At 60.2% G+C, this 115343-nt stretch carries 83 protein-coding genes, 4 tRNA genes, 2 rRNA genes and 2 pseudogenes (1 of these 91 running past the window's edge); 49 read left to right on the top strand and 42 right to left on the bottom strand.

The features are described from left to right. Positions 1 to 229: the 3' portion of an Hsp20 family protein gene (locus tag AD665_RS26280; protein WP_024779168.1), read on the top strand. The gene continues 224 nt to the left of window position 1, outside the view; only the last 229 of its 453 coding nucleotides appear in the window; the start codon falls outside the window, past its left edge; the stop codon is at positions 227 to 229. Between the two features lie 218 nt (positions 230 to 447). Here AD665_RS26280 and AD665_RS26275 read toward each other — a convergent pair whose 3' ends face one another. Continuing rightward, a complete protein-coding gene (locus AD665_RS26275; RefSeq protein WP_024779167.1) occupies positions 448 to 3726 on the bottom strand; it encodes an EAL domain-containing protein in 3279 nt (1092 codons plus the stop codon). 67 nt (positions 3727 to 3793) lie between these two features. After that, positions 3794 to 4684, bottom strand: coding sequence for a LysR family transcriptional regulator (locus tag AD665_RS26270; RefSeq protein WP_053194377.1), 891 nt, complete (start codon positions 4682 to 4684; stop codon positions 3794 to 3796). Between the two features lie 156 nt (positions 4685 to 4840). Here AD665_RS26270 and leuC point away from each other — a divergent pair, with 156 nt between their 5' ends. The 20 genes from leuC to AD665_RS26170 all read left to right on the top strand — a co-directional run bounded on the left by leuC (position 4841) and on the right by AD665_RS26170 (position 26228). Next, complete coding sequence (gene leuC / locus AD665_RS26265; RefSeq protein WP_024779165.1) at positions 4841 to 6259, top strand: 3-isopropylmalate dehydratase large subunit; 1419 nt, start codon at positions 4841 to 4843, stop codon at positions 6257 to 6259. Between the two features lie 13 nt (positions 6260 to 6272). After that, positions 6273 to 6917 (top strand): 3-isopropylmalate dehydratase small subunit, encoded by a 645-nt coding sequence (gene leuD, locus AD665_RS26260; protein WP_053194376.1) that lies wholly within the window; start codon positions 6273 to 6275, stop codon positions 6915 to 6917. Between the two features lie 137 nt (positions 6918 to 7054). Continuing rightward, entirely contained in the window at positions 7055 to 7819 is a 765-nt protein-coding gene (locus tag AD665_RS26255; RefSeq protein ID WP_024779163.1) for a class I SAM-dependent methyltransferase, read from the top strand. Between the two features lie 63 nt (positions 7820 to 7882). Next, complete coding sequence (leuB, locus tag AD665_RS26250; RefSeq protein WP_024779162.1) at positions 7883 to 8965, top strand: 3-isopropylmalate dehydrogenase; 1083 nt, start codon at positions 7883 to 7885, stop codon at positions 8963 to 8965. Positions 8966 to 9019: 54 nt separating this feature from the next. Then, the gene (gene asd / locus AD665_RS26245; RefSeq protein WP_024779161.1) at positions 9020 to 10132 is read left to right on the top strand and encodes an aspartate-semialdehyde dehydrogenase; all 1113 of its coding nucleotides are present in this window, start codon (positions 9020 to 9022) and stop codon (positions 10130 to 10132) included. Between the two features lie 267 nt (positions 10133 to 10399). Further along, positions 10400 to 11410 (top strand): aspartate-semialdehyde dehydrogenase, encoded by a 1011-nt coding sequence (locus AD665_RS26240; RefSeq protein ID WP_053194375.1) that lies wholly within the window; start codon positions 10400 to 10402, stop codon positions 11408 to 11410. Between the two features lie 211 nt (positions 11411 to 11621). Next, on the top strand, positions 11622 to 14225 hold the full coding sequence (locus AD665_RS26235) for a motility hub landmark protein FimV (RefSeq protein WP_024779159.1): 2604 nt from the start codon (positions 11622 to 11624) through the stop codon (positions 14223 to 14225). Positions 14226 to 14517: 292 nt separating this feature from the next. Next, the gene (gene truA, locus AD665_RS26230; protein WP_024779158.1) at positions 14518 to 15342 is read left to right on the top strand and encodes a tRNA pseudouridine(38-40) synthase TruA; all 825 of its coding nucleotides are present in this window, start codon (positions 14518 to 14520) and stop codon (positions 15340 to 15342) included. Between the two features lie 62 nt (positions 15343 to 15404). Beyond that, entirely contained in the window at positions 15405 to 16037 is a 633-nt protein-coding gene (locus AD665_RS26225; RefSeq protein ID WP_024779157.1) for a phosphoribosylanthranilate isomerase, read from the top strand. A 258-nt stretch (positions 16038 to 16295) separates the two neighbouring features. Beyond that, on the top strand, positions 16296 to 17216 hold the full coding sequence (gene accD, locus AD665_RS26220; RefSeq protein WP_024779156.1) for an acetyl-CoA carboxylase, carboxyltransferase subunit beta: 921 nt from the start codon (positions 16296 to 16298) through the stop codon (positions 17214 to 17216). Next, positions 17213 to 18520 carry a bifunctional tetrahydrofolate synthase/dihydrofolate synthase gene (folC, locus tag AD665_RS26215; RefSeq protein ID WP_053194374.1) on the top strand — a complete coding sequence of 436 codons (1308 nt, stop codon included), beginning with the start codon at positions 17213 to 17215 and terminating at the stop codon, positions 18518 to 18520. Before accD ends, folC begins: the two co-directional genes overlap by 4 nt. Next, the gene (locus AD665_RS26210) at positions 18504 to 19166 is read left to right on the top strand and encodes an SPOR domain-containing protein (protein WP_024779154.1); all 663 of its coding nucleotides are present in this window, start codon (positions 18504 to 18506) and stop codon (positions 19164 to 19166) included. Before folC ends, AD665_RS26210 begins: the two co-directional genes overlap by 17 nt. Before the next feature lie 92 nt (positions 19167 to 19258). Next, positions 19259 to 19819 carry a CvpA family protein gene (locus tag AD665_RS26205; protein WP_024779153.1) on the top strand — a complete coding sequence of 187 codons (561 nt, stop codon included), beginning with the start codon at positions 19259 to 19261 and terminating at the stop codon, positions 19817 to 19819. A gap of 41 nt (positions 19820 to 19860) precedes the next feature. Further along, positions 19861 to 21366 (top strand): amidophosphoribosyltransferase, encoded by a 1506-nt coding sequence (purF, locus tag AD665_RS26200; protein WP_024779152.1) that lies wholly within the window; start codon positions 19861 to 19863, stop codon positions 21364 to 21366. A 58-nt stretch (positions 21367 to 21424) separates the two neighbouring features. Then, positions 21425 to 22636 carry an O-succinylhomoserine sulfhydrylase gene (locus tag AD665_RS26195; protein ID WP_053194373.1) on the top strand — a complete coding sequence of 404 codons (1212 nt, stop codon included), beginning with the start codon at positions 21425 to 21427 and terminating at the stop codon, positions 22634 to 22636. Continuing rightward, positions 22633 to 23406: an SDR family oxidoreductase gene (locus tag AD665_RS26190; RefSeq protein ID WP_053194372.1), complete on the top strand. Its 774-nt coding sequence runs from the start codon at positions 22633 to 22635 to the stop codon at positions 23404 to 23406. Before AD665_RS26195 ends, AD665_RS26190 begins: the two co-directional genes overlap by 4 nt. A gap of 104 nt (positions 23407 to 23510) precedes the next feature. Beyond that, positions 23511 to 23586: transfer RNA gene (locus tag AD665_RS26185), tRNA-Val, on the top strand. A 58-nt stretch (positions 23587 to 23644) separates the two neighbouring features. Beyond that, positions 23645 to 23721: transfer RNA gene (locus AD665_RS26180), tRNA-Asp, on the top strand. Between the two features lie 87 nt (positions 23722 to 23808). Next, positions 23809 to 23885, top strand: a tRNA-Asp gene (locus tag AD665_RS26175). A gap of 291 nt (positions 23886 to 24176) precedes the next feature. Further along, positions 24177 to 26228, top strand: coding sequence for a 2Fe-2S iron-sulfur cluster-binding protein (locus AD665_RS26170; protein ID WP_053194371.1), 2052 nt, complete (start codon positions 24177 to 24179; stop codon positions 26226 to 26228). A 24-nt stretch (positions 26229 to 26252) separates the two neighbouring features. Here AD665_RS26170 and AD665_RS26165 read toward each other — a convergent pair whose 3' ends face one another. Next, complete coding sequence (locus AD665_RS26165) at positions 26253 to 27611, bottom strand: aminotransferase-like domain-containing protein (RefSeq protein ID WP_053194370.1); 1359 nt, start codon at positions 27609 to 27611, stop codon at positions 26253 to 26255. A gap of 149 nt (positions 27612 to 27760) precedes the next feature. Between AD665_RS26165 and AD665_RS26160 the strand changes: the two genes are divergently transcribed. Together AD665_RS26160 and AD665_RS26155 are read left to right on the top strand one after the other, a co-directional pair. Next, positions 27761 to 28390: a LysE family translocator gene (locus AD665_RS26160; RefSeq protein ID WP_053194369.1), complete on the top strand. Its 630-nt coding sequence runs from the start codon at positions 27761 to 27763 to the stop codon at positions 28388 to 28390. A 45-nt stretch (positions 28391 to 28435) separates the two neighbouring features. Then, on the top strand, positions 28436 to 29299 hold the full coding sequence (locus AD665_RS26155) for a PhzF family phenazine biosynthesis protein (protein WP_053194368.1): 864 nt from the start codon (positions 28436 to 28438) through the stop codon (positions 29297 to 29299). Between the two features lie 40 nt (positions 29300 to 29339). Here AD665_RS26155 and AD665_RS26150 read toward each other — a convergent pair whose 3' ends face one another. Further along, positions 29340 to 30623 carry an NAD(P)/FAD-dependent oxidoreductase gene (locus AD665_RS26150; RefSeq protein ID WP_053194367.1) on the bottom strand — a complete coding sequence of 428 codons (1284 nt, stop codon included), beginning with the start codon at positions 30621 to 30623 and terminating at the stop codon, positions 29340 to 29342. Positions 30624 to 30807: 184 nt separating this feature from the next. Here AD665_RS26150 and AD665_RS26145 point away from each other — a divergent pair. The 3 genes and pseudogenes from AD665_RS26145 to AD665_RS26135 all read left to right on the top strand — a co-directional run bounded on the left by AD665_RS26145 (position 30808) and on the right by AD665_RS26135 (position 32137). After that, positions 30808 to 30884: transfer RNA gene (locus AD665_RS26145), tRNA-Val, on the top strand. Positions 30885 to 31214: 330 nt separating this feature from the next. Further along, positions 31215 to 31946, top strand: a pseudogene (locus AD665_RS26140) (zeta toxin family protein). Next, positions 31943 to 32137: a hypothetical protein gene (locus AD665_RS26135; RefSeq protein WP_024776658.1), complete on the top strand. Its 195-nt coding sequence runs from the start codon at positions 31943 to 31945 to the stop codon at positions 32135 to 32137. Before AD665_RS26140 ends, AD665_RS26135 begins: the two are co-directional and overlap by 4 nt. A 59-nt stretch (positions 32138 to 32196) precedes the next feature. Here the strand turns inward: AD665_RS26135 and AD665_RS26130 are convergent, their stop codons facing one another. Continuing rightward, positions 32197 to 32523: a hypothetical protein gene (locus tag AD665_RS26130; RefSeq protein WP_231995020.1), complete on the bottom strand. Its 327-nt coding sequence runs from the start codon at positions 32521 to 32523 to the stop codon at positions 32197 to 32199. An 82-nt stretch (positions 32524 to 32605) separates the two neighbouring features. Between AD665_RS26130 and tnpA the strand changes: the two genes are divergently transcribed. After that, entirely contained in the window at positions 32606 to 32929 is a 324-nt protein-coding gene (tnpA, locus tag AD665_RS27245) for an IS66-like element accessory protein TnpA (RefSeq protein WP_011600737.1), read from the top strand. Further along, on the top strand, positions 32926 to 33237 hold the full coding sequence (tnpB, locus tag AD665_RS26125; protein WP_053194366.1) for an IS66 family insertion sequence element accessory protein TnpB: 312 nt from the start codon (positions 32926 to 32928) through the stop codon (positions 33235 to 33237). The genes tnpA and tnpB overlap by 4 nt, the downstream gene beginning before the upstream one ends. A gap of 19 nt (positions 33238 to 33256) precedes the next feature. Here the strand turns inward: tnpB and AD665_RS27240 are convergent. After that, positions 33257 to 34809, bottom strand: a protein-coding gene (locus AD665_RS27240; RefSeq protein WP_155514776.1) for an IS3 family transposase whose coding sequence is annotated in 2 segments (ribosomal slippage) — positions 33257 to 34347 and positions 34347 to 34809 — 1554 coding nt in all. Because the reading frame shifts where the segments join, the coding sequence is not laid out codon by codon here. Positions 34810 to 35069: 260 nt separating this feature from the next. On the opposite strand from AD665_RS27240, the gene AD665_RS26110 reads away from it, so the two are divergent. From AD665_RS26110 to AD665_RS26090, 5 genes are all read left to right on the top strand, one after another. Further along, complete coding sequence (locus AD665_RS26110) at positions 35070 to 35465, top strand: hypothetical protein (protein WP_053194365.1); 396 nt, start codon at positions 35070 to 35072, stop codon at positions 35463 to 35465. 99 nt (positions 35466 to 35564) lie between these two features. Next, complete coding sequence (locus AD665_RS26105; protein WP_053194364.1) at positions 35565 to 35966, top strand: hypothetical protein; 402 nt, start codon at positions 35565 to 35567, stop codon at positions 35964 to 35966. 117 nt (positions 35967 to 36083) lie between these two features. Then, on the top strand, positions 36084 to 36335 hold the full coding sequence (locus tag AD665_RS26100) for a DUF2933 domain-containing protein (RefSeq protein ID WP_024776285.1): 252 nt from the start codon (positions 36084 to 36086) through the stop codon (positions 36333 to 36335). A gap of 75 nt (positions 36336 to 36410) precedes the next feature. Then, positions 36411 to 38681: a heavy metal translocating P-type ATPase gene (locus AD665_RS26095; RefSeq protein ID WP_173668671.1), complete on the top strand. Its 2271-nt coding sequence runs from the start codon at positions 36411 to 36413 to the stop codon at positions 38679 to 38681. A gap of 112 nt (positions 38682 to 38793) precedes the next feature. Beyond that, complete coding sequence (locus AD665_RS26090; protein ID WP_053194363.1) at positions 38794 to 39066, top strand: heavy-metal-associated domain-containing protein; 273 nt, start codon at positions 38794 to 38796, stop codon at positions 39064 to 39066. A gap of 21 nt (positions 39067 to 39087) precedes the next feature. Here AD665_RS26090 and AD665_RS26085 read toward each other — a convergent pair whose 3' ends face one another. Then, positions 39088 to 39999: a LysR substrate-binding domain-containing protein gene (locus tag AD665_RS26085; RefSeq protein ID WP_053194362.1), complete on the bottom strand. Its 912-nt coding sequence runs from the start codon at positions 39997 to 39999 to the stop codon at positions 39088 to 39090. A gap of 152 nt (positions 40000 to 40151) precedes the next feature. Between AD665_RS26085 and AD665_RS26080 the strand changes: the two genes are divergently transcribed. Further along, on the top strand, positions 40152 to 40565 hold the full coding sequence (locus AD665_RS26080) for a tautomerase family protein (protein WP_053194361.1): 414 nt from the start codon (positions 40152 to 40154) through the stop codon (positions 40563 to 40565). 55 nt (positions 40566 to 40620) lie between these two features. Here AD665_RS26080 and AD665_RS26075 read toward each other — a convergent pair whose 3' ends face one another. Beyond that, complete coding sequence (locus AD665_RS26075; protein WP_053194360.1) at positions 40621 to 41076, bottom strand: winged helix-turn-helix transcriptional regulator; 456 nt, start codon at positions 41074 to 41076, stop codon at positions 40621 to 40623. A 155-nt stretch (positions 41077 to 41231) separates the two neighbouring features. Between AD665_RS26075 and AD665_RS26070 the strand changes: the two genes are divergently transcribed. Both AD665_RS26070 and AD665_RS26065 read left to right on the top strand, forming a co-directional pair. After that, entirely contained in the window at positions 41232 to 42455 is a 1224-nt protein-coding gene (locus AD665_RS26070; protein WP_053194359.1) for an MFS transporter, read from the top strand. 31 nt (positions 42456 to 42486) lie between these two features. Then, positions 42487 to 43377, top strand: a complete 891-nt coding sequence (locus AD665_RS26065) for an EamA family transporter (RefSeq protein ID WP_053194358.1) — start codon at positions 42487 to 42489, stop codon at positions 43375 to 43377. On the opposite strand, the gene AD665_RS26060 is transcribed toward AD665_RS26065, so the two are convergent. The 4 genes from AD665_RS26060 to AD665_RS26045 form a co-directional block, all read right to left on the bottom strand. Beyond that, on the bottom strand, positions 43374 to 44312 hold the full coding sequence (locus tag AD665_RS26060) for an AraC family transcriptional regulator (protein WP_053194357.1): 939 nt from the start codon (positions 44310 to 44312) through the stop codon (positions 43374 to 43376). The genes AD665_RS26065 and AD665_RS26060 overlap by 4 nt on opposite strands. A gap of 21 nt (positions 44313 to 44333) precedes the next feature. Beyond that, positions 44334 to 45167 (bottom strand): oxidoreductase, encoded by an 834-nt coding sequence (locus AD665_RS26055; RefSeq protein WP_053194356.1) that lies wholly within the window; start codon positions 45165 to 45167, stop codon positions 44334 to 44336. A 118-nt stretch (positions 45168 to 45285) separates the two neighbouring features. After that, positions 45286 to 46764 (bottom strand): leucine-rich repeat domain-containing protein, encoded by a 1479-nt coding sequence (locus AD665_RS26050; RefSeq protein ID WP_053194355.1) that lies wholly within the window; start codon positions 46762 to 46764, stop codon positions 45286 to 45288. An 84-nt stretch (positions 46765 to 46848) separates the two neighbouring features. Then, the gene (locus AD665_RS26045; RefSeq protein WP_053194354.1) at positions 46849 to 47190 is read right to left on the bottom strand and encodes a DUF6124 family protein; all 342 of its coding nucleotides are present in this window, start codon (positions 47188 to 47190) and stop codon (positions 46849 to 46851) included. 560 nt (positions 47191 to 47750) lie between these two features. On the opposite strand from AD665_RS26045, the gene AD665_RS26040 reads away from it, so the two are divergent. Both AD665_RS26040 and AD665_RS26035 read left to right on the top strand, forming a co-directional pair. Then, on the top strand, positions 47751 to 48323 hold the full coding sequence (locus tag AD665_RS26040; RefSeq protein ID WP_047699324.1) for a hypothetical protein: 573 nt from the start codon (positions 47751 to 47753) through the stop codon (positions 48321 to 48323). 56 nt (positions 48324 to 48379) lie between these two features. Further along, positions 48380 to 48817, top strand: a complete 438-nt coding sequence (locus tag AD665_RS26035; protein WP_053194353.1) for a hypothetical protein — start codon at positions 48380 to 48382, stop codon at positions 48815 to 48817. Positions 48818 to 49195: 378 nt separating this feature from the next. Here the strand turns inward: AD665_RS26035 and AD665_RS27235 are convergent, their stop codons facing one another. From AD665_RS27235 to pmrG, 6 genes are all read right to left on the bottom strand, one after another. Continuing rightward, the gene (locus AD665_RS27235) at positions 49196 to 49543 is read right to left on the bottom strand and encodes a hypothetical protein (protein ID WP_231983249.1); all 348 of its coding nucleotides are present in this window, start codon (positions 49541 to 49543) and stop codon (positions 49196 to 49198) included. A 304-nt stretch (positions 49544 to 49847) separates the two neighbouring features. Next, positions 49848 to 50504, bottom strand: coding sequence for a hypothetical protein (locus AD665_RS26030; protein ID WP_047699320.1), 657 nt, complete (start codon positions 50502 to 50504; stop codon positions 49848 to 49850). Between the two features lie 12 nt (positions 50505 to 50516). Continuing rightward, positions 50517 to 58040 (bottom strand): two-partner secretion domain-containing protein, encoded by a 7524-nt coding sequence (locus AD665_RS26025; RefSeq protein ID WP_080996627.1) that lies wholly within the window; start codon positions 58038 to 58040, stop codon positions 50517 to 50519. Between the two features lie 39 nt (positions 58041 to 58079). Beyond that, a complete protein-coding gene (locus AD665_RS26020; RefSeq protein ID WP_053194352.1) occupies positions 58080 to 59786 on the bottom strand; it encodes a ShlB/FhaC/HecB family hemolysin secretion/activation protein in 1707 nt (568 codons plus the stop codon). 1802 nt (positions 59787 to 61588) lie between these two features. After that, entirely contained in the window at positions 61589 to 62437 is an 849-nt protein-coding gene (locus tag AD665_RS26015) for a phosphatase PAP2 family protein (protein WP_053194351.1), read from the bottom strand. Between the two features lie 24 nt (positions 62438 to 62461). Continuing rightward, positions 62462 to 63133, bottom strand: coding sequence for a lipopolysaccharide core heptose(II)-phosphate phosphatase PmrG (gene pmrG, locus AD665_RS26010; protein WP_414860474.1), 672 nt, complete (start codon positions 63131 to 63133; stop codon positions 62462 to 62464). A 127-nt stretch (positions 63134 to 63260) separates the two neighbouring features. Between pmrG and AD665_RS28290 the strand changes: the two are divergent. From AD665_RS28290 to AD665_RS25980, 6 genes and pseudogenes are all read left to right on the top strand, one after another. Continuing rightward, positions 63261 to 64409, top strand: a pseudogene (locus AD665_RS28290) (methyl-accepting chemotaxis protein); the annotation flags it as partial. Between the two features lie 42 nt (positions 64410 to 64451). Further along, entirely contained in the window at positions 64452 to 65315 is an 864-nt protein-coding gene (locus tag AD665_RS28285; protein ID WP_406822820.1) for a methyl-accepting chemotaxis protein, read from the top strand. A 283-nt stretch (positions 65316 to 65598) separates the two neighbouring features. Beyond that, positions 65599 to 68148, top strand: coding sequence for a Tc toxin subunit A (locus AD665_RS25995; RefSeq protein ID WP_053194348.1), 2550 nt, complete (start codon positions 65599 to 65601; stop codon positions 68146 to 68148). A gap of 33 nt (positions 68149 to 68181) precedes the next feature. Continuing rightward, complete coding sequence (locus tag AD665_RS25990; RefSeq protein WP_053194347.1) at positions 68182 to 72753, top strand: Tc toxin subunit A-related protein; 4572 nt, start codon at positions 68182 to 68184, stop codon at positions 72751 to 72753. Beyond that, positions 72750 to 77225, top strand: coding sequence for a SpvB/TcaC N-terminal domain-containing protein (locus AD665_RS25985; protein WP_053194346.1), 4476 nt, complete (start codon positions 72750 to 72752; stop codon positions 77223 to 77225). Before AD665_RS25990 ends, AD665_RS25985 begins: the two co-directional genes overlap by 4 nt. Beyond that, positions 77222 to 79993: an RHS repeat-associated core domain-containing protein gene (locus tag AD665_RS25980; RefSeq protein WP_024781098.1), complete on the top strand. Its 2772-nt coding sequence runs from the start codon at positions 77222 to 77224 to the stop codon at positions 79991 to 79993. Before AD665_RS25985 ends, AD665_RS25980 begins: the two co-directional genes overlap by 4 nt. A gap of 151 nt (positions 79994 to 80144) precedes the next feature. Here the strand turns inward: AD665_RS25980 and AD665_RS25975 are convergent, their stop codons facing one another. Genes AD665_RS25975 through AD665_RS27500 form a run of 4 tightly spaced genes read right to left on the bottom strand, consistent with a single transcriptional unit; the run spans position 80145 to position 84195 of the window. Continuing rightward, entirely contained in the window at positions 80145 to 81593 is a 1449-nt protein-coding gene (locus AD665_RS25975) for a D-aminoacylase (RefSeq protein WP_053194345.1), read from the bottom strand. 1 nt (position 81594) lies between these two features. Next, positions 81595 to 82455, bottom strand: coding sequence for a MurR/RpiR family transcriptional regulator (locus AD665_RS25970; RefSeq protein ID WP_024781096.1), 861 nt, complete (start codon positions 82453 to 82455; stop codon positions 81595 to 81597). Positions 82456 to 82482: 27 nt separating this feature from the next. Continuing rightward, on the bottom strand, positions 82483 to 83832 hold the full coding sequence (locus AD665_RS25965) for a GntT/GntP/DsdX family permease (RefSeq protein WP_024781095.1): 1350 nt from the start codon (positions 83830 to 83832) through the stop codon (positions 82483 to 82485). Between the two features lie 54 nt (positions 83833 to 83886). Further along, entirely contained in the window at positions 83887 to 84195 is a 309-nt protein-coding gene (locus AD665_RS27500) for a hypothetical protein (protein ID WP_147460440.1), read from the bottom strand. Here AD665_RS27500 and AD665_RS25960 point away from each other — a divergent pair. Beyond that, entirely contained in the window at positions 84194 to 85639 is a 1446-nt protein-coding gene (locus tag AD665_RS25960; protein ID WP_024781094.1) for a SulP family inorganic anion transporter, read from the top strand. The two genes, AD665_RS27500 and AD665_RS25960, sit on opposite strands and share 2 nt — an antisense overlap. A gap of 164 nt (positions 85640 to 85803) precedes the next feature. Here the strand turns inward: AD665_RS25960 and AD665_RS25955 are convergent, their stop codons facing one another. The 3 genes from AD665_RS25955 to mdaB form a co-directional block, all read right to left on the bottom strand. Next, positions 85804 to 86697 (bottom strand): NAD-dependent epimerase/dehydratase family protein, encoded by an 894-nt coding sequence (locus AD665_RS25955; protein ID WP_024781093.1) that lies wholly within the window; start codon positions 86695 to 86697, stop codon positions 85804 to 85806. A gap of 118 nt (positions 86698 to 86815) precedes the next feature. Next, a complete protein-coding gene (locus AD665_RS25950; protein ID WP_024781092.1) occupies positions 86816 to 87721 on the bottom strand; it encodes a LysR family transcriptional regulator in 906 nt (301 codons plus the stop codon). A gap of 48 nt (positions 87722 to 87769) precedes the next feature. Next, positions 87770 to 88360 (bottom strand): NADPH:quinone oxidoreductase MdaB, encoded by a 591-nt coding sequence (gene mdaB, locus AD665_RS25945; RefSeq protein WP_024781091.1) that lies wholly within the window; start codon positions 88358 to 88360, stop codon positions 87770 to 87772. A gap of 198 nt (positions 88361 to 88558) precedes the next feature. Between mdaB and AD665_RS25940 the strand changes: the two genes are divergently transcribed. Further along, positions 88559 to 88870 (top strand): putative quinol monooxygenase, encoded by a 312-nt coding sequence (locus AD665_RS25940; RefSeq protein ID WP_024781090.1) that lies wholly within the window; start codon positions 88559 to 88561, stop codon positions 88868 to 88870. Here the strand turns inward: AD665_RS25940 and AD665_RS25935 are convergent. Next, positions 88860 to 89624 (bottom strand): sulfite exporter TauE/SafE family protein, encoded by a 765-nt coding sequence (locus tag AD665_RS25935; protein ID WP_053194344.1) that lies wholly within the window; start codon positions 89622 to 89624, stop codon positions 88860 to 88862. The two genes, AD665_RS25940 and AD665_RS25935, sit on opposite strands and share 11 nt — an antisense overlap. A gap of 228 nt (positions 89625 to 89852) precedes the next feature. Between AD665_RS25935 and AD665_RS25930 the strand changes: the two genes are divergently transcribed. Next, a complete protein-coding gene (locus tag AD665_RS25930; protein WP_024781088.1) occupies positions 89853 to 90737 on the top strand; it encodes a LysR substrate-binding domain-containing protein in 885 nt (294 codons plus the stop codon). A gap of 100 nt (positions 90738 to 90837) precedes the next feature. After that, positions 90838 to 91182 (top strand): cupin domain-containing protein, encoded by a 345-nt coding sequence (locus AD665_RS25925; RefSeq protein WP_024781087.1) that lies wholly within the window; start codon positions 90838 to 90840, stop codon positions 91180 to 91182. Positions 91183 to 91253: 71 nt separating this feature from the next. Here the strand turns inward: AD665_RS25925 and gntB are convergent, their stop codons facing one another. From gntB to AD665_RS25885, 8 genes are all read right to left on the bottom strand, one after another. Further along, entirely contained in the window at positions 91254 to 92240 is a 987-nt protein-coding gene (gene gntB, locus AD665_RS25920) for a guanitoxin biosynthesis L-arginine gamma (S) hydroxylase (RefSeq protein ID WP_024781086.1), read from the bottom strand. Positions 92241 to 92319: 79 nt separating this feature from the next. Next, positions 92320 to 93435, bottom strand: coding sequence for an aminotransferase class V-fold PLP-dependent enzyme (locus tag AD665_RS25915; RefSeq protein ID WP_024781085.1), 1116 nt, complete (start codon positions 93433 to 93435; stop codon positions 92320 to 92322). Further along, entirely contained in the window at positions 93432 to 94646 is a 1215-nt protein-coding gene (locus AD665_RS25910; protein ID WP_024781084.1) for an MFS transporter, read from the bottom strand. The genes AD665_RS25915 and AD665_RS25910 overlap by 4 nt, the downstream gene beginning before the upstream one ends. After that, positions 94643 to 95947 (bottom strand): hypothetical protein, encoded by a 1305-nt coding sequence (locus tag AD665_RS25905; RefSeq protein WP_024781083.1) that lies wholly within the window; start codon positions 95945 to 95947, stop codon positions 94643 to 94645. Before AD665_RS25905 ends, AD665_RS25910 begins: the two co-directional genes overlap by 4 nt. Beyond that, positions 95944 to 97038, bottom strand: a complete 1095-nt coding sequence (locus tag AD665_RS25900; RefSeq protein ID WP_160321678.1) for a threonine aldolase family protein — start codon at positions 97036 to 97038, stop codon at positions 95944 to 95946. Before AD665_RS25900 ends, AD665_RS25905 begins: the two co-directional genes overlap by 4 nt. Beyond that, positions 97016 to 97978: a proline dehydrogenase family protein gene (locus tag AD665_RS25895; protein WP_053194342.1), complete on the bottom strand. Its 963-nt coding sequence runs from the start codon at positions 97976 to 97978 to the stop codon at positions 97016 to 97018. Before AD665_RS25895 ends, AD665_RS25900 begins: the two co-directional genes overlap by 23 nt. A gap of 243 nt (positions 97979 to 98221) precedes the next feature. Continuing rightward, positions 98222 to 99109 (bottom strand): 3-hydroxyisobutyrate dehydrogenase, encoded by an 888-nt coding sequence (gene mmsB / locus AD665_RS25890; protein ID WP_053194341.1) that lies wholly within the window; start codon positions 99107 to 99109, stop codon positions 98222 to 98224. Positions 99110 to 99119: 10 nt separating this feature from the next. Continuing rightward, a complete protein-coding gene (locus AD665_RS25885; RefSeq protein ID WP_053194340.1) occupies positions 99120 to 100646 on the bottom strand; it encodes a CoA-acylating methylmalonate-semialdehyde dehydrogenase in 1527 nt (508 codons plus the stop codon). Between the two features lie 138 nt (positions 100647 to 100784). Here AD665_RS25885 and AD665_RS25880 point away from each other — a divergent pair, with 138 nt between their 5' ends. Continuing rightward, the gene (locus AD665_RS25880; protein WP_024781078.1) at positions 100785 to 101732 is read left to right on the top strand and encodes a LysR family transcriptional regulator; all 948 of its coding nucleotides are present in this window, start codon (positions 100785 to 100787) and stop codon (positions 101730 to 101732) included. On the opposite strand, the gene yfiB is transcribed toward AD665_RS25880, so the two are convergent. From yfiB to AD665_RS25840, 8 genes are all read right to left on the bottom strand, one after another. Beyond that, positions 101729 to 102232: an outer membrane lipoprotein YfiB gene (gene yfiB / locus AD665_RS25875; RefSeq protein ID WP_024781077.1), complete on the bottom strand. Its 504-nt coding sequence runs from the start codon at positions 102230 to 102232 to the stop codon at positions 101729 to 101731. The genes AD665_RS25880 and yfiB overlap by 4 nt on opposite strands. 21 nt (positions 102233 to 102253) lie before the next feature. Beyond that, positions 102254 to 103504: a diguanylate cyclase DgcN/YfiN gene (gene dgcN / locus AD665_RS25870; protein WP_033035174.1), complete on the bottom strand. Its 1251-nt coding sequence runs from the start codon at positions 103502 to 103504 to the stop codon at positions 102254 to 102256. Then, positions 103501 to 104076, bottom strand: coding sequence for a regulatory sequestration protein YfiR (gene yfiR, locus AD665_RS25865; RefSeq protein WP_024781076.1), 576 nt, complete (start codon positions 104074 to 104076; stop codon positions 103501 to 103503). The genes dgcN and yfiR overlap by 4 nt, the downstream gene beginning before the upstream one ends. 134 nt (positions 104077 to 104210) lie before the next feature. Beyond that, the gene (recD, locus tag AD665_RS25860; RefSeq protein WP_053194339.1) at positions 104211 to 106307 is read right to left on the bottom strand and encodes an exodeoxyribonuclease V subunit alpha; all 2097 of its coding nucleotides are present in this window, start codon (positions 106305 to 106307) and stop codon (positions 104211 to 104213) included. After that, positions 106304 to 109993 carry an exodeoxyribonuclease V subunit beta gene (gene recB / locus AD665_RS25855; protein ID WP_053194338.1) on the bottom strand — a complete coding sequence of 1230 codons (3690 nt, stop codon included), beginning with the start codon at positions 109991 to 109993 and terminating at the stop codon, positions 106304 to 106306. The genes recD and recB overlap by 4 nt, the downstream gene beginning before the upstream one ends. Then, a complete protein-coding gene (gene recC, locus AD665_RS25850; protein ID WP_024781073.1) occupies positions 109990 to 113442 on the bottom strand; it encodes an exodeoxyribonuclease V subunit gamma in 3453 nt (1150 codons plus the stop codon). The genes recB and recC overlap by 4 nt, the downstream gene beginning before the upstream one ends. Positions 113443 to 113597: 155 nt before the next feature. After that, a 5S ribosomal RNA gene (rrf, locus tag AD665_RS25845) occupies positions 113598 to 113713 on the bottom strand. Between the two features lie 170 nt (positions 113714 to 113883). Further along, a 23S ribosomal RNA gene (locus AD665_RS25840) occupies positions 113884 to 115343 on the bottom strand; the annotation flags it as partial.

Below are 115343 nucleotides of genomic sequence, written 5' to 3'. Positions count from 1 at the left end.
CGGCGGTAAGCGCGAGGCCAGCAACGACAGCGTGACCTACCTGCATCAGGGCATCGCCCAGCGTGCGTTCAAGCTGTCCTTCCGCTTGGCGGATCATATCGAGATCAAGTCCGCCGGCCTGAGCAACGGTCTGTTGAGCATCGACCTGTTGCGGGTGATTCCGGAAGAGGCGAAAGCCAAGCGCATCCCGATCAACGGTGCGCAGCAGCAACCCGCGCTGCAGAACTGATGCATCGCCACTGAAAAAGGGCGCCGAAGGGGCGCCCTTTTTCATATGGAAAGCTTTGTAAAACTCCGTTGTGGCGAGGGGATAAATCCCCTCAGGGCTGCGTAGCAGCCCTAAAATCAGCCAACTCGGTATGTCAGATGGATTGAGTCTGCAGCATGGGGGCTGCTTTGCAGCCCAGCGGGGATGAATCCCCTCGCCACAGAAGACAGTTTCGCTCGTTACGGAAGCAACCGCTCGAACGCATCCAGCGGCAACGGCCGGCTGTGCAGGTAGCCCTGGTACAGATGGCAATCGAGCCCCTGCAGGAAGTGCAGTTGTTCCAGGGTTTCCACGCCTTCGGCAATCATCTCCAGGTTAAGGCTGCGGGCCATGGCGACGATGGCACGGATGATCTCGGCATCGTTGGGGTCGCTGGTGGCGTCGCGCACGAATGATTGGTCGATTTTCAGCGTATCCACTGGAAGACGCTTGAGGTAGGTCAGCGACGAATAACCGGTGCCAAAGTCATCCATGGCGAAGCTCACCCCCAGCTTCTTGAGGCGACGCATCTTGCCGATGGTGTCGTCCAGGTTCTGGATCACGATGCCTTCGGTGATTTCCAGTTTCAAAATGGTGCAGGGCAGGCCGTGGGTCGCGAGGCTGCTTTCGATGCGCTCAACGAAGTCGCTCTGCCGGAACTGGCGCGGGCTGATGTTCACGCACAGACTGAACCGCTGCGGATCGATCTTGCCCTTGGCGATCAATTGCTTGAAGCCATCACAGGCTTCATCGAGGATCCAGGTGCCCACTTCCAGGATCAGTCCGCTGTCTTCCAGGACCTTGATGAACTCGTTGGGCGACTGGGCGCCCAGTTCGGGATGATGCCAGCGCACCAGTGCTTCGGCACCGACGATCCGGTTGTCGCGGGCGTCGACCTGGGGTTGGAAGTGCAGGCTGAACTCGTTGCGGGCCAAGGCCTGGCGCAAGTCGGTTTCCATGCGCAGCCGTTCACTGGCCGCCTTTTGCATGGTGGTGTGAAACATCTGCGAGGTGTTGCGCCCCGAATCCTTGGCGCGATAAAGCGCAATGTCGGCGCGCTTGAGCAGGTCGGCTGGGGTAGCGCCATGGTCGGGAATCAGCGCCATGCCAATGCTGGGTGTGACCTGAAGTCGCTGGCCGTCGAGGAACATCGGTTCCGACAGCAGTTCGCGCAGGGTGTCGGCCAGCTTCTGCACCTGCTCGCTGACTTCGTTGCGGGTACCTTCCAGGCCGCTGAGCAACACCACGAACTCGTCGCCGCCCAATCGCGCGACGGTGTCCTCCAGGCGAACGCTGGCTTCCAGGCGCGCGGTGATGATTTTCAGCACCGTGTCACCCACCGGATGGCCCAGGGAATCGTTGATGTGCTTGAAGTGGTCGAGATCGAGGAACAGGAGCGCACCGCGCAGGTTATGGCGCTTGAGCAGGGCGATCTGCTGGCTCAGCCGGTCCATCAGCAGGGCCCGGTTGGGCAGGTTGGTCAGCGGGTCGTGATAGGCCAGGTGACGGATCTGAGCCTCGGCGTTGCGCAGCAGGCTCACGTCCCGCGCAGTCAGCAGCAGGCAGTCCGTCTCGTTGAGTGTAATGGGCTCGACCGATACCTCAACCGTGAGCAATTCCCCGCGCTTGTTGCGCCCGAGCATTTCCTGGTGAAGCACCCGGCCCTTGAGTTGCAGTTCGGTCAACAGGGTTGCGCGCTGTTTTTCCTCGGCCCAGATGCCAACCTCGTACACCGTGTGCCCGATCACTTCGTCGGCGCGGTAACCGGTCAGGCGGCAAAAGCCATCATTGACCTCAAGGTAGCGGCCGCTTTCGCGTTCGGTGATGGTGATGGCGTCAGGGCTGGAGTGGAACGCCTTGGCGAATTTCTCCTCGCTGGACTTCAGGGCCGCTTCGGAGCGTTGTTGTTGGGTGATGTCCCGCAGGGTGGTGACGACGCAGGGCTGGTTGCTGACGTTGATCTGACGACTGGAGATCACGCAGGTGAGCGGTTGGCCGTTCTTGTGGTGGACGACAATTGCGACATTGTTCAGCGATTGTTCGCGAATCACCCGTTCGATACGTTGCAGGCTGTTGCCTGAGGCATCCCAGAGACCGATTTCGTCGGCGCTGCGGCCGATCACGTCGCTGGCGGACCAGCCGAACGTCTGGGTGAAGCTGGAGTTGATCTCGAGGAAGCGGTTACTGTCCTGGTGGGTGACGCAGATCGGATCGGGGCTGACCTGGAACAACGTGGCGAATTTTTCCTCCGACGCCGCCAGGCTCTGCTCGCGTTCCACCTGGTCGGTGATGTCCAGCAAGGTACCGGCCATGCGTTGGGGGCTGCCGTCGTCGTTGCGGTAGAGGCGGGCGCGGCTCTCCAGGTAACGGGAGCTGCCGTCCGGCAATTGCACGCGATAGGTCAGTTGATAATTGCCCGCCGGACCTTCGCGCAGGCTGCGATACGCATTGCGCATGTTGTTGCGCTCTTCGTCGGGGACTCCTTCGAAAAACGCGTCGAACGACTCGTGGAACGGCTTGGGCTCCAGGCCATGGAGCTGCGCGGCACGGGCCGAGCCGTAGAGCATGCCGCTAGGTATGTGCCAGTCCCAGGTGCCCAGTTGCGCCGAGTCGAGGGCCAGGTCGAGGCGTTCCTGGCTGTCCTTGAGGGCCAGTTCGGCCAGTTTGCGTTCAGTGGTGTCGAGAAACGTGCTCAGCAGATAGGGCTGCCCTTCAAGTTCGACCTTTTGCGCGCTGAGGATGCCGTTGTGGATCTGGCCGTTACTGGCGCGGAATTCCACCTCCATGCTCACCAGTTCGCCCTTGGCCTTGGTGGCTTCCACCAGTCTTGCCCGCTGGCTGGGATCGACCCACAGGCCCAGTTCCAGGGTGGTACGGCCGATGACATCGTGCACCGGCCAGCCGAACAGGCTTTCGAAATACTGGTTGGCTTCGCTGATCAGCCCGTCTTCCTGGCGGGTCAGCAGCACCATGTTCGGGCAGAGGTGAAAGAGCGTGGCAAAGCGTTTCTCCGAGCTGCGCAAGGCCTGTTCGCGCTCGCGCTGGTGGGTGATCTCACGGATGACCCCGATCATGCGCGGGCGTCCGTGCTTGTCGGGCGATACGCTGCCGCTGATTTCCAGCCAGTGCAGGCTGCCGTCGGGCCAGACAATGCGATGGTGCATCGCCTGTTCCAGCGGCGCGCCGGCCACGGCCGCGTGAAAGGCGCGGATGGCCTTGGTGCGGTCCTCGGGCAATAGCAGGTCCAGGTAATCCACATCCCCTGGCAGCGGCTGGCGCGGGTCGAAGCCGAACAGCGCCTGGGTGCCCCTGGACCAACTGATCCGCCCGGTATCGATGTCCCACGACCAGGCCCCCAGCCGCGCTCCGTTCAGCGCGGCCAGCAACTGCGGCGCGCTGTCCCAGCTTTGCTCCGACCGTTTCGGGTCAAGCGCCTGGATACGCGGCAGGGGCGGGAGATGGTCAGCGGGTTTGGGCATTATCTAGCGAGCCTTGGGCAGTGAGCGTTAAGCGCAGGCATTTTCGGCTCTATAGGAGTAGCACAACCTATGCCCTTGTCCCTGGCAGATCGATTTGTGCGTCCAGTAGGGACATGAAAGCGCGCGCAGCATTCGACAGTGTCCGTTCAGTGTGCAAGATATAGCCTAGCTGGCGACTGAGTTGTATGCCCGGCAAAGGGATGCGCGCCACCTGATCGTCGAGCATGGTGCGCGGCAGGACACTCCAGGCCAGGCCAATGGAAACCATCATCTTTATGGTTTCCAGATAATTCGTGCTCATGGCGATGTTCGGTGTCAGGTCCTGAGCCTCGAACAGGCGCCGGACAATGTGATGGGTAAAGGTATTGCCCCCCGGGAAAACCGCGGGATGCAGGGCGATATCCGCCAGGCTGACCGCGCGATTGTCCAGCAGCGCATGTTCCGGCGCCACCACGAAATCCAGGGGGTCGTCCCACACCGGCGTGGCACGCATCAGCGCATGCGGCTCGGGGGCGAGGGTGATGACCGCCAGTTCCGCCCGTCCGTGAAGAATTTCTTCGTAGGCCACTTCCGAATCCAGGAACTGAATGTCCAGGGCCACTTGTGGATAACGTCGGGTGAATTCCCTCAATAGAGGCGGTAGGCGGTGCAGGCCGATGTGATGGCTGGTGGCGAGCGTCAGTCGCCCGGTGACTTCGCCGGCCAGGTTGGTCAGGGCGCGACGGGTGTCGTCCAGCACATTGAGGATTTGATAGGCCCGCGGCAGCAAGGCCCGACCGGCCTCGGTCAGGCCGATTTCACGGCCCAGCCGGTCGAACAAGCGGACGTTGAGCTGCTGTTCCAGCCCGGCGATACGCTTGCTGATCGCCGGCTGGGTCAGGTGCAAGCGTTCACCGGCGCCGGAGAAACTGCCCGTCTCGGCGATGGCGATAAAGGCGTTGAGGTTGGCGAGGTCCATGGCGATCCTGGTTTGATTCCTGTTGGTTATGCAAAGTATGAAAAATATGAATTTGAGTTATTTAATGTAGCCCCATAACATCAGCCTCACAAGCCAAAGGGTTATTGAGTCGTTCAAGATCCGGGGCATAGAAACAAGCTGATGAGGAACCGTCTGATGGCCGGCAAAACGCTCTACGACAAGCTCTGGGATTCGCATTTGGTCAAGCAGCGCGACGATGGCTCGGCGCTGATCTATATCGACCGTCACATCATCCATGAAGTGACTTCGCCACAGGCGTTCGAAGGGCTGCGCCTGGCCGGACGCAAGCCATGGCGGATCGATGCCAACATCGCGACCCCGGACCACAACGTGCCGACCACCCCGGAACGCAAGGGCGGTATCGAAGCCATTGTCGACCAGGTTTCGCGTTTGCAGGTCCAGACCCTCGATGACAACTGTGACGAATACGGCATCGTTGAATTCAAGATGAATGACGTGCGCCAGGGTATCGTCCACGTCATCGGTCCGGAACAGGGCGCGACCTTGCCGGGCATGACCGTGGTCTGCGGCGACTCCCACACCTCCACCCACGGTGCCTTTGGTGCCCTGGCCCACGGCATCGGCACTTCCGAGGTCGAGCATGTGCTCGCCACCCAGTGCCTGGTGGCCAAGAAAATGAAGAACATGCTGGTGCGCGTCGAGGGCAAGCTGCCGTTCGGCGTGACGGCCAAGGACATCGTCCTGGCGGTGATCGGCAAGATCGGCACTGCCGGCGGTAACGGCCATGCCATCGAGTTCGCCGGCAGCGCGATCCGCGACCTGTCCGTCGAAGGCCGCATGACCATCTGCAACATGTCCATCGAAGCCGGTGCCCGCGTGGGCCTGGTGGCTGCCGATGAAAAGACCGTTGAGTACGTCAAGGGTCGTCCGTTCGCCCCGAAAGGCGCCGAATGGGACTTGGCGGTCGAGGCCTGGAAAGACCTGGTGTCCGACGCCGATGCCAAATTCGATACGGTGGTCGAGCTCGACGCGACCCAGATCAAGCCGCAGGTCAGCTGGGGCACTTCCCCCGAGATGGTCCTGGCGGTGGATCAGAACGTACCGGACCCGGCCAAGGAGATGGACCTGGTCAAGCGTGACTCCATCGTTCGTGCCTTGAAGTACATGGGCTTGAGCGCGAACCAGGCGATTACCGATATTCAGCTCGATCGCGTGTTCATCGGTTCCTGCACCAACTCACGGATCGAAGACCTGCGTGCCGCGGCGGTGATCGCCAAGGGCCGCAAGGTCGCCTCGACCATCAAGCAGGCCATCGTGGTGCCGGGCTCGGGCCTGGTAAAGGCCCAGGCTGAAGCGGAAGGGCTGGATAAGGTGTTCATCGAGGCCGGTTTCGAGTGGCGTGAGCCAGGGTGTTCGATGTGCCTGGCGATGAACCCGGATCGCCTGGAGTCGGGTGAGCACTGCGCCTCCACCTCCAACCGCAACTTCGAAGGCCGTCAGGGCGCCGGTGGGCGCACCCACCTGGTCAGCCCGGCCATGGCCGCGGCGGCTGCCGTCAACGGCCGTTTCGTCGACGTCCGTGAATTGATCTGAAGGAGAGCGCAGCATGAAAGCTTTTACCCAGCACACTGGTCTTGTCGCGCCTCTGGATCGTGCCAACGTCGATACCGACCAGATCATTCCCAAGCAATTCCTGAAGTCCATCAAACGCACAGGCTTCGGTCCGAACCTGTTCGATGAATGGCGTTATCTGGATGTGGGCCAGCCTTACCAGGACAACTCCAAGCGGCCACTGAACAAGGACTTCGTGCTCAACGCCGAGCGTTATCAGGGCGCCAGCGTGCTGCTGGCCCGGGAGAACTTCGGTTGCGGCTCGAGCCGTGAACACGCGCCATGGGCCCTTGAAGAATACGGCTTCCGCAGCATCATCGCGCCAAGCTACGCCGACATCTTCTTCAACAACAGCTTCAAGAACGGTTTGCTGCCGATCATCCTCAGCGACGCCGAAGTGGACGAGCTGTTCCAGCAGGTCGAGGCCAACCCGGGTTATCAACTGCAGATCGACCTTGCAGCCCAGACCGTGACCCGTCCCGACGGCAAGGTGCTGAGCTTTGAGATCGATGCGTTCCGCAAGCATTGCCTGCTCAATGGCCTGGACGACATCGGTTTGACCCTGCAGGACGGTGAGGCGATTGCCGCGTTTGAAGCGAAGCATCGGGCGAGCCAGCCTTGGTTGTTTCGCGAGGTCTGATTTCGCATAAGGCATGACGACGCCATCGCGAGCAGGCTCGCTCCCACATTGGATTTGCGGTGTACCCAAAACCCTGTGGGAGCGAGCCGGCTCGCGAAGAGGCCAGCCCAGGCACTACAACACCCTAAGGACATCCCATGACCAGCACCGCCCACAGTCAGGTTGTACAAAAGCAATTCGGTGAACAGGCCTCGGCCTATCTGAGCAGTGCCGTGCACGCCCAGGGTGCCGAGTTCGCGCTGCTACAGGCTGCCCTGGCTGGGCATGGCAATGCCCGTGTGCTGGATCTGGGGTGCGGCGCCGGTCACGTGAGTTTTCACGTGGCGCCTCTGGCTGGTGAAGTGGTGGCCTATGACCTGTCCCGGCAGATGCTCGATGTCGTCGCTGCGGCGGCCGCGGAGCGTGGGCTGGGCAACATCACCACCGTGTGCGGTGCCGCCGAGCGCCTGCCATTCGCCGACGCTGAGTTCGAGTTCGTGTTCAGTCGCTATTCGGCGCATCATTGGGGCGACCTGGGCGTGGCGTTGCGGGAAGTGCGCCGGGTGCTCAAGCCGGGCGGCGTAGCGGCGTTCATTGATGTACTGTCGCCGGGCATGCCGTTGCTGGATACCTACCTGCAAAGCGTCGAGGTGCTGCGCGATACCAGTCATGTGCGCGATTATTCGGCGGCCGAGTGGTCACGCCAGGTCAGCGAAGCGGGGTTGCAGGTGAGCAGCACCTCTCGCCAGCGCCTGCGCCTGGAATACCGCTCCTGGGTCGAGCGCATGCGCACGCCCGAGGTGATGCGCGCGGCGATACTCGAGCTGCAGCGTTCGATGGGCGACGAAGTGCGTGAATATTTCGAGATTGAAGCCGATGGTTCTTTCAGTACGGATGTACTGGTGCTGTGGGCTGAGCGATAGGATTTTTCCTGGTCTGCCCGGAAGTAGAAAACCTGGCGCGCCGGTACAACAAACGAGGAAAGCATGAGCAAGCAGATTCTGATTCTCCCAGGCGACGGCATTGGCCCGGAAATCATGGCCGAAGCGGTCAAGGTCCTGGAATTGGCTAACGACAAGTACGGCCTGGGCTTCGAACTCAGCCACGACGTGATCGGCGGCGCGGCCATCGACAAGCACGGCGTGCCCCTGGCCGATGAGACCCTGGACCGTGCCCGCGCGGCCGATGCCGTGCTGTTGGGGGCCGTGGGTGGCCCGAAATGGGACAAAATCGAGCGCGACATCCGCCCCGAGCGCGGTCTGCTGAAGATTCGCGCGCAACTGGGCCTGTTCGGCAACCTGCGTCCGGCGATCCTCTACCCGCAACTGGCCGACGCTTCGAGTCTGAAGCCGGAAATCGTTTCGGGCCTGGACATCCTCATCGTCCGTGAACTGACCGGCGGTATCTACTTCGGTGCCCCGCGTGGTACTCGCGAGCTGGATAATGGCGAGCGTCAGGCCTACGACACCCTGCCGTACAGCGAGAGCGAAATCCGTCGTATCGCCCGGGTCGGCTTCGACATGGCCCGCGTGCGTGGCAAGAAGCTCTGCTCGGTGGATAAGGCCAATGTGCTGGCATCCAGCCAACTGTGGCGCGAAGTGGTCGAACAGGTGGCCAAGGATTACCCGGATGTCGAGCTGAGCCACATGTACGTCGACAACGCCGCCATGCAACTGGTGCGCGCGCCGAAGCAGTTCGACGTGATCGTCACTGACAACATGTTCGGCGACATCCTGTCCGACGAGGCGTCGATGCTCACCGGCTCCATCGGCATGCTGCCGTCGGCCTCCCTGGATGCCAACAACAAAGGCATGTACGAGCCGTGCCACGGTTCGGCGCCGGACATTGCCGGGCAGGGCATTGCCAACCCGTTGGCGACCATCCTGTCGGTGTCGATGATGCTGCGCTACAGCTTCAACCTCACTGATGCCGCCGACGCCATTGAAAAGGCCGTCAGTGTGGTGTTGGACCAGGGTTTGCGCACCGGCGACATCTGGTCGGCCGGTTGTACCAAAGTCGGTACGCAGCAAATGGGCGACGCGGTAGTCGCCGCGCTGCGGAATCTGTAATCTCTCCGGTCCACCGCTTCGACGGTGGCCCACTTTTGTATAGGTGCAGTTGCGATGAAACGTGTAGGTCTGATCGGTTGGCGGGGCATGGTCGGTTCCGTGCTCATGCAGCGAATGCTGGAAGAGCAGGATTTCGATCTCATCGAGCCGGTGTTCTTCACCACTTCCAATGTCGGTGGCCAAGGCCCATCCGTGGGCAAGGACACCGGTGCGCTCAAGGATGCCTACAGCATTGAAGAGCTCAAGACTCTCGATGTGATCCTGACGTGCCAGGGTGGCGACTACACCAGCGAAGTCTTCCCGAAACTGCGCGAAGCCGGCTGGCAGGGCTACTGGATCGACGCCGCTTCGAGCCTGCGTATGCAGGACGACGCGGTAATCATCCTCGACCCGGTCAACCGCAAGGTCATCGACCAGCAACTGGACGCCGGCACCAAGAACTACATCGGCGGCAACTGCACCGTCAGCCTGATGCTGATGGGCCTGGGCGGTCTGTTCGAAGCCGGTCTGGTGGAGTGGATGAGCGCCATGACCTATCAGGCGGCATCCGGTGCCGGCGCGCAGAACATGCGTGAGCTGATCAAGCAGATGGGCGCGACCCACGCCGCCGTCGCCGATGACCTGGCCAACCCGGCCAGCGCCATCCTGGACATCGACCGCAAGGTCGCCGAAGCGATGCGCAGCGATGCCTACCCGACCGAAAACTTCGGTGTGCCGCTGGCTGGCAGCCTGATCCCGTGGATCGACAAGGAACTGCCTAACGGCCAGAGCCGCGAAGAGTGGAAGGCCCAGGCCGAAACCAACAAGATCCTCGGTCGCTTCAAGAGCCCGATCCCGGTGGACGGCATCTGCGTGCGCATCGGCGCCATGCGTTGCCACAGCCAGGCGTTGACCATCAAACTGAACAAGGACGTGCCGATCGCCGATATCGAAGGGCTGATCAGCCAGCACAACCCTTGGGTCAAGCTGGTGCCGAACAACCGTGAAACCAGCATGCAGGAGCTGAGCCCGACCAAGGTCACCGGCACCCTGAACGTGCCGGTGGGACGCCTGCGCAAGCTGAACATGGGCTCGCAATTCGTCGGTGCCTTCACCGTCGGCGACCAACTGCTGTGGGGCGCGGCCGAACCGCTGCGTCGCATGCTGCGGATCCTGCTCGAGCGTTGATCGTTGCTGCTGTGAAAGAACCCGCGCCTTGTGAGAGGTGCGGGTTTTTTTATGGGTAATGTGTGTCTGGGGAGATCGCCATCGCGAGCAAGCTATGCTCCCACAATGAAACTCTCACAGTGGGTCTTCAATGAGCACCGGGCTTGTGGGAGCAAGGCTTGCCCGCGATTTGGTTGGTGCAATCAGCGCAAGAACTCCCCACCAATTGCCTGCATACCAACCACCCGGTAAAGTGCCGCTCCCCACGCATTACCCGAGGTAGACCCCATGAGCCAGTCCTTTGATATTGCCGTGATCGGCGCCACCGGTACTGTCGGCGAAACCCTCGTCCAGATTCTCGAAGAGCGGGATTTCCCCGTCGGCAACCTGCACCTGCTGGCCAGCAGTGAATCGGCAGGCAGTTCGGTGATGTTCCGCAACAAAAACGTGCGGGTGCGAGAAGTCGACGAGTTCGATTTCGGCAAAGTGCAACTGGTGTTCTTCGCTGCCGGTCCGGCGGTGACCCTGAGCTTCGCCCCGCGTGCTACCGCCGCCGGTTGTGCGCTCATCGACCTGTCCGGTGCCCTGCCGCCGGACCAGGCGCCGCAGATCGTGCCGGAGGCCAATGCCCAGGTGCTGGCGGGCCTCGGCAAGCCGTTCCAGGTGAGCAGTCCGAGTGCATCGGCCACCGCATTGGCCGTGGCGCTGGCCCCGTTGCGTGAGTGCCTGGATGTGCAGCGCATCAGCCTGACCGCCAGCCTCGCCGTGTCCGCCCAGGGGCGTGTCGCCGTGAGCGAGTTGGCGCGCCAGACCGCCGAGCTGCTCAACGCCCGTCCACTGGAGCCGACTTTCTTCGACCGCCAGATGGCGTTCAACCTGCTGGCTCAGGTCGGCACCCCGGATGAGCAGGGCCATACGCAGCTGGAAAAGCGCCTGGTACGCGAGCTGCGCCTGGTGCTGGATCAACCTTTGTTAAAGATTTCCGTTACTTGCATTCAAGCCCCGGTGTTTTTCGGCGATAGCTTTAGCGTGACCGTGCAGTCCGCGAACGCCGTCGACCTGGATCAGGTCAATGCAGCCCTGGAAGCGGCTCCCGGCATCGAGTTGGTGGAGGCGGGTGACTACCCGACACCAGTCGGTGATGCGGTGGGGCAGGATGTGGTGTATGTGGGGCGCGTGCGCAGTGGTATCGACGACCCGACGGAACTGAATATGTGGCTGACAACGGATAACGTGCGCAAGGGCGCGGCGCTCAATGCAGTGCAGGTGGCGGAGTTGTTGATAAAAGACCTGCTGTAAAAGATACTTGGCAACAATTTGTCGAATGATTCTAGCCGGGCGCTATGCTTGGTCTGGACGCTGAAGGCGAAAATCTCCCGCTGGGGACGTTCCCGGGCATGAGTAGAAACGATCGTGTGCCCCGTCGCTTCGGGGCTCTGCGAGATGCCTTGCGGCAGCGACATCAATACCTTCTCGCTGGCCGAGGAATGTTCAAACAAAGGAAGAGGCTATGGTTCAAGTTCGCAAACTGGTGTTAGCAATAGCGGCCGCCTCGGCGCTGTCCTCCGGTATGGCGCAAGCGCTCGGGCTCGGGGAACTGACCCTGAAGTCGACGCCGAACCAGCCTCTGGTCGCCGAGATCGAGCTGCTCGATGTCCAGCAACTGACCGCCGCCGAAGTTGTACCGAGCCTGGCCTCGCCCGAGGATTTCGCCAAGGCCGGCGTCGACCGCCAGGCGTTTCTGAATGACCTGACCTTCACCCCGGTGATCAATGCCAATGGCAAGAGCGTCCTGCGGGTGACCTCCAGCCGGCCACTGTCCGCGCCGCTGGTCAAGTTCCTCGTGCAGGTGATGTGGCCCAATGGCCGCTTGCTGCGTGACTACAGTGTACTGGTCGACCCGTCCAAGTTCTCGCCCCAGGCAGCCGAGGCTGCCCGACCGAAACCACCCCAGGTGGTGTCGACGCCGGTTACTGGCGCTACCAAGCCTTCCCAGTACACCACCACGCCGCGCGATACCCTCTGGGAAATCGCCGCCAAGGCCCGCAACGGCGGGTCCGTCCAGCAAACCATGCTGGCGATCCAGGCGCTGAACCCGCACGCTTTCATCAACGGCAATATCAACCTGCTCAAGACCGGCCAAGTCCTGCGCCTGCCGGACCCGGTTCAAAGCACTGCGTTGCCGCAACCCCAGGCCATTGCCGAAGTGGCTGCGCAGAACGCCGCCTGGCGGCAGGGGCGCCAAGGGCGTGCGACCGCGACACGTGGCGGCCAGCAGCTGGACGCGACCAAGCGTGGTCAGGGCGAAGCCGCACCGGCACAGACTGCCGGTCGCGATAACCTGAGCCTGGTGACGGCGGAGTCGGCGAAGGCAGGCAAGGGCAAAGGCAAGGGGGCGGCCGGCGATGCCCAGGCCCTGAGCAACAAGCTCGCGATCACCCAGGAAAGCCTCGACTCGGCTCGTCGTGACAATGAAGAGCTGAAAAGCCGCATGGCGGATCTGCAGAGCCAGTTGGACAAGCTGCAGCGCCTGATCGAACTGAAGAATAATCAGCTGGCGAAGATGCAGGCCGAAGGTGCCGCAGTTCCGCCAGCCAACGAAGCACCGCCGGCGATGTCGGCGCAGTTGACGCCCGCGCCATCGGCACAGGTCCCGGCGCCTGCCGCTGCACCGCAAGCTGCGCCTGAAGCGACACCCGAGGCGGCACCAGCAGCTGCTCCGGCCGAGCCCTCGCCGGTATCCAGCGAGCAGAAGTACAGCGACCTGCTGACCAACCCGATCCTGCTCGGCTTGGTCGGCGGTGGTGTATTGGTCCTGCTGTTGCTGCTGTTGTTGCTCGCCCGCCGCCGCAAGGCCCAGCAGGAAGCCGAGAAGCACCTGCGCATGGCCCGAGCCCTCGAGGAGGAGGCCGACTTCTCCCCGGAGCTCGATCTGCCCCCGAGCAGCTTCGAGGGCATTGAAGTACCAGCGCCAAGCGTAAAGCTTGATCCTAAGCCAGCCCCTGCGCCGGCCCCCAAGCCCGCTCCCCAGCCGGCTCCTGTGGTCGCGCCGGTAGTGGTCTCGCCGCCGATCGCCGCGCCATTGGTCGCCCCGGCTGCCGATCGCTTCGACGACGTCCTGGGCCAGGCCCAGGCCCACATCGATCGGGGTCGCTTGAACCAGGCGGCCGATCAGCTCGAGCAGGGCATCAAGGCCGAGCCACAACGCAGCGACCTGCGTCTGAAGTTGATGGAAGTCTACGGCCTGCAAGGCGACCGCGACGCGTTTGTCGCCCAGGAACGCCAACTGGTGGCCAATGGTGAGAACTTCGCCCAGGTCGAACAACTCAAGAGCCGCTTCCCGGCCATGGTGGTTGCCACCAGCGCCACCCTCGCTGCGGCGGCGGTGGCTGCCGAGCTGGACGCCCAGTACGTCAAGGAGCTGCTGGAAGAAACGCCGGCAACCAATGAAGAACTGGACAGTGCCTTCGATCTGAGCCTGGATGACCTGGAGAACACACCGACGGCGCCGGCCCCTGAGCCGGTACCGGAGCTGGATGCTTTTCCGATGGACGATGATCTGAGCTTCGAATCGGTGCTCAAGCAGCAGACCGAAGCCAACGAAAGCCTGGACGATCTGTCGGAGTTCGATCTGGACCTGGGTGCCGATGCGCCGGCTCCAGCCCTGGACGATGAAGATTTCCTGCTGGACCTGAGCGACGATCTCAAGGGGCTGGAAGAGCCTGCAGCCGACGCGCCGGCCTTGCTCGACACCCCGGCTGACGATCTCGAGCTGCCGGCGGATTTCGATCTGTCCCTGGCTGACGAGATGGACGCACCGAAGGATCCCTTCGAGTCCGAGCTGGACGATGTCAACGCCGAGCTGGATCGACTTTCCGACAGTCTTGGCCAGCCATCCTTTACGGCCGAAGACGCCCTGACCAGTGCCGAGGACGAGCCGGACTTCGACTTCCTCAGCGGCACCGATGAAGTGGCGACCAAGCTCGACCTGGCCCAGGCCTACATCGATATGGGCGACCACGACGGTGCCCGGGACATCCTCGGTGAAGTCCTCAGCGAAGGCGATGCCACCCAGAAGAGCGAAGCGCAGGAGATGCTCGCGCGCCTGGCGTGAGATTTCGGATGTAAGCGCAATCCTGTGGGAGCGGGCTTGCTCGCGAAGGCGGTGTGTCAGGCAGCATCAATGTTGGCTGGGCTACCGTTTCGCGAGCAAGCCCGCTCCCACAATGCTCTGTGCGCGCTGCGGATGCCCTGTAGGAGCGAGCCTGCTCGCGATGAGGCCGGCACATCCAGCAGCGGATCAACGGTTACACTGGCATCCCACTCCACCGGCCTTATAATGCCCGCCTTTGCGTACCTCAGCAGGCTGTAATTCCTTGGCAAACATAGACAATCCGGCTGCCGAAATGGCGGCTGACGGCTTTTTCCGGATCGCCTTGGGCGTTGAATACAAAGGCTCGCGTTATCGCGGCTGGCAGCGCCAGGCCTCCGGCGTTGCGACCGTGCAGGAAACCCTTGAAAGCGCGCTGTCCAAAGTCGCTGATTCCCCTGTATCGCTGCACTGCGCCGGACGCACCGATGCCGGCGTGCATGCCTGCGGCCAGGTGGTGCATTTCGACACCCAGGTCGAGCGATCGATGAAAGCCTGGGTCATGGGGGCCAACATCAACCTGCCCCATGACGTCAGCGTCAGTTGGGCCAAAGTGATGCCTGCACATTTCCATGCACGCTTCAAGGCCATTGCCCGGCGCTATCGCTACGTGATCTACAACGACCAGATCCGTCCGGCGCACTTGAACGAAGAAATCACCTGGAACCACCGTCCGCTGGATGTCGAGCGCATGGCTGAAGCCGCGCAGTACCTGGTCGGGGTTCACGATTTCAGCGCCTTTCGTGCCGGCCAGTGCCAGGCCAAGTCGCCGATCAAGGAACTGCATCATTTGCGCGTGACCCGTCACGGCAAGATGATCGTGCTCGACATCCGCGCCAGTGCATTCCTGCACCACATGGTGCGCAACATCGCCGGCGTGCTGATGACCATCGGTGCCGGTGAGCGGCCGGTGGAATGGATCAAGGAAGTGCTCGACAGCCGCATCCGCCGTTCCGGCGGCGTGACGGCGCACCCGTTTGGCTTGTACCTGGTGCAGGTCGAATATCGCGACGAGTTCGAGCTACCGGAGCGTTACATCGGGCCACATTTCCTCACCGGCTTCTCGGAACTCGACGGCTGACGCCCTCCGCTGCATTTGCTACCATCCGGGACTTTCACGGATTTAGCTGGGGTTTTGACAACATGTCGGTCGTTCGCAGCAAGATTTGCGGGATCACCCGCGTCGAGGACGCGCTGGCAGCTGTCGAGGCCGGAGCCGATGCCATCGGGCTGGTGTTCTATGCCAGGAGCCCGCGGGCGGTGAGCGTGCAGCAGGCGAGGGCGATCATCCAGGCCTTGCCGCCGTTCGTGACTGCGGTCGGTCTGTTCGTCAACGCCAGCCGTTGCGAGCTGGGCGAGTTACTCGATGCGGTGCCGCTGGGCCTGTTGCAGTTTCATGGCGACGAAACGCCAGCCGATTGCGAGGGCTGGCACCGCCCCTACGTCAAAGCGTTGCGAGTCAAGGCGGGGGATGACATCGCGGCTGCTTGCGAGACATTTGCCAGTGCCAGCGGCATTTTGCTGGACACATATGTGGAGGGCGTTCCTGGCGGTACCGGTGAAGCATTCGACTGGTCGTTGGTACCCCATGGCCTGAGCAAGCCGATCATCCTCGCCGGTGGCCTGACGGCTGACAATGTGGCCGAAGCGATTCGCCAGGTCCGTCCTTACGCGGTGGACGTGAGCGGTGGGGTTGAGCAGGGCAAGGGTATCAAGGATCCGGCGAAGATCCGGGCATTCATGGCCGCTGTGCGCAGCAGCCAGTTGCCAATGTGACGGCTGGCAGACTGCCGCCGTCCATACCTGCACTGTATACAGCAGGCAGGCGCCGCCTCCGGGCGGGCCGTATAGCGTAGCGGCAACCGCGGTGCAGCGGTTGCAGGAATGGTTGAGGGAGGTTGGGCTGCACGCAGGTCATGTTTCGCGCTGACCGTGGTGGCTTTTCGGCCCTCGCCGCACAATGAATTTAGCTCAAGGGCATACGCGGGGCCGCGAACCAGAGCGTTCGGGCCGCCGGTACTGGAGAAAGAAAGCATGAGCAACTGGTTGGTAGACAAACTGATCCCTTCGATCATGCGTTCCGAGGTGAAGAAAAGCTCGGTGCCTGAAGGTCTGTGGCACAAATGTCCATCCTGCGAAGCGGTGCTGTACCGCCCGGAGCTGGAAAAGACCCTGGACGTTTGCCCCAAGTGCAATCATCACATGCGCATCGGCGCGCGTGCCCGTATCGATATTTTCCTGGATGCTGAAGGCCGTGTTGAGCTGGGTGCGGACCTGGAGCCCGTGGATCGCCTGAAATTCCGTGATGGCAAGAAGTACAAGGATCGCCTGACTGCGGCCCAGAAGCAGACCGGCGAAAAAGACGCCCTGGTGTCCATGAGTGGCACCCTGCTGGGCATGCCAGTGGTGGTTTCGGCCTTCGAGTTCTCCTTCATGGGCGGGTCCATGGGTGCCATCGTCGGTGAGCGTTTCGTTCGCGCCGCCAACTATGCCCTGGAAAACCGTTGCCCAATGATCTGCTTCGCTGCTTCCGGCGGCGCACGGATGCAGGAAGCGCTGATCTCGCTGATGCAGATGGCCAAGACCTCTGCCGTCCTGGCGCGTCTACGCGAAGAGGGCCTTCCATTTATCTCGGTGCTGACCGATCCGGTCTACGGCGGCGTTTCCGCCAGCCTGGCAATGCTGGGCGACGTGATCGTCGGCGAGCCCAAAGCCCTGATCGGCTTCGCCGGCCCGCGGGTCATCGAGCAAACCGTGCGCGAAAAACTGCCGGAAGGCTTCCAGCGCAGTGAGTTCCTTCTGGAACACGGTGCCATCGACATGATCATCCATCGCCAGGAGCTGCGTCCGCGCCTGGGCAACCTGTTGGCTCAACTGATGGGCCTGCCGACGCCTCAGTACGTCGCCGCACCCATCGAGCCGATGGTGGTTCCGCCGGTGCCTGCCGGGCTATGACCGAACGCACCCTGGGCGACTGGCTGGCCTATCTCGAGCAATTGCATCCATCGGCCATCGACATGGGGCTGGAGCGCTCGCAAGCGGTCATGTCCCGCATGGGGCTGGGCAAGCCGGCACCCCGGGTCATCACCGTCACCGGCACCAACGGAAAGGGCTCGACCTGTGCCTTCGTGGCCTCGCTGCTGCGGGCCCAGGGGCTGAGCGTCGGGGTCTACAGTTCGCCGCACCTTCTGCGTTACAACGAGCGGGTACAGGTCAACGGCGTCGAAGCCGCCGATGCCGAGCTGTGCGAGGCCTTCGCCGCGGTGGACGCCGGGCGGGGCGAGGTCTCCCTCACGTACTTCGAGATGGGCACCCTGGCGGCCTTCTGGCTGTTCTCCCGTGCCGGTCTCGACGCCGTTGTGCTGGAAGTCGGCCTGGGTGGGCGACTGGACACGGTCAACCTGGTGGACGCGGACATTGCATTGGTCACCAGTATCGGCGTGGACCATGCCGATTACCTGGGCGATACCCGCGAATCCGTGGCCTTCGAGAAGGCCGGTATCTTTCGTCAGGGCGCGCCTGCGCTCTGCGGTGATCTCAATCCTCCGCAACCGCTGTTGGACAAGGCCCGTGAACTGGCCTGTCCGTTCTTCCTGCGGGGGCGGGATTTCGATCTGGCCATGACCGAGCAGCATTGGCAATGGCGCGGCAGCGATCTGCAGGGAAATCCGGTGGAGTTGCACGACCTGCCGCTGCTGGATCTGCCGATGGAGAACGCCGCGCTGGCGCTCCAGGCCTACCTGCTGCTGGGTTTGCCATGGGACGCCGGGCAGATCGTCGAAGCGTTGCAGACGACCCGCATCGTCGGTCGTCTTGATCGGCGCCAGTTCCAGTGGCAGGGCAAGCGTTTGAACCTGTTGCTGGATGTCGGCCATAACCCTCATGCGGCCCAATACCTGGCTGAGCGCCTGGCGCGGCGGCCGGTGGTTGGGCGGCGCCTGGCGGTGTTCGGGTTGCTGTCCGACAAGGATCTGGATGGCGTGGTCGAGGCGTTGGATGCTAGTGTCCAGCACTGGGCGGTAACGCCCCTGGATTCGCCGCGCTCACGTTCCGCCGCCGAATTGCAGGCGGCCTTGCAGCGTCGTGGTGCTTCGGTGGATGCTTACGACAGTGTGGCTGCCGCGTTGGAAGGGCAGTGCGCCGTGGCAACGGCCGATGACGAAATCCTGTTGTTCGGATCATTTTTTTGCGTCGCCGAGGCCTTGCAGTGGCTGGGCCGGCGCTCCACGGAGGAAGCTGCAGATGGCATTGCTCGATAAGGCATACAAGCAGCGCATGGTGGGGGCCCTGGTATTGGTGGCCCTGGCGGTGATTTTCCTGCCGATGCTGTTTTCCCGTCAGGACGAGCAGCGCCAGGTCACGGTCGATGCACCCGTCGCGCCCCAGGCACCATCGCTTCCGCCTGTGCAGGTCGAGCCGGTAACGGTGCCCGACCCTCAGGCGCTGCCCCAGGAGCCTGTCCCGAGCGACGAGGAGCTGGCTGAGCAAGCGGCCGCGCCGTCTGCCCCCATCCCCGCAGCACCGGCTGTTTCGAACAAGCCTGTTGTCGCTCCGGCCCCTGCGCCCGCTCCGGCGGCCCCGGCGGTCAAGCCCGCGCCGACTCAACCGATCACTGCTGCGCCGACCAGGCCGGACACCAGCCAGAGTCGCGTGGACGCTAACGGTTTGTCGGTCAGTTGGTCCGTGCAACTGGCCAGTCTGAGCAGTCGCGAAAGCGCGGAAAATCTGCAGAAATCCCTGCGTAGCCAGGGCTACAATGCCTACATCCGCTCCGCCGATGGCAAGAACCGGGTGTTTGTTGGTCCGCTGATCGAGCGTGCCGAAGCCGACCGTCTGCGCGACCTGCTCGGCCGGCAGCAGAATCTCAAGGGTTTTGTGGTGCGTTTTCAGCCGGAGCGCGGCTAAGCGCCTGATTTCACTCCCCCTGACAATCGCAGCTTACCGACAGCCCTGGGCTCTGCTAAAATGCGCCGCCTTATCCGTCTGCAGGCTGCACCGTGCCATTTACCTGGGTTGACTGGGCGATCGTTGCGATCATCGCCATCTCCGCATTGATCAGTCTGAGCCGAGGCTTCGTCAAGGAAGCCCTCTCGCTGCTGACCTGGATCATCGCGGGAATCGTCGCCTGGATGTTTGGTGGCTCGCTGTCCCAGTACCTCGCCGGATACATCGAAACGCCGTCGGCCCGCGTGATCGCGGGTTGTGCCATCTTGTTTGTCGCCACCTTGCTGGTTGGCGCAATGATCAACTATCTGATCGGCGAACTGATTCGCGTCACCGGGCTTTCCGGGACGGACCGGTTCCTGGGCATGGCCTTTGGCGCTGCGCGTGGTGCGTTGCTGGTGGTCGTGGCCGTCGGGCTGCTGAGCCTGGGGCCGGTACAACAGGATTCGTGGTGGCAGGAGTCCCGGCTCGTGCCACAATTTCTATTGGTCGCAGACTGGTCAAAAAACCTGATCCTGGGTTGGAGCAGTCAGTGGCTTGCCAGCGGTATCAGCGTACCCGCTGAAATACCGTTCAAGGAACACCTCTTGCCGACGGCCAAAACGCCGCAGTGAGAGTTGTTCAGTTCAGATCCATTAAGTAGGGGTTGCGTCGCATGTGTGGCATCGTCGGTATCGTCGGTAAGTCGAACGTCAATCAGGCGCTGTATGACGCGCTAACCGTGCTCCAGCACCGCGGCCAGGACGCTGCCGGTATCGTGACCAGCCATGACGGCCGGTTATTCCTGCGCAAGGACAACGGTCTGGTGCGTGACGTGTTCCACCAGCGTCACATGCAGCGCCTGGTTGGCCACATGGGTATCGGCCATGTGCGCTACCCGACAGCGGGCAGTTCGACCTCGGCCGAAGCCCAGCCGTTCTACGTCAACTCGCCGTACGGCATCACCCTGGCGCACAACGGCAACCTGACCAACGTCGAGCAGTTGGCCAAGGAGATCTACGAGTCTGACCTGCGCCACGTCAACACCAATTCCGACTCGGAAGTGATGCTCAACGTGTTCGCCCACGAGCTGGCCCAGCGTGGCAAGCTGCAGCCGACCGAGGAGGACGTGTTCGCCGCCGTGACTGAGGTGCATAACCGCTGCGTCGGTGGCTACTCGGTGGTGGCGATGGTTACCGGCTATGGTATCGTCGGTTTCCGCGACCCCCACGGCATTCGTCCTATCGTCTTCGGCCAGCGTCACACCGACGAAGGCGTCGAGTACATGATCGCCTCCGAGAGCGTCTCCCTGGACGTGCTGGGTTTTACCCTGATTCGCGACCTGGCCCCGGGCGAAGCGGTCTACATCACTGAAGACGGCAAGTTGTTCACGCGCCAGTGCGCGACCAACCCGAGCCTCACGCCGTGCATCTTCGAACACGTCTACCTGGCGCGTCCGGACTCGATCATCGACGGCATCTCGGTCTACAAGGCCCGTCTGCGCATGGGCGAGAAACTGGCCGAGAAGATCCTGCGCGAGCGTCCGGACCATGACATCGACGTGGTCATCCCTATTCCGGACACCAGCCGCACCGCGGCCCTGGAGCTGGCGAACCACCTGGGCGTCAAGTTCCGCGAAGGCTTCGTGAAGAACCGCTACATCGGCCGGACCTTCATCATGCCGGGCCAGGCTGCACGGAAAAAGTCCGTGCGCCAGAAGCTCAATGCCATCGAGCTGGAGTTCCGTGGCAAGAACGTGATGCTGGTGGACGACTCCATCGTACGTGGCACGACCTGCAAGCAGATCATCCAGATGGCCCGCGAAGCCGGCGCCAAGAACGTGTACTTCTGCTCGGCGGCCCCGGCCGTGCGCTACCCGAACGTCTACGGCATCGACATGCCGAGTGCCCATGAGCTGATCGCTCATAACCGCACGACCCAGGAGGTCGCCGACCTGATCGGTGCCGACTGGCTGATCTACCAGGACCTGCCGGACTTGATCGAAGCCGTGGGCGGCGGCAAGATCAAGATCGAACAGTTCGACTGCGCGGTGTTCGACGGCAAGTACGTTACCGGCGACGTCGACGAGGCCTACCTGAACAAGATCGAAAGCGCTCGCAACGATGCGTCCAAGGCCAAGACCCAGGCGGTCAGCGCGATCATCGATCTGTACAACAACTAAAGTGACAAACCGGCCCTGAGGGGCCGGTTTGCGTTTGACCGATTGCAGGAGTGACAGCATGAGTCAGGATTGGGATGCCGGTCGGCTGGACAGCGACCTTGAAGGCGTAGCGTTCGACACCCTGGCGGTTCGCGCCGGTCAGCACCGCACGCCGGAAGCCGAACACGGCGATCCGATGTTCTTCACCTCCAGCTACGTGTTCCGTACCGCGGCCGACGCGGCGGCGCGGTTCGCCGGTGAAGTGCCGGGTAATGTCTACTCGCGCTACACCAACCCCACCGTACGTGCTTTCGAAGAACGTATTGCCGCGCTGGAAGGTGCCGAGCAGGCGGTTGCCACCGCCACCGGCATGGCGGCGATCATGGCCGTGGTGATGAGCCTGTGCAGTGCCGGTGACCATGTGCTGGTATCGCGCAGCGTTTTCGGCTCGACCATCAGCCTGTTCGAAAAGTACTTCAAGCGCTTCGGCGTGGAAGTCGATTACGTGCCCCTGGCGGATTTGTCCGCCTGGGATGCGGCGATCAAGGCCAATACCAAATTGCTGTTTGTCGAGTCACCGTCCAACCCGTTGGCCGAACTGGTGGACATTGCCGCGTTGGCGCAAATCGCCCACGCCAAGGGCGCCATGCTGGTGGTCGACAACTGTTTCTGCACCCCGGCGCTGCAACAACCGTTGAAGCTGGGCGCAGACGTGGTGGTGCATTCGGCTACCAAGTTCATCGACGGCCAGGGTCGTTGCATGGGTGGCGTGGTAGCCGGTCGCAGTGAGCAGATGAAAGAAGTGGTGGGCTTTTTGCGCACCGCCGGTCCGACCCTCAGCCCGTTCAACGCCTGGGTCTTCCTCAAGGGCCTGGAAACCCTGGGTCTGCGCATGAAAGCCCATTGTGCCAACGCCCAGGCCTTGGCCGAATGGCTGGAGCAGCAGGACGGCATCGAGAAGGTGCATTACGCCGGCCTCAAGAGCCATCCGCAACACGACCTGGCCCTGCGTCAGCAGCGCGGTTTCGGTGCCGTGGTGAGTTTCGAGGTCAAGGGGGGCAAGGAGGGCGCCTGGCGCTTCATCGACGCCACTCGGCTGGTGTCCATCACCGCCAACCTGGGCGACAGCAAGACCACCATCACCCATCCGAGCACCACCTCCCACGGCCGTCTGTCGCCCCAGGAGCGTGAAGCAGCCGGGATCCGCGACAGCCTGATCCGCGTCGCGGTCGGCCTGGAAGACGTGGCCGACCTGCAAGCCGATCTGGCGCGTGGGTTGGCGGCCTTGTGATCGAGCTGGCAACGCCGCCGAGCGGCACCCATGGCCGGGTTGCACTGGTGACGGGCGCCGCCCGGGGCATTGGCTTGGGCATCGCCGCCTGGTTGATCTGTGAAGGCTGGCAAGTGGTGCTGACCGACCTGGATCGTGAGCGCGGTTCCAAGGTTGCCAAGGCGTTGGGCGATAATGCCTGGTTCATCGCCATGGACGTGGCAGACGAAGCCCAGGTCGCCAACGGTATTGCCGAGGTACTGGGCCAGTTCGGCCGGCTCGACGCGCTGGTGTGCAACGCGGCCATTGCCGACCCGCACAACATCACCCTTGAAAGCCTGGACCTGGCCCACTGGAATCGGGTCCTGGCGGTGAACCTCGGTGGGCCTATGCTGCTGGCCAAGCACAGTGCGCCTTATCTGCGTGCCCACAATGGCGCCATCGTCAACCTGGCCTCGACCCGCGCCGCGCAGTCGGAGCCCGACACCGAAGCCTATGCGGCAAGCAAGGGTGGCCTGCTGGCCCTGACCCATGCCTTGGCGATCAGCCTCGGACCAGAGATTCGGGTCAATGCTGTCAGTCCTGGCTGGATCGACGCACGGGACCCGTCCCTGCGCCGTTCAGAGCCACTGACCGACGCCGATCACGCCCAGCATCCAGCGGGTAGGGTAGGCACGGTAGAGGATGTGGCGGCGATGGTGGCGTGGCTGTTGTCGCGCAATGCCGGTTTCGTCACGGGCCAGGAGTTCGTGGTGGACGGCGGCATGACCAAGAAAATGATTTACGAGTGAGAAGCGGCGAAGCTCTCTATTCGAAACTGTTTTGAAAAAACTTCAACCCTGCTATTGACTTAGCTTCGGTACCTGCGTAAATTTCGCGGCCTCAGCGAAGCAAAGGGTGATTAGCTCAGCCGGGAGAGCGTCTGCCTTACAAGCAGAATGTCGGCGGTTCGATCCCGTCATCACCCACCATGTTTCATGAGAGTCTTGCGAAAGCAGGACGGAAGCTGTCAAAAGCCTCCACCGACGCGCAGCGGTAGTTCAGTCGGTTAGAATACCGGCCTGTCACGCCGGGGGTCGCGGGTTCGAGTCCCGTCCGCTGCGCCATATTTTCCGAGTCAGGTTCGCCTGGTTCGAGATCAAGCCAAAGGGTTTGATCAGACGAGTCAAATGGACGCAAGTCCACAGCGATACGCAGCGGTAGTTCAGTCGGTTAGAATACCGGCCTGTCACGCCGGGGGTCGCGGGTTCGAGTCCCGTCCGCTGCGCCATATCTGCTTCGAGGCCCACTGAACGCCTTGGAGCCAGGAAGAAAGCCGAAACGCCTCTTCTGATCGATAGCAAAGACCCTGGTCGAAAGATCGGGGTTTTTTGTTTCTGCAATTCACGTCAGGCCTGCGACTATTCCAGTTTCTGAAAGAGTGGATTGTAGTTTGTGCGGATTCCGTCGCAGGTACATCGGGAGGAATATGAGCGCTCACGCTCACCTCCGCAGGGGGTGAAAGAACCCTGACCGTAGCCGCTGGCGCGCAATTTTCGCCGCGTGCGCGAGGTGACCTCGAATGGATAAAGTCTCAACTGCACAACCTTCCCCCTGGCATGAGGGCGAGTTGACCTTGCAGCGCGCAGTCGGTGCGGTCGACATGATGGTGAGTGTCGGCCAGCGGCAACTGGCCCGGTCGTGGATGCCGGACCAGCATCGCGAATTCTATGCCCAGCTACCCTTCGTGGTGTTGGGAGCTGTGGATCGGCAAGGTGATGTATGGGCCACGATATGCACGGGCCAACCTGGCTTCATGCATTCTCCCACGCCGGAGCGTTTGCACATCAGCCTCCAGCCGCAGCCCGACGACCCCGCCCAGGATGGCATGCAGCAGGGCGATGCCATTGGCATGCTCGGCATCGAGTTGCATACCCGTCGACGCAACCGCATGAATGGCAACGTACTGCGTCCATCGGATGAGGGTATTGAAATCGCCGTGACCCAGGCCTACGGCAACTGCCCGCGCTACATCAATCTGCGCCAATATGCCTTCGTCGACGAGACAGCGGGCGCCGTGCTTGAGTTGATCAGCGCGGACCCACAGGTACGGCGCATGGTCACTGCGGCCGACTCGTTCTATGTCGCGACCTACGTCGTGCGCGACGGCCAGAACCAGGTCGATGCTTCGCATCGCGGCGGCAAACCCGGTTTTGTGCGAATGGAAGAAGACGGGACGCTGACCATTCCGGACTTCTCCGGGAATCTGTTCTTCAACACCCTGGGCAACATCCTGCTGAACCCCCGGGCCGGACTGGTGTTTATCGACTTCCAGAGCGGTGACCTGCTGCAAATGAGCGGTTCAGCCGAGGTGCTGCTCGACAGCCCCGAAATTGCCGCGTTCCAGGGTGCCGAGCGGCTGTGGCGCTTCAAGCCGCAGCGTATCGTTTACCGTCAGGCCGCTATCCCGTTGCGCTGGACAGACACGGCCGAAGGGGCTTCACCCAATTCGATGATGACGGGCAGTTGGGAGCAGGCGACCGAGCGCTTGCAGGCCGAAGCCCTGCGCAGTCACTGGCGTTCGATGCGGGTGGAGCGCATCGTGGATGAGAGCCGGAGCATTCGGTCGTTCTATCTGCAAGCCAGCGACGGCGTCGGCCTACCCCGTTTCGAGCCGGGGCAGCATTTGCCCGTGCGGGTTCTGCTGGAAGGGCAGCAGGTACCCTCGATTCGTACCTACAGTGTCTCCAGTTCACCGTCGGATGAATTCTTGCGCATCAGCGTCAAGCGCGACGGCTCGGTGTCTTCGCATCTGCATGAGCGGATTCAAGTCGGGGACTGGATCGAAGCCCGCGCGCCTCAAGGGGATTTCACGGTCCAGGCTTCCGAACGGCGTCCATTGGTACTGCTGGGCGCGGGCGTTGGCATCACGCCGTTGCTGTCGATGTTGCGCGAAGTGGTCTATCAAGGGAAGCGCATCAATCGCATGCGGCCGACATGGCTGATACAAAGCAGCCGTTCAGTGGCCGACCTGGCCTTTCGTGATGAGGTCGACGAGTTGGTGGCCCGTGCGGGAGACAAGATCAAGGTCCTGCGCGTGGTCAGTCAGCCGCCCATCGACGGTTCAGCCGACAGCTACGACATGGCCGGCCGCATCGATGTCGAACTGCTCAAGACCTTGCTCCCGCTGAATGACTACGACTACTACCTCTGCGGGCCGGGGAGTTTTACCCAGGCGCTGTACGATGGGCTGCGCACATTGCGCATTCCCGATGATCGCATTCATGCCGAAACCTTCGGACCGTCAACGTTGGTCCGTGACATTGAAGTCAGCGTGCCGGCGGCGGAACAAGTGCCCATGGCCGATGAACCGGTGAAAGTCCTGTTCGCCACCTCGGGCAAGGAAGCGCGCTGGGAGCCTGGCACCGGGACGTTGCTCGAACTGGCGGAAGCGCGGGGCCTGAATCCGGAGTTCAGTTGCCGCGGAGGCTCGTGCGGTACCTGCAAGACCCGGCTGAGCAGTGGTCAGGTGCATTACCTCAATACGCCGGCGCAACGACTGGAGGCGGATGAGGTGTTGATCTGCTGCGCCGTGCCGGCGCAGGGGAGTGAGACGTTGGTGCTGGACGTCTGAAGGCGTTTGGAGGCTGTCCCTGGTTCAAGCGGGCGCGTGCGGCTCGTGCTTCAGCAGGTTCGACAGGCGGGTCAGCCCCTGGGTCAATTCCTCGAAGGACGGGCCCCCAAGGCACAGGCGAATGCCGGTCACCGGTTCATCGCGATCCACCATCAGCGATTCTGGCGCAGTCACCCTGATGCCTACGTGGGCAGCCGCCTTCGTGAAGCGCTCAGCGGCGTCGTGGGTCATCGGGAGCCAGATGTGATAGGCGTCCGGGTGCGAGACGCATTCGACCCCGCCAAGCAATTCGGCGGCGAGGCGGGTTCTGCGCCGCGCTTCATGCCGCAAGTCCTGCTGGATGGAGGCGACCACGCCGTTGGACAACCAATCTTCCACCACGGCGCAGGACAACGGCGACGGGCCCAGGGGAATATCCTGCAGGTGTTCCTGCGCAGCGCCGTGCAATTCAGCGGGTAGCGTGAGCATGCCGATCCTCAATCCGGGGCCGAGGGATTTGGACAGGCCGTTGATATGCAACACCCTCTCGGGTGCCAACGTCGCAAGGGCTGGCACCGGCGCCGATCCCAGCGCATAGACACCATCCTCGATGATCCAGGCGTCCGCTTGTCGACAGACCTCGACGATAGCCTGCCGGCGCGCCGTATCCATCGTCGCGGTGGTCGGGTTGTGGAGCGTGGGGGTGAGATAGACCACTTTGCTGGCGGCTGCTGCATGATGATCGAGGGCCTGCGCGAGCGCCTTCGGCAGCATCCCTTGCTCGTCGATCTCGACCCCTTGCATCCGATAGCCTTTGCGCCGGGCCAGGGCTATTGCGCCGGGATAAGTGAGGCGTTCCGTCAGGATCATCCCATGGGGGCCGCAGGCAAGATCGAAAGCCAGGGAAATGGCCTGGCGGGCGCTACCCGTCAGCACCAGGTGGGACGGCTCGACCACGATGCCGAGAGCGTCAAGCCAACGGGCCAACAAGCGACGATGTTCCAGGTGTCCGGCGGGTGGGGAGTAGAGATTGAGATGATCGGCGTCGATCCTGCGAGCGATGCCGGTCAAGGTCCGCGCCAGGAGACGGCTCGTCAACATGGCGGGTGGCACATTGGACGAAAGATCGATCAGTTGCTGCCCATGTGCCTGCAAGATGGCCACGAACGTTGCCCGACCCTTGACGCTGCGCACCAGACCCCGTCGTTCCAGGGCGGCATAGGCTTTCGTCACCGTACCCAGGCCGATCCCCAGTTGCCAGGCGAGTTGCCGGTGGGCGGGGAGACGGTCGCCACTTTTCAATCGTCCTTCAACGATGTCGTCGGCCAGGGCATATACCAGGCGTTCCGATGCGTTTGCTTCGATGTCCGCGAGGCGGGGTGTCCAGGGCGATTGAAGGCGCATTGTGGGTAACCGGTGAATGAATAGTGTCGCGTGACACTATTTCAATAGTCATGAAGTGTCACGCGCATTATGGTGCTTGCGGACAACGGTTCAGTTATTCGGAGCGACGGAAACGCCGCGCGTCTCGGACGCCTTTTGAGGACATTCCAATGATCGATCATCCGATCATGTTTGCCTTTGGCAGCTACATCCTTGCCGCCGCCAGCCCGGGCCCCAGCAATATGGAGATCATGGGCGTGGCGATGCGTGACGGGCGCTCCCACGCCTTGGTCCTGGCATCCGGCGTCATGACGGGGTCGCTCTTCTGGGCGTTCCTGGCGGCGACGGGGATCTCCGCCTTGTTGGCCGCGTGTGCACAGGCGCTTTTCGTCATCAAGGTGGTGGGCGGGGTCTATTTGCTCTACCTGGCGATGCGCGCGGGCAAGGCGGCCATGGCATCGACACACGAGAGCGCCGGTGCGGTTGTCGGGCGGGAGGCTCGGCGTTATCTGCCTCTGTACCGCCAGGGTGTGGTCATGCACATCGGCAACCCCAAGGCCATCATGTCCTGGATGGCCATCATGTCGCTCGGGCTTCGCGAAGACGCGCCAGTCGGTACCTTGCCTGCGATCATTGGCGGATGCGCCTTGCTCGGCGTCATCATCTTCGGCGGCTACGCCATCGTGTTTTCGACCGCCAGGATGATCGCCGGCTACACTCGGCTGCGACGCTGGATTCAGGGGCTGTTCTGCGCGCTGTTTGCGCTCGCGGGATTGAAGCTTCTCGTGTCGTCCCACTGATGTTCCAGTGTTTTGAAGTCGCCAGGAAAAACGAAGGAGAATGCTTTGGACCCTGTGATTCAAATCGTTGACGTGTTCGGCGCCGAGTCGTTCTCCGGCAACCCGCTGGCCGTGATCATGGGCGCCGATGCGCTGGAGACGGATGAGATGCAACGTCTGGCCCGCTGGTTCAACCTGTCGGAAACGACCTTTGTGCTATCGCCGACGCACCCGAGTGCAGACTACCGGGTGAGGATCTTTTCGCTGCAGCGGGAATTGCCGTTCGCCGGGCACCCGACATTGGGGAGTTGCCATGCCTGGCTTTCGACCGGCCGCAAACCCATGAATGAAGCGCACATTGTCCAGGAATGTGGCGCGGGGCTCGTGACAGTGGGTCGTGATCAAGGCCGGCTTTGCTTTGCCGCACCTTCGCTGATTCGCTATGGAGCCCCGTCAAGGGCAGAACTGAACGAGGCGGTGCAACTTCTGCAGATAGATCCGCGTGACGTCGTCGATGCGGCCTGGGTCGATAATGGCCCTGGATGGCTGGGCATCCGACTGGTGTCAGCCGAGCAAGTCCTGGCCGTGCAACCAGCACAAAGCTGGCCGCGCAGAATCGACGTTGGCGTGGTCGGGCCGCATTCCGGTGGTGATATCGCCTTCGAGGTCCGAGCCTTTTTCAGCAATCATTCGGGCGCCATCGTCGAAGACCCGGTCACGGGCAGCCTGAATGCCTCGTTGGCGCAGTGGTTGTTCGATGCCGGTCTGGTTGAGCAAGCCTATGTTGCAGCCCAAGGCACCCGTCTCGGTCGCAAAGGGCGCGTCCATGTGCGTCGCGATGACGCTGGCCAGATCTGGATTGGCGGTGAAACGCGCACTCAGGTTGAGGGAAGGCTGCAGGGGCTGTTTTTGAATCAGCCCCTTGATTGAGCAGCCCCGCTCATCACGTGGGGCTATCGAATGCCGGGTATCAAACCCCCAGCTTGTCCCGTAGCCCGTAGTACCACGCGCCGAGCGCCGCGAATGGCGTGCGCAGCAGTTGGCCGCCAGGGAAAGGGTAGTGGGGCAGGTCGGCAAACGCATCGAAACGCTCGGCCTGGCCACGCAGCGCCTCGGCCAAGACCTTGCCCGCCAGATGTGTGTAGGTCACGCCATGGCCGCTGCAGCCCTGGGAGTAGTAGATGTTGTCCCCCAGGCGTCCGACCTGCGGAAGACGCGACAATGTCAGCAGGAAATTTCCGGTCCAGGCGTAATCGATCTTCACATCCTTGAGCTGCGGGAACGCCTTGAGCATCTTCGGCCGGATGATCGCTTCGATGTTCGCCGGATCCCTCGCGCCATACACCACACCACCGCCGAAGATCAGGCGCTTGTCGCCCGTCAACCGGTAGTAGTCGAGCAGGTAGTTGCAGTCCTCGACGCAATAATCCTGGGGCAAGAGACTGTGGGCCAACTCGTCACCCAGCGGCGCGGTCGTGATCACCTGCGTGCCGCAAGGCATGGACTTGGCCGCCAGCTCCGGCACCAGATTGCCCAAGTAGGCATTGCCGGCCACGATAATGAACTTGGCCCTGACCTTGCCCTGTGACGTGTGCACCACCGGGCTGGCACCGCGCTCGATGCGCACCGCGGGTGACTGCTCATAGATCACCCCACCCAGGGATTCCACGGCCGCCGCCTCACCCAGTGCCAGATTGAGCGGATGGATATGTCCGCCGCTCATGTCCAGCATGCCGCCTATATACTGATCGCACGCCACCACCTCGCGGATACGCCGCTGATCCAGCAGCTCCAGCTGGGTATGGCCGAAGCGCTCCCACAAACGCTTCTGCGACTCCAGATGGCCCATCTGTTTAGCCGTAAGGGCCGCGAATACACCGCCGTCCTTCAGGTCGCACTGAATCTGATACTTCGCCACCCGCTCCCGAATGATCCGCCCACCCTCGAACGCCATCTTGCCCAGCAACTGCGCCTGCTGCGGGCCGACACTGCGCTCGATCACATCGATGTCGCGGCTATAGCTGTTGACGATCTGCCCGCCATTGCGGCCCGAAGCGCCAAACCCCACCTTGGCGGCCTCGAGAATCGTGACCTTGAAGCCGTTCTCCAGCAAAAACAGGGCAGAGGACAGACCGGTATAACCTGCACCGATCACGCACACATCAGTCTCGATGTCATCCTGCAGGGCCGGGCGGGGCGGCACCGGATTGGCCGACGCGGCGTAATAGGACGCTGGATAAGGTGTGTTCGCCATTCTGCAACCTCTGTTTTATATTTTTTACGAGTGCACAGATCCTACCCGAGATAAAAATCGGCCGCCAGCCACCCCCAAAATCTCCATCCCGTGGGGGAAATTAAATATTTTGCATATTCATAGGGTTAGGTGAAAAAAAGGTGTTGACACCCCTTCGGAATTCCGTAGAATGCCGCCTCACAGCAGGCACGTAGCTCAGTTGGTTAGAGCACCACCTTGACATGGTGGGGGTCGTTGGTTCGAGTCCAATCGCGCCTACCAAACAAAATCCGCTCTGCTGGGCGGTCTAGAAGGGCTCACCGAAAGGTGGGCCCTTTTTTGTTGTCTGCGATTTGCAAAACTTTTGCAAAACTCCCACCTCAGAACGCCAGCTCTGCTCGATGTGAAGCTCGGCACCTTCGAGTATCCAATGGACGGCATCGTCCCAACGTGCTCCACGCTGATCACAGGCAAGGGGCTGACCAAGCTTCAGGCAATGTGGCGGAGCAGGGAAGAGGACTTGCTGACCTAGCAAATGCAGAGAGCCCGGCCATACGCCGGGCTTTCGCAGGATAGGGGTGTTAAAGTCCTGCCCATTAGAGGGATGAATCCATGACGCAGGAAGAGCAAGCCATTTCTGAGCGTGCTGTGGTATTTGCAAAGCAAAACCGAACCCGTATCGCCCGGGATCTGGCCTGTTTGGAGACCTATTCGAGCGATGAGTACCCAGTCTCTGTGTTCATGGCTGGGTCGCCGGGCGCAGGGAAAACTGAGGTGTCCCGGGCGTTTATTGGAATGATGCAAGCCGGTGGATCGAAGGCGTTACGGATTGATCCTGATGATTTTAGAGTTTATTTTCCTGAGTACACGGGGCGAAACTCCAGTCTTTTCCAGCGCGGGGTAACGACCATTGTTGAGCGAACCCTGGATTTGGTTTACCAGCGACGTCAATCGTTCCTGCTGGATGGGACTCTTGCGAATCTTGAAGTGGCGCGCCGAAATATCTCGCGAGCCCTTGATAAAGAGAACAGGTCCGCCCAAGTAATCTACGTCTACCAGCGTCCTGAGCTTGCCTGGGAGTTTGTTCTCGCGAGAGAAAGGAAAGACGGAAGGAATATTCCTTGACCTGAGTTTGTCAGACAATTCTATGCTGCAAAGGTCTCTGTCTGTACTCTCAAGCGTGAGTTTCAGGATGCGTTGCAGGTGGATGTGATCATCAAGGACAACGATGGCGCGAACGGCGATATTGGCATTGGCCTTTCAGCTGACGAAATTGACGGGTTTATCAACCAGCCCTATGATCCCAACGAGCTTGAACGTATTTTGAACGGAGTATTCCCATGAAAGGCGAAAAGGCAGCAGGCGCTTCGACGAAGCCTCATGGTTCGTCGACAATGTCTGAATTTTTCCGCCACGGGTCCGCGGAAGAAAGGCGAGAGATTTATCATATGGCGGCTCGTGCGGCCATTGATGAGCAGAAGGACGTGATCCGCTCGTCGAAATCTGGCGAGTTTATGGCTGCAAAATGTAAATAATTCCATCTCCATCTCCATCTCCAAAGCCCGGCCTAGCGCCGGGCTTTTTGCATCTGGGCTCAAGGTTTTTCGGCGTTAGCCTTCTCTAGCAAGCCTGCGATGCCCTCCAAGAGCACCAAGTCCGACTCTCTGAGCCTTCCCTTCGCCGAGGCTCTGGCCAACTTCTCGATGACTGCTATCGCCTTGGGCGAAGCGCTTTGTTGCATTGCCTGATAGGCCGGTGACTGGTCCCGCACAACATCCTGGCGAGTGAACTCACCTTCCATGACGTTTGAGCCGTACCCACCTGAATAGACCAGTACACCTGGCGCTAGCCCGATCTTTTTCTCGAGAATTATCTCGCGGAAACTCAGCGCCGAGTCATTGTATGCGTCCGGCCAAGTCATCTACCCGGCCCCGCAAAGCCAGGACATGGTGTGCACTTAAATTTAAGTGCACACCAGTTCTAGCCTTTTAAGCGGGTATTTCATGCAGCCGACACGCCGTTCGTATTCCAAATCCTTCAAGGCCCGGGTCATTCAAGAGTGTGTCCAACCCGGCGCTTCGATTGCCAGCGTTGCCCTTAGCCATAGCCTCAACGCGAACCTCGTTCACAAATGGATTCGGGTGCAAGCGCAGAAAAGCACGGCGCTCCAACCTGCATTCATCCCGTTGCCTATACACGAAACAGCCCACGGATCCTCAGCGAATATCAGCATTGAGATTCTGCACCCACGCGGCACCGTCAAAGTGAACTGGCCAACCGATAATGCTGCTGCCTGTGCCGCATTCCTTCGAGACCTTTTACGATGATCCGCATCGACGCCATCTGGCTTGCCACCGAGCCCATGGACATGCGCGCCGGAACTGAAACGGCGCTGGCCAGAGTGACCGCGGTGTTCGGTGCGGCGAAGCCGCACTGCGCCTATCTGTTTGCCAATCGCCGTGCGACTCGGGTCAAAGTGCTGGTACATGATGGGATTGGCGTCTGGCTGGCGGCACGTCGCTTGAACCAAGGTAAATTCCATTGGCCAGGTGTTCGGCAAGGCAGTGAATTGCAGTTGGATACAGAGCAACTTCAGGCCCTTTTGCTTGGCCTGCCTCGGCGTTTTTCAAGGTAGTTGTCGCGTCACCGTCTAACTATGCTGCTCTTTTCTCGGCCTGCAGCTCTCGATCCGGATTCAGCAGCACCGTGCCTATCGGCTCCCAGTTCCGTGTTCGTCCAGACCAGCGTTCCGGGCTTTTCTTTCGGGCTTGCTCGTACAGTTCATGACGCTGAGCCAGGATCTGTTGATCCTGCCCTCGATGCCGCTCCGCCGGGGTCACGAAGCGGATCCGGCTATGCCGGTGTTCGTGGTTGTACCAACGCATGAAATCCCTGACCCAGATGCGTGCGGCGTCCAGGCTGGCAAAGCCATCTGCCGGCCATTGCGGGCAGTATTTCAACGTTCTAAACAGCGATTCCGAGTATGGATTGTCATTGCTCACACGCGGTCGGCCACGTGACGGTGTGATGCCCAGGTCATGCATCTTGCTCAACAGCGTCAGTGATTTCATCGGGGCACCATTGTCCGAGTGCAGTACCAGCGGTTCATGCAAACATTGCTCGCCGATCACGCTACGCTGCAGCAACGCAGCCGCCTTCTCACCGCTTTCCTCTTCGTAAACCTCCCAGCCCACGGCCTTGCGGCTGTAAATGTCCTCGATCAGGTACAAGTAGTAATACTTGCCACGCACCGGCGACGGCAGGTAGGTGATGTCCCACGACCACACCTGATTCGCCCCCTTGGCCGTGTGGGTCGTCGGTGCCGCATGCCGTCGCGGGCGCTGGCTACGACCTCGATGCTGTTGTTGACCCGCAGCCCGCAGCACCCGATAAAACGTGGCTTCCGATGCCAGATAGCGCTGTTGATCGGCCAGTCTCGGCACGATCTGACTCGGCGGCAGGTCGGCGTACGCCGGGCTGTTGCACAGCGTCAGGATTGCCTGTCGCTCGATCTCGCTCAACGCATTACGCGGCGTGGGTCGTAGTGTGGTCGTTCGGGCGTCAGCCTGAATAGCCTCGGTTTCAGTCCAGCGCTGCAAGGTTCTGAGCGAGAGGCCGACTTCCTGGCAGGCCCTGATTTTCCGGGCTCCGGCCATTTGCGCTTCATTCAACCAGGTTACGAGTAACTGCCGCTCTGGCAAAGCCGTTAGCTGTCCTCGTTGTCGATCCCCCAGTAATCGTTGAGCTTTTTTCGCAGCACCAACAACGCGGCGGTTTCAGCCAGCGCCTTGTCTTTGCGGCGCAGTTCACGCTCAAGTTCCTGGATGCGTTTCTTGTCCTTACGGGCTTGTTCGCGATCGTCTTTTTGCTGGGCTTTTTCCGTCTTCTGGCCACTGATGAAGGCTTGCCTCCAGGCGCTGATTTGCTCGGGATACAGGCCTTTACGGCGGCAGTACTCACCCAGTTCAATCTCGGACAGGCCGGCGGCTTCAAGGACGACAGCAAACTTGATTTCGGCTGTCCAGTTCTGGGTCGATGAGGTGTTATCGGGCACTGCGTTTCCTTCAGAACCGACCTGCTTGCGCCAGTTCGACAAAGACATTTCGCTGACCCCTTCGCGCCGGGAAACCTCGGCCATCGACAGGTTGAGCGGAGGAAGCAGCATCTTGAGCAATGCGGCTTTGCGTTCAGGTGAATAGTACGGCACGAACAGTCTCTTTCCGCCCCCGATCTGCTTTTTCAGGAAAATTCGGAGAGGCGACAACTATCCTGACACCGGGGGATACCATCAATCGCCCGCTCGCACGCCACGGCGCGGATAACTACCTCAGACGTCAACGCAAACCGCCAATTCAACCATTACACAAGCATCGCCCCCTCCGTATAAATTGATACAGATCAACCTAGCCCCCCCAATGTGCTGTACGTTAAAAACCAGAACCCGCTAATCAGCACCGGAGACTCTCCATGTCCTGGTTTCGCCATCGTCAACCAGCGTTCTTACGCCTCGCCATCGTGCTGTGGGTGTTGGCATTTGGTCTGGCGGCGGCCCAGGGGTGTCTGGTTCAGCCCAGCCATAATCCGGCTACAACTCATGCCTCGTTGAACACCGCGCAAGATGACGATGGCCACGAAGCCCATGCCGTCGGTTGCCTTCAGCACTGCGCCGATGCGGCGATAGCGATTGGTCCTTCGCTCCCTCTTCAAACATTTGATCTGTTCAGTTGGACGTTTCTGTTCCTGATCCCTGCGCTGCTGATTTTGTATCCCGTCCCCCTCCCCGCTTTTGCCTTTCTTGCACTACGGCGTCCTGTACCCGCCAGACCGCCTGTCCGTCTGATTTTCGTGCGTTTGAACGATTAATCCGACCTTCTGCGCGCCGATCTTCGGCGCACTGTCTGACTGCGCCAGCCCGGCGCGGATTGGTATTACCTGAGTTGTCCTCATCCTTTGGAGATTGCCATGCATGCCTCATTGAAATTCATCCTCGCCACCCTGCTCGTGAGCAGTCCACTCATGGCCTCGGCGGTCGAGCAAGCGCCGACCGCGCCCGCCCAGACAAGCGAAGCCACTGAGGCAACGCGAAACAATGTCATGACCGAGCATATGCAGAAAATGCAGGCTGCCTACGACAAGGCAGCCGCCGCCAAGACCCCAGCCGAGCGCCGCGCCGCCATGCAGGAGAGCATGAAGACGATGAGGGACAGCATGGCCATGCTGCATGAGGACTGTAATGGTATGGGTATGGGTATGGGTATGGGCATGTCCGGCAATCAGGACGGCATGGGGAGGGGAATGATGAACATGATGATGAGAATGATGGACCAGCAATCGAGCATGATGAAGATACCGATGAACAAGTGACGCGTACAAGCCTGTAGGCAACGTCGGTTTACCCTTGCCAGTAGGCCAAGGGTAAACCGTCGCCCGTCCACCAATACGACGCGTCACTAACAGCACGTCCCTCTGGAGTACAAGACCATGATGGACTCACCACCTTCCGCAAATATCCCTCCAGCATTTTGGAGGAGCAAACCCGGCATAGCGCTGGGTATGGTGCTGGTGATCGTGCTGTTCTATCTGGCAAGAGAACACTACGGCCATGTGCTGGGTTTACTGCCTTACATGATTTTGCTGCTGTGCCCGTTGATGCATTTTTTCGGGCACCACCAAGGTGGTCACGGTCATCACGGCGAAGCCTCAGCCTCGATCAAGGATGCGAACAGGAGGTAGCTCATGAACACCCCTGAGGTTGGCCAACAGCACCGCCCAATGCAGAACACTAGCGCCCATGACCCGGTATGTGGCATGCCCGTCAGTCACGACAGCCCGTTCAGCACGGAATATGAGGGGCAGAACTACCGGTTCTGCAGCCAGAAATGCCAAGCGACCTTCCGGGCAGCGCCCGAGCGTTATCGAATAGCTCAAGTGAATATCGAACACGTCCACCAGGCAGCAGCAGAACCGTTAACGGGTGCCGCTGAATACACATGCCCCATGCATCCGGAGATTCGGCAGATCGGTCCCGGTGTATGCCCCAAGTGCGGCATGACCTTGGAGCCGGTGATTCCCGAACTGGAGGAAGAGGAGAACCCGGAACTCAAGGACTTCACCCAGCGCTTTTGGTGGACGTTGCCACTGACAATAATCGTCACCGTCTTGGCCATGGGCGGCCATGTCTTGGTGCTGTTTCACGGCCCCACGCAAAACTGGATCGAGTTCGGACTGGCCGCCCCCGTGGTGCTTTGGGCGGGCTGGCCGTTTTATGTGCGCGGTGTGCGCTCGGTGATTCAGCGAAGTCCGAACATGTGGACGCTGATCGCACTCGGTACGGCGGCAGCCTTCCTTTACAGCGTCGTGGCCACCCTGGCCCCCGAGGTATTCCCCAGCAACTTCATGATGGACGGCCGCATCGGGGTGTACTTCGAAGCGGCGGCGGTGATCATCTCACTGACCCTTCTCGGCCAGATGCTCGAGCTCAGGGCTCGCTCGCAAACCTCGGCTGCCATCAAGTCGCTGCTTGGACTGGCGCCAAAGACTGCCCGTCGGATCAATGCCGACGGCACGGAAGAAGACATCCCACTGACGCACGTACACAGCGGCGACACGTTACGTGTGCGCCCTGGCGAAAAAGTGCCTGTCGATGGCCAGGTGTTGCAAGGCGAAAGCGCTGTGGATGAGTCGATGCTCACCGGCGAACCCATACCGATAATGAAGCGGGCCGGCGACGCGCTGATCGGCGCCACCCTCAACATCCACGGCAGTCTGGTGATGCAGGCACAGAAGATAGGGTCGGCGACCCTGCTCGCACAGATTGTGCAGCTGGTGGTGCAGGCACAACGCTCAAAAGCGCCGATGCAACGGTTGGCCGACGTGATTGCCAGCTATTTCGTGATGGTGGTGATTAGTATCGCCACGCTGACTCTTCTCGGCTGGGGGCTGTGGGGGCCCGAGCCGAGTTGGGTGTTCGGGTTGATCAATGCGGTCGCGGTCATGATCATCGCCTGTCCGTGCGCCCTTGGCCTGGCGACACCGATGTCCGTCATGGTCGCCACCGGGAAAGCCGCTGGCAGCGGCGTATTGTTTCGCGATGCCGCGTCCATCGAAAACCTGCGCAAGATAGACACCCTGATAGTCGACAAGACCGGCACCCTCACTGAGGGTCGACCAGCGTTCCATAGCGTCGAAGCCGTATCCGGTTTTACTCAGGATGAGGTGCTGCGCCTGGCCGCCAGCCTGGATCAGGGCAGTGAGCATCCATTGGCCCACGCCATCGTCGAACAGGCTCGTGCCGCAGGGCTGCAACTGGCAACACCTGAAACCTTCGAGTCAGCCTCGGGTATTGGTGTAAGCGGTCACGTCGAGGGGCGGCGCCTGATGCTGGGCAATACCGCGTTGATGCAGGAGGCGGGCGTTTCCACCGAGAGTTTGCACGTGCATGCCGAAAAGCTGCGCGACGACGGTACGAGCATCATGTACCTGGCAGTCAATGGTGCCCTGGCGGGTCTGCTGGCGGTTGCCGACCCCATCAAACCCACCACGAGGCTGGCCGTCGAGCGTTTGCAGGCGGATGGCGTCAAGGTCATCATGGCCACTGGCGACGGTCTTACGACGGCTCGCTCGGTCGCTCGCCAGTTGGGCATCGGGGAGGTGCATGGCGAGGTCAAGCCGCAAGATAAAGAACGTCTGGTGGCCGCTCTGCAACAAGCCGGACACCGCGTGGCGATGGCCGGCGACGGCATCAATGACGCCCCTGCATTGGCGCGCGCGGATGTCGGTATCGCCATGGGCACTGGCACTGATGTGGCGATGAACAGCGCCCAGGTCACCCTGGTCAAGGGCGATCTGCTCGGTATCCTGCGTGCCCGCAGCCTGTCAGTAGCAACGGTGAGAAACATGCACCAGAACCTGACCTTCGCCTTCCTTTACAACGCCATGGGCATCCCATTAGCCGCCGGCTTGTTCTTCCCGCTGACCGGCCACCTTCTGTCGCCACTCATTGCCGCGCTGGCCATGAGCGTGAGCTCGGCGTCGGTGGTATTCAACGCATTGCGTCTGCGCCAGGCCTCCATTGACTGACTAAAAACGACCCCTTGACCTTGCCACGGCAGCAAGGTTGAGGATGAGCCAAGGTCGCAGAAGAGCCTCATGCGTCTGTTTTTCCATGATCACTTTTTGTGAGGAGTCACCGATGAAGACTGTAGAACTGCAAGTCCAAGGCATGAGCTGTGGTTCATGCGTCAAACATGTCACCGAAGCGCTGCGCCCACTTGAAGGCGTCAGTGACGTCACCGTGGATCTGCAAGCCGGACGGGTGAAGGTCAGCGGCGTTTCGGACAGCCATCCGCTGCTTGCAGCCCTGGAGGACGCGGGCTACCCGGCACAGCTGGCGACAGTGGAAAGCGTAGCGAGCAAGAAAACCTCGGGGTGTGGCGGGAACGGCGGCGGGTGCTGCTGCCGGTAAGCGTTATTTTTAAACTTGAGACTACTCCGGCGATCGCCCCTGGCCAGCCCCAGGCAAGCCGTCCCGCTGCGCCTGGGCCATCAACCATTCGCAAAACAACTCCAATTTCTTACTACGTTCCGGACTCCGCTTCGCCACATAGCAATAGCTGCTCTGATGAAACCCGAATGGTGCCAGCAGGCGGCCAAGGCGAATGTCGTCAGCCACCAGGTGCCAGGGGGCGACGCAGATCCCCAGCCCGGCAATCGCGGCTTCCAAGGTGAAATAGTAATGTTCGTACTCCAAGCCGGCCGGTGCGCTGGCTTGGTATCCAATCGCATCCCCCCAGCTTGTCCAGGCATTCGGGCGCGTTTTGGTGTGCAGCAGTGGGTGCAGGAAAATCGAACTGAGTTCAGTCAACTGGATACGCGCGGATAACGCCGGTGACAGGACGATACCCAATCGCTCAGGGAATAACAGGAGGGTGTTTTCCTGACCATCGAGCCGACCCTGCTCAGCCGTGATCATCACGTCATACCGATCACGCCCCGGATCGCTCGTGTCGCCTGAAGAGCTCAAGCGAACCTTGATGTCCGGGTACTTCACATTGAAATCGAAAAGGCGGGGTATCAACCATTTGACCGTGAAGGTGCTGAAGCAGGACACGTCCAGAATACCCGTCGCGGTATCCCTGATTCGGCCGACTGCGGCTTCGATCCGATCCAGTGCAGCCGTGAGATCCGGCAGGAGTTCTTTGCCGGCGGCGGTGAGTTGCGGTTTGTTCTTGGTGCCCTCGAACAGCTCTACCCCAAGACTCAACTCCAACTGGCGTACCTGGCGACTCACCGCCCCGGGCGTGACCGAAAGTTCATCGGCGGCAGACGTCATTCTTCCCAGCCGGGCGGCGGCCTCGAAGGAGCGCAGAGCATTCAATGGGGGGAGGCGACGTTTCATTAAGTGACTTTAACTCAATTACTTCAGGCCCATAAATCGTTTTCCTGGCACGCCTCGTTTTTGCAGAATCCCGCTGCACCAGCACATCCGGCCGCCTGTCCTGGATGCCGGAACGGCAGGAGCCCCACCCAAAGCAATTGAGAGAGCCTCACATGCCATTCGTTCGCACAGCCGTCATCAAGGGCACCAGCCCGCAGCAACGCCAACACATCGTCGATGGCATCCATCAAGCGCTGGTCGAGAGCATCGGCATGCCCGAGGATGAACTGTTCAACCTGGTCACCGACTATGATCCGGAGCAGTTCTTCTACAGCCGCACCTTCAATGGCGTCGCTCGTTCAGACAAGCTCGTGGTGATTGAAATCACGCTGCGCAGGGGTCGCAGTGACGCCATGAAACGCGACCTGTACAAAAAAATCGCTGACCATCTCGGTGCCCAGGCGCAGGTTCGCCCGCAGGATATTTTCATCTTCATGCATGAGAACGACTATTCGGACTGGTCGGTGGGCCTGGGCAAATTCGCAATGGCGTTGGTGCAGCAAACTGGCGATGCCTCTGTCGTGTAGGCGCCAGGTTTGCGTAGCCCTCTGACGGATGCGACTGCCTCAGGGGCTTGGCCGGTCAGGTATCCCGCCTGACGACCCGACGGTGACAATCTTGCGCAGCCAATACCCTGCCCGCCTTTGAACGGACCGTGATGGTCTCGACTGGCTCCGACAAGTCGTTGTCCAGCAGCACCGAATAATGCTCGCCCTTGTTGAAGAGGAAGCGCTCTCCCCACTGGCGCATGCTCACCACGATGGGAAACACGGAGCGCCCCATCTCGGTGAGTACATATTCCTTGTAGGCGCTGCCGTCGGACGCCGGTTGGATTTCGAATATCCCCAACTCGACCAACATCTTGAGTTTTACCGCCAGGATGTTCTTGGCGAGGCCAAGGCGTTTCTGGAACTCGCTGAAGCGCCGAACATCATCGAAAGCGTCGCGGATGATCATCAGCGCCCAACGATCTCCGATGGCTTCAAGGGTCCGCGCCACGGGGCATTCGCTCTGCGCCAGCAGTGCCTGTCTGGCCATGATCTCTCCCACCTTCCTGGACAACGTGTTGATGAGGACGCTCTAGCGCCGGAAAAACTGGTTGCATATTAAAACCTGGTTTGTTAGAAAACAACGAATCAGTTTTGTTTTGAAACCAGCCTAACAACGACGTTTAAGCTGAGGGACCTTTGAACATGGACGTCGAAGCCGAAAGAACAGTAGGAGCCAGCACACCGCTCCCTAGGGTAGGTGCAGCCACCCTCAGCCGTCACCAGACATTTCTCTTCGCTATCACCTGCGCGATGGCTGTGGCCAATGTCTATTTCGCACAGCCGCTGCTGGAGTCGATGGCCACCAGCCTGTCGGTTCAACCCGGCACTGTCGGGGTGGTGGTCACGGCAACCCAGGTGGGTTATGCGCTGGGCCTGCTGTTCATCGTGCCCTTGGGCGATCTGCTGAATCGCAAGAAACTCATTCTGACGCAACTGCTGCTGTCGGCCGTGGCCTTGTGCGCGGTAGGGCTGGCGCAAAGTTGGGGCATGCTGCTCGGCGCGATGGTACTGGTCGGCCTGATGGCGGTCGTGGTGCAGGCGTTGGTCGCTTACGCCGCCACACTGGCGAGCCCGGAGCAGCGCGGCGAGGCCATCGGTACCGTGACCAGCGGCGTGGTGCTGGGCATCCTCCTCGCCCGCTTCGTCTCTGGCGCAGTCGCCGACCTGGCCGGATGGCGAGGTGTCTACTTCGGCTCGGCAGTCTTGATGGTGGGCATGGCGTGGCTGCTGTACCGAACCATGCCGGCATCGACAACGCCGCCGGCCAGGGGCAGCTACTGGCGGTTGCTGCGCTCGGTACTACAGCTGTACCTGACAGAGCGGACGCTGCGCGTCAGAGGCACCTTTGCCCTGCTCATATTCGCGGCATTCAGCGTGCTGTGGACCGCCATGGTGCTGCCGCTGAGCGCGCCGCCACTGTCGCTTTCACATACCCAGATCGGCCTGTTCGGTCTGGCCGGAGTGGCGGGAGCCTTGGCCGCTACGCGCGCCGGGCGTTTGGCCGACCAAGGGCTCGGCAATCGCACCACGGGCATTGCCCTAGGGCTATTGACCTTGTCCTGGTTGCCCACCGCGTTGGTTGAAAGCTCGTTGCTGGGCATGCTGGTCGGGGTCGTCCTGCTGGACTTCGCCGTGCAAACCGTTCACGTGACCAACCAGAGCCTGATCATCGCGGCGCGGCCCGATGCACAAAGTCGCCTGGTGGGCGCCTACATGTGCTTTTACTCAGTCGGCAGCGGCTTGGGCGCGATTGCTGCCACTTACACTTACGCACACTTCGGTTGGGTGAGCGTTTGCCTGTTGGGCGCAGCCATCAGTGGCACGGCCCTGTTGTATTGGTTGTACCTGCAGCTGACTTCAGCATGACACCGCTCCCCCTCATCAAGGCGACTCATCAATGAAACCATGGCACTTAGCGTTGGCTGTACTGATCACGGCAATCTGGGGAATCAATTTCTCGGTGATCAAACTGGGGTTGGCCACCGTGGATCCGTTCATTCTGGCGGGCATCCGCTTCAGCCTTTGTGCGCTTCCGGCGATCCTCTTTATCCGCAAGCCCGATGTGCCCTGGCGCTACCTCATCGGTTATGGACTGGTGTTCGGTATCGGTCTGTGGGGTGTGGTCAACCTGGGCATCAAGGCTGGACTCTCGGCAGGCATCGCTTCCCTGATCCTGCAATTCAGCGCGTTCTTCACCCTGCTGCTGGGCGGATGGGTGTTCAAGGAAGCACTGACCCGTTTCCAAGTGCTGGGCATGCTGATCGCCCTCGGCGGGCTCTTGTGCATCATCATGATCAGCGACGGTTCGGTCAGCCTGCCGGGGGTGTTTCTGGTGTTGGTTGGCGCGGCCTCATGGAGCGTCGCCAACATCATCAACAAGAAGGCCAGCACTCGGGATGTCTTCGGCTTTCTGGTCTGGTCCAGCGCCTTCGCGCCGATCCCGTTGTTCGCCCTCGACTATGCAATCAACGGCAACACCGGCTATAGCTCATTCATCCAGCAGGTAGACACGACCGCCGTGCTGTCGATTCTGTTCCAGGTCTACCCCAATACCCTGTTCGCCTATTGGATATGGAACTCGTTGCTCAAGACCCACCCGGTGTCCACCGTGGCGCCGTTGTCGTTGCTGGTGCCGATTTTCGGGATGCTCGGTTCGGTCTTCGTCTTCCACGAGAGTGTGTCGTTGAACAAAGTGCTGGCGGTGGTACTGATCGTGCTCGGCCTGGCCGTCGGCCTTTATGGGCAGCGTATGTTCAATGCCATGTTTGCCGTTCCGACCCCACGCTAATGCGACGAAACATAACTGGACGACCCGGACGGCGCCGGCAAGGCATAAGTCGCCTTCATCCATTCGATCTCAGCCTGGGGCGCCCGACCGAACAGGCGCTTGAACTCACGACTGAATTGCGAGGCGCTTTCGTAGCCGACGTTGAACGCCGCCGTCGAAGCGCTCATCGCGTTGCGCAGCATCAGCAGCCTCGCTTGATGCAGGCGCGTCGACTTCAAGTACTGCATGGGTGAGGCGTCCGTCACGTTGCGAAAGTACAGGTAAAAGGTAGGCACGCTCATGTTGGCTTCCCGGGCAAGCGTCTCGACACTGAGACGTTCCGCGTAGCAGCTGTGGATTTTCCGGATCGCGCGGGTGATCTGGCCGAAGTGCCCTTGGCGACTCAACGCGGCGCGCATCGAGCCGCCCTGCTCGCCGGTCAGGATGCGGTAGTAGATCTCCCGTATCAGCGACGGCCCGAGTATCTGCGCTTCGCCCGGGTGGCTCATGGCTTCAAGAAAGCGCAGCGTCGAGGCACACAACTGATCGTCCATGGGCGAGGCGTACATGCCCTTGGGCGGGGCATCGCTTGGACCGAGGGCTTCGTCGACCTGCAGCATCAACTCGCTGGCCAGCTGCAAGTCGAGGCGCATGTAGACCGCCAGCATGGGCTCTGCGTCGCTGGCGTCGGTTTCCATGGTAAACGGCACGGGGACCGACACCACCAGGTAGTGCTGGGCGTCGTAGACGTAAACGTCATCGCCCAGATAACCGCGCTTGCGACCCTGGCACAGAATCACGATACCGGGGTCATACAACACCGGCGTGCGCGCCAGCGGCCGGTTCGAACGCAGGAAACGGATGTCCTCCAGCGCGCTGAGATTGTAGCCCTCGACTGGCGCCAGCTTCTCCATCAACTGCACCATGCGCGAAGTGCGTGAGTCGGCCTCAGTCATCGACATCCTCCTGCTTGCCGGTCAACCGTCGGTCGAACGGGTGAGCGCTTCCCATTGATCAATCTCGTTGGCCGCATGGCTCAACTTGGCCCGCACCAGGCTGAGCGCATCGCTGCCCAACAACAGGTGTGCAGGTGGCGTCGGGCTGGCAATCACTTGCAGCATCGCTTGCGCGGCCTTCTGTGGATCGCCGAGCTGCTTGCCGCTTTTCTCCTCGCGTGCCCTGCGTACCGGATCGAAACTGGCGTCGTAGTCGGCAATGCTACGCGCCGTGCGGCGCATCGAACGACCCGCCCAATCCGTTCGAAACGAGCCGGGCGCGACGGCTGTGACGAAGATGTTGAACGGGCGCAGTTCCTGGCTCAGCGTATCGGAGATGCCCTCTAGGGCGAACTTGCTCCCGCAATAGTAAGCGATGCCCGGCATCGTGATGGTGCCACCCATGGAGGTGATATTGAGGATATGACCGGCACGCCGCGTGCGGAAATAAGGCAGGAACGCCTTGATCACCGCCACTGCGCCGAACACATTGACGTCGAACTGACGCCGCATCTCCTCCAGCGGCGACTCTTCGAGAATGCCTTCATGCCCGTAGCCGGCATTGTTGACCAACACATCGACCGGACCATGAGCGGCCTCCGTCGCCGCGACAACGCTGTCGATCCGGTCGAAGTCCGTGACATCCAGGATGACGCCGTAGGCACGATCCGCTGAAAGCGCTTCAAAGGCCTGCAAGGCCGCCTCACTGCGCACGGTTCCGATGACCCGGTGACCCGCTGCAAGTGCCTCCCGGGCCAAGGCGTTGCCGAAGCCACTGCTCACGCCCGTGATGAATAGGGTTTTACTGCTGTGCATGGCGAGCTCCAATCGATAGGTACGGGGTTATGGTAGCTATCGAGAAATGGGGCACCTATGCCGGTTTGCCTGGGAGCCTTGCCTATTTCTATCGAGGCCCGGATTTAAAGTACGGGCGTCAAATACCAGGCCCGCTCACGTGGGCCGACAACCGTGCCAAGCGATCCCAACCCTCTGCGCTGATCCCCGAGCCATTGCGCAACGACAACTTCTCCAGCGGCAACCGCTCCAGCACCGGCACCATGGCTGACGTAAGCTGCGATTCCCCCGGCCCCGCCGCAAGGGTCAGGTCTCGCAACGGCAGCCCCGCAAGATGAGCGACGCCGGCGTCGGTCAGCCACGGGCTTTCGTACAAGCCGAGGCGCTTCAGCGGCAAGTTGCCCAGGCAGGCCAGGTCGGCATCGCGCAGGTCCAGGCCGCTGATTTCAAGTTGCTCCAACGGCAGGCCCAACTCGGTCAGTTTGCGCAATGTCTTGCCATCCATGCCCTGACAGAAACTGAGATTCAGCCGCTTCAGCGGCAGGCCGGCCAGTTGCTTCAGCATCTTCCAGCTCACCTCGTTCAACGACAGGTCCAGCGATTCCAGGCCGAGCCCCTCCAGATCACGCAATGTCTGCGCGTCGATGCCTTGCACATCGGAAAGCCCCAGATGCTTGAGTGGAAACCCGTGCAGCACGTCCAGACGCTCGATCACCTGGCGTGAGCATTTGAGATCCAGATCGGCAAGCGGCATGCCTTCGAGTCCATCGAAGTCGTCCTCGCAGAGGTACGCGGAATGCAACGAAAGCCGTTCGATCGGCAGGTCACGGATGGCATCAAGCAGGGTGTCCGAGGCGTAACAGTCATCGAGGCTCAGCGAGCGCAAGGCCGTCATATCGGCAAGCCAGGAAGGATCCCGCAAGATGGCGCCGCTTGAGCTGATGGTCAGTTGTTCGAGTGGATGCGCGCACAAGTGCCGCATTCCCGCTGAAGTCAGCTCTCCGGCGCGTTGCAAGGTGAGTGAGCGCAACCTGAATGACGACAGCGCCCGAAGGCCGTCGTCCGTGAGGTCATCGCAACGGTTCAATGACAACTCTTGCAGCCTGCTGCCCAGTTGCCGGAGGAAACTGTCGTCGAAGTCTTCACCATAGGTGTCCAACTTGAGGCAGCGCAGGCGTTCGAGTGACGGCAGACTGGTCGCGTCATCGTCGCGGGAAAAGCTGCTGATCTCCAGATGTTCCAGGGCAACACCCGGCAAACGCCGCCATATATCCGGACCGCAACGGAACCTCGGGCCGTTGAGTATCAGCGTACGCAACGGCAGCCCGGCCAATGCATCAAGCCAATGCGGCTCGGCATCGTCCAGCGCCACATGATCCACCGGCAGTCCGCGAAGCTGCGGCAACAAGGGACCGGGACGATTCCTGTGGGGTGTGGTGTTCAACTGGGCAATCACGGCCATGGCGGCCGGATCGCAGAGGCCAGCGGCAACGCGCAACGCCTCCAGCGAAACCTCCGCCGTATCAAGCAGGACGCGATAAAGCGCGGCACGCGCGGCAATGTCATCGGGTGCGGTGGCGAGTTGGGCGATCAGGGCACTGCGGTTGGAGGTCCGCACGGTCTATGCGTCCGAAGTGAGCAGGTTGCGTATGCTGCCGCAAAAAACGGGTTTGATCATCGACCAAACCCAAACTTTAAGTTTCTATCGAGGATCGACGGTGTCCAATGCCCGGTTTGCCAAGAGTTGGCCCAGTTCGATCAACTGCTGCAGCCCCAAGGCAAAATGTCGCCGAGAACCTTCCAGCTCGAACGCCAGGTCACCGGCCATGACATTGGCGGAAGCCAGGGTTTCGCTGAGGTTGGCCAACAGGCTTTCGGCATCGACGCCATCCACGATGGTGAAGAGCTGGTCGGGGGATGGTTTCTCGTCGGATTGGGCGGGTTTGGGGTTCAGGTAGGAATCGATGACGCGTTCGGCGTTGGCATCGGCGGCGATGTCCAGGTGCAGCGGTGGGATGGGTGGGTCTGGGATGAGTTTGTCCATGGGTACTCCTAACGTCAGTTGGAGCCGCCACTGCTCGCGACTAAACGAGGTGGGGTGGCGGCTGTACGCAGGTTAGTCGACCGGGACGTTAGGAAACCGGCGCACCCGAGGGTGCCCTGCGCACAGCCACCATAAAATCAGCGACAACACTGTAGCCTGACTTCAAGAAGACCTTGCGCCTAACGGAATACCGAGCGACTAAACCCGACCGCTGAATTGGCAGCGGTGGACGAAGACTAGGCACCGGAAACGGCAGGCGCAAGGGGTTGGGATTTTCTAGGAAATGTCCTGCAAGTCAATGGGAAAGGTCTTTATACAAAGTGTTTCGTTCTCTTTGAGTCGACCATTTCATACGACTCGCCTACCCCGTTTTCTGCTCGATGACGAAACGGTCGGTGCCACGACTTCACCACGTCCTGTCCGTTGGCGTCAGGGCCACGGGGCGCGTTGTCCAAGGCGAATAACAGAACCATCGATTGGCTTCCATTTACCCCCATCAATGAATGCCCAGGTAAACTAGGCACCTTAACCAGCCAAATCCATTTCATTTCAGGGATCGAATGAAAACCTATCTCGCTCTTCCTTTAGCAGTAACGCTCGCCTTTGCAATCACCGGTTGTGGAAGTCGCCAAGTGAGCGTCCAGCCCTCCTCCAAGCCGGTAATCCCGCTAGCATCAAATCAGCACCAAGCAAGCCTTACCTTTCGCACCCTTGGCGGCGCAGGTGATCATCCGGTCAGCTATTTCCTCGGCGCTGCCGACGCGAATGAGTACACCATGTCCTCCGCTGGCGAGCGCGTCTACGACGCCAACTACTTCAAACGCGTACCGGGCTATCTGAAGAAAATGGCAGGCGGTACGGACAGCATTGATACGTTGGTAACGGCCGAAAAACCCCTGAAAGTGAGTGCGTCGGTTAAGAGACAAATAGCCACCCTTAACGGCATTCCCATGCACTCCTTGTTCGGCTACTCCATCACCCCACAGCCGGCTGCTCAGGTATTCACACCAGAACCTCAAAAGAACTATCTGATTGAAACGGTTATCGCAGACGACTACGTCATGAAGGTCTATGAGCTCTCCTCTGCCGGTGAGCGAAAAGAGGTAAGCGTAACCATTAACGCTGATAAATAACGAAGACAAAGCCTGTCGCCGTGTCACCGCCTACCCAACAATCAGGACGCTCATTGATGTATAGGAAATACGTAGCACTCACCTTTCTGTTGCTGAGCGGCTGCTCGCTGCATCCGCACACCAAGGATGACCTGTTGCGCTCTGGCGTAGCCAGCCCCGAGTATTGCTTGACGCAGGATCGGACGGTGGTCGTAGAACGGGTACAAGGGTATTTGAATCATTGCTACCACCCTCAAGTAACCAATCTCACGACGGGCGGAACACTCGTCAGCACCATCCAGTTGAAAGTTGACACCAACGCCGAAAGAAGCGACATGGTGCTTTGGGCGCCGACGATCTATGGCGACCAGTTCTATATGAACGTGATCGTCTCGGAAAAAAATCCCGTCTGCAAAACCACCCTAACCGCCGTTGCGTCCGGCTGGGGCTTTGGACGTAACTTTCCGAAGATATTGGAAAGCGCTAACGGTGGGGATCCTTGGTGTCCGTTTTAAATAGGCCAAGGTGGAAAAAGGAAATCCTCTCCTTTTCTCCCTGATTTTTTCACCCCAGGTCAGACCTTGGTCGATTGAGTGAAAGCCCAGGCAAACGCGACAGCTCCGATGACGGGACGAATCAAATCTGTTGTCGGAGCGCTGCCGGTAAACACTTGTAGGCTTGTAAAAGCGAATAAACCTATGGCAGCAAGAACACCCAACATCGAGACCCAGCGGAAATATCGTGGAAACATCAATCAATTCCTATATCTAAAAAATACAAAAGCGAAAACAAATAGCAAACAAGCATAAACTCACTTACAGCCTAGCGACACAGCGGGTCGCCTATTGCAAATCTGTTCTGTTTTGTCCATTTTTCCAGAACATCAAATACACTCATGACACCTCCACAATAAGGTCATTTATTCTTTGTCGATCCAATTCATTCTTCGCTGCACGATTCAATACTGGAACCAAATAATAGAGCAATAAATCTCGCCTAGACACCTCCGCCAGAGCGCCTTTAATACAGAAAATCATTAAACCCACTGACATAATAGATGCAAAAGCCTCATACCCTCGACAGCCAGAAAAAGGTAACTTCTTAAAATAATAACTCGCCAGCCTCCGCTGTTCCGCCTTTCTCCAAGACCTATGCGACAAGAGCAAGATTGCTTCTCCCCAGTCATTAGATGCTATAGGATATGTGCCAATCAACCAATCAGCAGCTTGATCAGAGCTCATCCTCCTTAGATTCTTACAAAGCTCTACCTGCCGTGCATTCATATCAGACCTATTTCAGATTAAAAGGCGAAACGGAAGCAGAGCACGTTTCCAGTTATGGAAATTAATGCTTCCCGGCCTCCTTGAGCATCCTCGATGAGCTTGTCGTCCGATCACGGACTCGATTCCCGCAGTAAATCGTGAATTACAAAACACGTAATCATCATTAACAGCAGACCGAATTGACAACGTGGTCTATTCCCGCTTTCTTTAGAACGAGCGACAGAACTTCTAATTCTTTTGCATCTTCCCTTCAAGGCCCGACCTAACTCTGCCTTCCGTTCACTGGCGTAACTGCAGGCCTGAAATCATCAATCGTCTTGTTTTTTTCTTTCAACAGTGACACGACAAACTCAGGTTCAAAATTCATCAACAGTTCGATAGCATCATAAATTTTCCAACGATGCACTTCGGGATGGTCAATTATCGAAACAAGATGCTGTTCAAGAAGACGTATATACTCCACATATTTTTCACGCTTCACAAAAGCAAGGAAATCAGCTATATCAAAAGGCTTACTGCCCGCCAACGCTATGATTTTCGACAAGAGCGAATAGACTTGGGCTCTCGCCACTTCTTTCTCCCCTCTGTCAGCCATATTGGCAAAATACATGATCACCGCCATAAGTATCTGACGATAAGTATCATCGTATCCGTGTAGTCTATGAGTATAGATGCCCTCGACAGCTTCGGGTCTTTCCATGTTTTTTTCCAAGGCCATAAGGCCATCATGGACCCCCCAACTGGTCAATAACTTCGCAGCTAAAAAACGCACCACATCATTGTCCGCGTGATGAAGCAAATCCATTACAGCATCCATTCTTTCCTGCGGAATATCCTCCGGATCCAAATCTCCCGCATCGGCAGCATAGTCAGCATGTTCTGGGATGCTATTAAGCAGTTCGTTTGTTTTCCGATCCATGACGAGCACCTATCAATCAATAAATTTTATATATTTTGCCGGGACACAGCCCTTGATCAAGCACTCTCCGTCACGAGTGATGTTCCGCAAGTCTGCCTCTGCCCTCGTCAATGAAGTCTCATTTTTCGTGGACGGGTTGTTCGTGTACCTTTCCCGCGCCGCATCTACCCTTGATTGCATCTCGGCCGCGATTTCACGGTTGCTCAAGAATTTGGTATTTGGCAATACACCGGAATCAATATCCTGCTGCAATCGTGTCACGTCAATTTCGATTTTATGCGCGCCGTAGTCCTTAGGATTCGAGGCGGCACTCGGGTCGGTTACGGAGATGTAGGGAGAGTTTTCAGAACCACCTCCTCGCACATGTGTTTGAATGCTACCAGTCCCCTCTGGGTTAGGAGGAACCAGAACACCATCTTCATTGATGTATGCCTTTGGTTTTCCATTTCCCCCAATCGATGACGAAAAGTCGTTATCGCTGCGTACTACCGTATAACCTGGGGATTTTGAACCATTATTACCCGGCAAAACATCAAAATACCCATTATCCGCAGATACAGATGTACTGGTCTTGATCCCCCCCGGGACTACCGTGGCCGACAACCCAGGCGCATTGATAGAGAACGGACTGAACCCCGACTGATCCAGCCACTGCCCAAACGATGGCGCCCACTGAGAGTCTCCGTCAACAAACATATGAGCAACCTGCTCAATATGAAGCTGACCGACTGTCGTCCAATCGCGGGTATTCCCGCCTCCTATTCCAGTAAATTTCCCCAGAATATCTGCAGATTTCCCCTCCGGTAACGTAGCAACCAGATTGTCTATGGCTTTGGAGCCAGCATCTATTTCCGCTCGAATTTCGGGACAGTTGCCGAGCCTCTGACAATCCATTAGCCGCTGGCGATTTGCTGCGTCCCGAGCATTCGCCTCAGCCTGTAAAGCATCGCAGGTACCTTCGAGTTCGCAGTTTTTGGCTTTCTCAGCAAGCTCCAGAACATCTCGATGGTTTAAGAAGTTGTACCGCGTGCCGTTTTCAGCGACCTGCGCCGCAACATCGAGATCCCCATTGGTGGCCGCAGCCCCCAGTACACCGGCGATCTTCGAAAGCGCGACCAAGTTTTCTTGTGCCTGTATGTACTCAGGCGTTCCAGGCTTGAGGTTAGAGGGCAGTAACTTATCTCCGAGCAAGCCGATCAGAACCTCGTTGGCACCACCCGCTATAGCTCCCGTGCGGAAGTCACCTCCCATCACCTCGGCCATCAGGCCGCCCAAGGCCGAGTGCAGAAGGATCTTCTCCAAGCCACCTTCGGTGAGTGGCTGGTCACCGATTTTCCCGGCGCCGTATGCCCCACCAATGCTTGCCGCTGTTCCAGCCACCGAAGTCGCGAAGTTGTCTTTAAAACTACCGCCATAGACGGCTGTTTTAATCGCAGCGTCCGCCGTTACTTTCATGGCGACGGTCTTAAAGCCCTCAGTGTTGAAGCTGACGGTGCTGGGCTTGTAGTTGAGCCCCTGTGCAACACCTGCCGTAGCCATCGATACGGCGTAGCCTTTTATGCTGTCCTTGGAGGTGACATCCTTGAGCACCGCACCAAAGTTGCCTCGGTTATCAATGGTACTCACCGTCGCCTTGGTCGCTACACTGATGGCTCCCGCCTGAGCAATGGAGTTCAAAGCACCCATCATCGGCCCCATCACAGCCGCCAGGGCAATGGCGATGATCAACTGCGAAGCGGGGCCCAGTCCCGAGGTGTTGTATTTGAAGGACTCATGGATTTCCTTCACTTGTCGCCAGTCAACATCGCCGCGCTTCTCAGCTTCCTTGATCCAGGCCAGTTGTGGATCGGCTTTTACCATCGCATCAATGGTCTGGCTGACCGTTTGCTGATCGACATGCTTGATATCGATCTTTAGGCCCTCAACCGCCTTGATGGTGATCTCACCTGCCGCCGCCATCTGAGTTTGACGTAAGGTTTCGTCGGTATTGCCCTTTCCCTTCGCAGAGTTCCAGAACGCATTGTTATCGGTCTTGGTATGGCTCTCGTCGTGTAGATCCTTGACACCTTCAAAATTGATGGCACCACCACTATCAATGGTCAGATCCTTGCCACTTTGTAACTTGGCGACTTGATAACGTTGGTCAGCGGCGCTCTTGAGTATCAGGTCGCCGCCTGTCTGGATCTGGCTACCAACATGGGTAACTTGCGTCACTTCGTCACGACGCATCTTCAAGCTGCCGAAGCCGCCCTTCTTCTTCATGTCATACAGCGAATAGTGGTAGTTCTGCGCAGCCAACAGCTCAAGCTTGCGCCCCGCCACCAGGTAGGCTTCCTTCTCAGCCTTCACCTTGCTGGACACCAGCGTCAGATCCTGTCCGGCACTCAGTGCAACGCGGCCCCCAGCAGTCACGGTCGAAGACACCTGATCGACGTGATCTTCCTGACGGGTGACCTTCTTACTCTTGCTGTAGGAGTGCTGTTCATCCGCCGCCGAAGCCAGGGTCAAGTTCCCTGCGGCGGCCATGGCGATGTCGCGTTTGGCATCGATCTGGCTGGCGACAACGTTGAGGTCGCGTCCGGCGTTGGCGGTCAGGTCGCGACCGGCCTCAAGGCTGGAGCCGTATTGCTTGATGTCTTCGTCGCGATGACGGCCGCGGGTGCCGCTGGTGATGCGTTCGGCGGCGACGAGATTGATATCGCGTTTGGCGTCGAGAATGGTGTCGTTGCCACTTTTCAGCACACCGCCAACGTTGTTGATGTCGCGCCCGGCGCCGACGGTGAGGTTGTTGGCGGCCTCGATACGGGCGGCGCTGTCGATGAAGTCGGTGCGCTCGGTGCGATAGCCGCTGCTGCTTTCGTGAGTGGTGACGGTGCGCTCGTTGATCACATCGCCAGTCAGGGCAACAACATTCACATCCCGGCCAGAAATAACCCCACCCGCCCGGTTAGTCAGATCATTACTCGCCAACGCATCCAGCCGATTCCCCGCCTCCAGCAACCCACTGTTCACCAGGCTGTCGTTAGCCGTGGCAACCAGGTTATTGGACGCCCGCAATGTCCCGGCGTTGTTCAGGTTCTTACCGGCAATCAGCGTGACGTCGCTGCCCTGGATCAACGCCCCATTCGGCGCCAGCCGATGGGTGGCGTTCGCCAGGTAAAGCACCGGCACCAGCACTTGCTGGCCGTTCACCATCTGGTTTTCCATCCAGACGATGTCGTGGGTCAGCGCCGCGACCTGTTCGCCGGTCAGGCTTACGCCCAAGGACAGGTTGAGGGCGTCCTTGCTGGCGATGGCGTTGTTCATCAGGTACTTGAACATGCCTTCATCGGAGGTCTGGCCGTCGAGGAAACGCTGGCCGGTACGGGCGATGACGGCTTGCTGGATCAGGCGTTGTTCGTAGAAGCCGTCGCCCAGGCGCTTGGCGGCGTCGTCCGGGTCGTAGCCCAGGTTGGACAGCAGGTAATCCGAGCTCATGAACCGGCGCATGTCGGTCAGCGCCGGGTTGGTTTCGATCAGGTATTTTTGCGGGTTGGCCTGGAACGAGCGGTCCGGCAGGCCGCGCACTTGGGTCAGGCCGCTGCCTTGGGTCGGAGTGCCGGTGCCTTCGTTCAGGCGGAACAGGCCGTTCTGGCCGGTGGGCAGGTCGAAACCGGGCAGGGTCACCGGGTTGACTTGCTGTTGGGCGAGGTCGGGCGAGAGCTGTTGGTTGACGGTGACGCGGGTTGAAAATTTCCCGTCGGCGCCGGTGTCGGTGCGCGGTCCGGCGCCGACGTAGTTGTAGCCACCCCGGATGACACTGTTGTTGGCGTTACTCTGGGTGCGGATATCGATTGCACCGCCGGACTGGATGATGGCGGCGTAGGTCTGGGTATCGTGGGACAGGGCCCGGCTGCTGCCGAATTGCAGTAGTTCGCGCTCGGTCGTGCCGATGAAACGGCTCATGTCAGCTTCCAGGCCGCCGAGGTTGGCAGGGTTGTAGCCGGGGCTCTGGAACCAGTACTTGTTGGTGAAATTATCGGCGAGGGTACGCCAGCCGCCAGGACTGCGCGTGCGCTCGGACACGAAGGTGCGCGAGGTTTCGGTGTCGTGGGTTTCGATGCCGATGTTGTTCAGGCTGACGAGGTTGGCGGTGAGGGCGCCGCCTGCGCCGATGGTGCTGCTGCTATTGGTCAGATCACCGGCGCGGATATTCAGGTTGCCGCCAGAGGTGATGCTGGAGGCCGCGCTGGCGGCGGTGACCTCGAACTTGTCACGCTGGATGATCTGCCAGACGTGGTTTTCCTTGCCGCCGCTGCAATCCCCGGCGTTGACGCCTTCGATGCAGGCGACTTCCGTGATCGACGCGGTGTAGATACCGGCGTCGTGGGTGGTCAATAGGGTTCGCACGTTCTGGATCGTGCTGGCGGCCAGGCTCATGTTGCCGTCGCTTTGCAGCGAACCTGAGCTGTTGACGATGCTGGAAGCCAATGTGCCCAGGCCGTCACGGTCGATGCTCAGGTTGCCCAGGCTGTAGATGTCGGCGCGGGTGTTGGTCAGGCTGTCGACCTTCAGGGCCATGTCGGCACCGCTGAAGATCAGGCCGTTCTCGTTGCGCAATGCACCGGTGCCAATGCTCAGCAATCCGGCGCTGCCCAGGGTGCCCTGGTTATTGATGCCCTGCGCCGTGACATTCATGCCCGCCGCCGAGGTCACGCGGCCGCGGTTGTTGAATACGCCGTCGGCATGCACCGTGGTATTCCCACCGCCGGCGACACTGGCGTTTTCCTCAAGATCGATCAGTGCGGCCTTGAGGCCCAAGGTGCCCAGGCTGCTCAAGCGGCCGTTGCCCGCATATTGACCGGTGAGCTGGACATTGATCAGGCCATCGCTGCCGATCAGGCCGTCGTTGCGCCAGTCGATCCCGGAGCCATTGAAACTGTTGGCGCTGAGCAACTGGCCGGTGGCGGTCTGAGTCAGGTGCTTGACGTTGACGGTCAGGTGTTCGGCCTGGATCGAGGTGCTGTTGGTCCAGCTGTCGGCATCGAGCACGAGGGTGCCATAGGTCACCAGGCTGCCGCCAACTGCGCCCAATTGCGTGAGGTTCAGGCCGAATGCGCCGGCACCGATGTGGCGCAGCTTGCCGCTCTGGTTGTTCAGGCTGCCGAGGGTGAAGCCGACGTCGTTGCTGACGGTTTCCAGGGTGCCGTTGCTGTTGTCGAACAGGCCGCCGATGGAGAACACGGTGGTGCTGTTGCGGCCCAAAGTGCGCAGCTGGCCGTTGTGATTGACGAGGCTGGCGGCGAGGACATCCAGGCTGTTGTCGCCTTCGATGATGCCTTGGGTATTGTCCAGAATACCGTTGAGGTTGAGATCGATCTGCGTGGCACTGATCTGGCCGTGGCTGTTGTCCAGGTTCAGGGCGTCGACCTTCACCTTGCCGCTGGCATAGAGGCCGCCGTTGCTGTTGTCGAAACGGGCGCTGCCGGTATCGAGCACGGCATCCCCAGCCTGCGCCGCGATGCGTCCGCCGTCGTTGAACAGCCCGGCGAGGGCTTCGAGGGTCAGGCCTTTTGCCTGGATCGTGCCGCCCTGGCCATTCAGGTCATGGCCGTTTTTCAGCACGCCGCTGACCTGCGCCTCCAGCGCAGCCTTGACGCTGGACAGTACACCGCCGCGGTTGTCCAGGTTGGTGGCGAAGACATTCAGGTTCGCGTCCTGGGCGATGATCGAGCCGGCCTGGTTATCGATGTCGCCCGCAATGTCGACCTTCACCAATCCTTTGCCCTGCAGGGTGCCCTTGGCGTTGTCCAGGCTGGCGGCGGTCACCTTCAGCTCGGCGTTGCGGCTGGCAATCAGGCCATTGTTGCCGTTGTCGATTGCCCCTTTCGTGGCGGTCACGACCAGGTTGCCGTTGGCGGCGACGGTGCCCTTGTCGCGATTGCTCAGGCTCCCCGCCGTGAGGGTCATCAGGCCTTGGGTCGACAGTTCGCCGCCCTGGTTGTTGACCGCGCCGGTCGCGGTGATATCCAGCTGCTTGCCGGTCATCACCAGGCCGGTGAGGTTGTCCAGGCTACCGAGCACCAGCGTCGCGGTGTTCAGGCTCGACAGTTCACCGGCGTTGTTATCCAACTGGCCCGCCGTCACTTGCAAGACGTCCTGGCTATTGATCAGGCCGCCGCTGCCGTTGAGCACTTGATCGGCCTTAACGTTCACCTCGGTATTGCCCAGGATGCGGCCTTTGGCGCGGTTATCCACAACCTTGGCCGTGACGGTGGTCTTGCCCTGGCCGCTGAGCGTACCGCCCTGGTTGCTCAACGTACCGGTCGTGGTGACCGTCAGGTTTTGACTGGCAGCGACCGTTTTGCCGTCGTTATTCAGTTGTTTGGCGATGAGGGTGACGTCGCCGCGGGTATTGCGCGTGTTGTCTGCGTTGACCCCGGCTTCGATGATCCCGTTGTTACGCAGGGTGCCGCCGCTGTCCAGGCGAATACTGTCGCGGGCCACCAGGTTGTTCTGGCTCGTCAGATCACCCTGGGTTTTCACGGTCAACGCGGTGCCGGCGTAGACCGGTCCCTGGGCGTCAAGGCTGGCGGCGTTGACGTTGACGGCGCCGGCTGCAGCGGTCTGCGCCAGGCTCAAATGCCCATTGGCATCGAGCTGGATATCACCGCCACTGGCGATCATCTTGCCGTCCAGCTTCACCCCGACACCGGCCTCGGTGCCCACCAGCTTGATGGCGCCTGCGTACATGCCGCCCAGGGCCGAGGAGTCGATCGCCAGTTGCGGCTTGGCGCTGCCGTCGTCGGCACGGGCGGTGGCGTTGAGGGTCGCGGCGTCGACGTCGTTGCGGCCGGCGACGATGGTCAGGTTCTTGGCCTGGATCTCGGCGTTGATCCTGGCGCTGCGGGTGATGATTTCGAAGCGGTCGACGTTGGTGGCGTTGAGGCCCGCGCCTTCGACGGTAACGCTACCCTGATCGACCTGGTAGCTCCGGAGTTGGCCGTTTTCAATGACTGGTTTACCGGTGGTCAGGGTCGCCTTCGGGGTGTTGATGAAACCGCAGCCGTTGCAGGTGATGCCGTAGGGGTTGGCGACGATGACGTGGGCCGACTGCCCCGCCACTTCGGTGTAGCCGCGCAACTGGCTGGGGCTGCCACCGTTGACTTCGTTGAGAATGACCCGGGCCGCCGTGCCCTTGAGGTTCGGGTTGCCGAGGATAATCCCACCCAGCTGCGTGGATTGAGCCGGGTTGGTGGCGTTGTTGAGGATGACGCCGTTGCTGCCGACGTTGTAGTCCTTGAACTGGTTGTGGGACAGGCCACTGCCGTTGGGCTTGGCGATGTTGACGATGGGCACGCCGTTGCCCGCCTGGCCCAGGCTGGTGCCCGAACCACTGACAACGATGCCGCCCGCCTGGGCCCACATCGGCTGCCAGAACATGACGTTGGCCAACAGGAACGCCAGGCCGCGCTTGGGCATGCCCCAGAACAGGTCACGGGTTTTCAGGGCGGCAGAAGGTTGGCGGGCCAGCAAGGCGTATTGGCGGTCGTCCATGATCAGGTCTCGTTGCTACAGCGTTGAAATGGGCAGAATTTAAAAAAGAGCTTCCACGCGGAAATAGATCGGCGCTTCGCGCTCGGTCAGGGCGGCCGGACGTTCCAGGGAGTGGGCAAAGGTCACGCTGGCGCTCAGGTGCTCGCCGCGGGCGAACAGCTCCACCGAGTTACTCGACATGCGCCCGCTCGGTTCCTGGTTGTAGTGATTGCCGCGTATCACGCCCTGGTCATAACCGAGGCTGGTGCCGTACTCGGCGAACACCGGACGCAGCCACTCCAGGGTCACCGGACGACTCCAGCGCAGGTCGTTGCGCCAGTAGCCACCGCTGTCGCCGGCCAACGATTGGTCCTTGTAGCCACGAATCGAGGACTCCCCGCCCAGACTCATGCGCTGCGGCCCGAACAGCGCATCCTCGCTGCGCTGGCCGGTCATCAGGCTGCTGAAGCTGAAGGACTCGCCCCATAGCTGGAAGGGTTGCAGGTAGCTGAGGGTGGCGGTGTATTTGCGGTAGCGCGCATTCGGCAGTCCGCGGCCCGGGTCATGGTCGCCCTGGGCATCGAAGGCGCCGATGCCTTGCTGCATGCCCAGGTCGAGGTTGACGAAGGCACTGCCGATCCGGCGACCATGGTTGATGCCAAATTGCGCCTCGCTGATGCGATTGCTGCTGTCGCTGAGTTTGCTGTCTTCGATGAAGTTGTTGCTGCGCAGGTAGGCCAGGCCGGTGTTGAGGGAGGTCTTGCTCATGGCATCGCGATGGATGACGCGCTCGACCCGCAACTGATGGTTCTGGCTGTCGCCGCTCTGCTTGAAGTTGAAACCGTTGGCCGCGATCTGCGAGCGGTACTCGCTCTGGCTGTAGGTGTAGCTGACGTTCCACCAACCAAACGGCAGGTTGTAATAGAGCATGGCGTTGCGGGAGGTGTGCTGGTGATCGCTCATGGCGTCATGACCGCCGCGCAACATCAATTGATCGGCCAGGCCCAGTGGACTGTCCCACTCGAAGCGGGTGCCCCACTGCTGCTCGCCGGTGCTGCGCTGGCCGTCGTTGCTCCGGGACAGCCCGGCGCGCCAGGGCTTTTGCGGAGTATTCTTGACCAGCACTTCACTGCCGCCGACGTTCTGGCCGGGGGTCAGTTCCATCTGCGCCTGGTTCGATGGCAAGCGATTGAGCTGGTCGACCATCTGCTCGATTTCCCGCAGGTTGACCAGATCGCCGGTCTTACCGGGAAACGCCATGGCCAGTTCACGCTCCGACAGTTGGCTGTTCTCGGCACCTTTCAAGCCTTCGAGCCGGCCCTCGACCACCAGCACCTGCAGGTGACCAGCGGACAGGTCCTGCTGCGGCAAGTAGGCACGGCTGGTGACCAGGCCTTTCTCGATGTAGTGGTCAGTGATGACCTTGAGCAGTTCATTGAGCTGGGGCACGCCCAGGCATTGGCCGATGTAGGGCTTGAGCAGCCGCTCGCGCTCACGGGCCGAAAGGCTGTCGGCGCCCTTGAGTTCGATGGTCTTGATGGGGAAGCAACGGGTATCGACTGGCGCGGCCGGCCGGGTCGGTTTCGCCTCCTGGCCGGGCAGGTCCTTGAGCTCTTCCAGACGCCGGCGCTGCTCTTCGAGCAAACGGTTCTGGCGCTCGCGGATCAGGTCGGTTTCACCGGGGGTGGGGGCGGCGTGAGCCAGGGTAAGCGGAGACAGGCACAGCAAAGCCAGGCACAACCTCGCCCAAAGGGCGGGTGAGAACATGTTCGATCCCTCGATACGGAAATGACAGCACGCTCGCGAGCTGACCGAAGACGAGTCTCCAGTGCTGTTTTCGAAGGTGCCAGTCGATCCAGGCCGTCTCGAAACCGCTCACGCTGCTGATACGCAAAACCACGCGCATACCAGACTGTGCATATCGCTTTCGGTTCAAGGGGGAGGGATTTTTCTGTTAAAAAAAGAGACGTGTCTCACAAGACGCGTCGAAAACCTAGACAGTAGAGGAGCCCAAAGAAGGGCTGCCGGGCAGTCCAGCGGGAGCAAGCTCCCTCGCCACGGAGTTGTCTGCCTGTCCCAGAGAGAGAGCGATCAGGCATCACCGAACCTGTGGGAGCTAAGCTTGCTCGCGATGGCGTCTGTACATTCAATAGAGATGTTGACCGACACCCCGTCATCGCGAGCAAGCTCGGCTCCCACAAGGGATCCAGGGGCGACACATGGATTTTCGTTCACAACAGATCGCTGTGGGAGCTGAGCTTGCTCGCGATGGCGCCGGTACATCCAACAGAGATGTGACCGACACCCCGTCATCGCGAGCAAGCTCGGCTCCCACAAGGGATCCAGGGCGACACACGGATTTTCGTTCACAACAGATCGCTGTGGGAGCTGAGCTTGCTCGCGATGGCACCGGTACATTCAACAGAGATGTGACTGACACACCGTCATCGCGAGCAAGCTCGGCCCCCACAAGGGATCCAGGGCGACACACGGATTTTCGTTCACAACAGATCGCTGTGGGAGCTGAGCTTGCTCGCGATGGCGCCGGTACATTCAACAGAGATGTGACTGACACACCGTCATCGCGAGCAGGCTCGCTCCCACAAGGGATCCAGGGCGACACACGGATTTTCGTTCACAACAGATCGCTGTGGGAGCTGAGCTTGCTCGCGATGGCACCGGTACATTCAATAGAGATGTTGACCGACACACCGTTATCGCGAGCAGGCTCGCTCCCACAAGGGATCCAGGGCGACACACGGATTTTCGTTCACAACAGATCGCTGTGGGAGCTGAGCTTGCTCGCGATGGCGCCGGTACATTCAACAGAGATGTGACTGACACACCGTCATCGCGAGCAAGCTCGGCTCCCACAAGGGATCCAGGGCGACACACGGATTTTCGTTCACAACAGATCGCTGTGGGAGCTGAGCTTGCTCGCGATGGCACCGGTACATTCAACAGAGATGTTGACTGACACACCGTCATCGCGAGCAGGCTCGCTCCCACAAGGGATCCAGGGCGACACACGGATTTTCGTTCACAACAGATCGCTGTGGGAGCTGAGCTTGCTCGCGATTGCGCCGGTACATTCAACAGAGATGTGACTGACACACCGTCATCGCGAGCAGGCTCGCTCCCACAAGGGATCCAGGGCGACACACGGATTTTCGTTCACAACAGATCGCTGTGGGAGCTGAGCTTGCTCGCGATGGCACCGGTACATTCAATAGAGATGTTGATTGACACACCGTCATCGCGAGCAGGTTCGCTCCCACAAGGGATCCAGGTCGACACACGGATTTTCGTTCACAACAGATCGCTGTGGGAGCTGAGCTTGCTCGCGATGGCACCGGTACATTCAATAGAGATGTTGACTGACACCCCGTCATCGCGAGCAGGCTCGCACAGGGAATTTCGGCTGGTCTGTACCAGGGAAAGGTCATGACGAGAAATCGCATGAACTTTTCTTCACCCTGCCCACGGCCGTTCTTCGGTAAAGTCCCCTCGCTCATTCAAGAAACTAAGGTTTTAGCCCGCTCTCCCGCGGGCTTTTTTTTGTCCGGGATTCAGGCGCAGGACTGAGCGTCACCCAACTCAGGCAGGCCTTTCGTACTCTGCAACGAAGCCTTGGTCAATACAGGCTGCTCCAGGGCCGCTCGGCCATAGAAGGCCAACGCCATCAACCAACAAGTCAACCATACGAAGATTCCGGCCCAAAAGGTGTGGGACATGTAGTGCCATCCCTGTAGGACTCGCGTTGTGCCATAGACAAAGCCCAAGGCCAGCGCTCCGTACATCAGCGCTTTCGAGTGACGCCAGCGGTAGCGGCGTGCGACGAAGTACAGCGCCAGCATGGTAAAGCCACCGGAAGCATGACCGCCGGGCCAGCAACGGCCGTCGCCGGCGACTTTCAGCAGTTTGAAGTTCTGATACCACTCTTTGTGTTCGATCTTGCCGGCGTACTGAGTGGTTTCCACCGGGCAATACACGCTGGTGTGGCCCTTGAGGTAATGAATGACCCCGGTACTGAGAGAGAATGCGAAGACGATATAGAGGAAATCACGACGGTGCTTGTGGGCAAAACGCAGCGGCTTGCTCAGCCTGAGCTTGTCCAACAGGCGAAGGAGCCCAGGACGTTTTTCCGGCTTGAACAGGGGCCAGAAAAACGACAACAGCGTACCGATAATGGCCGCCTCACCGGTCCAGTTCGGAATGATCCTGGCCCACTTGTGGGTGATTTTCTCGAACCAGTACACATGCTCCAACGGAAACACCTGGTGCACCGGGTCGTAGAAGAAATCGCTGATGGCGATGTCGATACGGGTCATGTCGAACAGTAGAAACACTACTGCGGCACAGAGCAGGGGAATTCCGAAATTGGCCGCGTAGAAACGGGCGCGAGCAGACGTCAGCATGGGCTGTCCTAATCGTGGGAAAATTTACTTAAACGTCACCGAGCGCCAGTCAGACGCTTCGATAAAACCGAGCAACCGAGGCGCTTGTGGCTCGGCGGTGGAAACAAACAGCGACGCACCGTAGCCAAACGTCGAAGACGGTCGCTTGAGCGAGGTTTCCAATGCCTGCATGCATTCGCTATGGGTCACCAGGATCAGGTTGTGCCCGGCCACCTTGTGGGCCAGGGCATTGCGCAACAAATCATGTCGGCAATTGATCAACCAATCGTCGCCAGCGCTCACCTTGTTGAACATGTACCCCGCCGTCTGGGCTGTGCGGATGGACGGACTGTTGTAGATGTCGGTGTTCTCCAGGCCCAATTGCTCGAACCGGGCGCCAAGACCTACCGCGACGGCACGGGCCCGGTCAGTGATGCCAGCAGGATCATTCAGGCACGCAGCCTTGGAGTGATCGCAGCGCTCGACATGGCGCACCAGCACGATCATTTCCCCCTTGGCCCAGCCTTCGGCCAACGTCCGGGCACCGGCGACATTGCCATGGGCCAGGTCCGGCAACGCCGACGGGCTCAGCAACCAGAAGGTCAATGGAATCACCAGCAGCGCGGAAGCCAGTACGACTATGGCGTTTCGGTAGCGGGCAAACCGGCTTGTCTCGATCGAGCGCCTCAAGCCGAAAAAACTCAGTCTCAGTTCCACATCAAGCCGCCCCGACGGCATCCACCCCTGTCATTCAATGGCGTGACAGTAGAGACGGCGGCGTAGGCAAGCAGTGAAATGGATGTGAAAAAAAGCTTGGCACACGCGCCTGAAGATCACTGAACAGATGGGAGCCGGGGAAAAATCTTTCAGATATCGAACCAGCGGCCGATACAGGCCTGTTATCTATTTCGCTGGCTTAACAACAACAATCTTCCAGCCAACCGACGATCAAGCAGCACTACGTTCCTGGAGGAATTTGATGAATAGCTGGTTTGGCAACATTAGTGTCAATATGAAATTGGGCCTGGGCTTCGGCCTGGTGCTGCTCCTGACCTGCATCCTGGCCGTGACCGGCTGGAGCAGCCTTGGCGGGCTGATCGACCGCAGCAACTGGATGAGTGACATCACCCAGCTCAACGCCGGGCTGACCAAACTTCGGGTCACTCGCTTGCAATACATGCTGACCAACGGCGACGAGACGGCCGCACAGAATGTGCAGACCACCCTCGATGGTTTCGTGGCGCAACAGAACGCGCTGCTGAGCAGCTTCAAGAGCCCGGAAAACGTCAAGCGACTCAAGGAACAGAGCGCAACCATCAGCGCCTATCAGGCGTCCCTGAACAAAATGCGCAACGCCTACCGCACCGGCAACACGGCCCGCGAAGCCATGGGCGCCAACGCTGAAACTGCCTATAAACTGATCGAAGTGATCGGCGCCGATGTGGCGCAAATGGCCCCGAGCGATGAACGCTTCGAACAGTTCCAGGCAATCACCCAGGCGAAGCAGGCGTTCATGCTGGCCCGTTATGAAGTCCGTGGCTATACAGCCAACAGCAATGCCGATACGGAGCGGAAAGCCGTCGGCCAACTGGACGCCGCCATCGCTTCGCTCAAACCGCTGAATCTGCACTTCGCCAGCACTCGTCAAGATGAGCTGCGCCAGCTGGAAAACGCCCTGACCCAATATCGCAGTGCCTTGCAGGCCTTCAAGTCGGCCACTGCCGACGCCGTGCAGGCGCGCAAGGAAATGACCGAGCAGGGCGCGACCATCGTCAACTTGAGCGAACAGCTGTATCAGATCCAGCTCGACCGCCGCGACGCCGAAAGCGCCCAGGCCCGCACGCTGCAACTGATCAGTACGTTGCTCGCCTTGCTGGTGGGCATCATTGCCGCCGTGGTCATCACGCGACAGATTACCCGGCCGCTGAGCGAAACCCTGACCGTGGTCGAACGCATTGCCAACGGCGATCTGTCCCATAACATCATCGTCACCCGCCGCGATGAACTGGGCGTGCTGCAGCAGGGCATCGCTCGCATGGGTGTGACGTTGCGCGATCTCATCAGCGGCATCCGCGATGGCGTGACCCAGATCGCCAGCGCCGCTGAAGAACTGTCCGCCGTCACCGAGCAGACCAGCGCCGGGGTCAACAGCCAGAAAGTCGAGACCGATCAGGTCGCGACCGCCATGCACGAAATGACTGCCACCGTGCAGGAAGTGGCCCGCAACGCCGAAGAAGCCTCCCATGCAGCGGCCGCAGCGGATGGCGAAGCCCGCGCCGGCGACCAGGTGGTCAGCGAAGCCATCGCTCAGATCGAACGCCTCGCCAGCGAAGTGGTACGTTCCACCGACGCCATGACCGTGTTGCAACAGGAAAGTGACAAGATCGGCAGCGTCATGGATGTGATCAAGGCGGTGGCCGAACAGACCAACCTGCTGGCCCTCAACGCAGCGATCGAAGCGGCGCGCGCGGGTGAAGCCGGTCGCGGTTTTGCGGTCGTCGCCGACGAAGTCCGGGGCCTGGCCCAACGCACGCAGAAATCCACCGAGGAAATCGAAGGCCTGGTGGCCGGCCTGCAAAATGGCACCCAGCAGGTGGCGGCCGTGATGAACAACAGCCGCAGCCTCACCGACAGCAGCGTGGCCTTGACCCGCAAGGCTGGGGTGTCGCTGGAGAACATCACCCGCACGGTGTCGAATATCCAGTCGATGAACCAGCAGATCGCCGCAGCCGCGGAACAGCAAAGCGCCGTGGCCGAGGAAATCAGCCGCAGCATCATCAACGTGCGCGACGTATCCGAACAGACCGCCGCCGCCAGCGAAGAAACCGCTGCCTCCAGCGTTGAACTGGCGCGACTGGGCAATCAGTTGCAGATGATGGTCAGCCACTTCCGGGTTTGATCATGAAAAACGCCCGTTTCCGGTGGGAGACGGGCGTTCTTGTGAGGCATGACTCAAGCGTTCCAGGGGTTAAAAATTTCAATTCCTGAGAATTCGAAATCTCTGGTATTTCGAGTTGCAACCAGCGCCCCCCTCTCGACCGTCCCTGCGGTCAACCAACCCGCACAACGCATCGACATTTCGTACATATCTTCCCTTTCAGTCCTACCCTCTTTTTCTGCACGCTCCTGTACGGTTCTCCCCTGGATAAGCACCTTCAGTGCGAACAGGAGATGGACCACACATGGACGCAAGCAACGACTCGCTGTTGCACAGGCTCGTCGCCTTCCCCAACGGCGAGGACACCGTAAAAGCCAGCTTCAGAACCGCCATGCAGCGCATGGGCTTGAAGTCGGTCTTCGACATCGTGCGCAGGGGCAAGGCGCCGTTCGCCGTTGAACTCGCCAAGTATTGCGACGTGGATGCCGGACAGGTCTATGACAACGCTGCCAGCTATGCCAGGCAAATCAGCCGCCTGTACCAGGAACATCGCGTCTCGTCCGGGAAGGATGCCCAGCGACGTGTCCGACGCAGCCTGGGTTCGGACTCGACGTCAGCGTCCGCCGGTTATCAGGCACTCTTTGAAGAAAACTGGGATCAGTTCTGCAACGAAGGCGATATCGGCGCAATCGATTCGCCCGTGGCGTATCTGCGGGCCCTGTATCTGTTTGCCAGGCAACTGGAGCAGCTACCGGCGCCCGCACTCCCTGCCAGGATCACCCTGGAGGAGCGGCGCCCAGACCTCAAGAAGCTGACCCTCGATCAACAGAGTGCCTTCGCTACGCGTCCGATGCTCGGCCTCATCAATGACACCCTGCGCAGCAACATCGAGGCGTACCTGGAAGATGAAGGCAAGGGCAGGACAGTCCAGCAGGCGCTGGCCAGCGAGCGCTATCCCTTTTCGCTGCCCTACAACCTGCACCATCACCAGTGTCTGCTCGGGTTGGGAGCAGGCAAGCCCGCACTGGGCGAGCTGAACTATCGGATCAGCCTGCAACTGCCGTTTTCACGGGGCCACTCAACCTACGGGAGCCTAACGACGTCCCACCTCGACGCGCAAATACTGCTGTCCGGACTCAGTCCGGAACAACAGAACCTGCTGCTCGCGCCCATTGCGTCGATCTCCAAGTCAGACCCACTGAAGAAGAGCTACGGTACCCGAAACATAACGAACCTGGGCCAGCTGGAGTTTTTCAAGGAGCGCACCGGGCTGACGACGCAGCAGGTGGAACAACTGCTGGCGCAAGGCAGCTACAGCCCTCGGTCCTCAATCAATAGCCCAGACGCCAGGCAGACCGGCTATGGCGCCAGCTACATCAACGGGCCGGAACAGACTTCCGTCCTGAGTATTGCAACCCAAGGGGAAATGCGGGTCTTCACCCACCACTCCCATGAGCGTTTCGACCGTATCCAGCGAATGATCCGCCTGCATCGCTGGACCGCTATCCCCGTTGCCGAACTGGATACGCTGATCGTCAATGCCCAGCGTTCCGAAGGGACTGACGCGCTCAACGCCAACACGTTGCGCACACTTGGCGTCTATCGCTACCTGAATCAACGCCATGGCATTGCTCCTGAAGAGTTTGCCTCTTTGCTGCACGACATGCCGGTTGATGCTTGCGGCGACCGCATACCCTTGTTCGATCAAGTGTTCAATCGCACCCGACTGGTTGAAAACCCTGTGTGGCAGCTCCCCCTGAGCCCAATGACCGCCACGGACCGGCAGACCCTCAGCTACCTGAGCGCTGGTCTCGGACTTCCCATAACCCAGGATTCGCTGCTGTTGCTTGTGCGACAGAGCGAGAAATACCTGGGCTCGCCGAAACACGACTTGCCCACAGTCTCTTCTCTCTACCGCCAGGCCCGTATCGCCCGGATGCTGGGCCTGTCGCCTCTCGAATGCACCGAGCTGGCCCGGTTATTGGGAGGGGACGACTTCTGCAAGGCACTGGTAACCGGACGATTGCAAACCTCGGAATCCGCAGGGGCGGACATTCTCGACGTGTTGATGGCACTGGATTGGGCCGTCGGCTGGCTCAGGCAAAACGAGCTTGATGTACTGCAGTGGTGTCGCCTGTTCGATGAACCGGAAACGAGCTTGTCGCTCAATCAGAATCTGGAAACACGCCTGGCGAAACTGCAAGCGGACGCCAACCACGACCCACAGCATCTGATTGAAACCCTGCTGCATGACGTTGCCGACCTTGGCACCGAATACGTCCCTTGCGTCATGCAGCTGGCTGGCACCGATGCGCTGGCGGTCGTCGCCGCCATCAAGGCCGCCCCGGGCATCATGCCCCCTGTGCTGGCAACAGTACTTCGCGCCGCCGAGGCTTGCCAGCGTCTGCACTTGGGCAGCAGCACGCTGAAAGCCTTGATGGAGAACCCGACATGGCTGGCCTCGAACACCTCCAAAACCCTCACACCCCATACGCTGTATCTGCTCGAGCGCTTCAGTCATTGCGCCCGTCATCAGGCGCAGTCGGAAGAGAACCTGCTGCACTACCTGCAAGTGGCCAATCAGGATGGGCGGCACTCGGAAAAAGAGATCAATAACCTGCTGGCCAACCTCCTGAACTGGAGCACCGAGGACGTGAGTCGTCTGACGGCGCAGTTGGAGCCAGCACAGGCGAACTCAATGGAAGCGGTGGATTGGATCATGCGCTGCCAGGCGTGCTGCGTCAGCACAGCATTGCCGGCAGACCTGTTGCTCCAGGCAACCTCACTGAAAACCCAAAGTCCCGTATCGGACTGGAAAAACGTTGGCGCAGCACTGATCGCGGCCTGCCATTGACCGGCGCCCCGCTTCAACATTCAAGGATTGAACATGACCGTTGCCATTAAGAAGCAGCTCGATGAAAGCCTGCGCGATGCGCTGCTGGCGCTTTACCTGAACAAGGTCGCGCCTGATCGGGACAGGATGAAACCCTACAAGATCAAGACCGCCCGGGACCTCTACGAATATTGGCTGCTCGACGTACTGGTCAGCCAGGACGTGCCTACCACGCCCGTGGCCTGCGCCATTGCCAGCCTGCAGCAGTACATCAACCGCATCCTGATGCACCTGGAGCCCGGTTACGACCCCGCCAATATCACCGCCGAGCTTCGACAGGCGTGGCGCGACGAGATGCATCAATACCCTACCTGGGCAGCCCATCAGAAGCTGCTCTATTTCCCTGCGACGTATCTCGATCCGGCCCTGAGAACCCAAAAAAGCGACAACTTCCGGCAGCTGGAAAACACCCTCGGCCAGAACCAGATTCAACCCGACGCCGTTCAATCGGCGATCATGGCTTACCTGGCGCGCTTCGAAGAAGTCGCCAACCTGAATATCCTCAATGGCTACATCGACGGCGAAGACTTCGCCAACAGCACGTACTATTTCATTGCCAAGTCCCGCACCGAAAACAGTTACTTCTGGCGTTCGCTGGACATGGCCCAGCGCCCGCTCGACGGCGCGCCGCCACAACCGCCGGCCACTGCGTCCAAACAGGACCAGCCGGATCCGTACGCCTGGTCGGACTGGAAAAAAGCCGACGTGCCCATCCCCGAGCATGCGGCCGAACACTCGGTGCGGCCGGTCTGGTTCAACAATCGCCTGTTCGTCATCTGGGCCGAATGCATCCATCAGGATCCCTCGGCCTCAAGCAGTGCCCCTTCGCAGGACAACACAACACTACCGGGCAAGCATCACCCGCTGTTGCGCCTGAGCTATTGCTTCAGGAAACAGGATGGCAGTTGGAGTACACCGCGGGTTGCCCTGCAAGGCTATTGCGAGGACAAAACGCTGGGCAGCAAGAACCTCGTGGTGATCAATACATTGATCAGAACAGTGGCCGTGCATCTGCGCCGGGGTTCGCGCGACTCACTGTTCCTAGCCTTATATGGTTATCAATCCCAGGCAACGTCGGGCATCGCCACCGGTAACAGCCCCGCCTTCAGCAAGACGATGTGTATCGACAAGCACCTCAGCCTTGAACCGGGTCGCTCAACGGACGCTGCCGCCGAGAAGGAACTGCTGAGTGCCGCCGTCCAGCGCATCCAAGCCACAACCTCCGTAGACCTCGCACTGGCAGAAGCTTCCCTGCCCGGCAACATGGCCCCCACCCTGTCGGATTTCGAAAGCGCCTACCGTGATCGCATCAATCTCCGCTACACCAGGCACGACTCCACGCTCACCTTGCACCTGGAGGCAAACATTGGCATTACCAGCGCAGGGGACATGAGATACCTGCCGCGCAACATCATGCGCTTGAGGATTGAGACCGCCTTCAGTCGTGAACCTCACCTCCAGATGGATCTGGTGTTTCCTGCCCAAAGCCTGCCGCAGACTCCTTACATGAGGCTTCATAAGGGGTCGAGTTTTAAGCTCTCCAAATCCCCGGCCTCCCTCGACCGAAGCTTCACGTTGTCCTTCACACACACGACTGACGCACTGAGAAACAATGAACGTGCGCCCAATATCACGCTATCCAGCCAGACCAGCCTTGAAGGAAAATTCATTTCCACGCAGGCCGTCAGACACCTGATCAAGGCCAGCCGGCTCGGCAATAGAAGCGCCGCCGCCACCGAATCGGAAACCATTACCCTGAAGGCAGAGCACGCCGATCCTTTTGACGTGGAACACGTCATCGTTCTCTGCGATGAACCGTTGGATAAGCAGTATGTCGTCTTCCGGCCACCATCTGCCTCATTAGACCGGCCGCTGACCTACGAAGACCTGACCGTCGTGGCCGAGTCCATTCCCGCCGAGCATCTGGCGCCGTCCTTTGATTTCCAATGGCCCGACACCGACCCCGGTGACGACGGCACCCTCCTTATTCTCGGGGTGGCGTTCGTCCACCCCTTCGAGCCGACAAGAAAGCTCTACTCCGTCCTCAGGGCCATTACGCTGAAATATCTGGTGAAAAACCAGCTACCGCCAGAGATTACCCAGGTCACGACACCCGGCTTGGGAACCACCCAATTCATCGATTTCACCCAGTCCACGATCAAAAACAGCGACGCTTCCAACCAACCTCGCTCGCCAATCAGATTGAACACCGTATTCGCCGCCGAACTGATCCGTCGCACCGAGAACAGCCTGGATGAACTGTTCGACTGGACGACCCAGCACCTGCCGGAACCCTCGATCCCCGGCGACTCGGCCAACGCGATGGATTTTCACGGTGCCTATGGCCGTTACTTCACCGAACTGTTCCTCCATGTGCCATGGCTGGTCGCCCATCGCTTGAATGTCGAGCATCAGTACGAGGAAGCCGAACGCTGGCTGCGCTACACCTTCGATCCGGGTCGCAACAGGGAGGAGTGCTGGAGGAGCGTGCCCCTGGTCGATAACAGTGTGCCGTCGTACGCCAATCAGGCGCCCCATGATCCGTACCAGATTGCCCTCAGTCATCCCGTGCACTTCTGCAAGGCGCTGTACTTCCTGTACCTGGACATCCTGATCAACCGAGGGGATGCCGCGTACCGTGCAATGACGCCTGACGGTCTCAGCGAGGCAAAGCTCTGGTACGTGCGGGTGCTCGATCTGCTGGGCCCACGCCCGGTCGTTCGACTGGCGGCCCCTTGGACGGCGGTCAGCCTGCAGACGTTGGTCGACACCCCCGATGACGGCCTGCGCACCTTTGAATACTCGGTGACCCGCTTGACCGACGACCGCGCACTGGTCCTTCACGAAGGCAGCTCGCGCTCGACCCTGCCGGCTATCGATAGCCCGTACCTGCATCTGCCATTCAATCCGCAGTTGCTCAAGTGCTGGGACATGGCCGAAAGTCGCCTGCATAACCTGCGGCATAACCTCGACATCGCCGGCAAGCCGCTGCATCTGCCGGTCATCGCGGCGCCGCTGGACCCTCGCGCCCTCCTCGGCACCAATGCCCTGAGCCTCTCGAGCAGCTCCTCGACAGGCCTGCCGAGCGTCGCCATTCCCCACTATCGCTTCACCGTCATGCACAACCACGCCCAGAACGCCGTGGAAAGCCTCAGCCAGTTCGGCACCCTGCTGCTGTCGCTGATCGAGCGCAAGGAACAGACCCAGTTGCAGGAGTTGCAACAACAGCAAGCCTGGGATCTGGCAAAAATCTCTCTGGACTTGCAGCGCCAGGCCTTGAACATCGACCGTCAGAACCGCCAGGCGCTGCTGGCCAGCCAGGCCATTGTTCAAAACCGCAGCACCCATTACAAAAAACTGCTGGACGATGACCTGAGTGACACCGAAACAAAGGCCAGTTACTTCTACGTGGCCAGCGGCACCTTGGAAGCCGGCGCAATGGCCTGCCAAATCGCGGCGGCGGGGCTGATGATGGCGCCGAACATGGCTGGACTCTGCATTGGCGGCAGTCGTTGGGAAGGCCCGGCGCTCGCAGCCTCCGCCGCCGCCCACAGCGCCGCGATCATCAGCCGTACGGTAGCGGCCCAACTCGACCGTCAGGCCATATTCGATCGCCGTCGGGATGAATGGCATCACGCCTACGATCAATCACAACTCGAACTGGCCCAGATCGACGCACAACTGGCGCATTTCGCCGAGCAGGAGACCGCCACCCGCCAGCAATTGCGCCTGGCCGAAGCGACCCTGGGCCAGACCAAGGCCAACTACGACTTCCTCGGCAAGCGCTTCACCAAAACGCAACTGTACCAATGGCTCAACAGCCAGTTGGCCACAGTCTATCGCCAGGCCTACGACGCGACACTGAGCCTGTGCCTGGCCGCTGAAGCCGGTTGGCAATATGAGACCGCCGACTTCAACAGCCGCTTCATTCAACCGGGGGCATGGCATACCACCTATCGAGGGCTCGGCGCGGGCGAGTTGCTGAAGCTGAACCTGCTGAACATGCACGCCGGATACCTGCAACGTCACGAGCGGGAGCTGGAGATCCACAAGACGATATCGCTGCGACAGTTGAAGGGTAAAACCACCTCCAGCCTCAATAAAGAATGGTCGCAGATGCATACCGAACTGAAGAAAGGAGGATGTGAGTTCGAGCTGACCCATCAGTTATTCGAAGACGATTACAAGGGCCAGCAACACTACCTGCGGCGCATCAAGACCATCAGCGTGACCTTGCCGGCCGTCGTCGGCCCTTATGAAAACATTCGGGCCACGCTGACCCAGACCGCCAGCACGGTGTTCCTGTCGCCAGGTGATCGAGGCAAGGCCATGGAAAGCCGCCGCGCCAACCAGCAGATCGCCCTTTCGACAGGGATCGACGACAACGGATTGTTTACCCTGAGCTTCAACGATGAACGCTACCTGCCCTTCGAATACACCGGCGCCATTTCCAAATGGCAGCTGACCTTCCCGAACCCCGAGGCGCAAAAAGACCTGCTTGAATCGCTGACCGACATCATCGTGCACGTGAGCTATACGGCCCGGGTCGGCGGAGGTGTGCAATGAGTGAACAATCCCCGTTGCCGGTCACCGCGCCGTCACTGCCCAAGGGCGGTGGCGCCATTCAAAGCATCGGCAAAGGATGGAACCCCGTCGGCGCCCACGGTACGGCCTCCTATGAAATTGCCTTGCCCATTTCACCGGGGCGCGGCTTTGCGCCGCCCTTGTCCCTGAACTATGTCAGCTCGCTCGGCAACGGTGTGTTCGGCATCGGCTGGGGGCTGTCATTACCCAGCGTGGCGCGACGTACCAGCAAAGGTGTACCGGCCTTTACCGAAGATGACGAAATCGTCGGCCCCACCGGAGTGATATGGCTACCCGAGCGTGATTCGCAAGACGTCACCGTCTCGACCCGCATCGACCATTACAACGATCTGGACCTGGGCACGGCCTACACCGTCACCCGGCACTTTCCCAGAACCGAAAGCCGCTTCGACCGCATTGAACATTGGTCCTCGCAAGGTGATGAAGCAGGCTTCTGGCTGGTGCACGGTGCCGACGGCAGCCTTCACCTGTTTGGAAAAGACCCGGCATCGCGTCGGGCCGATCCCCAGGATACGAGCCGTGTCGGCGAATGGCTGCTGGAGGAGAGCCTGAACGCCCACGGCGAACACATTCTTTACCGATACCAGTCAGACGCCACCGCTCAGCGCTATTTGAGCCAGGTCAGCTATGGCAACTTCAAGGCCGACGCGCATCTCTACTCATGGACTGCGGATCGGCTGGCGGCTGTGCAATGGCACTTCGAGCTGGTGTTCGACTACGGCGAGCGGACGACTGCCTACACCGAAAAACCGCTGTATGAAGGCCGGCAGTGGCACGTCCGTAGCGATCCATTTTCCAGCTTCGCCTACGGTTTTGAATTACGCACCGAACGACTGTGCCGCCAGGTCCTGATGTTTCACCGTTTCCCCGATGAACTGGACGCGGGCCCCGTCCTGGTGCGGCGCCTGCTGCTTGATTATCGTCAGACGCCGTTGGGCTACCAGCACTTGAGCGCCGCCCACGACCAGGCGTTCGGCGAAGGTGAAGCGGTCGAACGCCGCCCTCCCGTCGAGCTCAGCTACAGCGCCTTCACGCTCGCGCCTGAGCCCCTCGCCTGGCGGCGTTTCCCGGACATGCCGGGGCTCAACGACGGTCACACCTATCAACTGGTGGATTTGTACGGTGAAGGCCTGCCGGGCGTGCTCCATCGAAACGAAAAAGGCTGGCATTACCGCGAACCCGTGCGCGCCAAGGCCAAAGGCAATGAAGTGGCCTACGCGCCGTGGCGAACGCTCCCCAACATCCCGGTAGCCGACACGGCAACATCGGTGCAACAGGCATTGAGCGATCTCACGGGGGACGGTCGTCTGGACTGGCTCGTCGCCCGACCGCAAGTGAGCGGTTTCTTCTCTCTCGACGCCGATCGAAGCTGGTCGGACTTCGCCACGTTCGATGCGTTTGCTCCAGAGTTTTTCAGTCCTCAAGGACAGTTGGCCGATCTGATGGGCGACGGGCTCGGTGATCTGGCATTGATCGGCCCGCGCAGCGTTCGCCTGTACGCCAATCAACGAACGTACGGTTTTTCGCCGCCATTCGAGGTCCCCCGAGAGGAGCATGAAGACGCCCTGCCCCTATTTACCGGCTCTCCCGGCGAACTGGTGGCTTTCAGCGATGTACTGGGCAGCGGCCAGCAGCATCTGGTGCGCATTCGTCATGACGAAGTGAAGTGCTGGCCAAATCTCGGACGCGGGCGTTTCGGCCAGGGCAGGACGCTGGACTTCCCCGGGGTTGCCTACGAAAGCTTCGACGCCTCGCATATTCGCCTGGCGGACCTGGATGGTTCCGGCGCCGTCGACCTGATCTACCTGCAAGCGGATCAGGCACTGATCTTCATGAACCGCTGCGGCCAGAGTTTCGCTCCCGCCGTTGCGCTGCCCTGGCCGGGAGAGCTGCGCTACGATCCGTTGTGCCAAGTGAGCGTCGCTGACCTGCACGGGCTCGGCTGTTCCAGCCTGATCCTGAGCTCGCCGTACATGAGGTCGCAACATTGGCACTACGACTTCGTCAGCGCCAAACCGTATCTGCTCACCGGCACCAACAACAACATGGGAGCCGACCATCGCATCGACTACCGCAGCTCGGCGCAGGAATGGCTGGATGAAAAACTGGAGAGAGCAGCAGCCGGCAAGCCCCTCACCTGTCGCCTGCCCTTGGCCCTGCACCTGGTATGCCGTCAAACCCAACGGGATGAAACGACCGGCAATCAACTGACCCAGGAGCTCTCCTATCGCCTGGGTTATTACGACGGCATCGAGCGGGAATTTCGGGGTTTCGGTCTGCTGTTGCAAACCGACACTGAAACAAGCCCAGGCGATACCGACGCAAAGAGTTTCACGGCAACGTGCCTGAAAAAAAACTGGTTTCACACCGGGCGAAAAACGGATCCGCCACGCAACGGCTATAGCCGCGCAGACAAAGAAGCCGTGGCGCTGGGCAAGACACTGCTTTGCCAATCCCCGCCTGAATCGCAGAACGACCGGATCATCGCCTCGCCAGACGCAGCGACCACTCGGGAAATGGCCCGCGCCTTGTCGGGTCGCTTGCTGCGAAGCGAGGTCTTCGGCATCGATAGGCACCTGAAAACCACTTGTTTGTACTCGGTCCAGGAAAACCGCTATGGGCTCCGTCTACTGCAAGCACCCGACAGCGTTCGGCGCCATGCCCGAATGCTGCCGCTGCTGCTGGAGACCATCACCTACCAGTACGAAGGCATTACCGATGACCCGCAATGCCAGCACACCTTGAACCTGCAACACGATCTGTACGGCGCACGGACCCGCACTGTGGACATCCATTACGCCCGCCGAAAAACCGCCAGCGATACACCGCCGTTCAGCGACGCCGACCAGCAGCAGTGGTGGCGCGATGCTCATGATCCGGCGCAGCAGCTTTACCACCTAAGCGAAACCCACGCCGAGTTCATCCATCTGCAAGCCCCTCAACAATGGCGATTGGGCCTGCCTTATCGCCAGCGCACCCAGGCATGGCAATGCCCCAAGCCCCCTGAAGACGGGGGGCTGGCGCCACAGGACCTGTCTTTTGAAACACTCAACGAACGGCTAAAGCAGACCGCCTGGAAAACCCAAGCCGTGCTGACCGGCCTCTCCGTGCAGCGCTACAAAGACGCGTCGAGCGGGGCAACCCTGCCCGATGGCGTCGCGGATCTGCAGGCCCTGGCCGATCACCTGGAACGCGCCGAGCTGGATGAAACAGCGTTGGACGTCTTTCGGTTACTGCCAGAGGACAACCGCCCCAAAGAAAAAGAGCTGGAACAAATGGGTTATCACCCAATGACCGATTTTCTTCCCGCGCCGCAACCGGCGAGAAAGCTCTGGTCAGTCAAAAGCGGCTTCGCGACCTACGCTCCGCTGGAAGGCTTCTACAAAGTCAACGCCGTACAGCCGAGCCAAAGCCACGGAGTCTCCGAAATCGGCTACGACAAGTACGCCTGTTTCGTCACCACCTTCAAACTTCCCGATGGCTGTACCACCCAGGCCACTTACGACTATCGCTCGCTCCAGCCCCTGCGCATCGTCGATCCCAACGGTAACGTACAGGAAGGCCTGTTCGATGCTTTCGGCCAGGTACTGGCCACGTCCTTTTATGGTGACGAACACAACACCCGCGTGGGCTTCAAACCGCTCGCGCAGTTCAAACAGCCTTCGTTCAAGCGTCTGGCAGAAGTGGTCAGCCAGGCAAAGAACGCTGTGCAGGGTGCAGCGGCGGCCAGCTATTACGCGCCCTTCAGTTGGATGGGTAACGTATCGGAGGCAGCATTGGCGGACACCGACTGGCGGACCCGTTGCGTGGCCAAGGGTGATCTGCTTCCCAGCGGGCATATCTGCGCGTCGGCCCGCACCAGGCTGTCGGCTCTTCCAGCGCTTTCGGTCGATGAGCTGAAGCTGAAAGACGAACTCAAGGCCTCGACACGTGAACCTGTGCAGGTGGCGACCCTGGTCGCCGATCGTTATCCCGACGATGAGCAGCAACAAATCCGCGTCGCCATCACCAGTTTCGATGGCTTTGGTCGAGCGTTGCAAAGCAAGCAGCGCGTCGAGTCGGGCATGGCCTATGTCGTCGATGCCGAGGGCGACCTGGTACTGACGGATGGAAGACCAAAAGAGCAGATCGCCACGGTCCGCTGGCGTGTCAGCGAGCGGGTGGAATACAACAGCAAGGGACTGGCAATCCGCATCTATCGTCCCTATTTTGCCGATCGGCACTGCCACATCAACGATGTGTCCCTGCGCCAGTCCGGGCATTTCGACCAGCAGTTCTACGACCCTCTCGGACGCCCCGCCCACACGCTACTCGCCAGGCAAAATGGCCTCTGCTACATGCGTCGTCACACGCGCCATCCCTGGTACACCGTGGATGAAGACGAGAACGACACGCTACAGGAGGTCATGTCGACCACCAGGGGTGAAGCATGAGCGCCCGTCTTCACCACAGGACCCCCACGATCCGCGTCATCGACAACCGTGGCCTGCCCGTGCGACAGGTGGCTTATTACCGACGCAACACGGACGAGCAAAGCCAGGCGCGCATTACCCGATACCGCAACGACGAGGCCGGACGACGGGTGGAGCAATGGGACGCCCGGCTGTTCATCAACGCCCCCGCGCCCAACTTGCGAACCGTCCACAGCCTGTCCGGCAAGACCTTGCTGGTGGACAGCGTCGACGCCGGGTGGCGCTTGAGCCTGCCGGGCGATGCCGGGCAGTTACTGCACAGTTGGGATCAACGGGGAAATCATTGGCGGACGACCTTCGACAGCCAATTGCGGCCGACCGTCCTGCGCGAGCAAACGCCAGGACAGAATCCGCGCACGGTCGAGTGCCTGCGCTACGGGGACAGTTCGCCGACGTCCGCCGCGCACAACCTGTGCGGTGCCCTGGTTCGTCACGATGACAGCGCGGGGACCCTGCTGACCCATGGCTATGCGCTCTGCGCCACACCTCTGCGCCAGACAAGGCATATGCGGGCCGACGCTGGACCAGCCGACTGGCCAACGGAGGAAAAGGACCGTGACCTGCTGCTGGAAAAAGGCGACGGCCATACCACGAGCTGGCGCTACGACGCACTCGCGCAGATCATCCAGCAGTCCGATGCTGCCCAGCACCAACGGCGGTACGCGTTCGACCTCGCAGGCCAACTCCGCTCCGTGAGCCTGAAGACCAGAGACGCCGCCATCGAACAAACCATCGTCAGCCACCTCACCTACAACGCGTTCGGCCAGTTCGAAACCCAGACAGCCGGCAACGGCGTCATGAGTCGCGCCGTATTCGACCCTGCCAATGGGCGCCTGACCGCCCTTCGCGTGTCGCTGTCCGCCAGGATCTTGCAGGACCTGCGCTACAGCTACGACCCGGTGGGTAACGTGACGCATGTCGAAGACAAGGCCCAACCGGCGCGGTTCGGCAGTAACCAGCGGGTCGAAGCCATCAGCGCATTCGCCTACGACAGTCTCTATCAACTGACAAGCGCGACCGGGCGTGAAACGGCAGGCCTGGCGCCTACGACCCTTAATCTACCGGTCGACGCCAATCAGTTGTTCAACTACACCGAGCACTACGAATACGATGCCGGCGGCAACCTGACCGAACTGCGCCATGTTCGCGACCGCAACAACTACACCCGGACATTGAACGTCAGCGCCACGAGCAATCGCCTTCTGTCGTGGAACACGGGCCACTCGGCGGCCGATGTCAGGGTGGACGTCGATGCCCATGGCAACCAGCAGGCGCTGTCACCGGGTCAGGCACTGGCCTGGAACACCCGCAACCAACTCGACAGCGTGGTGCTGGTCCAGCGCGATAACGCGCCCAATGACGTTGAACGCTATCACTACGACAACACCGGCCAACGGGTGCGCAAGGTCCGGACAACCCACACCGCGGCAATCACCCACACCCGTGAAGTCCGCTATCTGCCAGGGCTGGAAATCCACAGCCGCCATAACGAACGCCTGGAAGTCATCACCCTGCAAGCCGGTCGCTTCAACGTGCGTTATCTGCACTGGACCGAAGGCCGACCGTCCGGTATCGCCGCCAACCAGATGCGCTACAACCTTGGCGACCACCTGGGCTCCAATTCACTGGAGCTCGACGACCGGGGCGACCTGATCAGCCAGGAAAGCTACCTGCCCTATGGTGGTACCGCTTGGCTGGCATCCCGTTCGGCCGTGGAAGCCGACTACCGGACCCTCCGCTACTCCGGCAAGGAGCGTGATGCCAGCGGGCTGTACTACTACGGCCACCGGTACTACGCGCCGTGGTTGCAACGCTGGATCAGCCCCGACCCGGCGGGGGCGGTGGATGGGTTGAACCTGTATTGCATGGTGGGGAACAATCCGCTCAGGTTTGTCGATCATCAGGGTTGGCTGAAGGATGACGTGGTCGAATCGGTGAAACGCGATGGTCATGCCCGTTCCGTGACAATGATGCAGGATCCACTGTCAAGGAGAGCTGCCAGGGTTGACCGAGATGACTCCGCTCCGGGACTCGCCCTCAGCCCCACCCCTAGCTTCAGCAAGACGAAGCGCAAGGACTTGGTTGTCCACTCGTATGGTGTGGTCAAGGATCGCACGAAAGGTAAATACAAGAGCCTCTACGAGTCCTACAACCTCACCGGCCCCAAATCCGGTCCGACGGGATACCGTGGAGTAGACAGCAGCTACGAAGGCAGCGCGAAAAGCGAAAGTTTCTACCTGAACTTCGGCAGCTACAGGATCGGCAATAGCAGCGAATACCTGGCAGACCTGGCCGAACGATACAGCGCGACGAAAAACGACCCGGTTCATAAACTCGAACTGGATCCTGAGATGCTCAAGCGCGAGCCAACGCTGAGTCGAACCATCGATACCATGTCCGAGCTTCAGCAACACACCCAGCATCTCATTGCGACGCATATCGAGGAATCCAACGCAATCATTCCTGTGCGCGCCGGGGGACCGGGGGCTCATGGCGAAGTCCGGGTGTTGAACACCGTCGTCGCGCTCTACCCGGGCCAAGCTGAAAGGATGCTTTCGGATACGTACCTGTTTACCGAAAAATTGACCGGTGTGACCGAGCCGGAAGCTTTCATTGCCTGTTTCAATTGCAGCGGCATCATTCCCGAGAGCGTCAATATCGAGACGGGGCGCCACCCCAGGAATTATCAGGCGTACAACGCGCATATCCTTGCTATTACTCGACCTTAGCCCGTGGGCTGATCAGCACTCCCGGCACTCGCATTGGTAAACACCAAGCGATTCCCAAACGGATCGACCGTCGCCATGTCCTGGCTACCTAGGGCATGGCGTGGATCCGTAGGCGACGAACGCGATGGCGTGACGAGCAATTGCGCCTGATTCATGAACCAGCCTGTCCTGCTCTCGCCAGGAACCGCCCCTCCCTGCGTCCGTTCGCCTGCCCGTCGCTGTAGCTCAGAACGCCGTTGATCCACACCCCATCAATGCCTTCGGCAGCACGTTGCGGCTCTACGAAATCTGCAGCATCACGAATGGTATGCGGATTGAACAGCACCAGATCCGCCCAATGTCCTTCGCGAATTTCGCCGCGCTCTTTCAAGCCGAACCGTGCGGCGGAAAGACCGGTCATTTTGTGCACGGCGGTATGTAACGGAAAAAGTCCGACGTCACGACTGAAATGTCCCAACACCCGTGGGAAAGCGCCCCACAAGCGTGGATGAGGAAACGGGTCTTCGGGCAAGCCGTCGGAACCGATCATGGACAGCGGATGTGCGAGGATTCGTCTTACATCAGCTTCGTCCATGCCGTAGTACACCGCGCCAGCTGGTTGCAAGCGTCGCGCGGCTTCCAGCAACGGCACACCCCATTTGCAGGCAATGTCGATAAGGTCGCGACCGCTCATCGCCGGATGAGGCGTCGACCAGGTGATGGTGATGGGATGGGCATCGGTCACCTGCTTGAGATCCAGCGTCGAAGAGCTTGCCGCATAGGGGTAGCAGTCACAGCCGACCGGATGGTTTCTGGCAGCGCTTTCCAGCGCGGCGAGCACCTGCGGACTGCGTCCCCAATTACCGACGCCGGCACATTTGAGGTGAGAAATAATCACCGGGCTCTGTGCATGGCGTCCGATATGGAAGGCCTCGGCCATGGCCTCGAGTACCGGTTCGAATTCGCTGCGCAGGTGGGTGGTGTAGACCCCGCCGTACGCGCTCAACTCTTCGGTCAGTTGCATGACTTCATCAGTAGACGCTGAAAAAGCGTTGGCGTAAGCCAGGCCGGTAGACAAACCCAACGCACCGTCCTCCAGGCTTTCACGCAGTTGCTGACGCATGGCGGCGATTTCCCCTACGCTGGCTGTGCGCAACAAATCGTCCATGTGGTTACTGCGCAATGCCGTGTGGCCCACCAACGCGGCGACGTTGACCGCAGGGGCCGCTGCTTCAACCGCGCCACGATAATCGCTGAAGCGCGGGTAAACGAACGCCTGGGCGGTGCCGAGCAGGTTCATCGGGTCCGGCGGATCGCCCCGCAGGCGCACCGGTGAAGCACTGATGCCGCAGTTGCCGACGATCACCGTGGTGACACCCTGGCTGAGTTTGGGCAGCATTTGCGGTTGGCGGATGACCATTGTGTCGTCGTGGGTGTGCACGTCGATAAAACCCGGCGCCAGCACTCGCCCAGCAGCGTCAATGTCTGCAATCGCCCGGGCGGCGCCAAGGTCGCCGATGCGCTCGATACGCCCGGCACGAATCGCCAGATCGGCGGTGTAGCCGGGCGTGTCGCAGCCATCGATGACCAGCGCATTACGGATAAGGGTGTCGTACAGCATGTCAGTCTCCCAGCGGCAAGTCATCGTCGCCGCCGCGGTAGTCGTCCAGGGCGAGCTTGACTCGCCGCAAACGCTCTTGATTGTCTTCAGGATTGGCCAGGGCGAGTTCGGTAGCGAGCACGTCGATAGCCAGCAGCATGCCGTAGCGCGCCGCCGTGGGCTTATAGATAAATGAGGTTTCGGCGCCTTGCAGGGGCAGCACGACATCGGCCAATCGGGCCAGCGGGGAGTCGGCCCGGGTGATCGCCAGAATCGCCGCGCCGTAACTCCGAGCCAGTTCAACGGCACCGAGCAGTTCCGGGGTGATACCGGTGAGCGAACAAGTAATGACCACATTTGCCTCGCTCAGCGAGGTGGCGGCGATGCGCATCATCACCGGGTCGCGGCACACGGCAATCGGATAGCCGAAACGCACCAGCCGCACCTGCAACTCTTCACTGCACAACGCCGACCAGCCACCGAGCCCGAACGCATGAATCATGCGCGCCTTGCCAAGCATCCGCACGGCATCGGCGAACCGCGTCTCCTCGAATGCCGACAGATGCTGACGCAATGTGGACTCGATATCGCCAACAATCTGCCCATAAAACGCCGACTGCTCGGGCGCGCCTGTCGGGTCGAGAAAGCGGCTGCCGACTCCGCTGGCCTGGGCCAGTTGCAGGCGCAGATCCCGCAAGTCGCGACAACCAACGGTGCGGGCGAAGCGCGATAGCGTGGCACTGCTGACTTCGGCGCGCCGGGCCAGGTCGTCCAGGCTGGCGGCGGCGGCAAATCCTACGTCGTCGAGCATCAGCCTGGCGATTCGTCCTTCGCCGGCGCTGAAGGAATCCTGACGAGCACGGATCTGGTAAAGGATATCCATGACGGCTCCTGTGTGATTGCGTTGTGCTCAGAGCAAACGCGCGAGCCCAAGGGTCAGGCCAAAGGCGACCAGGGAGATCAGCGTTTCCAGCACGGTCCAGGTCTTGAAGGTTTGGGCAACGGTCATGTTGAAATATTCCTTGATCAACCAGAAGCCGCCGTCGTTGACGTGGGAAAAGATAACCGACCCGGCCCCGGTTGCCAGCACCAGCAACTCGGGATGGGGATAGCCCAGGCCGATCGCCACGGGGGCGACGATGCCCGAGGCGGTCGTCATCGCCACCGTGGCGGAGCCGGTGGCGACGCGCATCAATGCGGCGAACAGCCAGCCCATGACCAGTGGCGACAGTTGGAATTCCTGGGCCAGCCCGACGATCTGTTGCGTGACCCCGGCGTCTACCAGGATCCGGTTCAAACCGCCACCAGCGCCCACCAGCAAGGTGATGCTGGCCGTGGGTGCCAGGCACTCGTTGGTGAACTTGAGGATCGACTCACGGTTGAAGCCCTGGGCGAGGCCGAGGGTCCAGAAGCTGAGGACGGTCGCCAGCAACAGTGCAATCACCGAGTTGCCGATGAACAGCAGGAACTGGTTGAAACCACTGCCCGGCGTAGAAATCAGGTTGGCCCAGCCACCGATCAGCATCAGGATCACCGGCAGCAGGATGGTCCCCAGGGTGATGCCGAAACCCGGCAGCCTGGCGCGGGGTTCGCGGTCGAGAAACTGTCGCTCCAGCGGGTTCTCTGCCGGCAACTGGATGCGTGGGACGATGAGCTTTGCGTACAGCGGACCTGCGATGATCGCGGTGGGAATGCCGATCAGGATCGCGTACAGCAAGGTCTGTCCCACCGAGGCCTGGAATGCCTGTACCGCCAGCATCGCCGCCGGATGCGGCGGCACCAGGGCATGGACCACCGAGAGCCCGGCGACCATCGGCAGCCCTACCATCAGGATCGACACGCCCACCCGTCGGGCGACGGTAAATGCGATGGGCACCAGCAGCACAAAGCCGACTTCGAAGAACAACGGCAGCCCGACCAGGAAGGCGATGCACACCATCGCCCAGTGGGCGTTTCGCTCTCCGAAGCGTTCGATCAGCGTCCGCGCCATCCGTTCCGCCCCGCCGGACTCGGCCATCATCTTGCCGAGCATCGTGCCCAAGGCCACCACCAGTGCAATGTGGCCCAGCGTCTTGCCCACACCGGCCTCATACGCCCCCACCACGCCCGACGGCGGCATCCCTGCCAACAGCGCGAGACCGATGGAGACCAAGGTGATCACAATGAACGGATTGAGTCGGTAGCGGGCGATCAGGACGATCAGCGCAATGATAGCGATGGCCGCGTAGACCAACAGCCAATAACCGAAAGCAGGTGCCATGCGGTACTCCTTGAACAGGGTCACGTCTATGAGTTGTGAAACTCATAAATCATTTCAAGGAGCAATCTTCAAATGCTTTGAAAATAACTTTCGTGCCTGGACAAGAAGTGTCGCTGACGGACATTGCGAAGCAGCCGCCATGAAAATCCACTGCAAAACTTTCATGCCTGTGGGAGCAAAGCTTGCTCGCGACAGCGGCAGACCCGCCAATGCCGTTGCTGACTGACTTGTCTGGATCGCGAGCAAGCTTTGCTCCCACAGGCCCACTGTTCCTACGCCCGACAATTGCGTACCATCCTTCTGCTTTTTGCACCACGTCCCCCGGCAGCCGACTCCCAACCGGCGCCCAGTCAGGTAAACCATGAAACCAGCACGCCTTCGCGCCGACGTCCTCGCCGGCCTCACTACTTCTTTTGCTTTGCTCCCCGAATGCATCGCCTTCGCCCTGGTGGCCCACCTCAACCCGCTGATGGGGCTGTATGGCGCTTTCATCATCTGCACCCTGACCGCACTGTTTGGCGGCCGGCCTGGCATGGTGTCGGGCGCGGCGGGGTCGATGGCGGTGGTGATCGTCGCGCTGGTGGTACAGCACGGCGTGCAGTACCTGCTGGCCACGGTGGTGCTGGGTGGGCTGATCATGGTGGCTTTCGGGCTGTTGCGGCTGGGCAAGCTGGTGCGCATGGTGCCGCACCCGGTGATGCTCGGCTTCGTCAACGGCCTGGCGATCGTCATTGCACTGGCCCAACTGGAGCATTTCAAGAGCGGAGGAGCGTGGCTCAGCGGCGCACCGTTGTACTGGATGGCGGGCCTGGTCGCGTTGACCATGGCGATTGTCTACCTGCTGCCACGCCTGACCCGTAGCGTGCCGCCGGCCCTGGTGGCGATTCTTGGCATCGGCCTGGTGGTCTACCTGCTCGGCCTGCCGACCCGTACGCTGGGGGACATGGCACACATCGCCGGCGGCTTGCCCGATTTTGCCCTGCCGGATATTCCCTGGAACCTGGAAACCCTGCGGATCGTGGCACCCTATGCGGTGATCATGGCGATGGTCGGTTTGCTGGAAACCCTGCTGACCCTGAACCTGACTGATGAAATCACTGAAAGCCGCGGTTATCCGGACCGCGAGTGCGTGGCGCTCGGCGCGGCCAATATCGCCTCCGGCCTGTTCGGCGGCATGGGCGGTTGCGCCATGATCGGCCAGACGGTGATCAACCTCAGCTCTGGCGGTCGCGGCCGGTTGTCCGGCGCGGTGGCCGGGGTGATGGTGTTGCTGTTCGTCTTGTTCCTCTCGCCGCTGATCGAGCGCATCCCGCTCGCTGCGCTGGTGGGCGTGATGTTCGTGGTGGCGCAGCAGACCTTTGCCTGGGCCTCGCTGCGGGTGATCAACAAGGTACCGGCGAATGATGTGCTGGTCATCATTGCCGTGACCGTCATCACCGTGTTTACCGACCTGGCCGTGGCAGTGCTGTGCGGCATCATCGTCGCGGCGCTCAACTTCGCCTGGCAACAGGCCCGGGAGCTCTACGCCGACACCCATCTGGAGGCCGACGGCAGCAAACTCTATCGCTTGCACGGCACACTGTTCTTCGCCTCGACCACGCCGTTTCTCAACCAGTTCGACCCGGCGAATGATCCGGTCCAGGTGACCCTGGACTGCCGTCACCTGAGCTTCGTCGACTACTCCGCCATCGCCGCGCTGAAGACCCTGCGCGAACGCTACAGCAAGGCCGGCAAGCACCTGCGGGTGTTCCACCTCTCGGAGCGCTGCAAGCAAATGCTCAAGCGTGCCGGCGTGCATCACGACTGAACATCCCCCTTTGCTCGCGAAGGCGGTGCATCAGCCAGCACAGGATTGCCTGGCCCGGCGCCTTCGCGAGCAAGCCCGCTCCCACAGGGGAATTGTGTTGGATCGGGATCTTGCGGTCGTGACCAAGCAACGGCGGGCTTGCTCGCGATAGCGGTGTATCAGCCTTACACCATCTCGTTGAGAATCCACTCCACCACCGACGTCCGCTTCGGCGCCCAGCCCAGCAGTTCGCGGGCATGCCGGCCTCGCACGCGGCTGTTGGAGCCCAGGCCGTAGTTGGCCATTTCATAGCCCCACTCGGCCTCGGCTTCGGCCAGCGGCCAGTCCTGCGGTTCGCCAAGGTTCAGTGCCCGGGCCATGGCCGTGGTCATATCGAGAAACGAGGCCTCGCCGCTTTCGACGAAGTAGAACGTGCCTGGCAGGTTGCGGGTCAGGGCAAGCAGGTACAACTCCACCACATCCTCGATGTGCACGTTGGACCAGATATTCCGCCCCGGCCCGACATGCCGCACCACTCCGCTTTTGCGCGCCTGCTTGAGCAAGCGCGGCAGTTGCACGCTGTCGCGCCTGACACCCAGGCTGTGGCCGTAGATCAAGGTATTGCAAATCACCGCCGAGTTCACGCCGTTCTTCGCCGCGCCAAGGACGAGGTTATCTATCGCGACGCGGGCAGCCTTGTCGACGGTAGGCTCCGGCAGGGTGTTCTCCTGGTAGACGTCAGCGCTGGCAAGACCACCCGAAGCATCGCCGACAATGCTCGAACCGCTGGTGTGCAGCAGGACCTTGTTCGAGCCCCTGAGCCCCTCGAGCAGCGCTTCGACCGCGCCACGATGGTCGCTGCTGGCGGCATTGATTACCGCATCGGCAGCACGGGCCTGTCCGGTCAGCAGCGCGCTGTCTTCGAGAGTGCCGATAAGCGGTTTGATACCCAGGGCAACGAGCTCCTTCGCCTGCTCGGCATTGCGTACCAGACCGATGACTCGATGTCCGGCCCGAACCAGACCGGTAGCAATGGAACCGCCGATAAAACCGGCAGCGCCGGTGACAAATACGTTCATGAAAAACTCCTTGGCAGGATCAGTGATGGAGCGAGTATCGAGGACTGCTACTTGGCGAAACAGTCCACATTGCCCAATTCACTCTTGCCTTGAAGTCACGAATTAGCCACCTAGGCCACTAGAGATCCCGCGAGGCGTATTCGGCGAGCTTGTCCTGAATGAAGTCCAGGAAGCACTGGATGCGCAACGCCAGTTGAGAGTTGCGGTAGTAGACCGCGTTGATCGGCTGGCGGTATCCGCTATTGGCCTCGGCCAGCAGCACCTTCAGTCGGCCGGCACGGATGTCGTCGCGGGTCATGAAGTCCGACAGGCAGGCGATGCCCTGCCCTTGCAGCGCCAGGTGGCGCACCGTTTCGCCACTGGACGCGCTGATGGCCGCCTGAATGGGCCAGCGGTCGCCGTGGAGATGGCGCAAGGGCCACTGGTTGAGGCCATCGTTCTGGGCAAACCCCAGCAATGCATGCTCCGCCAGTTCGGCGACGGTTGAAGGCGTACCGTGCTGTGTCAGATAAGCGGGGCTGGCCAGGATGTGCAACGGACTGCAGCCCAGGGGACGGGCATGCAACGTCGAATCGGTGAGGGCGCCGATGCGGATGGCGACGTCGGTGCTCTGCTCGAGCAAATCAATGATCAGGTCATTGGTGTTGAGCTCGAGCTGGATATCCGGGTAGAGCCTGCGGAACTCATCGATGTGCGGCACGATGGCATGCAGCATGAACGGCGACGCAGCGTTGATCCGCAACCGTCCTGAAGGCTTCTGCTGGCGGGAAGACAAGCGTTCCTCCAACGCTTCCAACTGGTCGAGAATGCTTTTGGCCTGCTCGAAGAAATACCGGCCCTCCTCGGTCAGGTCCATGCGCCGGGTGGTGCGATTGATCAGTGTGGTGTCGAGCTTGGCTTCCAGCCGGGACAACGTGCGGCTGACCGCCGAGGGTGTCTGCCCGACCTGCTCGGCGGCGGCGGAGATCGACCCACACTCGATCACACAGACGAAGATCTGCAACTCGTCGGATCTGGCTTTCACAAACGTCCTCTCATGGAATGCACAGTCAATGTGGCGAGAGTAGCCGGATTACCGCGAAAGGCCGAACACCTCGATCAAATGCTGTTCATAGCGCGCCACATCGGCTTCGACGTTCGGGCGTTTCATCACGTCCACGCACAGGAAGGTCGGCAAGCCGGTCATGCCCAGGAACTGGTTGGCCTTGTGGAACGGGAAGTACACCGCGTCCACGCCCTTGCCTTCGAAGAAGTCGGTCGGATCATCGAAGGCCTGCTGTGGGGCGTTCCAGGTCAGCGACAACATGTATTGCTTGCCCTGAATCAGGCCACCGCTACCGTACTTCTGCGAGGCATCGGAGCGGGTGCGGCCGTCACTGGCGTAGAGACTGCCATGACCTTCGGTAAACACTTCGTCGACGTACTTCTTCACGGTCCATGGCGCGCCCATCCACCAGCCTGGCATCTGATAGATGACGACATCGGCCCAGAGAAATTTGGCGACCTCTTCCTTGATATCGTAGCCGCCGTCGATGAAGGTGCTTTTGACGTCCAGGCCACCACGGTCCAGCACACTGAGGGCCGTGTCGTGGAGGGTCGCGTTATAGCGGCCATCGGAATGAGCAAACTGTTTACCACCGTTGAGCAACAGGACTTTTTTCATGGGAGCCTCATCAGGTTCCACAGCGAGCACCGTCGAAGGGCTGCCGAATGGAAAGGTTGGAAATGATGGGGCGCAGACTACCGATGAGCCTCGCGCGGAGTAAGCGCTGCAGCGGCAAAACTGATTTGATTCATACGCACGAATCAGCACCCGATTGTTGCCGTAGAATTCAGTTCACGTCCATTCAGGAGACACGCGATGAGCGAACTGCACGGTTTCATCCTCCACGCCAAAACCCGCCCGGAAAAAGCCGAAGCCTTCGAAGCACTGTTTCGTGCCTACGTCGAACCGAGTCGCGCCGAACCGGGCTGCATCGAATACCACATGCTGCGGGACCAACAGGATCCGACACTGTTTATCTTCTATGAAATCTGGCAATCCCAGGCCCACCTGGACGTGCATTCGAATCTGCCGCACATGAAGCAGTTCTTTGAGCACCGCATGGATTACCTGGAGCGCGATTTCGAGATCCGTCGTGTCGAGATGCTGAGTCCATCGTCTAGCCACTGATCAGCATGTGAGCGCCGAGCCCGCCAAGGGCAATGAAGAACACCCGCCGAAACAGCTCGGCGCTGATCCGCCGGCGCAACCACTGCCCCAGCCACATCCCCAGCAGCGCCGGTACCAGCGCCAGCAGCGACGCGCTCAGCTCTCCCCCACCCAGGGCACCGCGCCACCACAGGCCGGCCGCCAGGGCCAACGTCGACACCGTGAAGGACAGACCCAGGGCCTGCACCAGCTCGTCCTTGCTCAAGCCCAGTGCTTGCAGATAAGGCACCGCCGGAATGACAAACACACCCGTGGCAGACGTGATGACGCCGGTCAGCAGCCCGCAGAACGGCGCCAGCCACAACTCAACGCTTCCACCTACCCGTAGCGCCGGCAGCGCCAGCCCACTCAGGGCATACACTAATAATGCCCCTCCCAAGGCCCGCACCACCCAGGGGCCGCCCGCCATGCCGATCCACAAGGTCCCGAGACCGGTGCCGATGGAAATCGCCAACAACAGCAGCCACAAGCGCCGGATCAAGGTACGCAAGTGACCGCCGAAAGCCAGCTGCCAAAGATTGGTCAAAGTGGCCGGGATGATGAGCAATGCGGCAGCCTGCATCGGTGCCATAGCCAGACCGAGCACCCCCATGGAAATGGTCGGCAGGCCGAGGCCGATCACCCCTTTGATCGTGCCGGCCAGCAGGAAGGTGATGACGATCAACAGCGATAGCGCCGGGCCCAGGTTCTGATAGAAAGCGATGAAGGTGTCCATGGGGCTATCCTGGGCCCAGGCGGGTTGTTTGGAAATCTGCCATATACTGAGGCAGCCTCTTGCTCAACAAGAGGCTGAAGACTTTAGTGGTGCTACTGGCCCCTTCGCGAGCAGGCTCGCTCCCACAGGGTGAACACAAATCTTGTGCTCACACCGATCACTGTGGGAGCGAGCCTGCTCGCGATGGCAATCCATCAGACACCACAAAACCCGGCACAGGATCCCCCCATGCACTTCGACCTCACCGACCTGCGCCTCTATGTGAACATCCTCGACACCGGCAACATCACCGCCGGAGCAGCCCGCAGCCATTTGTCCCTGGCGGCGGCGAGTGCGCGGGTCCGTGCCATGGAAGCGTCTTTGGGCACCGAATTGCTCGCACGCGGGCGGCGTGGCGTAACGCCCACACCGGCCGGCAAGGCCATGGCGCAGCATGCCCGGGTATTGCTGCAACACGCGGAGCACCTGCAACAGGATCTGGCCGAGTATGCCAAGGGCGTCAAAGGCCGGGTACGGTTGCTGTGCAACACCAGCGCCATGAGCGAACACTTGCCCGAGTTGCTGGCCACCTTCCTCAAGGACCACCCCAATCTCGACATCGACCTGCAAGAGCTCCCCAGCTCACGCATCACCCATGCCTTGCGCCAGGGTGCGGCAGACCTGGGTGTCGTGTCCGACGCAGTCGACACCGATGACCTTCAGACCCGGCCCTTTCGCAACGATCCGCTGGTATTGATCCTACCGTCCGGGCATCCATTGGCCGACGGCCGAGCAGTCAGTTTCAGCGAGACCCTCGTTCATGATTATGTCGGGCTGAACGCCACCAACGCCCTGGCGGTGTATCTCGAGGAGCAGGCCCTGCACACCGGGCTGCGCATGCGGATCCGCATTCGCGCTGACGGTTTCGATGGAGTGATTCGCATGGTGGCCCATGGCGCAGGTATCGCCATCGTGCCAAAGGCCACTATTGAACGCCGCCCTGCCGAGCCATCGTATCGATGCGTGCCGCTGCACGAGGCTTGGGCACAACGGGCCCTGTTGTTGGCGGCGTGCAATTTCGAGGCGTTGCCGGCCTATGCCAAGGCTCTCGCCGTGCATCTGTCCGAGCATTGATTTGCGTTTCTGGGTAGCCCGATGTCGAGCACAGACAACTGGAGGACCGCAGACGTCTATAGGGTGCCTCTTCAGATTACGTCCAATGCCCGGAGTCCACATGACCGCACCTATCACCGTTCTGCGCGATACCCATCCGCTGCCCGTACTCGATGCCTGCAAATGGGAGAAGCTCGAAGGCGACCCGCATACCGTCAACCTCAACGCTTACACCAGCGAAGATGGCAGCAAGATCATGGGCACCTGGATCTGCACGCCGGGCAAATGGTACGTGGAATACGTGAAGTGGGAATACTGCCACTTCCAGGAAGGCTACTGCATCATCACGCCGGAAGGCATGGAACCCATCCATCTGCGGGCCGGTGACATCTTTGTCATCGAGCCTGGGATGAAAGGCACCTGGGAAGTGGTTGAAACCGTGCGCAAATACTTCGTCTTCGCCTGACGCGGTCCGATACATCCGCGGCCGATGCGCTGTGCTCGCCCGGTGCGAACACAGCGCAGTGCCGCAACGCGCTATACCGTGACGTTGATGGCGCTGATTTTGCCGCTTCGATACGCCTCGAGTATCTGATGGATGCTGGACCGGGCCCCCTCCCTCGCCGTAAAAATCCCGCCACAGCCGTGGTTCGCCGCAGCGTAACTCTCATCGTCCATCAAGATCCGGTGTGCCTGCTTCAGGTTCCAGAACGGAACCCCGGCAAACAAATGGTGCGTCAGATGATAGTTATCGCCATGCATGCCAATGAACAATCTTTCGGGCAGGGTCGGGAAGCGATTGCGCGTCAGATTCACCTCCTCCTTGTAGACCCCGAACATGCCAAAGTGCTCGGAAATCTCGGAGAACCAACCGATCACCTGGAAGGCTGTGAAGTATGGAATCAGCCAGAACAGGACATAGCCCCATGGACCGACGAAATAGCTCAACAGCAGCAGGATGACCCCATGCACTGCCAGAAGCTTCACGCCCTGTAGCGGGTTGGCGAGGATGTCACCGGCACGATTCTTTACCAGGTAGAGAAAATACTTGTAGGTGTTGACCAGCGTCACGCTCCTGAACAGATGCCGGGACAGGAAATCCAGTCGATCCTGCGCCTCATACAGACCTGACTCGATGTAGAAGCGATGGTCGGGATCCTTGTCCTGATCACCCAGATGGTGGTGATGCATCTGCACATGGGAACGACGGTACGCTTCGAAGTTCTGGAAGATGGGATAAGCCAGCAAATATTCGCCGACCCACTTGTTGAGCATTTTGCTCCTGGCCAGGGTCATGTGCGCCGCTTCGTGCAAAAGCGACGCGAGAGCCCGCTGTCGAGAGCCAATGAACAGCAGCGCCAGCGGATACAGAAAGTTATAGCGATGGCTCAGGTACACAGCCGCGGCAATGACGATCAAGTCCGCGCCAAGGGCAACCAGCCAGTGCCAGTTATCCTTGTGATACAGGGGGCGCAAGCGTTGCCTGAGTTCAGTTGAAGGATTAAACCTGGTCATATCGTTCATCAGAATTCCCTTTCTTGATTCAACGTGATCACTGCAGACATCCACGGTTCTTGCGTGAAGTTTCGTACCCTGCGCCGGGTTATATCTGCCCCAGCAAAGAGATGAATTCATCAGCCTCACGAACGCTGTTCCGCGCATTGATGGAGATTCGCACGAAGCGCTCATGCCCCTGCTTCAACATGAAGTACGGCGTATGGGAGGCATACCCCGGCCAACTGTTGATTCCTCGGGCGCGCAGATAGCCGACAACTTCCGTCGCCGCATAGCGGGCATGAGTAAACGCGATGATTCCTTGATGATGCGTACCCGGCGCAATCAAGTGGACGTCGGGCATCCGGGCCATACGCTGGAAAAGAGTCCGGTAGAGCTCGGACTCTTCACCGTAGGCACTCGACAAGCGTTCCTTGATCGCCTGGTTCAAGCCCACCACTGCCGCGTTGTTGCGTTCGGCAAACTCGAAACCACGGGCATCATCGACACGCCGATGGACCACGCCGGATTGATCGACGCTGGCCCGGCCCAGATCGGTAAAACGCGGTTGCGCAGAGGCCAGGAAGCGCTCGGAAAGATAGGCGAATCCGGTACCTCTCGGTCCACAGAGGAACTTCCTGCCGGCAGCCGTCAGTACATCGCAGCCAATGGCCTGCACATCCAGCGCGAGCATGCCTGCCGACTGACAGGCATCGACAAAGTACAGGCAAGGGTAATCGCGCAAAATGTTACCCACCGCGACGATGTCATTGACGATGCCGCAGCAGGAAGGCACATGGACGAGCGAGACCAGCTTGACCTCAACGCTCATGTGCCGGGCCAACCATTGCAGGTCCAGGTTGCCATCGGCCAGCAGCGGTATCACTTCGACCACCAGCCCGTGCAGGCGCTGCAATGTGGACAGAGCAATCAAGTTGCCGGCGTATTCGTAAGGCGTAACCAGGACCCGTGCGCCCTCGGTCCAGGTCAGTGATTCCAGCGCCGTCACCCAGGCCTTTGTCGCCCCATCGAACAGTGCAATGTTGCGCGCATCGGCGCCCAGCAACCGGGCGATGTTCTCATAGACCTCGACGTCCAGTACGGTCGAATGATTCAGTTCGGTCTCATAGGCGCCCAACTCGAACTCTGCCTGCAAATAATGCTGCATCTGACTCAGCGTCTCGCTGGACATGAGCCCCGAACCGGCAGTGTTGAAATGAATCATGAATGTCCCCCGCGCCTGGAGCCCAGGAAATAGAACAGGCTGGCCGCGACCACACACAGCGACAGGACGTAGAACATGGTCTGGGGCGCATACAACGACAACACCGCCCCACACAGTACAGGCCCCAACGCCGCCCCCAGGTTCGACAGGTTCTGTGCGCCGTAATACACGCCCCGCATGTCTTCCGGCGCGATGTAGTCAATGAACAGGTACTCCGCCGGGATAATGATGATCTCCCCCACGGTGAAAATGATCATGGCCACCACCCAGACCACCCAGCCCTGTGCATAAGCGAAACCCAGGAGGCCGGTGATGAAGAACAACATGCCCAGCAGCAACATGCGGAACAGGTTGTTCTGATGGATCCTGGAGCCGATCAGGTACTGCAGGCCGATGACCACGCAAGCGTTGGTGGTGACCAGATAATTGATGATCCGGTAGGTGTTTTCCGGGTCGCTGGTCACGATCAGATATTGCGAGAGATAGGCGGTGAACTGTCCGAACACGATCGCACTGAGAACGCCGCCGATCGTAAAGCAGACCAGCCGGTAATTGCGCCCCAGATGAACCAGTACACGAGCGAAGTCATTGTTCGGACGCTCCGTGCTTGCTCCCTGGGGGAGCCGCTCGCCCAACACGCTGTACAGCCCCACGAACACCACGCCGATCATCGCCGAAACCGCAAAGGGCAGGCCGGGACTTATCTTGGCGAACAACACGCCCAAGAACGGACCGATGGCGTAACCGACATTGGTCAGCGTGTATTTCATGGAAAACACGCTTCCCCGTTTATCGACGATCACCAGGAAACCTATGCCTGACTTCACGGCGATATCGATCACTGCATAGGACAGGTTCACTACTACGATGGCGATGATGAACGGCACCAGGCTGGCAACCTGGTAGGCCACGGCAAATGCCAGGGCAAACAGGGTGGCCGCACCGAGCAGGATCCGATAGTTGGAAAACCTGTCCACCAGAAAGCCGCCATAGACGCCCAACAGGGAGCTGACGATCAGCGCGCCGCCGACCACAAGGCCGATATCCGTGACACCCAGGCCGAACACCTGGGAGCAGTAGACAACCAGATAAGGCAGCGCCAGCGCCCGGGCAACGGTCAGGATAAATGTCGCTGACAGCAGCAGAATCACAGGCCTTGTATAGACCTTGGCCCCATCCTGCACGGCCAGCTCCCCCGAGACGTCGTTCATGCCAGCATGGCCCTGTAGACGCCGGGCTCATCCTCACGCAGCAACTCGATGCTTTTCTGGATGGCGGCGCGATCATGACCGAGGATGAACACGTGGCCCGGGCAGTTCTCCAGGGAAACGGTTTCCTTGAGCATGCCCTCATCCTGAATCTTGATGCTGTGCACCCCGGGGATCGCTTTCCATCGCGCCAGCTCAGGCGCCCGCTTGATCTGGCCGGCCTGCCGGGCGATCAGAAACACGCAGCTTGAATGGAAGTAGAGTCGGGTTCTCGGCCGCTGGCGGTAGTCGAGAAATGCCTGGGGATTGATCAGAGAGTCGATCCACAGGCTCAACTGGTTATGCCCCAGGGCCCGGGTATAAGCCGACAGATCGATACCACCCGGCATGCGTGCCGCGGTTTCAAGCAGTACCGGCTCATCATCGACAATCATCAGCTCGCTGTGACCAACCCCTTGCCGGATACCGAGCGCGTCAAGTACGGAAAAAATGTAATGCGACAGACGAGCATAGACATCGGCATTGTCCACCGGGCACATCAACTGGTTGTAGTCATGCACCGGCGAATCGCCAATCCGCGTGCGATAGACACGGATGATCTCGCTGACATAGTGCTGGCCGTCGACACTCACGGTGTTGACGCAATATTCGATATCCACATCGCTGGACTTGCTCGCCGACAGTTCCGTCCTGAAGTCCGAGTTATCCAGGTACTGCTGAACCAGCACTTCGTCGTTGCTTTCGAGAAAAAGGTTCCGGCTCGACTTGATCGCCTCGAATGCCCCCTCGACCTCGCTCTCACGGGTGCAGATATGGATATTGTCGGAGCCGGCGCTCTTGATCGGTTTCAACACCACGGGCAGGATTGCGTGTTCTTTTACCCACTCCTGAATGGCCGCCAGCGACCCCGATTTGAAATGCCTGATCGACCGTACACCGGCCTGCTGCAACGCTTCATGCATTTCGAACTTGTCGCGCCAGCGAATGGCATGGCGTGGATCATTGCGGCGCGTGACGTCGAACAACTCGGCCAGGTGAGCGGCCAGCTCAACCCCGAACTCGCAGCCGGCCAGCACGAACTGGACCGAATAGTCGGACAAGGCCTGGCGCAACTCGGCATCCGAGCTGTAGAGAATGTCTTCGATAAAATCGGCGGGACGAAACCAGGGCTTGTAGAACTCGTTGACGTTGGCGGTCGAACGCAGATGCACGCAGTCCAATCCACGGGAGATGAATGCTGGCGCGATCAGGCTGCCGATCGAATAGGCATCGACGATCAGGACGACATTTTTCTTGTAGATCACTTGATCGTCTCCCCGGCCTGGCTGAGCGCACGGACGGCGTCCTTGATGATACCGGCGGCTTTGTGGATATCGTCGCGGGTAATGTTGATATGCGGCATGAAGCGCATTTCCCTGGCGTTATAAGGCAGCCCACCTACGCCTTGCTTGCGCAGGTAGCCCGCGAACTGCACCGGCGGGATTTCCAGCGAGGCAATATCCAGGGTGACCATGTTGGTGCCCTTATAGCGAGCGGGCGCTTCGTCGATGTCGTTGAGCAGTTGGTGCAGCAGCGCCGCATGCTCATGGTCTTCGGCCAGGCGCTCGACATGATTGTGCATCGCGTAAAGCCCGGCGGCCGCCATCATGCCGGCCTGATGCAAGTCGCCGCCGAACCATTTCCGGTACTTCTTGGCTCGCTGTATCAGTTCCCCGGTCCCCACCATGATCGAACCGATCGGCGCGCCCAATCCCTTGGACAGGCACATCGACAGGAGATCGGCGTTGTCGGTATACGACGTCACGTCAATGCCGGACGCGATGGACGCATGGAGAATGCGCGCGCCATCCAGGTAACGGTAGGCACCGATATCCTGGGCATAGGCAAAGACATCGTTCATTTGCTGCAAAGGAAAGATGGCGCCGCCTTTGCACCCGAGCGTGTTCTCGATCACCACCACCCGAGGCAGCGCGTAATTCTGGCTCCAACGGCATTTGGAGGCGTGAAGTTTTTCCAGGTCACTGACCGTGAACAACCCGCTGTCATGGGTTGAAAGCGAAAAATTGACCCCGGAAAAAGCCGAGGTCGAGGCGGACTCATAGAAATTGATATGGTAGGAAGCGTCCAGGAATATTTCGTCGCCCGGGTTCGTCATGGCCTTGATAGCCAACTGGTTACTCAACGTGCCGCCAGAAGTAAACAGCGCCGCTTCCTTCTGGAAATATTGCGCACAGTATTCTTCCAATGCACGCACAGTCGGGTCTTCACCGAAGCAGTCATCACCCACTTCAGCCTGATAAATGGCCTTGCGCATGCCTTCCGTTGGCTTGGTTACCGTATCGCTTCTGAGATCGATAAACATAAATGCTCCGTTAATAACCTGCGCCAAAGACAATGCGAGAAGGATCGTAGAAGTCGGCCAGGGCCTCGAGGACATTGACAGGCGACTCCGCCAGGCGATGCAGGAAATGCAGATACCAGCTATCGCCGTAGACCGCCGCGATACGACAGGCCAGTCCTGCATCCCTGGCTTTGCGCAACGCCTCGGGTTGCACGCCGTGGAGCATTTCCAGCTCCTCGATGCGGGTGTGGAAGCCCTCCTCGAAGAGGCGCTTGATCAGGTTGGGATCTTGCGTTGCGCAACTGACCGGAACCCCGGCGTCGAGGATATCGGCCAGCAGGTTCAAATAACGCTCATCAAGTTCAGCGCCCCGGGGAAGGGCAACTTCGGGTGCTTCGTTATAAACGCCCTTAACCAGCCTGATCTTGCGGCCATAACGGATGAGGGCGGGTAAATCATTCACGGTTCTATGCAAGTGTGCCTGCACGGTGAGGCCGATATTGGAATGATCGGGGGCCAACTTGGAATACACTTCGAGGATCTTATCGACCGCCGAAGAGTGCTCCATGCTGATCATCACGGGAATATTATGTTCCGCTGCGGCGGACAAGATGGCGGTGGCGTTGCGATAAGCAGTTTCCTGGGATATCAGCATCCCTACTGCACTTAAATCGAAACCTAACTGGGGAGTTAATCCGGCCTTAGCGAAAGCCTGAATGGACGTCAGGTATTCATCGACAAAAGACTGTACGACGCGCGGATCATGGTTTTCTTCGCCGACATATTCGACACCGAGTCGGTAACCCTTGTCGCAGAGCAGTTGCAGCTTGCCGGGAAGGCCTTCCAGGCTCGACGAGACTATATAACGCTGAGCAGCTCGCTCGAATAACCTGAAGAACAACGCGTCTTTATTGAAAGCGTCTCGACACTCTTGATTCAACGCCAACTTTTTAAGGCCGGCAGAGATTAGTACGCATGTTTCCTGCGAAGGCATGGGTATCGCTCCTTGATATGTGTCGCTCGTCCTGAGCGCCGAGTATTGTGCAATGCTTTATTTCTGTCAACACTCCATAAACACAATAAACCGGCTTAATTCGCTAGAGTTCCATGGGTATGAAACACAGGAATAACCAGGGCACTTGCACATTAAACAGGGTTTATTACAGCTTCAATAAACCCGCACAGCATTTGTGGCGAGGGAACTCATTTCCTCGCCACAAATGCTGCACTCACGCGCTTACTGTGGTTTGCGATAGCTGTTGACGATGGCCGAGAAATCCTTGCCACCCTCGCCCCTCTGGCTCATCGCCTGGTACAACTGCTGCGCCACCGCGCCCAGCACCACCGGCTGATGAACCTGTCTTGCAGCTTCGGTGGCCAGACCCAGGTCCTTGAGCATCAGGTCGGCACCGAAACCTCCGGTGTAGCCACGGGAGGACGGCGCCGTTTCGATCACACCCGGCCATGGGTTGTACGTATCCGAACTCCAGCAACGCCCCGTGGAACTGTTAATGATGCCGGCCAGCACCTGGGTGTCGATCCCCAAGGCATCACCCAGGGCCATGGCCTCGCTGACGCCCACCATCGATATTCCCAGTAGCAGGTTGTTACAAATCTTGGCGATCTGGCCGGTGCCGACTTCGCCGCAATGGACGATGTTACGTCCCATCTGCGCCAACACCGGTTGCAAGGTGGCGAACAGCTCGGCGGAGGCACCGACCATGAAGGTCAACGTGCCGGCCGCCGCGCCGCCAGTGCCACCCGAGACCGGCGCATCGGCCATCGCCACGCCTTGTCTGGCGGCAGCGGCGGCCACGTCGCGGGCGGTCTGCGGGTCGATGGTGCTGCAATCGACCGCTGGTGTACCGGCGGCAATGCCGGCCAGCACACCGTCGTCACCCAGCCAGACACTGCGCACATGGGCGGCGGCCGGCAGCATGGTGATCACCAGCGCCGAGCCTTGGGCGGCATCGCGAGGCGAGGCGCTGACAGTGCCGCCCAATGCCGCGAGTTCGGCCAGCACGGTCTGGTTCAGGTCGAACAGGTTCAGCGAGTGGCCGGCCTTGAGCAGGTTGCGCGCCATGGGCGCGCCCATGTTGCCCAGACCGATAAATGCGATGTTCATGTCCGACTCCTTAGCGCAGGTTGATGGTGGTGTTCACACCGTCGTTGACGCTGTCATCATCGAACCAGCGTGCGGTAACGGTCTTGGTCTGAGTGTAGAACTGCACCACCTGTTTGCCGTATGGGCCAAGGTCACCGAGTTTCGAACCACGGGAGCCGGTGAAGCTGAAAAACGGAACCGGCACTGGAATCGGGATGTTGATCCCCACCTGACCGACGTCGATTTCACTCTGGAACTTGCGTGCCGCCGCGCCGCTCTGGGTGAACAGGCCTGTGCCGTTGCCGAACGGATTGGCATTGACCAGGGCAATCGCCTCGTCGAGGGTGTCGACTTCCAGCACCACCAGCACCGGCCCGAAAATCTCTTCGGTATAGATACGCATGTCGGTGGTCACGCCGGAAAACAGGGTCGGCCCGACAAAGTTACCCTGTTCGAAACCTGGCACGCTGACACCACGGCCATCGAGTTCCAGCTTCGCCCCCTGCTGCACGCCGCTCTCGATCAGTTCGAGGATCCGTGCCTTGGCCCGCTTGGAAATCACCGGGCCGATGTCCGTGCCCGGCTCACTCCCGGCGTTGACCTTGAGTTTCTGCGCCAGCGCTTTCAGCTCCGGCAGCCATTGCCTGGCCGCGCCCACCATCACCACCACGGAGGTCGCCATGCAACGCTGGCCCGCCGCGCCGAAGCCGGCCCCCACCAGGGCATTGAGGGTTTGCTCGCGGTTGGCATCAGGCAGCACCACCGCGTGGTTCTTGGCGCCCATCATCGACTGCACGCGCTTGCCGTGACGCCCCGCCAGGTCATACACGTGGGTGCCGACCGCCGTCGAACCGACAAACGAAACCCCCTTGATGTCCTTGTGAGTGCAGAGTGCATCCACCACGTCCTTGCCGCCATGCACCACGTTGAGCACGCCTGCCGGCACACCGGCTTCAACCGCCAGCTCAACCAGCAACATGGTCGACAGCGGATCCTGTTCCGATGGTTTCAGGACGAAGGTGTTGCCGCAGGCGATGGCCATCGGAAACATCCACAGCGGAATCATCGCTGGAAAGTTGAACGGGGTGATGCCCGCACAGACACCGATCGGCTGGCGCAGCGTATAGGTGTCAACGCCACCGGCGACGTTCTCGGCAAACTCGCCCATCTGCAAGGTGCCGATGGAGCAGGCGTGCTCGACCACTTCCAGGCCACGGAAAATATCGCCTTCGGCGTCCGCGAGGGTCTTGCCCTGCTCGGCGCTGAGGACGGCGGCAATGCGTTTGGAATGTTCGCGGATCAACGCCTGGAGCTTGAGCATGATGCGCATCCGCGCACCGATGGGCGTCAGCTTCCAGGTCTGGAAGGCACGCTGGGCAGCAGCAATGGCGGCATCGACTTCCGATGCGGTGGCAAACGGGACTTTCGCCAGCACTTGCTGGGTGGCCGGGTTGACGATGTCGTGCCATTCGCTGGAACGGGATTCGACCCATTCGCCGTCGATCAACAGCTTGACGGTCTGCAGGGTGGTATCACTGGACGTGAGGGAAACGTTCATGCTGGCCTCCGGGATTGTTCTTATAGAGTGCGTTGATTCAGCAGAAACCAAGGCGCAAAGACACCTTGGTGATGAGACGATTTTTGGAGTATAGATGTGCAAACTTCTAATAAGAACGCACATATAAACCGGTCCATCATGCAAAAAAACATCACCTCCCTCGGTTCGCTGAACTGGGACGACCTCAAGTTCTTCCTGGAAGTGGCCCGCACCCGCAAGGCCAGCACGGCGGCCAAGCGCCTCGGCGTCGACTACACCACGGTGTCGCGACGCATCGGCTCGCTGGAAGCTTCATTGGGAACACTATTGTTCGAGAAATCCCGGACCAACGGCTTTGTGCTGACCGCCGAAGGCCAACGCCTGTTGAGCTATGCCGAATCGATCGAAAGCACCCTGCATATGGCCTGCGAACAGGTGTCAGGATCGGGCGTCGCGCTGTCCGGTCATGTGCGCATGGGCTGTACGGAGGGCTTCGGCAGCTACTTCATCACGCCGCAACTGAGTCACTTCGTCGATGCCTATCCAGCCATCTCGGTGGACATCCTGCCGCTGCCGCACTTCATCAGCCTCTCCAAGCGCGAGGCCGACATCGTTATTGCCCTGGAACGCCCCGAACATGGTCCTTACGTATGCTGCAAACTGTGTGACTACCGGTTGCAGCTTTACGCCACCCAGCCCTACCTGGACAGCCATCCGCCCATTCACCGTCCGGCCGACCTGCGAAAGCATTCATTCATCAGCTATGTGGATGACCTGGCGTTCAGTTCGGAGTTGCTCTACCTGGCAAACGTGCTGCCCGACGCCAGCGCCCATCTGCGCAGCACCAGCGTGATCGCGCAATTCGTGGCGGCGCAGCAAGGGCGCTCGCTGGCGATTCTGCCGTGCTTTCTCGCCGCCCAGGATCCACGGTTGCTGCCGGTGCTGCCGGAGGACATCACCATCACCCGGCAGTTCTGGATGTACTGCCGGGAGGATCTGCGCAAGCTCAAGCGGATTACGCTGTTGTGGGATTACATCAGAGAGGTGACCGAACAGAATCAGCCACTACTGATGGGTGACAGCCGGGAGATGGTGTTTGCCGATTAGTCGGCAATCACCACGATGGCCACGCGACGGTTCTCCGTCCGGCCTTCGACCGTGTCGTTGGATGCGACCGGTCTGCTGCTGCCCAAGCCGCGGGACTGAACGTTTTCTTCGCGCATGCCAACGCCAATCAGCACCTTGCTCACGCTATTGGCCCGACGTATCGACAGTTGATCGTTATAGGCCTGGGAACCCGATGCGTCGGCATGGCCATCGACACGCACCCGTTCAATACCGGCGCTGAGCAGCGCCTTGCCGATTCGCTCGACGATCTCGGTGCTGGCTTCATTCAGACTTTCCACGTCGCTGCCAAACAGTACTTTACCCGAAAGGCCGAACGCCCAACCCTCTTCGGTCAGTTTGAACCCTTGCTGCTTGAGCACGGCAATCTGCGCAGGCGTAAGGCCTTTTGGCGGGGCAGTCTGGCAACCGCTCAGGGCCAGGACGGCCATGAACAGAAATGAAATGAATATTTGCAGGACAGATTGAGGGTATGAACGCACGCGTCAGCTCCTGATTTGAAGTTAAGCAACGGGGCGCTCCGTCCCCGTCGAATGTTGACCGCCTCGGGCAAGGCGCTTGGCCTGGTACATCGCTGCGTCGGCGGCATGCAGCAAAGCGCCGGGAGTGGCGCCATGATCGGGGTAAACCGCAATGCCGACACTCAGTGAGGTCAGCACCGAAGCATTACCGGGCAATTGAATCGGGACCTCCATACTGGCGATGATCTTCTCAGCGATCCGCTCGGCATCCTCGATCTGGTACAACGGCGCAAGCAGCACCGCGAACTCGTCGCCGCCAAGGCGCGCCACCAGATCATCCTCACGAAGCTGGGCACGGACCCGGGTCGCCACGGCTGTCAGCACGGCATCGCCGGCAGCGTGACCGAAATTGTCATTGATGCCCTTGAACCGATCACTGTCCAGGTACAACACCGCTACCTGCTCGTCGAGTTTGCTTGCATTGCGCAAGGCACGAATCAGCCGGCCTTCGAAAAATGCCCGGTTCGGCAATCCGGTCAGGCTGTCGTGGCTGGCCTGATGCGCCAGGGTTTCGTTCTCGCTCTGCAGGTGGGTCTGCCAGGATTCGAGTTCGGCGAGCAGCGCGTTGAAGTCGTTGCCCAGGTTATCCAGTTCGGCAATGGCAGCCGGCGGCACCCGCCGATCCAGGGCTCGCTCGCTGCGTGCCGCGTGGGCCACGTCCGCCAGGCTACGCAGGGGGCCGGTGATCGCCTGCAGTTGGCGCCGGGCCAGATACAACGCCACCCAGGCACTCACCGCCGTGCACACGATGATCCCTGCCAGCCCGCTGAGCAGAAAGCGCAACAGGCTGCCGCCATGCCCCGCCAAGTGGACACTGCCAATGGCATGCCCTTGATGAAGAATCGGCACGCTGATGGGTTTCTCCAGGAAGGCCTTGGCGATATGCATCTCCAGCTCCGACAACAGACCGGTTTCCGGTCGCTGCCAATGCGCCAACAGACGGCCATGCTCATTGAATACCCGGGCATCGGCGACCTCCTCGGTGCTGGCAATCAATGCCAGCGCCTCGGTGGCTGCCACCGAGTCATCGAACACCACGGCCGCCTCCACGGTGTAGTTGATCGACCGTGCAATCAGGTGCAGGTTATGGTCGGCGTAAACCCGTAACGCAAGTACTCCGAGCAAAGTCAGGGAGACACTGGCCATGGTCACCGCCACCAGCGCAACGATCAGATGGCCGCGACCGATGACCGAGCCCAGAGTGGGACGGATACGCGAAACTGGCAGGCTCATGGCGCCGCAGACCTGCGACGTGACAGTTGCAAGACACTCGGATGGATACGTACGCCACTGCGCGCGACCGAGTCGAGGTTGACCTCGAACGCTACCTGTTCATCGCCCACCCGCAAACAGAACAGGCTGCCCACGGTGCACTGGTCACCACCTTCGCTGATGCTCAATACCGGTTTGCCGGTCAAGGAAGCGAATAATTGGGTGCGCTCATCGGCGGTCAGTCTGCCGACATAGACCGCGTTGCATTCATCAGCAATAGCTGGGTTATCCGCCAGCAAGCGCTGCACGATCACTGTGCGGCCAGTGGCTTGGGTGGTGCCTTTGACCAGATCGTCGGTGTATTGGGTCGGCCCGACAATGCAAAGCTGCAATTGGGTAGGCTCTATGGGCCAGCGGGCGTAGCTGAGAATACCCAGTACGACCTGGGTCACCGCCTCGGCCCGCACCTGCGCGTGACTCACGGGCTCCTGATTTTCGGCTACCAGGACAGGCGACAGCAAACACAAAAAGCTGGCGAGCAGATAATGCCTCCAGTCCTTGGCGCACAGTGCTTGCCGAACAGCCCCGCCCATGGAAACTCTCTTGATCGATCCAGTAAATGTCGGAACGATAGCACAGTGCCAAAAAGCCAGCGAGATAACGCCTTACGGTGGTTTCCGACAAAAAATCGACGTCAGCTAATCCATCGCCTGGAAGGTCCGTTGATTCAGCTACGCGGCTCCAGATCCAGCATCAGGCCGCTCAGGCGCTTGACCTTGCGTCGAACCGCCTCCTCGAATATCCCTGGCCGTGGCTCGATCAGGCTGAACCACTGCTTGGCCCGGGTAATGGCTGTGTATACCAGCTCCTTGGTCAACACGGGGTTCAGCGCATCCGGGAGAATCAGGGCCGTATGGGTGAACTCCGAGCCCTGGGATTTATGCACGGTCATGGCATACACGGTTTCCACATCATTCAAGCGACTGGGCAGGACGAAGCGCACACCGCCCTGCCCGTCGTTGCGCGGGAATGCCACGCGCAGGACCTGCCTGCCGGCATCCGGCCCATCGCGCTCGGGGAGTTTCAGGGCAATCCCGATGTCGCCATTCATCAATCCCAGACCATAGTCGTTGCGGGTCATCAAGACCGGACGGCCCTCGTACCACTGCTGATCGCTGTCGATAAGACGGGCCTTGAGCAGCGCAGCTGTCACTCTCTGGTTCAAGCCTTCGACGCCCCACGGGCCTTTACGCACAGCGCAGAGCAGCTGGAAAGCATCGAACGCTGAGAGGACCTCCCGGGCCCAATCGACCCAGCAGGTGTCTTCCAGTGGACGGGACGCCGCCGGACGTTGCCGCTGCATCAGGCTCAGGTAATGCCGGTAACCCTGGGGACCCTCTGCCAGGCCTTCGAGCAGCAAGTGCTCCAGCGCGCCATCAGGCTCGCCCTTCAACGCCAGGGAAAACAGGTCGGCATGTTGCTTGCCCACCAGCAACTGGCGAGCCTTTTCGGGCTGCTGTTGGTTGACCCATCGAGCCAACTGGCCGATACCACTGCCCTCGCCGAAGCGGCGGGAGTGCCGGAGCATGACGACTTGCTGTGCCAAGGGATGAGTATCATCAAGGTCTTGCTGCAAATCACCGGCCGCCAGGTCTTCGCCGCTGACCAACTCAAGCCAGGCTAGGGTTCGGGCGTTGTACCAGCCCTCCTCGGCATCCCGGCACAAATCCGCCAGCACCGCACCGGCCTCCACCGAGGCCAACTGATCCTTGTCCCCGAGCAGTACCAACCGCGCATGGGGCGGCAACGCATCCAGGAGATTGGCCATTATCTCCAGATCGATCATGGACGCCTCATCGATCACCAGGACGTCCAGTGGCAACCGATTCCCCCCATGATGCCGAAAATGTCGGGTTCCAGGCCTGCTGCCCAACAAACGATGGACAGTGGTCACGTCGCAAGGAATCCGCTCGCGCACGGCCTCGGACACATCCAGCGTCCGGACCTGCTGGCTGATGGATTCGGTCAGGCGCGCCGCCGCCTTACCGGTAGGTGCTGCCAGGCGAATCCGCAGCGGCTTCCCGACCTCGACGGCGGGAGCCTGGAGCAGCGCCAGCAAACGCACGACGGTGGTGGTCTTGCCAGTACCCGGACCGCCGGTCACGATGCTGAAGGCACCCCGGGTCGCCAGGGCACAGGCCAGTTTCTGCCAGTCGATCGGACCTGCGGCCGCGGCCGGCCCGAACAGCCCGTTCAGGCGTTCACTCAAATCGACGGGGGAAGCCTCCTGTTCGGCCAACCGTTGACGCAACGACTCATCGATCCGCCGCTCATAGGTCCAATAGCGCCGCAGATAAAGGCGTTTATCGGCCAGCACCAACGGGCGTTGCCGCGCCTCCTCACGCTCATCCGCAGCCAAGGCCACCAGCCGGCTGGAGGCCAGGGTCTTGCACCAGTGTGCCCCCTCCAGCGCCCGCAGTATCTGTGACGGCAACAGCATCACGCCGGTTTGCGCATCCCCCTCGGGGGGAAGCGACAAGGCGAAATCCGGTTCCTTGAGCGTTTCGAACAGGTCCAGGCAGACATGTCCATGGCCCAACTGATGACTGGCCAGCGCCGCAGCGAGTAGCACCAATGGATCGTCGTCTGGCGCCAGCTCATGAAGGAACGCAACGAAGGCTTTGTCCAGGGCGCGCAACCAACCGCGCTCGACCCAACGCGTCAGCAACAGCAGCAGATCATCCGCACGGTCCAGAGGCGCCAGTTCGATCAGGCTTTCGTCATCCGACGATTTGGGCAGCAGATCGACAAACGTCCGACTCATAGCAATTCTCCCTGTACCCATGCCGGCTCAGCCTTGGGCTCGGGCGCCCCTTGGAAAAGGCGATCCAGCTGTTCGATCAGTGCACGCGCAGGCTTGGTGAAATAGACCCCTTGGCTGGCCGCACGGGTGCCGCGAAGAAACAGGTACAACGCACCGCCGACATGTCGGTCGTAGTCATAGTCGGGCAAGCGCGCCTTGAGCTGACGATGCAACGCCAACAGGTACAACACATATTGCAAATCGTAGCGATTTTCGAGGATCGATTGCTCCATGGCCTGAGGGGTGTAAGCGGCGTCATCGCTCCCCAGCCAATTGGATTTGTAATCCGCCACGTAGTATCGCCCTTCATGCTCGAACGTCAGGTCGATGAACCCCTTGAACATGCCGTTGAGCAGCACCGGCTCCGCAGCGACGCGGGCCACACCGCCATGGGTGCATCGGCAAACCAGCTCATCGAGCTTGAGCACATCGACCTTATGGCTGGCGAACCAGAACTCCATCTCGACCTGGAAACGGCTCAGGTGCTCAAGCACCACCGGCGGTTGATCGTTGCCGATGCGCATAGGCGTTGCCAACAAGTGCCGCAACCAATCGCTGAGCGTCGTGATCCAGCCTTGCCAGCCTCGACGATTGCAGCGCCGGGCAATGGCGTCCTCGATGGCCGTTGGCGCGACGGTAAACCCTTCACCGGCGACCCACTCCAGGAGGCCATGAAGGAAAGTGCCGGGATTGGGCCCGCGGGGGAAACGGTGAATGTCCCCCCCGATAGCGACCACTTCCCTGGGCGCATCAGGATCAAGTCGCTCATCGTCGAACAGTTTCTGGGCCTGGGGATCTTCCGGAGCAGTGTCGCTGCCAGCACTCAGGGTCTCGCCGATGCGCAAGGCGCTATAGGAGGCGATCCACCAGTTTTCACTGGCTTTGCGTACCGGCCTCAAGGGGTCGAGCAGCACGGCTTCGTTGCGCGGAGGCCGATAACGTTCGTCGGTGGCCTGAGGCATCTCCTGGCAACTCACCGCAGCGCTGCCTTGTTGCAGGTCTTCCAGCCAGCGCCGCAATTGCGTCGATTCGGCCAGAGGTATACCGCCGCCCAACAGATACCCCAACGCAGATACATGCAGGATCGAGCTGCTGTTGTTACCCCGCTTGAGATCGGCAACCCCCAGCCAACAGGCATGTTGTGCGCGGGTAAGCGCCACGTAGAGCAGGCGAAGGTCCTCGGCCAGACGTTCGTCATCAGCCTTGGCGATCAGTTCGGCGCAAGGCTTCAGACTGATTTGCGCCTTGCCGGTTTCATCGTGGTAATGCAAGGGCAACCGGCTGCCATCCACCGGCTTCGTCGAACAGATGAACGGCAGGAATACCAACGGATATTCCAGTCCCTTGGACTTGTGGATCGTCACCACCTTGACCAACTGCTCATCACTTTCCAGGCGCAGGATCTGCTCTTCTCCGGCCTGACCGGACAAGGCCAGGTGCTCCGACAGATGCCGGATCAGGGCCTGTTCACCATCCAGCTCTCCGGCCGCCTGTTGCAGGAGTTCGCTGAGGTGCAGCAGGTTGGTCAACACCCGCTCACCATCATTGCGCATCATCAAGGCCTGGGGCAGTTCGAAATCATGCAGCAGGCGCCGCAACATGGGCAGCACCCCCTGGGTGCGCCAGACCGTACGGTAGCCACGGAACTGCATGACCCGCGCTTCCCAGGCCAACTCATCCTGGTTGAGTCGCTCCAGCTCCGTGAGCGGCAGGTTCAGGGTGATGCTCGCCAGCGCAGCCCGCAATGGTCGCTCGACATCCGGCTCGGCACAGGCCCTGAGCCAGATCAGCAAGTCGCGCGCTTCCTGCGAGGCAAACACCGAATCCTTATCGGACAGATAGACACTGCGTACGCCTCGCACGGACAACTCGTCCCGCACCGCCTGCGCCTCTTTACCGTCTCGCACCAGGATCGCGATATCTGCGGGCAACAGCCCACGCAGCGCCTTTCCATCCTCGATGAAGCCGTCGCGCCCCGACTGGCCGCCGTTGAGCAGCGCCGTGATCTCACTGGCGCAGGCGGCCGCCATTTGCTGCCGATAGACCGCACCGGAGAGCGGCTTGTCCGACGGCAAGTGCCAGATATTCAACGCTGCAAGGGGCTGGCCCGCGACCTGCAAAAACTCCTTGCGGCCCTGGGCATCAACGGGCAGGAATGGCACCGGGTTCTTGTCCGGTGCTTCACGAAACAGGAATGCCCCGCGCCCGCTCGGACGGGATTCGGCGTTCCGGAAAATATGGTTTACCGCGCCCACCATGGCGTGGCTGGAGCGGAAGTTCGTTCCCAGGGTATGCAGCCTGCCGGCGGTAGCTTCACGGGCACGCAGGTAAGTATGGATATCGGCGCCACGAAAGGCATAGATGGCCTGTTTCGGGTCACCGATCAGGAACAGCCCTGTTTCAGGGTTGTTGTCTTCGATGCGGTAGATGCTTTCGAAGATCCGGTATTGAACCGGGTCTGTGTCCTGGAACTCATCAATCAGCGCGACCGGAAACTGCTCGCGTATCAGGTTCGCCAGGCGCTCTCCACCCTCGGCCAGCAGGGCCGCGTCCAGCCTCAGCAGCATGTCGTCGAAGCCCATCTCCGCGCGTCGACGTTTCTCTGCCTCGAAGCGCGCCCCTACCCATTGGGCCGCATGCTGCAACACCGCTGCATCTGGAGTAGGCAAGGCCTCCAGACTCGCCTTGAGGCTGGACATGGCCTCCAGCCCTGGATGGTTGGGTACATCGCCTTTCCAGGCCTCGGCCATGCCTTCGGGGGTCAACCGCGTAAATCCGGTACCGATATCCAGGAGCTCGAGGCTCTCGTCATCCACCCAGGCGGAGATTTTCTGAAACCACGGCTCGAAGTAGCGAGCCTGCATCTTGCGCCCGTCGACGCTCTTGCTGGCGACGCCTTGCTGGCAGATCTCCAGCAGCTCAACCGCCCATTGCCGCCATGGAGCCTTGAGGTCGAGCAAGGCGGCACTGCGTTCCTGAAGCGATGCCAGGATGAGCTCGGCAGGCTCAAGCCCCTCATTGCTTTCACGCTCGCTGGAAAACAGCCCCCTAACCCGCGGCAACAGGGAAGCAGGACCTCCCCAATGGCTACGCACCCAGTTCAACGCCTCTCCCTGCATCGAGTAGCAGAACAGCCGCCAGTAGTCGCGCAACACTTCGCCAAGCAATTCGCTGTGATCGGTTTCCAGGGTTTGGGTAAACAGGCTGCCGCTGTCGAACGCGTGCTCACGCAACATCCGCTGACACCAGCTATGGATGGTCGAAACCGCTGCTTCATCCATCCATTGCGCGGCGATGTCCAGCCGGTTGGCACAACCGGGCCATTGCGCTTCGTCGAACTCATCACGCAACTGGGCAATCAGTGAATCGGGAGCCGGAATCTCATTACGGAAGAAGCGCGCCGCTTCGGCCAGGCGCGTGCGGATACGTTCGCGCAGCTCCTTGGTGGCAGCGTCCGTAAAGGTCACGACCAGGATCTGTGGAGGAAGCAGCTCGCGACCGAACCCGGTCGCCGAGCCGCCATGGCCCAGCACCAGTCGCAGGTATAACGCTGAAATGGTAAAGGTCTTGCCAGTCCCCGCACTGGCCTCGATCAATTGGCTCCCTCGCAGGGGAAAAGCCAGGGCCAGAGGTGTCTGCCGAGTCATGATTGCGTCCCCTCGCCAATCGCGGAACGCCATGGGGCCTCGAACAGCGGCCGATAAAGCGCGTTGCACCAGTCAGGAAATGTCTCATCCGCCGCCAGGGCATCGAAGTCGGCAAACTGCCGGGCCAGGGCCGGACTCTCCCGCCGTTCGCCTTCAGAGGTCAGCCCATCGCCTTCGTAGGTTTTCCGGGCCGCCGCCTCGGCTTTATCCGGATCCATCTGGCCGAGCCAGGCGAAGGCCGTTTTGACCGCGACCGGCAGCGGTTGGCGCATGCCTGACTGCCAGGCCTGCAACAGGTCACTGAGCAGTCCTCGCGCCACAGGTTCTTCAAAAGGCGCCAACAGCAAGCTGTCATCACTGGCCACCAACGCAGTAGTCATCGCCAAGCCGCTCGCACACGCTACGAGATGATTGACCCAGGGGCGGATCAGGCGGTGCCATTTACGGGTCCTGACGGAGCCGATGCTGTTGGGTATGGCGGTGATGGCAAGGACTGCGCCGTCGGAGCGCTGGTGCAGGCCACCGAGCCATCCTTCGACACTGACATCATGCAATTGGAGACTGACAGGCACTGCGCTGGTCAACGGATTGGGCCATAACGCCAGAAGTTGCTGATAACGCTGGAGCAGATCCGGCAGGGGCTCGATCAGTTCGCGTTGCATGTACTCACCGAAACCCGCCATGGGTAACAGGCCGCTGTTTTGCAGTCGCTTGGCATGGGCCGCCAGGGCGAGATCCGGCTGATCCAGGCGCACCAGGGCGGCTTCCAGCAAGCTGTCGCTCAGGCTATAGCGCTGGAGGGCATCGAGCACGAAGGGCTCGTCATCAGCCAATGGAGCTTCGATGGCTTCGAAGAACACCTTGAGTCGCTGGCTGAAAAAGTGGCGGACGGGGTTTCGCAGGAAGTCCTGCAATTGCCCGAGGCTCAGAGGCTCTTCCTGAACATAGGGATCCAGCACCTGGACACCGCTCCCAGGGTCCTGGTTGTCGTGAAGCATCCGCCATTCGCTGGCATAGCTGAACAGTTCATTCCCCTGGAGGAAATAACGGGCACTGAACGGTTGCAGGGGATGCTCCTGGGTCAGCACCTCGAGAAGGTCCTTGCTTTCGTCCACCAGTCGCCAGCCACTGGCCAGATGATCCCGCAACTGACCGATCAACACCGATGCGGGTCGGTCGCTGTTGTCGCGGATACTACGCCCTACCCAACTGATATAGAGTTTTTCCCGAGCCGACAGCAGCGCCTCCAATAGCAGGTAACGATCATCCTCACGCCGGGAGCGATCACCGGGCCGATAGTCACTACCCATGAGATCGAAGTCCAACGGCGGCTGGGCTCTGGGATAATCGCCGTCGTTCATTCCCAGCAAGCACACCAGATTGAAGGGAATTGCACGCATCGGCATCAAGGTGCAGAAGTTGACCGCGCCAGCGAGAAAGCGTTGGGACAGTCGACCTTGATCCAGCCCTGCCAGCCAGGCCTCGCGTACCACCGTCAGCGGCAACTCATCCTGCAGCCCCACCGACTCGCAGGTTTCCAGCCAGGTTTCGCGCAGGTCTTCGAGCTGGGCCAGCAGATAGTCGTCATGCTCACTGCTCGCCTGGAAAAACAATTGCATCAAGTCACGCAGACGCGATCCCCACACCTGTGGAGATGCGGACTCGGTGAGCGACTGATGGGCGACGTCCAGCGCATCCAGTAATGCGGCCAGGGGGCCGATCAACGCCGCGTCAAGGCCACCGATTTCGTCATAGGGCTCAATGCCCTCATAGGCGTCCGAACTGCCAACGGCGTATCCCAACAGCATGCGCCGTAGACCAAACCGCCAGCTGTTCTGTTCAAGCTCGGCGGGCAGCCCGAGCCCGGCGCGATGTTCGGCATTCATTCCCCAACGAATACCGGCACCTTCGATCCAACGGTGCAGTGTCGGCAAGTCGGCCTCAACAAGTCCGAATCGCTTACGCAGGGCCGGGACATCCAACAGATCGAGGATTTCACTGACGGGAAAACGGCTATCAGGCAGCTTCAGCAAATGCTCGACGGCAATCAGCAAAGGATCGCGTCCACGCTGCCCCTGGTCGGTCAGGGTGAAGGGAATGAAGCGGGGATCCGTTCTGTCAAGCTGGCCGAACACGGCACGGATATGCGGGGCATAACTGTCGATGTCCGGAACCATGACGATGATGTCCCGAGGACGCAGCGTCGGATCCGCGCTGAAATGGGCCAATAACTGGTCATGGAGAATTTCGACTTCGCGCTGGGCGCTGTGGGCGATATGGAAACGGATCGACCCGTCTTGCTTCGTATCGACGGCAGGCCAGCGTTGTCGGGTTTCACCCAGGGGGCGCAGCTCAAGAATGTCATCCTGTAACTGACCGAGAAGGGTCGTGGGATCGCCATCACTGAACAGGTCGATTCGGCCATCGCGAAACACCGAACGATAGCGATTGGGATCATCGTAGCTGTCGAGCAGGTTGATATAGTCGCGCCCCTGCTTGCCCCATGCCGCGAGTAACGGATGAGCATGTTGATGCAAGGATTGCGGGTCTAGGATAACGGGCATGCCGGTCTTGCGTGCCTGACGTTTGTACTGGTGGCGCAACAGGTCCTTGTCGGCAACGATATCCGCCCAATGATGACGACAAGGGTTATGGACACACAATAGAACCTGGCTGAACCTCGACAAACCGGCCAGAGCCTCAAGGGCCTGGGCCGGGAGCGAGGAGATACCAAACACTATCACCCGTGCAGGAAGACCTTTCGGAGCGGTCTCCAGGCTGTTGATACGCTCGATGTACCGTTGATGAACGCCTGCACGGCTTTGAGCCATGCCTTCTTCCCCCACATCCACCAACAAGGCTCGCCACAGCTCGGCTTGCCAGCAATTAGCAGGCGCAAGCGCCTTGATTTCGCCTCGGACATTTCTTGTCTGGTGCCGGCCATCTGCCCAGTCCTCCAGCCAATCGGCCCGGTACACCTGATATTGGTCGAACAGATCAGCTAGGCGCTCGGATAACTGGTAGCGCTTGCGTAGATCAGTGTCGTGGGTGAGGAACCGACGCAGAGGCTCGAAATGAGGCTGATCGATCAACTGCGGCAGGAGGCGCATCAGTCGCCAGGTGAGTGGAGCCTTATCCAGCAGCGACTTGACCGGAATCTCGTCGCGCCCCAGAACCGTTCGATAGAGTTGCCACATGAAACTGCCTGGCAGTTGTACATCAATGGCTGCCGCTATACCGCAACCACCGGTATCGTCATCCTCCGGATCCTCAGCCAGTGCCAGCTTGAGCCATTGGGCAATACCGTTGCTCTGTACGAGCGCAATTTCATTCTCAAGCGGGGCCAGCGGATAACGTCGCATCAAGCTGATAACCAGGCTGCGCAGCTCATCGAGGCGATTGCCATGAATCACCATGAAAGCTGGGCTGAGGGACGTCGCGTCCGGCATAAAGGCATCCTTGAAAATGCAAAAAGCTAGGGCCGAACCTTAGCACTGTCGGGGGGTTGTGGCAGCCGGGAACGGTCCACGCTTGTCGTAAGAACTTTCCTGCGGGCAAAACAAAACCCCTACCTGCATCAGCAGATAGGGGTTTCGGAATTTAATCTTGACGATGACCTACTCTCACATGGGGAAACCCCACACTACCATCGGCGATGCATCGTTTCACTTCTGAGTTCGGGATGGGATCAGGTGGTTCCAACGCTCTATGGTCGTCAAGAAATTCGGTAGCCAGCGCGTTGCGTGGGCAACGTTCCAGCGAATGGGTATGCGATAGTTTGTGTGTTGCTGCTGAGTCAGTTCGAACTTTCGGTTCGTTTCGTCTTCACACACCGCAATCTGGCGCCCTGTGCTTTTCAGCTCGGAGCAAGCAAATTGCTTGGGTGTTATATGGTCAAGCCTCACGGGCAATTAGTACAGGTTAGCTCAACGCCTCACAGCGCTTACACACCCTGCCTATCAACGTCGTAGTCTTCGACGGCCCTTCAGGGAGCTCAAGGCTCCAGTGAGATCTCATCTTGAGGCAAGTTTCCCGCTTAGATGCTTTCAGCGGTTATCTTTTCCGAACATAGCTACCCGGCAATGCCACTGGCGTGACAACCGGAACACCAGAGGTTCGTCCACTCCGGTCCTCTCGTACTAGGAGCAGCCCCTCTCAAATCTCAAACGTCCACGGCAGATAGGGACCGAACTGTCTCACGACGTTCTAAACCCAGCTCGCGTACCACTTTAAATGGCGAACAGCCATACCCTTGGGACCGGCTTCAGCCCCAGGATGTGATGAGCCGACATCGAGGTGCCAAACACCGCCGTCGATATGAACTCTTGGGCGGTATCAGCCTGTTATCCCCGGAGTACCTTTTATCCGTTGAGCGATGGCCCTTCCATACAGAACCACCGGATCACTAAGACCTACTTTCGTACCTGCTCGACGTGTCTGTCTCGCAGTCAAGCGCGCTTTTGCCTTTATACTCTACGACCGATTTCCGACCGGTCTGAGCGCACCTTCGTACTCCTCCGTTACTCTTTAGGAGGAGACCGCCCCAGTCAAACTACCCACCATACACTGTCCTCGATCCGGATAACGGACCTGAGTTAGAACCTCAAAGTTGCCAGGGTGGTATTTCAAGGATGGCTCCACGCAGACTGGCGTCCACGCTTCAAAGCCTCCCACCTATCCTACACAAGCAAATTCAAAGTCCAGTGCAAAGCTATAGTAAAGGTTCACGGGGTCTTTCCGTCTAGCCGCGGATACACTGCATCTTCACAGCGATTTCAATTTCACTGAGTCTCGGGTGGAGACAGCGCCGCCATCGTTACGCCATTCGTGCAGGTCGGAACTTACCCGACAAGGAATTTCGCTACCTTAGGACCGTTATAGTTACGGCCGCCGTTTACCGGGGCTTCGATCAAGAGCTTCGCGTTAGCTAACCCCATCAATTAACCTTCCGGCACCGGGCAGGCGTCACACCCTATACGTCCACTTTCGTGTTTGCAGAGTGCTGTGTTTTTAATAAACAGTCGCAGCGGCCTGGTATCTTCGACCGGCGTGGGCTTACGCAGCAAGTGCTTCACCCTCACCGGCGCACCTTCTCCCGAAGTTACGGTGCCATTTTGCCTAGTTCCTTCACCCGAGTTCTCTCAAGCGCCTTGGTATTCTCTACCCAACCACCTGTGTCGGTTTGGGGTACGGTTCCTGGTTACCTGAAGCTTAGAAGCTTTTCTTGGAAGCATGGCATCAACCACTTCGTCACCCAAAGGGTAACTCGTCATCAGCTCTCGGCCTTAAGATCCCGGATTTACCTAAGATCTCAGCCTACCACCTTAAACTTGGACAACCAACGCCAAGC

Origin of the sequence: Pseudomonas corrugata, from assembly GCF_001269905.1 — a bacterium.
GTDB lineage: Bacteria > Pseudomonadota > Gammaproteobacteria > Pseudomonadales > Pseudomonadaceae > Aquipseudomonas > Aquipseudomonas corrugata.
The sequence above is the reverse complement of the archived record's forward strand: the minus strand, read 5'-3'. Positions and strand labels throughout refer to the sequence as shown.

Excerpts from the sequence above, each read along its gene's own strand:
- AD665_RS26065 (WP_053194358.1), top strand. The coding sequence starts at position 42,487 with ATGAAACCATGGCACTTAGCGTTGGCTGTACTGATCACGGCAATCTGG.
- AD665_RS26130 (WP_231995020.1), bottom strand. The coding sequence starts at position 32,523 with ATGACTTGGCCGGACGCATACAATGACTCGGCGCTGAGTTTCCGCGAG.
- AD665_RS28285 (WP_406822820.1), top strand. The coding sequence starts at position 64,452 with ATGGGTGTGACGTTGCGCGATCTCATCAGCGGCATCCGCGATGGCGTG.
- AD665_RS26135 (WP_024776658.1), top strand. The coding sequence starts at position 31,943 with ATGAAAGGCGAAAAGGCAGCAGGCGCTTCGACGAAGCCTCATGGTTCG.
- recD (WP_053194339.1), bottom strand. The coding sequence starts at position 106,307 with ATGAGTCGGACGTTTGTCGATCTGCTGCCCAAATCGTCGGATGACGAA.
- AD665_RS25980 (WP_024781098.1), top strand. The coding sequence starts at position 77,222 with ATGAGCGCCCGTCTTCACCACAGGACCCCCACGATCCGCGTCATCGAC.
- AD665_RS26110 (WP_053194365.1), top strand. The coding sequence starts at position 35,070 with ATGTCCTGGTTTCGCCATCGTCAACCAGCGTTCTTACGCCTCGCCATC.
- AD665_RS26095 (WP_173668671.1), top strand. The coding sequence starts at position 36,411 with ATGCCCGTCAGTCACGACAGCCCGTTCAGCACGGAATATGAGGGGCAG.
- AD665_RS26015 (WP_053194351.1), bottom strand. The coding sequence starts at position 62,437 with ATGCTGACGTCTGCTCGCGCCCGTTTCTACGCGGCCAATTTCGGAATT.
- AD665_RS26060 (WP_053194357.1), bottom strand. The coding sequence starts at position 44,312 with ATGACTGAGGCCGACTCACGCACTTCGCGCATGGTGCAGTTGATGGAG.
- gntB (WP_024781086.1), bottom strand. The coding sequence starts at position 92,240 with ATGAACGATATGACCAGGTTTAATCCTTCAACTGAACTCAGGCAACGC.
- AD665_RS26210 (WP_024779154.1), top strand. The coding sequence starts at position 18,504 with ATGGCATTGCTCGATAAGGCATACAAGCAGCGCATGGTGGGGGCCCTG.
- AD665_RS26075 (WP_053194360.1), bottom strand. The coding sequence starts at position 41,076 with ATGGCCAGACAGGCACTGCTGGCGCAGAGCGAATGCCCCGTGGCGCGG.
- AD665_RS26255 (WP_024779163.1), top strand. The coding sequence starts at position 7,055 with ATGACCAGCACCGCCCACAGTCAGGTTGTACAAAAGCAATTCGGTGAA.
- recB (WP_053194338.1), bottom strand. The coding sequence starts at position 109,993 with ATGACTCGGCAGACACCTCTGGCCCTGGCTTTTCCCCTGCGAGGGAGC.
- AD665_RS25930 (WP_024781088.1), top strand. The coding sequence starts at position 89,853 with ATGCACTTCGACCTCACCGACCTGCGCCTCTATGTGAACATCCTCGAC.
- AD665_RS26235 (WP_024779159.1), top strand. The coding sequence starts at position 11,622 with ATGGTTCAAGTTCGCAAACTGGTGTTAGCAATAGCGGCCGCCTCGGCG.
- AD665_RS26170 (WP_053194371.1), top strand. The coding sequence starts at position 24,177 with ATGGATAAAGTCTCAACTGCACAACCTTCCCCCTGGCATGAGGGCGAG.
- AD665_RS26165 (WP_053194370.1), bottom strand. The coding sequence starts at position 27,611 with ATGCGCCTTCAATCGCCCTGGACACCCCGCCTCGCGGACATCGAAGCA.
- AD665_RS25915 (WP_024781085.1), bottom strand. The coding sequence starts at position 93,435 with ATGATTCATTTCAACACTGCCGGTTCGGGGCTCATGTCCAGCGAGACG.
- tnpB (WP_053194366.1), top strand. The coding sequence starts at position 32,926 with ATGATCCGCATCGACGCCATCTGGCTTGCCACCGAGCCCATGGACATG.
- AD665_RS26070 (WP_053194359.1), top strand. The coding sequence starts at position 41,232 with ATGGACGTCGAAGCCGAAAGAACAGTAGGAGCCAGCACACCGCTCCCT.
- AD665_RS25965 (WP_024781095.1), bottom strand. The coding sequence starts at position 83,832 with ATGGCACCTGCTTTCGGTTATTGGCTGTTGGTCTACGCGGCCATCGCT.
- leuD (WP_053194376.1), top strand. The coding sequence starts at position 6,273 with ATGAAAGCTTTTACCCAGCACACTGGTCTTGTCGCGCCTCTGGATCGT.
- AD665_RS26100 (WP_024776285.1), top strand. The coding sequence starts at position 36,084 with ATGATGGACTCACCACCTTCCGCAAATATCCCTCCAGCATTTTGGAGG.
- AD665_RS26045 (WP_053194354.1), bottom strand. The coding sequence starts at position 47,190 with ATGGACAAACTCATCCCAGACCCACCCATCCCACCGCTGCACCTGGAC.
- leuC (WP_024779165.1), top strand. The coding sequence starts at position 4,841 with ATGGCCGGCAAAACGCTCTACGACAAGCTCTGGGATTCGCATTTGGTC.
- AD665_RS26020 (WP_053194352.1), bottom strand. The coding sequence starts at position 59,786 with ATGTTCTCACCCGCCCTTTGGGCGAGGTTGTGCCTGGCTTTGCTGTGC.
- AD665_RS26090 (WP_053194363.1), top strand. The coding sequence starts at position 38,794 with ATGAAGACTGTAGAACTGCAAGTCCAAGGCATGAGCTGTGGTTCATGC.
- AD665_RS26270 (WP_053194377.1), bottom strand. The coding sequence starts at position 4,684 with ATGGACCTCGCCAACCTCAACGCCTTTATCGCCATCGCCGAGACGGGC.
- yfiR (WP_024781076.1), bottom strand. The coding sequence starts at position 104,076 with ATGGGCGGGGCTGTTCGGCAAGCACTGTGCGCCAAGGACTGGAGGCAT.
- AD665_RS26225 (WP_024779157.1), top strand. The coding sequence starts at position 15,405 with ATGTCGGTCGTTCGCAGCAAGATTTGCGGGATCACCCGCGTCGAGGAC.
- AD665_RS26105 (WP_053194364.1), top strand. The coding sequence starts at position 35,565 with ATGCATGCCTCATTGAAATTCATCCTCGCCACCCTGCTCGTGAGCAGT.
- AD665_RS25970 (WP_024781096.1), bottom strand. The coding sequence starts at position 82,455 with ATGGATATCCTTTACCAGATCCGTGCTCGTCAGGATTCCTTCAGCGCC.
- AD665_RS25910 (WP_024781084.1), bottom strand. The coding sequence starts at position 94,646 with ATGAACGACGTCTCGGGGGAGCTGGCCGTGCAGGATGGGGCCAAGGTC.
- AD665_RS26035 (WP_053194353.1), top strand. The coding sequence starts at position 48,380 with ATGTATAGGAAATACGTAGCACTCACCTTTCTGTTGCTGAGCGGCTGC.
- AD665_RS25925 (WP_024781087.1), top strand. The coding sequence starts at position 90,838 with ATGACCGCACCTATCACCGTTCTGCGCGATACCCATCCGCTGCCCGTA.
- asd (WP_024779161.1), top strand. The coding sequence starts at position 9,020 with ATGAAACGTGTAGGTCTGATCGGTTGGCGGGGCATGGTCGGTTCCGTG.
- AD665_RS25955 (WP_024781093.1), bottom strand. The coding sequence starts at position 86,697 with ATGAACGTATTTGTCACCGGCGCTGCCGGTTTTATCGGCGGTTCCATT.
- AD665_RS26055 (WP_053194356.1), bottom strand. The coding sequence starts at position 45,167 with ATGCACAGCAGTAAAACCCTATTCATCACGGGCGTGAGCAGTGGCTTC.
- AD665_RS26085 (WP_053194362.1), bottom strand. The coding sequence starts at position 39,999 with ATGAAACGTCGCCTCCCCCCATTGAATGCTCTGCGCTCCTTCGAGGCC.
- AD665_RS25895 (WP_053194342.1), bottom strand. The coding sequence starts at position 97,978 with ATGCCTTCGCAGGAAACATGCGTACTAATCTCTGCCGGCCTTAAAAAG.
- leuB (WP_024779162.1), top strand. The coding sequence starts at position 7,883 with ATGAGCAAGCAGATTCTGATTCTCCCAGGCGACGGCATTGGCCCGGAA.
- purF (WP_024779152.1), top strand. The coding sequence starts at position 19,861 with ATGTGTGGCATCGTCGGTATCGTCGGTAAGTCGAACGTCAATCAGGCG.
- mdaB (WP_024781091.1), bottom strand. The coding sequence starts at position 88,360 with ATGAAAAAAGTCCTGTTGCTCAACGGTGGTAAACAGTTTGCTCATTCC.
- AD665_RS26160 (WP_053194369.1), top strand. The coding sequence starts at position 27,761 with ATGATCGATCATCCGATCATGTTTGCCTTTGGCAGCTACATCCTTGCC.
- folC (WP_053194374.1), top strand. The coding sequence starts at position 17,213 with ATGACCGAACGCACCCTGGGCGACTGGCTGGCCTATCTCGAGCAATTG.
- AD665_RS25940 (WP_024781090.1), top strand. The coding sequence starts at position 88,559 with ATGAGCGAACTGCACGGTTTCATCCTCCACGCCAAAACCCGCCCGGAA.
- AD665_RS25975 (WP_053194345.1), bottom strand. The coding sequence starts at position 81,593 with ATGCTGTACGACACCCTTATCCGTAATGCGCTGGTCATCGATGGCTGC.
- AD665_RS27500 (WP_147460440.1), bottom strand. The coding sequence starts at position 84,195 with ATGGTTTACCTGACTGGGCGCCGGTTGGGAGTCGGCTGCCGGGGGACG.
- AD665_RS25960 (WP_024781094.1), top strand. The coding sequence starts at position 84,194 with ATGAAACCAGCACGCCTTCGCGCCGACGTCCTCGCCGGCCTCACTACT.
- AD665_RS26040 (WP_047699324.1), top strand. The coding sequence starts at position 47,751 with ATGAAAACCTATCTCGCTCTTCCTTTAGCAGTAACGCTCGCCTTTGCA.
- AD665_RS25935 (WP_053194344.1), bottom strand. The coding sequence starts at position 89,624 with ATGGACACCTTCATCGCTTTCTATCAGAACCTGGGCCCGGCGCTATCG.
- truA (WP_024779158.1), top strand. The coding sequence starts at position 14,518 with ATGGCGGCTGACGGCTTTTTCCGGATCGCCTTGGGCGTTGAATACAAA.
- tnpA (WP_011600737.1), top strand. The coding sequence starts at position 32,606 with ATGCAGCCGACACGCCGTTCGTATTCCAAATCCTTCAAGGCCCGGGTC.
- AD665_RS26030 (WP_047699320.1), bottom strand. The coding sequence starts at position 50,504 with ATGGATCGGAAAACAAACGAACTGCTTAATAGCATCCCAGAACATGCT.
- AD665_RS26025 (WP_080996627.1), bottom strand. The coding sequence starts at position 58,040 with ATGGACGACCGCCAATACGCCTTGCTGGCCCGCCAACCTTCTGCCGCC.
- AD665_RS25885 (WP_053194340.1), bottom strand. The coding sequence starts at position 100,646 with ATGAACGTTTCCCTCACGTCCAGTGATACCACCCTGCAGACCGTCAAG.
- AD665_RS25880 (WP_024781078.1), top strand. The coding sequence starts at position 100,785 with ATGCAAAAAAACATCACCTCCCTCGGTTCGCTGAACTGGGACGACCTC.
- AD665_RS25995 (WP_053194348.1), top strand. The coding sequence starts at position 65,599 with ATGGACGCAAGCAACGACTCGCTGTTGCACAGGCTCGTCGCCTTCCCC.
- AD665_RS26275 (WP_024779167.1), bottom strand. The coding sequence starts at position 3,726 with ATGCCCAAACCCGCTGACCATCTCCCGCCCCTGCCGCGTATCCAGGCG.
- dgcN (WP_033035174.1), bottom strand. The coding sequence starts at position 103,504 with ATGAGCCTGCCAGTTTCGCGTATCCGTCCCACTCTGGGCTCGGTCATC.
- recC (WP_024781073.1), bottom strand. The coding sequence starts at position 113,442 with ATGCCGGACGCGACGTCCCTCAGCCCAGCTTTCATGGTGATTCATGGC.
- accD (WP_024779156.1), top strand. The coding sequence starts at position 16,296 with ATGAGCAACTGGTTGGTAGACAAACTGATCCCTTCGATCATGCGTTCC.
- AD665_RS25990 (WP_053194347.1), top strand. The coding sequence starts at position 68,182 with ATGACCGTTGCCATTAAGAAGCAGCTCGATGAAAGCCTGCGCGATGCG.
- AD665_RS26240 (WP_053194375.1), top strand. The coding sequence starts at position 10,400 with ATGAGCCAGTCCTTTGATATTGCCGTGATCGGCGCCACCGGTACTGTC.
- AD665_RS26150 (WP_053194367.1), bottom strand. The coding sequence starts at position 30,623 with ATGGCGAACACACCTTATCCAGCGTCCTATTACGCCGCGTCGGCCAAT.
- AD665_RS26195 (WP_053194373.1), top strand. The coding sequence starts at position 21,425 with ATGAGTCAGGATTGGGATGCCGGTCGGCTGGACAGCGACCTTGAAGGC.
- mmsB (WP_053194341.1), bottom strand. The coding sequence starts at position 99,109 with ATGAACATCGCATTTATCGGTCTGGGCAACATGGGCGCGCCCATGGCG.
- AD665_RS27235 (WP_231983249.1), bottom strand. The coding sequence starts at position 49,543 with ATGAGCTCTGATCAAGCTGCTGATTGGTTGATTGGCACATATCCTATA.
- AD665_RS25985 (WP_053194346.1), top strand. The coding sequence starts at position 72,750 with ATGAGTGAACAATCCCCGTTGCCGGTCACCGCGCCGTCACTGCCCAAG.
- AD665_RS26080 (WP_053194361.1), top strand. The coding sequence starts at position 40,152 with ATGCCATTCGTTCGCACAGCCGTCATCAAGGGCACCAGCCCGCAGCAA.